Annotated in this window: 101 protein-coding genes (2 of these 101 cut by a window edge); 54 read left to right on the top strand and 47 right to left on the bottom strand. The window is 61.1% G+C overall.

The genetic code is table 11. The features are described from left to right. The 8 genes from IT763_RS21735 to pilM all read right to left on the bottom strand — a co-directional run. Positions 1-381 carry the start of an SPOR domain-containing protein gene (locus tag IT763_RS21735; protein ID WP_016930365.1) on the bottom strand. Its footprint begins 633 nt before the window's first position, so 381 of the gene's 1,014 nt are visible here — the first part of the coding sequence; the start codon lies at positions 379-381; its stop codon lies beyond the left edge, outside the window. Positions 382-537: 156 nt separating this feature from the next. Continuing rightward, positions 538-1,638, bottom strand: coding sequence for a 3-dehydroquinate synthase (aroB, locus tag IT763_RS21740; protein ID WP_016930366.1), 1,101 nt, complete (start codon positions 1,636-1,638; stop codon positions 538-540). A gap of 106 nt (positions 1,639-1,744) precedes the next feature. Next, positions 1,745-2,266 (bottom strand): shikimate kinase AroK, encoded by a 522-nt coding sequence (aroK, locus tag IT763_RS21745; protein ID WP_004391482.1) that lies wholly within the window; start codon positions 2,264-2,266, stop codon positions 1,745-1,747. Between the two features lie 349 nt (positions 2,267-2,615). Continuing rightward, the gene (gene hofQ / locus IT763_RS21750) at positions 2,616-3,860 is read right to left on the bottom strand and encodes a DNA uptake porin HofQ (RefSeq protein ID WP_049300722.1); all 1,245 of its coding nucleotides are present in this window, start codon (positions 3,858-3,860) and stop codon (positions 2,616-2,618) included. Continuing rightward, positions 3,857-4,216: a HofP DNA utilization family protein gene (locus tag IT763_RS21755; protein WP_097101269.1), complete on the bottom strand. Its 360-nt coding sequence runs from the start codon at positions 4,214-4,216 to the stop codon at positions 3,857-3,859. Before IT763_RS21755 ends, hofQ begins: the two co-directional genes overlap by 4 nt. Beyond that, entirely contained in the window at positions 4,209-4,703 is a 495-nt protein-coding gene (locus IT763_RS21760; protein ID WP_049300723.1) for a hypothetical protein, read from the bottom strand. The genes IT763_RS21755 and IT763_RS21760 overlap by 8 nt, the downstream gene beginning before the upstream one ends. After that, positions 4,696-5,235 (bottom strand): PilN domain-containing protein, encoded by a 540-nt coding sequence (locus IT763_RS21765; RefSeq protein ID WP_143778633.1) that lies wholly within the window; start codon positions 5,233-5,235, stop codon positions 4,696-4,698. The genes IT763_RS21760 and IT763_RS21765 overlap by 8 nt, the downstream gene beginning before the upstream one ends. Then, positions 5,235-6,068: a pilus assembly protein PilM gene (gene pilM / locus IT763_RS21770; protein WP_016930373.1), complete on the bottom strand. Its 834-nt coding sequence runs from the start codon at positions 6,066-6,068 to the stop codon at positions 5,235-5,237. The genes IT763_RS21765 and pilM overlap by 1 nt, the downstream gene beginning before the upstream one ends. Before the next feature lie 121 nt (positions 6,069-6,189). Here pilM and mrcA point away from each other — a divergent pair, with 121 nt between their 5' ends. Further along, positions 6,190-8,748 carry a peptidoglycan glycosyltransferase/peptidoglycan DD-transpeptidase MrcA gene (gene mrcA, locus IT763_RS21775; protein ID WP_049300725.1) on the top strand — a complete coding sequence of 853 codons (2,559 nt, stop codon included), beginning with the start codon at positions 6,190-6,192 and terminating at the stop codon, positions 8,746-8,748. Between the two features lie 51 nt (positions 8,749-8,799). Here mrcA and nudE read toward each other — a convergent pair whose 3' ends face one another. Next, the gene (nudE, locus tag IT763_RS21780; RefSeq protein ID WP_015379304.1) at positions 8,800-9,354 is read right to left on the bottom strand and encodes an ADP compounds hydrolase NudE; all 555 of its coding nucleotides are present in this window, start codon (positions 9,352-9,354) and stop codon (positions 8,800-8,802) included. A gap of 444 nt (positions 9,355-9,798) precedes the next feature. On the opposite strand from nudE, the gene IT763_RS21785 reads away from it, so the two are divergent. From IT763_RS21785 to IT763_RS21815, 7 genes are all read left to right on the top strand, one after another. Continuing rightward, positions 9,799-11,934 carry an intracellular growth attenuator family protein gene (locus IT763_RS21785; RefSeq protein ID WP_206194999.1) on the top strand — a complete coding sequence of 712 codons (2,136 nt, stop codon included), beginning with the start codon at positions 9,799-9,801 and terminating at the stop codon, positions 11,932-11,934. A 97-nt stretch (positions 11,935-12,031) separates the two neighbouring features. After that, positions 12,032-12,712: a GMP/IMP nucleotidase gene (yrfG, locus tag IT763_RS21790; protein ID WP_025304546.1), complete on the top strand. Its 681-nt coding sequence runs from the start codon at positions 12,032-12,034 to the stop codon at positions 12,710-12,712. Continuing rightward, positions 12,709-13,116, top strand: a complete 408-nt coding sequence (hslR, locus tag IT763_RS21795; RefSeq protein ID WP_016930377.1) for a ribosome-associated heat shock protein Hsp15 — start codon at positions 12,709-12,711, stop codon at positions 13,114-13,116. Before yrfG ends, hslR begins: the two co-directional genes overlap by 4 nt. A 25-nt stretch (positions 13,117-13,141) precedes the next feature. Continuing rightward, complete coding sequence (gene hslO, locus IT763_RS21800) at positions 13,142-14,020, top strand: Hsp33 family molecular chaperone HslO (protein ID WP_206195000.1); 879 nt, start codon at positions 13,142-13,144, stop codon at positions 14,018-14,020. Positions 14,021-14,214: 194 nt separating this feature from the next. Next, on the top strand, positions 14,215-15,834 hold the full coding sequence (pckA, locus tag IT763_RS21805; RefSeq protein WP_015379308.1) for a phosphoenolpyruvate carboxykinase (ATP): 1,620 nt from the start codon (positions 14,215-14,217) through the stop codon (positions 15,832-15,834). 126 nt (positions 15,835-15,960) lie between these two features. Beyond that, positions 15,961-16,224, top strand: coding sequence for a plasmid stability protein (locus IT763_RS21810; protein WP_004930730.1), 264 nt, complete (start codon positions 15,961-15,963; stop codon positions 16,222-16,224). Beyond that, complete coding sequence (locus IT763_RS21815; RefSeq protein WP_016930378.1) at positions 16,221-16,700, top strand: type II toxin-antitoxin system VapC family toxin; 480 nt, start codon at positions 16,221-16,223, stop codon at positions 16,698-16,700. Before IT763_RS21810 ends, IT763_RS21815 begins: the two co-directional genes overlap by 4 nt. Before the next feature lie 33 nt (positions 16,701-16,733). Here the strand turns inward: IT763_RS21815 and envZ are convergent, their stop codons facing one another. The 4 genes from envZ to cbpA all read right to left on the bottom strand — a co-directional run bounded on the left by envZ (position 16,734) and on the right by cbpA (position 20,345). Continuing rightward, positions 16,734-18,104, bottom strand: a complete 1,371-nt coding sequence (gene envZ, locus IT763_RS21820; RefSeq protein WP_206195001.1) for a two-component system sensor histidine kinase EnvZ — start codon at positions 18,102-18,104, stop codon at positions 16,734-16,736. Then, positions 18,101-18,820: a two-component system response regulator OmpR gene (gene ompR / locus IT763_RS21825; RefSeq protein ID WP_004709363.1), complete on the bottom strand. Its 720-nt coding sequence runs from the start codon at positions 18,818-18,820 to the stop codon at positions 18,101-18,103. The genes envZ and ompR overlap by 4 nt, the downstream gene beginning before the upstream one ends. 257 nt (positions 18,821-19,077) lie before the next feature. Next, complete coding sequence (locus IT763_RS21830) at positions 19,078-19,383, bottom strand: chaperone modulator CbpM (protein WP_004930739.1); 306 nt, start codon at positions 19,381-19,383, stop codon at positions 19,078-19,080. Between the two features lie 5 nt (positions 19,384-19,388). Continuing rightward, complete coding sequence (cbpA, locus tag IT763_RS21835; protein ID WP_089185100.1) at positions 19,389-20,345, bottom strand: curved DNA-binding protein; 957 nt, start codon at positions 20,343-20,345, stop codon at positions 19,389-19,391. 230 nt (positions 20,346-20,575) lie between these two features. Here cbpA and greB point away from each other — a divergent pair, with 230 nt between their 5' ends. From greB to IT763_RS21860, 5 genes are all read left to right on the top strand, one after another. After that, on the top strand, positions 20,576-21,049 hold the full coding sequence (greB, locus tag IT763_RS21840; protein WP_016930381.1) for a transcription elongation factor GreB: 474 nt from the start codon (positions 20,576-20,578) through the stop codon (positions 21,047-21,049). Between the two features lie 157 nt (positions 21,050-21,206). Continuing rightward, positions 21,207-23,540, top strand: a complete 2,334-nt coding sequence (locus IT763_RS21845; protein WP_033639208.1) for a Tex family protein — start codon at positions 21,207-21,209, stop codon at positions 23,538-23,540. A gap of 606 nt (positions 23,541-24,146) precedes the next feature. After that, positions 24,147-24,371, top strand: coding sequence for a ferrous iron transporter A (feoA, locus tag IT763_RS21850; protein ID WP_028127609.1), 225 nt, complete (start codon positions 24,147-24,149; stop codon positions 24,369-24,371). A gap of 71 nt (positions 24,372-24,442) precedes the next feature. Further along, a complete protein-coding gene (feoB, locus tag IT763_RS21855) occupies positions 24,443-26,758 on the top strand; it encodes a Fe(2+) transporter permease subunit FeoB (RefSeq protein ID WP_206195002.1) in 2,316 nt (771 codons plus the stop codon). Continuing rightward, positions 26,758-26,997 carry a FeoC-like transcriptional regulator gene (locus tag IT763_RS21860; RefSeq protein WP_016930385.1) on the top strand — a complete coding sequence of 80 codons (240 nt, stop codon included), beginning with the start codon at positions 26,758-26,760 and terminating at the stop codon, positions 26,995-26,997. The genes feoB and IT763_RS21860 overlap by 1 nt, the downstream gene beginning before the upstream one ends. Positions 26,998-27,038: 41 nt before the next feature. Here IT763_RS21860 and IT763_RS21865 read toward each other — a convergent pair whose 3' ends face one another. Both IT763_RS21865 and bioH read right to left on the bottom strand, forming a co-directional pair. Then, positions 27,039-27,323 (bottom strand): YdgH/BhsA/McbA-like domain containing protein, encoded by a 285-nt coding sequence (locus IT763_RS21865; protein ID WP_004930765.1) that lies wholly within the window; start codon positions 27,321-27,323, stop codon positions 27,039-27,041. A 270-nt stretch (positions 27,324-27,593) separates the two neighbouring features. Further along, positions 27,594-28,364, bottom strand: a complete 771-nt coding sequence (gene bioH, locus IT763_RS21870; protein WP_206195003.1) for a pimeloyl-ACP methyl ester esterase BioH — start codon at positions 28,362-28,364, stop codon at positions 27,594-27,596. A gap of 40 nt (positions 28,365-28,404) precedes the next feature. On the opposite strand from bioH, the gene gntX reads away from it, so the two are divergent. Together gntX and nfuA are read left to right on the top strand one after the other, a co-directional pair. Further along, positions 28,405-29,088, top strand: a complete 684-nt coding sequence (gene gntX / locus IT763_RS21875; protein WP_028128296.1) for a DNA utilization protein GntX — start codon at positions 28,405-28,407, stop codon at positions 29,086-29,088. A 58-nt stretch (positions 29,089-29,146) separates the two neighbouring features. After that, a complete protein-coding gene (gene nfuA, locus IT763_RS21880; protein WP_004930777.1) occupies positions 29,147-29,722 on the top strand; it encodes a Fe-S biogenesis protein NfuA in 576 nt (191 codons plus the stop codon). A gap of 184 nt (positions 29,723-29,906) precedes the next feature. On the opposite strand, the gene malQ is transcribed toward nfuA, so the two are convergent. After that, the gene (malQ, locus tag IT763_RS21885) at positions 29,907-31,997 is read right to left on the bottom strand and encodes a 4-alpha-glucanotransferase (protein ID WP_206195004.1); all 2,091 of its coding nucleotides are present in this window, start codon (positions 31,995-31,997) and stop codon (positions 29,907-29,909) included. A gap of 9 nt (positions 31,998-32,006) precedes the next feature. Next, positions 32,007-34,412 (bottom strand): maltodextrin phosphorylase, encoded by a 2,406-nt coding sequence (gene malP, locus IT763_RS21890; protein WP_206195005.1) that lies wholly within the window; start codon positions 34,410-34,412, stop codon positions 32,007-32,009. Between the two features lie 460 nt (positions 34,413-34,872). Between malP and malT the strand changes: the two genes are divergently transcribed. The 5 genes from malT to glpD all read left to right on the top strand — a co-directional run bounded on the left by malT (position 34,873) and on the right by glpD (position 41,569). Then, positions 34,873-37,587, top strand: coding sequence for an HTH-type transcriptional regulator MalT (gene malT / locus IT763_RS21895; protein ID WP_164053190.1), 2,715 nt, complete (start codon positions 34,873-34,875; stop codon positions 37,585-37,587). A gap of 82 nt (positions 37,588-37,669) precedes the next feature. Next, entirely contained in the window at positions 37,670-37,996 is a 327-nt protein-coding gene (gene glpE / locus IT763_RS21900) for a thiosulfate sulfurtransferase GlpE (RefSeq protein ID WP_004930790.1), read from the top strand. Between the two features lie 171 nt (positions 37,997-38,167). After that, positions 38,168-39,004, top strand: a complete 837-nt coding sequence (gene glpG, locus IT763_RS21905) for a rhomboid family intramembrane serine protease GlpG (RefSeq protein ID WP_016930391.1) — start codon at positions 38,168-38,170, stop codon at positions 39,002-39,004. 50 nt (positions 39,005-39,054) lie between these two features. Next, on the top strand, positions 39,055-39,813 hold the full coding sequence (locus tag IT763_RS21910) for a DeoR/GlpR family transcriptional regulator (RefSeq protein WP_004930797.1): 759 nt from the start codon (positions 39,055-39,057) through the stop codon (positions 39,811-39,813). Between the two features lie 247 nt (positions 39,814-40,060). Continuing rightward, the gene (gene glpD / locus IT763_RS21915; protein ID WP_206195006.1) at positions 40,061-41,569 is read left to right on the top strand and encodes a glycerol-3-phosphate dehydrogenase; all 1,509 of its coding nucleotides are present in this window, start codon (positions 40,061-40,063) and stop codon (positions 41,567-41,569) included. A gap of 59 nt (positions 41,570-41,628) precedes the next feature. Here the strand turns inward: glpD and glgP are convergent, their stop codons facing one another. The 8 genes from glgP to asd all read right to left on the bottom strand — a co-directional run bounded on the left by glgP (position 41,629) and on the right by asd (position 54,107). Further along, the gene (gene glgP, locus IT763_RS21920) at positions 41,629-44,076 is read right to left on the bottom strand and encodes a glycogen phosphorylase (protein WP_004930804.1); all 2,448 of its coding nucleotides are present in this window, start codon (positions 44,074-44,076) and stop codon (positions 41,629-41,631) included. 141 nt (positions 44,077-44,217) lie between these two features. Continuing rightward, positions 44,218-45,648: a glycogen synthase GlgA gene (gene glgA / locus IT763_RS21925; protein ID WP_004930807.1), complete on the bottom strand. Its 1,431-nt coding sequence runs from the start codon at positions 45,646-45,648 to the stop codon at positions 44,218-44,220. Positions 45,649-45,782: 134 nt separating this feature from the next. Then, the gene (gene glgC / locus IT763_RS21930) at positions 45,783-47,060 is read right to left on the bottom strand and encodes a glucose-1-phosphate adenylyltransferase (protein WP_016930394.1); all 1,278 of its coding nucleotides are present in this window, start codon (positions 47,058-47,060) and stop codon (positions 45,783-45,785) included. A gap of 15 nt (positions 47,061-47,075) precedes the next feature. Then, complete coding sequence (gene glgX, locus IT763_RS21935) at positions 47,076-49,058, bottom strand: glycogen debranching protein GlgX (RefSeq protein ID WP_164053191.1); 1,983 nt, start codon at positions 49,056-49,058, stop codon at positions 47,076-47,078. Continuing rightward, on the bottom strand, positions 49,055-51,241 hold the full coding sequence (gene glgB / locus IT763_RS21940) for a 1,4-alpha-glucan branching enzyme (protein WP_206195007.1): 2,187 nt from the start codon (positions 51,239-51,241) through the stop codon (positions 49,055-49,057). Before glgB ends, glgX begins: the two co-directional genes overlap by 4 nt. A gap of 475 nt (positions 51,242-51,716) precedes the next feature. Then, on the bottom strand, positions 51,717-52,007 hold the full coding sequence (locus IT763_RS21945; protein ID WP_033645311.1) for a contact-dependent growth inhibition system immunity protein: 291 nt from the start codon (positions 52,005-52,007) through the stop codon (positions 51,717-51,719). Between the two features lie 8 nt (positions 52,008-52,015). Beyond that, entirely contained in the window at positions 52,016-52,846 is an 831-nt protein-coding gene (locus IT763_RS21950; RefSeq protein ID WP_049300446.1) for an RNase A-like domain-containing protein, read from the bottom strand. 157 nt (positions 52,847-53,003) lie between these two features. Continuing rightward, positions 53,004-54,107, bottom strand: coding sequence for an aspartate-semialdehyde dehydrogenase (gene asd, locus IT763_RS21955; RefSeq protein ID WP_004930820.1), 1,104 nt, complete (start codon positions 54,105-54,107; stop codon positions 53,004-53,006). 192 nt (positions 54,108-54,299) lie between these two features. Between asd and IT763_RS21960 the strand changes: the two genes are divergently transcribed. Further along, entirely contained in the window at positions 54,300-54,893 is a 594-nt protein-coding gene (locus tag IT763_RS21960) for a YhgN family NAAT transporter (RefSeq protein ID WP_025159894.1), read from the top strand. Positions 54,894-54,923: 30 nt separating this feature from the next. Here IT763_RS21960 and gntK read toward each other — a convergent pair whose 3' ends face one another. From gntK to IT763_RS21980, 4 genes are all read right to left on the bottom strand, one after another. Then, complete coding sequence (gntK, locus tag IT763_RS21965) at positions 54,924-55,451, bottom strand: gluconokinase (RefSeq protein WP_143778625.1); 528 nt, start codon at positions 55,449-55,451, stop codon at positions 54,924-54,926. A 101-nt stretch (positions 55,452-55,552) separates the two neighbouring features. Beyond that, positions 55,553-56,869: a gluconate transporter gene (gene gntT / locus IT763_RS21970; protein ID WP_004930830.1), complete on the bottom strand. Its 1,317-nt coding sequence runs from the start codon at positions 56,867-56,869 to the stop codon at positions 55,553-55,555. A gap of 340 nt (positions 56,870-57,209) precedes the next feature. Beyond that, entirely contained in the window at positions 57,210-58,205 is a 996-nt protein-coding gene (gntR, locus tag IT763_RS21975) for a gluconate operon transcriptional repressor GntR (protein ID WP_206195008.1), read from the bottom strand. Positions 58,206-58,335: 130 nt separating this feature from the next. Further along, on the bottom strand, positions 58,336-59,031 hold the full coding sequence (locus IT763_RS21980) for a pirin family protein (protein ID WP_004930835.1): 696 nt from the start codon (positions 59,029-59,031) through the stop codon (positions 58,336-58,338). 389 nt (positions 59,032-59,420) lie between these two features. On the opposite strand from IT763_RS21980, the gene IT763_RS21985 reads away from it, so the two are divergent. Continuing rightward, positions 59,421-59,936: a GNAT family N-acetyltransferase gene (locus tag IT763_RS21985; RefSeq protein ID WP_206195009.1), complete on the top strand. Its 516-nt coding sequence runs from the start codon at positions 59,421-59,423 to the stop codon at positions 59,934-59,936. Next, positions 59,929-61,107, top strand: a complete 1,179-nt coding sequence (locus tag IT763_RS21990; protein WP_049300444.1) for a P1 family peptidase — start codon at positions 59,929-59,931, stop codon at positions 61,105-61,107. Before IT763_RS21985 ends, IT763_RS21990 begins: the two co-directional genes overlap by 8 nt. A gap of 61 nt (positions 61,108-61,168) precedes the next feature. Here IT763_RS21990 and iolE read toward each other — a convergent pair whose 3' ends face one another. The 4 genes from iolE to iolD are packed head-to-tail and all read right to left on the bottom strand — an operon-like array spanning position 61,169 to position 66,044. Then, a complete protein-coding gene (gene iolE, locus IT763_RS21995; protein WP_016930404.1) occupies positions 61,169-62,065 on the bottom strand; it encodes a myo-inosose-2 dehydratase in 897 nt (298 codons plus the stop codon). Positions 62,066-62,124: 59 nt separating this feature from the next. Continuing rightward, on the bottom strand, positions 62,125-63,009 hold the full coding sequence (locus IT763_RS22000) for a sugar phosphate isomerase/epimerase family protein (RefSeq protein ID WP_004930845.1): 885 nt from the start codon (positions 63,007-63,009) through the stop codon (positions 62,125-62,127). Positions 63,010-63,048: 39 nt separating this feature from the next. Beyond that, positions 63,049-64,062, bottom strand: a complete 1,014-nt coding sequence (locus IT763_RS22005; RefSeq protein ID WP_016930405.1) for a Gfo/Idh/MocA family protein — start codon at positions 64,060-64,062, stop codon at positions 63,049-63,051. A gap of 41 nt (positions 64,063-64,103) precedes the next feature. Continuing rightward, positions 64,104-66,044, bottom strand: coding sequence for a 3D-(3,5/4)-trihydroxycyclohexane-1,2-dione acylhydrolase (decyclizing) (gene iolD / locus IT763_RS22010; protein ID WP_048796030.1), 1,941 nt, complete (start codon positions 66,042-66,044; stop codon positions 64,104-64,106). A gap of 548 nt (positions 66,045-66,592) precedes the next feature. On the opposite strand from iolD, the gene iolC reads away from it, so the two are divergent. Both iolC and IT763_RS22020 read left to right on the top strand, forming a co-directional pair. Continuing rightward, entirely contained in the window at positions 66,593-68,524 is a 1,932-nt protein-coding gene (gene iolC / locus IT763_RS22015) for a 5-dehydro-2-deoxygluconokinase (RefSeq protein WP_206195010.1), read from the top strand. Between the two features lie 203 nt (positions 68,525-68,727). Next, complete coding sequence (locus IT763_RS22020; protein ID WP_004930856.1) at positions 68,728-69,564, top strand: MurR/RpiR family transcriptional regulator; 837 nt, start codon at positions 68,728-68,730, stop codon at positions 69,562-69,564. Positions 69,565-69,605: 41 nt separating this feature from the next. Here IT763_RS22020 and IT763_RS22025 read toward each other — a convergent pair whose 3' ends face one another. From IT763_RS22025 to IT763_RS22040, 4 genes are all read right to left on the bottom strand, one after another. Next, a complete protein-coding gene (locus IT763_RS22025; RefSeq protein ID WP_004930859.1) occupies positions 69,606-69,944 on the bottom strand; it encodes a type II toxin-antitoxin system RelE/ParE family toxin in 339 nt (112 codons plus the stop codon). A 14-nt stretch (positions 69,945-69,958) separates the two neighbouring features. Then, positions 69,959-70,228, bottom strand: a complete 270-nt coding sequence (locus tag IT763_RS22030) for a hypothetical protein (protein ID WP_004930864.1) — start codon at positions 70,226-70,228, stop codon at positions 69,959-69,961. A 175-nt stretch (positions 70,229-70,403) separates the two neighbouring features. Beyond that, the gene (gene iolB, locus IT763_RS22035; protein ID WP_206195011.1) at positions 70,404-71,225 is read right to left on the bottom strand and encodes a 5-deoxy-glucuronate isomerase; all 822 of its coding nucleotides are present in this window, start codon (positions 71,223-71,225) and stop codon (positions 70,404-70,406) included. 77 nt (positions 71,226-71,302) lie between these two features. Continuing rightward, positions 71,303-72,808 carry a CoA-acylating methylmalonate-semialdehyde dehydrogenase gene (locus IT763_RS22040; protein ID WP_015379335.1) on the bottom strand — a complete coding sequence of 502 codons (1,506 nt, stop codon included), beginning with the start codon at positions 72,806-72,808 and terminating at the stop codon, positions 71,303-71,305. A 556-nt stretch (positions 72,809-73,364) separates the two neighbouring features. Here IT763_RS22040 and IT763_RS22045 point away from each other — a divergent pair. Further along, positions 73,365-74,807, top strand: coding sequence for a sugar porter family MFS transporter (locus IT763_RS22045; RefSeq protein WP_016930409.1), 1,443 nt, complete (start codon positions 73,365-73,367; stop codon positions 74,805-74,807). Positions 74,808-74,839: 32 nt separating this feature from the next. After that, positions 74,840-75,676 carry a TIM barrel protein gene (locus IT763_RS22050; protein ID WP_206195012.1) on the top strand — a complete coding sequence of 279 codons (837 nt, stop codon included), beginning with the start codon at positions 74,840-74,842 and terminating at the stop codon, positions 75,674-75,676. A 37-nt stretch (positions 75,677-75,713) separates the two neighbouring features. On the opposite strand, the gene fetB is transcribed toward IT763_RS22050, so the two are convergent. From fetB to IT763_RS22075, 5 genes are all read right to left on the bottom strand, one after another. Continuing rightward, positions 75,714-76,487 carry an iron export ABC transporter permease subunit FetB gene (gene fetB / locus IT763_RS22055; protein WP_033631883.1) on the bottom strand — a complete coding sequence of 258 codons (774 nt, stop codon included), beginning with the start codon at positions 76,485-76,487 and terminating at the stop codon, positions 75,714-75,716. Continuing rightward, the gene (gene fetA, locus IT763_RS22060) at positions 76,474-77,151 is read right to left on the bottom strand and encodes an iron ABC transporter ATP-binding protein FetA (protein WP_016930411.1); all 678 of its coding nucleotides are present in this window, start codon (positions 77,149-77,151) and stop codon (positions 76,474-76,476) included. The genes fetB and fetA overlap by 14 nt, the downstream gene beginning before the upstream one ends. Positions 77,152-77,342: 191 nt before the next feature. After that, the gene (locus IT763_RS22065; RefSeq protein ID WP_004930885.1) at positions 77,343-77,630 is read right to left on the bottom strand and encodes a FaeA/PapI family transcriptional regulator; all 288 of its coding nucleotides are present in this window, start codon (positions 77,628-77,630) and stop codon (positions 77,343-77,345) included. Between the two features lie 37 nt (positions 77,631-77,667). Next, positions 77,668-78,777, bottom strand: coding sequence for an FKBP-type peptidyl-prolyl cis-trans isomerase N-terminal domain-containing protein (locus tag IT763_RS22070; RefSeq protein ID WP_079450493.1), 1,110 nt, complete (start codon positions 78,775-78,777; stop codon positions 77,668-77,670). Positions 78,778-78,806: 29 nt separating this feature from the next. Next, complete coding sequence (locus tag IT763_RS22075; protein ID WP_370446676.1) at positions 78,807-79,151, bottom strand: hypothetical protein; 345 nt, start codon at positions 79,149-79,151, stop codon at positions 78,807-78,809. 826 nt (positions 79,152-79,977) lie between these two features. Here IT763_RS22075 and IT763_RS22080 point away from each other — a divergent pair. From IT763_RS22080 to IT763_RS22120, 9 genes are all read left to right on the top strand, one after another. Next, the gene (locus tag IT763_RS22080) at positions 79,978-80,508 is read left to right on the top strand and encodes a fimbrial protein (protein WP_015379342.1); all 531 of its coding nucleotides are present in this window, start codon (positions 79,978-79,980) and stop codon (positions 80,506-80,508) included. Between the two features lie 91 nt (positions 80,509-80,599). After that, positions 80,600-81,151, top strand: coding sequence for a fimbrial protein (locus IT763_RS22085; RefSeq protein WP_016930414.1), 552 nt, complete (start codon positions 80,600-80,602; stop codon positions 81,149-81,151). Positions 81,152-81,222: 71 nt separating this feature from the next. Next, positions 81,223-83,724 (top strand): fimbria/pilus outer membrane usher protein, encoded by a 2,502-nt coding sequence (locus tag IT763_RS22090; protein ID WP_028127387.1) that lies wholly within the window; start codon positions 81,223-81,225, stop codon positions 83,722-83,724. 24 nt (positions 83,725-83,748) lie between these two features. Beyond that, entirely contained in the window at positions 83,749-84,495 is a 747-nt protein-coding gene (locus tag IT763_RS22095) for a molecular chaperone (RefSeq protein WP_016930416.1), read from the top strand. An 11-nt stretch (positions 84,496-84,506) separates the two neighbouring features. Then, entirely contained in the window at positions 84,507-85,118 is a 612-nt protein-coding gene (locus IT763_RS22100; RefSeq protein WP_206195013.1) for a fimbrial protein, read from the top strand. Between the two features lie 14 nt (positions 85,119-85,132). Continuing rightward, a complete protein-coding gene (locus IT763_RS22105; protein ID WP_206195014.1) occupies positions 85,133-86,137 on the top strand; it encodes a fimbrial protein in 1,005 nt (334 codons plus the stop codon). Between the two features lie 18 nt (positions 86,138-86,155). Beyond that, positions 86,156-86,695: a fimbrial protein gene (locus IT763_RS22110; protein ID WP_016930418.1), complete on the top strand. Its 540-nt coding sequence runs from the start codon at positions 86,156-86,158 to the stop codon at positions 86,693-86,695. Positions 86,696-86,803: 108 nt separating this feature from the next. Beyond that, positions 86,804-87,427 (top strand): LuxR C-terminal-related transcriptional regulator, encoded by a 624-nt coding sequence (locus IT763_RS22115; protein ID WP_016930419.1) that lies wholly within the window; start codon positions 86,804-86,806, stop codon positions 87,425-87,427. Between the two features lie 79 nt (positions 87,428-87,506). Continuing rightward, the gene (locus IT763_RS22120) at positions 87,507-89,000 is read left to right on the top strand and encodes a PLP-dependent aminotransferase family protein (protein ID WP_206195015.1); all 1,494 of its coding nucleotides are present in this window, start codon (positions 87,507-87,509) and stop codon (positions 88,998-89,000) included. On the opposite strand, the gene IT763_RS22125 is transcribed toward IT763_RS22120, so the two are convergent. Next, entirely contained in the window at positions 88,997-89,914 is a 918-nt protein-coding gene (locus IT763_RS22125; protein WP_371811598.1) for a DMT family transporter, read from the bottom strand. The genes IT763_RS22120 and IT763_RS22125 overlap by 4 nt on opposite strands. Before the next feature lie 294 nt (positions 89,915-90,208). Between IT763_RS22125 and IT763_RS22130 the strand changes: the two genes are divergently transcribed. Genes IT763_RS22130 through IT763_RS22140 form a run of 3 tightly spaced genes read left to right on the top strand, consistent with a single transcriptional unit; the run spans position 90,209 to position 96,578 of the window. Beyond that, positions 90,209-91,447, top strand: a complete 1,239-nt coding sequence (locus IT763_RS22130) for an SrfA family protein (RefSeq protein ID WP_193843138.1) — start codon at positions 90,209-90,211, stop codon at positions 91,445-91,447. Then, complete coding sequence (locus IT763_RS22135; RefSeq protein ID WP_206195470.1) at positions 91,447-94,392, top strand: virulence factor SrfB; 2,946 nt, start codon at positions 91,447-91,449, stop codon at positions 94,390-94,392. The genes IT763_RS22130 and IT763_RS22135 overlap by 1 nt, the downstream gene beginning before the upstream one ends. Next, complete coding sequence (locus IT763_RS22140) at positions 94,389-96,578, top strand: virulence factor SrfC family protein (protein WP_206195016.1); 2,190 nt, start codon at positions 94,389-94,391, stop codon at positions 96,576-96,578. Before IT763_RS22135 ends, IT763_RS22140 begins: the two co-directional genes overlap by 4 nt. Positions 96,579-96,611: 33 nt before the next feature. Here IT763_RS22140 and IT763_RS22145 read toward each other — a convergent pair whose 3' ends face one another. Continuing rightward, positions 96,612-97,511, bottom strand: coding sequence for a LysR substrate-binding domain-containing protein (locus IT763_RS22145; RefSeq protein ID WP_206195017.1), 900 nt, complete (start codon positions 97,509-97,511; stop codon positions 96,612-96,614). Between the two features lie 142 nt (positions 97,512-97,653). Here IT763_RS22145 and IT763_RS22150 point away from each other — a divergent pair, with 142 nt between their 5' ends. From IT763_RS22150 to IT763_RS22165, 4 genes are all read left to right on the top strand, one after another. Further along, complete coding sequence (locus IT763_RS22150; protein WP_176062568.1) at positions 97,654-98,664, top strand: aldo/keto reductase; 1,011 nt, start codon at positions 97,654-97,656, stop codon at positions 98,662-98,664. 55 nt (positions 98,665-98,719) lie between these two features. Beyond that, on the top strand, positions 98,720-99,517 hold the full coding sequence (locus IT763_RS22155) for an SDR family NAD(P)-dependent oxidoreductase (RefSeq protein ID WP_206195471.1): 798 nt from the start codon (positions 98,720-98,722) through the stop codon (positions 99,515-99,517). Positions 99,518-99,553: 36 nt separating this feature from the next. Then, the gene (locus tag IT763_RS22160; protein ID WP_028127813.1) at positions 99,554-99,970 is read left to right on the top strand and encodes an SRPBCC family protein; all 417 of its coding nucleotides are present in this window, start codon (positions 99,554-99,556) and stop codon (positions 99,968-99,970) included. A 127-nt stretch (positions 99,971-100,097) separates the two neighbouring features. Then, complete coding sequence (locus IT763_RS22165) at positions 100,098-100,517, top strand: VOC family protein (protein ID WP_206195018.1); 420 nt, start codon at positions 100,098-100,100, stop codon at positions 100,515-100,517. Here IT763_RS22165 and IT763_RS22170 read toward each other — a convergent pair. After that, positions 100,514-101,197 carry a Crp/Fnr family transcriptional regulator gene (locus IT763_RS22170; RefSeq protein ID WP_206195019.1) on the bottom strand — a complete coding sequence of 228 codons (684 nt, stop codon included), beginning with the start codon at positions 101,195-101,197 and terminating at the stop codon, positions 100,514-100,516. The genes IT763_RS22165 and IT763_RS22170 overlap by 4 nt on opposite strands. A gap of 160 nt (positions 101,198-101,357) precedes the next feature. Between IT763_RS22170 and IT763_RS22175 the strand changes: the two genes are divergently transcribed. Both IT763_RS22175 and add read left to right on the top strand, forming a co-directional pair. Further along, positions 101,358-102,299, top strand: a complete 942-nt coding sequence (locus IT763_RS22175; protein WP_016930431.1) for a nucleoside hydrolase — start codon at positions 101,358-101,360, stop codon at positions 102,297-102,299. 9 nt (positions 102,300-102,308) lie between these two features. Continuing rightward, entirely contained in the window at positions 102,309-103,301 is a 993-nt protein-coding gene (gene add, locus IT763_RS22180; RefSeq protein ID WP_049300432.1) for an adenosine deaminase, read from the top strand. Between the two features lie 28 nt (positions 103,302-103,329). Here the strand turns inward: add and IT763_RS22185 are convergent, their stop codons facing one another. After that, positions 103,330-104,529, bottom strand: coding sequence for an NAD(P)/FAD-dependent oxidoreductase (locus IT763_RS22185; protein WP_197788042.1), 1,200 nt, complete (start codon positions 104,527-104,529; stop codon positions 103,330-103,332). 300 nt (positions 104,530-104,829) lie between these two features. Between IT763_RS22185 and pitA the strand changes: the two genes are divergently transcribed. Beyond that, positions 104,830-106,332 carry an inorganic phosphate transporter PitA gene (gene pitA, locus IT763_RS22190; protein ID WP_151254288.1) on the top strand — a complete coding sequence of 501 codons (1,503 nt, stop codon included), beginning with the start codon at positions 104,830-104,832 and terminating at the stop codon, positions 106,330-106,332. A 73-nt stretch (positions 106,333-106,405) separates the two neighbouring features. Here pitA and uspB read toward each other — a convergent pair whose 3' ends face one another. After that, the gene (gene uspB / locus IT763_RS22195; RefSeq protein WP_004930978.1) at positions 106,406-106,741 is read right to left on the bottom strand and encodes a universal stress protein UspB; all 336 of its coding nucleotides are present in this window, start codon (positions 106,739-106,741) and stop codon (positions 106,406-106,408) included. Between the two features lie 433 nt (positions 106,742-107,174). Here uspB and IT763_RS22200 point away from each other — a divergent pair, with 433 nt between their 5' ends. The 8 genes from IT763_RS22200 to IT763_RS22235 all read left to right on the top strand — a co-directional run. Beyond that, positions 107,175-107,948 carry an SDR family oxidoreductase gene (locus IT763_RS22200; RefSeq protein WP_016930436.1) on the top strand — a complete coding sequence of 258 codons (774 nt, stop codon included), beginning with the start codon at positions 107,175-107,177 and terminating at the stop codon, positions 107,946-107,948. Between the two features lie 104 nt (positions 107,949-108,052). Further along, on the top strand, positions 108,053-108,961 hold the full coding sequence (locus tag IT763_RS22205; RefSeq protein ID WP_206195020.1) for a LysR family transcriptional regulator: 909 nt from the start codon (positions 108,053-108,055) through the stop codon (positions 108,959-108,961). A gap of 266 nt (positions 108,962-109,227) precedes the next feature. After that, a complete protein-coding gene (gene uspA / locus IT763_RS22210) occupies positions 109,228-109,665 on the top strand; it encodes a universal stress protein UspA (protein WP_004930988.1) in 438 nt (145 codons plus the stop codon). A 199-nt stretch (positions 109,666-109,864) separates the two neighbouring features. Next, positions 109,865-111,208, top strand: coding sequence for an NADP-specific glutamate dehydrogenase (gene gdhA / locus IT763_RS22215; protein WP_016930438.1), 1,344 nt, complete (start codon positions 109,865-109,867; stop codon positions 111,206-111,208). A gap of 328 nt (positions 111,209-111,536) precedes the next feature. Beyond that, positions 111,537-112,523: an autoinducer 2 ABC transporter substrate-binding protein gene (locus IT763_RS22220; protein ID WP_028128102.1), complete on the top strand. Its 987-nt coding sequence runs from the start codon at positions 111,537-111,539 to the stop codon at positions 112,521-112,523. 105 nt (positions 112,524-112,628) lie between these two features. Then, positions 112,629-114,128, top strand: coding sequence for a sugar ABC transporter ATP-binding protein (locus IT763_RS22225; protein ID WP_206195021.1), 1,500 nt, complete (start codon positions 112,629-112,631; stop codon positions 114,126-114,128). Further along, positions 114,121-115,110 (top strand): ABC transporter permease, encoded by a 990-nt coding sequence (locus IT763_RS22230; protein WP_004930997.1) that lies wholly within the window; start codon positions 114,121-114,123, stop codon positions 115,108-115,110. Before IT763_RS22225 ends, IT763_RS22230 begins: the two co-directional genes overlap by 8 nt. Before the next feature lies 1 nt (position 115,111). Next, positions 115,112-115,343 carry the 5' portion of an ABC transporter permease gene (locus IT763_RS22235; protein WP_206195022.1) on the top strand. It continues 722 nt past the right edge of the window, so the window shows 232 of its 954 coding nt (coding positions 1-232); its start codon is at positions 115,112-115,114; the stop codon falls past the right edge of the window.

Consider the following 115,343-nt stretch of genomic DNA (forward strand, 5'->3'; position numbering starts at 1 on the left):
CGTGCCGGAGATCGGCGGAACGCTGACGTTCTGAGGTTGCTGCGGCTGAGTCGCGCTCACGCCGTTGTTATCGTGGGTATCCGTCGTGCCGCCCGGCACGCCGTTGTTGGCGGTGGTCAGCGACGAAGAACCGGACAGGTTGATATCGCGGGCTCCGCCGTTTTGCGCGCCGTTCTCCTGAGCCGCTTCATGTTTGGTCGGCGCCTTCAGGGCTGAACCGATGCCGATAATCAGCAGCAGCAGCACCAAAATGCCGATGCCAATCATCAAATGTTGGCGCGAAACGGCGAAGCGCGGCGCGGCGGCCGGCTTGCGCGAGCGCGTAGGGCGACGATCGCTGCTATCAGGTCTGAGATCGTCTTCCGGTTTAAACTCGTCCATCTGAAACCCTCCAACTAGAGGCAAAAGCCCGCCACCGTAGATCTACCGTGGCACGGGCAGATTAACCCGATGATGGCAAAGCGACACCCGTCGTGCTCTGCTCACTGTATTAATATAGATGCAAATGGCGGCTAAGCCACTGTTACTTAGTCCGATTTAATTACTCGCCCGCTCAGGCAGGCAGGCGGCGATCGACGCCAACACCAGCTCATGCCCTACGCCGCCGCGCACTTCCGCCGCACCGATCGCGGTCGGCAGCACCAGACGCAGTTCACCCGCCAGCACTTTCTTGTCACGCAGCATGTGCGGCAGATAGGATTCCGGCGTCATTTCCTGCGGCCCGCAGACCGGCAAGCCGGCGCGCAGCAGCAGCGTTTTGATGCGCTCAATGTCTTCAACGGAGAACTGGCCGAGACGGTGCGCGGTTTCCGCCGCCATCACCATGCCCGCAGCCACCGCTTCGCCGTGCAGCCATACGCCGTAGCCCATTTCGGCTTCGATGGCGTGGCCGTAAGTATGGCCAAGATTCAGCAAGGCTCGCAGGCCGCTTTCGCGTTCGTCGGCGGCCACAACCTCGGCCTTGAGCTCGCAGCAGCGGCGGATACAGTAGGCCAACGCCTGCATATCCAGCGCCATCAGCGCATCGATGTTGTTTTCCAACCAGACGAAGAACTCGCGATCGAGAATGATCCCGTATTTGATGACTTCTGCCAGGCCGGAAGAGAGTTCACGCGTCGGCAACGTTTTCAGGCAATCCAGATCAACCACCACCGAAGCGGGTTGATAGAAAGCGCCGATCATGTTTTTGCCGAGCGGGTGGTTGACGGCGGTCTTGCCGCCCACGGAAGAGTCCACCTGCGACAACAGCGTGGTGGGAACCTGAATGAAGCGCACGCCGCGTTGGTAGCACGCGGCGGCAAAGCCGGTCAGATCGCCGACAACGCCGCCGCCGAGGGCGATCAGCGTAGTATCGCGCCCGTGCGGTTTTTCCAGCAGCGCCGAAAACACCTGCTCCAACACCGCCAGAGATTTGTACTGCTCACCATCAGGAAGGATCACCTGATCCACCACGACGCCGCCCTGCTCCAGCACCTGCCGGACACGCTCCAGATAAAGCGGCGCCAGGGTCTGGTTGGTGACCAACATCGCTTGCTCACCCGCCTTCAACGGCATAAAAGAAGCCGGATCGTTGAACAATCCGGCGGCGATGGTAATCGGGTAGCTGCGCTCCCCAAGCGTTACAGTAATTCTCTCCATGTCGCGCTCAGTTCTCTGTATGGTGCGGCGGTGGTTGATCCCCGCAACTGCGGGGAACACAAATCAGTTCTCCGCATTGGCCGACGGCGAACGCGGAAAGCGGCAATCAGTTGCTTTCCAGCATGTTGATGATCTGGTTGGCAACCACTTTAGCGCTCTGATCGTCGGTGCGGATGGTGACATCGGCAATCTCTTCATACAACGGATTGCGTTCTTTCGCCAAGGCTTCCAGCACTTCACGCGGCGGAGAATCGACCTGCAGCAGCGGGCGTTTTTTATCACGCTGGGTACGAGCAAGCTGCTTCTCGATCGTGGTTTCCAGATAGACCACCACGCCGCGCGCGGACAGACGGTTGCGCGTTTCGCGCGACTTCACCGAACCGCCGCCGGTCGCCAACACAATCCCTTGTTTTTCCGTCAGTTCATTAATGACTTTTTCTTCACGATCGCGGAAACCTTCTTCCCCTTCCACGTCGAATACCCAGCCCACGTCAGCTCCGGTACGTCGCTCAATTTCTTGATCGGAGTCGAAGAACTCCATATTGAGTTGCTGAGCTAACTGACGGCCAATAGTGCTTTTGCCGGCACCCATAGGCCCAACCAGAAAGATATTGCGTTTCTCTGCCATGTTTTTCGGTATTACTAAGACAATTCGTTAATGTTAACCCGCCCCGCCAATCAAATCAGCGGCGGGACCTAAACTGAAACCTCATGAGCGATAGTGCGAGATCAGACGAAAAATTATCTCAACACTCTTGGTAGTTTGGCAACCGAATAAATCGCAATCCACGCCGCGGGAGGGAAACCATATGTTTTTAACGGCGTCTTGACGCTAACAAAAAACCTCGGTGCTCAATTCGGTAACCCTTGTAAGCTAAATCGGCCGCAGCGTCAAACGCAGATCCCCCCAAGGGGATAAAAAAGTGTATCTGCTCATCAACTTTAGGAGATTTGCCGCCCAGCCGACAGGCAGCCGCTTATCCCTTAATCAGAGTCGGCGTAATGAAGATCACCAGTTCGCGTTTTTTCTGTTGTGCGCCGCTTTGCCGGAACAAGCCCCCCAGCAGTGGCGCATCCCCCAATCCCGGCACCTTGTCCGCCGTCTTGCCGCTATGCCGTTGAAAAATACCGCCGAGCACCAGGGTTTCGCCGCTTTTCACCGTGATCTGCGTCTTAATCTCTTGTTTATCGATGGTCAATGCCTCACCCGCCCCGCGGCTGATGGCGCGCCCCGGCATATTTTGGCTGATGTGCAGCGTCAGCGTGATGCGCCCGTCCGGCAACACTTTCGGCGTCACCTCCATGCCCAGCACCGCCTCTTTGAACTCGATGGCGGTCGCACCGCTGGCGCCGCTCGACACTTCATAAGGGATCTCCGTCCCCTGTTTGATGCTGGCGGTTTGCAGGTGCGCCGTCAGCAGGCGCGGACTGGCGATGATCTCCACCTGATTCTCCTGCTCCAGCGCCGTCAGCTCGAGGCTCAACAAACGCCCGCTGATGCGCGCCAGATGAAAACCGGCGTTCACGGCGCCGCGTTCCAGCGGCAGATTGACACCGACATTGCCCGGCCGCAACGGCCGCGCCGGCCTGTCGTCGGCCGCCAACCCCCAACGCACGCCAAGCTCACGCAGGCTTTCGCGGTTGATGGTCACGATATGCGCCGCCAGTTGCACCTGCGCCAGCGGCGCGTCCATTTCCGTTATCCGCTTTTTCAACTGCGTCAGGATTGGCGCGGTGTCGCGCAGCAGCAACGTATTGGTGCGTTTATCCGCCAACACGCTGCCACGCTCGCTCAGCAACGCGCCGCGTTGGGCGTTGAGGCTTTCGGCAATTTCCGCCGCATCGCCGTTCTGTAACGTCAGGGTCAGGCTGTGCAGCGGTTGCCGCTGCGCCAACGCCTCTCGCTGCTGCCTTTTTTCCTGCGCGTCCGGCTCCGGCGAGATCAGTATCACGTTGCCTTCCCGCGTCATCGCCAGTTTGCCCATGCGCAGGGTCAACGCCAGCGCCTGAGGCCAGGGCACATTCTCTAGCCGCAGCGTCAGGTTGCCGCTCACGCCGGGCGCGGCGATCAGGTTCATCTGCCGATAATCCGCCAACGCCTGCAGGATGACCGTGACCGGTGCATCCTGAAATTCCAGGGAAACCCGCTGCTTATCCTGCGCCTGCGCGGTGCCGAGCGTCAGGCACCACAGCGCCACGCCCAATCCAGCACATCCTTTCATGGTTTGCCATCCTTGTTGTCCATCATGAGCGAGACGTCGCCCTGGCTCGCCGGGCAATCCGGTTCGGCCGTCAGCGCCGTTAACGTCAAGCTACGCGCCTGCACCTGCGTCACCTGCCAGCGCTCGGCCAGCACCCGTTGCTGCGGCCGCAGGCGCAACCATTGCCCCGCCGGCGTCACCACCCAGCCATAGCGCAGCGTCGGTTGCCCGATGACGCCTTTCAGTCGCCAGCTCGCCGGCGACGCCTCCGTTTGGGCACAAGCAGACATCGGAAGCGGCGCAAACGGGTCGCGCGGCTCAGCGCATAATGCCCATGGCCACAGCAGCCACCACCAACGGCCGGGTCTTTTACTCATTGGGCTGATCCTCGGCGGCATCCTGCAAAACCAACCTCGCCGTCATGCCAAGGGACGGCGTCTCCACGCTCAGTTGCTCGAGGCGTAAATCGGCGGGCAGCGCCTCCAGCAGCGCCAGCAAACCGGCGTAGTCAATGCGCAAGCTCAGCGTTTGCCGCGGCGGTTTTTCCTGCCGCTGCCAGCGCAACAAGGCGCCTCCCGCCCGTTGCAGCACGCTCGCCAGATCGCCGTTGGTGGACGGAGGAAGCGGCGCCGCCGGGATAGCGGTTTCCGGCACCTCGTCCAGTTGGCGTTGCACCATGGCGATCTGTTGCAACAGGCGCTGTTGCCGCTCCCCCGCGCTTTCCCGCTGACGCCATTCGTCTTGCAGCATCCAGCCACCGCCCAACAGCGCCAACGTGCCGATACCCAACCCTTGCGACAGCAGCAATAGCCAGCCCGGCAAGCTCAGCCAGAGGCGCAGCCCGGATGACAAACGGTTATCCATCACGCCCCCACTGCGCCGCCAGATGAAAGGTGTACAGGCCGTCGTCGCGTTGCGCCACCTCAGCCAAACGCAACCGCGGCAACGCAGGCATCCCCGCCAGCCGCCGTTCGAACTGCGTGATGGCCGCAGGAGAACGGCTCAATCCACGCAGCCGCAGGCCGTTCACCGCATCGCTCTCCAGCGCCGTGAGCCACAGCGGTGGAGGAATGCTGGAGGACAATTGCTGCAGCAGCTGAAAATAACGCCGGTTATGCTGGGCGTTGCTCGCCTGCCGTTCGGCGCGGGCGCGGTGCAGCGCCCGCTGCGCCCGCTCTTGCTGTTGCTGACGGGCGAGCAACGTCAGTGCCGCCAGCTCTTCACCCAGCATCGCCAGCCGCGCCTGCCGCTGCGCCTGTTGGTGACGCAATTGGCCGGCGACCAGGAACAGCGCCAGCAGCAGTGCCATTACCTGCAACATCAGCACGCCCAACCAGAAATAGCCGCGTCGCCGATCGCGGCGTTGTCGCCAGGGCAGAAAGTTGACCTGATACATCAGCGATCCTCCTCGCGCAGCGCCAGGCCACCGGCCAACGCGAACGCCGAAGGATGCGCAGGCAACGGCGGACGCAGCTGCGTGAAGGCGCTGAGCGGCGACCAGGCAAGGCAACCGGCGGGCAAGGCTCCCGCCAGCACGCTGCCGGCATAGACCGGCCGATCGTCGCCCACCGGCATCTGAGCTTGCAGCGCCCGCAGCGCCTGCGCGTCATCGTCGCCCGGCGCCAGACCAAAAGCGAACGCGCCGTCGGCCGGCGCCACCCACAGCCATTCTCGTTCGAGACGGTGCATCAGCCCCGCAGCGGGCGGCACGCCTGCCGCCGTCGCCATCATCCGCAGCGCGCAGGGGGTGATATCGACCGCTTGCGGATGCAGGCCAGCCTGACGCAGACAATGCAGCCACTGCTGCAGCTCCTGCCGCCGCGCGGCGGTCAGCAACAGCGCCGCCTCATCCGCCGGCGCGGTGCGATAGTCGAGCGCCAGCGTCTGGCCATCGAGCGGAAACTGCTTCACACCGTGGCCGCCGATATAGTCGCTGCGTTCCGGCTCGCGCAGCCGCACGTCCGGCTGCGCCATGCGTTGCTGCAACACGCGCTGCGCCGGCAGGGCAATGCGTAAGGAAATATGTCGCGGCAGTTGGACGCGCCATTGCCGCAGCGCCCGGATCAGGAATTCGGAAGGTTCCAGACAGCCATCGCGTAAAACCGCCTGCGGCAGCGCCTGCTGCCACCAGTGGCGCAACTGCCAGCCGTTGCGGCGGCGTTGGGCCGCCACCGCCCGCACGCAGTCGATTTGTATATCCAGCCCCACCTGCCATGCTTGAGGGAACATGTTTCGCAAGCCTCCATAACATCAGATGATAAAAGAACATATCCATGTCGCAGGCTTGCCTTTATACTACCGCGCGGTTGTTTATAAACTGCCCAAATGACTTAGAAATGGGAAATCTCAGGTGAAGTTCGTAAAGTATTTACTAATCCTTGCAGTATGTTGCATCGTGCTGGGAGCAGCCTCGATTTTCGGCTTGTACAAATATGTCGAGCCGCAGCTGCCCGACGTCGCAACGCTGAAAGATGTGCGGCTGCAGATACCGATGCAGGTCTACAGCGCCGATGGCGAACTGATCGCCCAATACGGCGAGAAGCGCCGCATTCCGCTGAAACTGGATCAAATTCCACCGGTGATGGTGCATGCATTCATCGCCACCGAAGACAGCCGCTTCTATGATCACCATGGCGTCGATCCGGTCGGCATCTTCCGCGCCGCCTCCATCGCGTTGGTCTCCGGCCACGCTTCGCAGGGGGCCAGTACCATCACCCAACAGCTGGCGCGTAACTTCTTCTTAAGCCCGGAACGCACCCTGATGCGTAAAATCAAGGAAGCCTTCCTGGCGGTGCGCATCGAGCAGATGCTCACCAAGGATGAAATCCTTGAGCTGTATCTGAACAAGATCTATCTGGGTTACCGCGCCTACGGCGTAGGCGCCGCCGCGCAGGTCTATTTCGGCAAAGACGTCAGCCAGCTGACCCTGAGCGAAATGGCGACCATCGCCGGCCTGCCGAAAGCGCCGTCCACCTTCAACCCGCTCTATTCGCACGATCGCGCCGTTGCCCGCCGCAACGTGGTGCTGTCGCGCATGCTGGACGAACACTACATCACGCAGGCGCAGTACGATCAGGCGCGCTCCGAAGATCTGGTCGCCAATTACCATGCGCCGGAAATCAGCTTCTCCGCGCCGTATCTCTCCGAGATGGTGCGTCAGGAGATGATCAAGCGTTACGGTGAAAACGCCTATACCGACGGTTACAAGGTTTACACCACCGTCACCAAACGGCTGCAGTTGGCGGCGCAGGAGTCGGTACGCAACAACGTGCTGGCCTATGACATGCGCCACGGTTACCGCGGCCCATCCAACGTGTTGTGGAAAGTCGGCGAAGCGGCCTGGGATCGCAAACAGATTGTCGATTCGCTGAAAAACCTGCCGAACTACGGCCCGCTGGCGCCGGCGGTGATCACCGCCGCCAACCCGCAGGAAGCGACGGCGATGCTGGCCGACGGCAGCAGTATTGCCCTGCCGATGGCGACCATGCGCTGGGCACGCCCATACCGTTCGGACACTCAGCAAGGCCCAACGCCGAAACGCGTCACCGACGTAGTGCAGACCGGCCAGCAAGTGTGGGTGCGTAAAGTGAACGAAGCCTGGTGGCTGTCGCAGGTGCCGGACGTCAACTCGGCGCTGGTCTCTATCAACCCGAACGACGGCGCGGTGAAAGCGCTGGTTGGCGGCTTCGACTTCAATCAGAGCAAGTTCAACCGCGTCACGCAGGCTCTGCGTCAGGTGGGCTCGAACATCAAACCGTTCCTGTACACCGCCGCGATGGATAAAGGCCTGACGCTGGCCACCATTCTGAATGACTTGCCGATTACCCGTTGGGATGCCGGCGCCGGCACCGACTGGCGGCCGAAGAACTCGCCGCCGACCTACGACGGCCCGATTCGCCTGCGACAGGGGCTGGGGCAGTCGAAGAACGTGGTGATGGTGCGTGCGATGCGCGCGATGGGCGTCGACTACGCGGCGGAATATCTGCAGCGCTTCGGCTTCCCGGCGCAGAATATCGTGCATACCGAATCGCTGGCGCTGGGGTCCGCCTCCTTCACCCCGATGCAGCTGGTGCGCGGCTACGCGGTGCTGGCGAACGGCGGTTATCTGGTCGACCCGTACTTCATCACCAAAATTGAAGACGATAACGGCAATACGGTGTTCGAAGCCAAACCGAAAGTGGTGTGCGGCAGCTGTAACCTGCCGGTGATCTACGGCGACACCCACCGTTCGGCGGTGCTGTCCGACGACAACATCGAAAACGTCGCCACCTCGCAGGAAGGCAACAACAGCACGGTGCCGATGCCTCAGCTGGAGCAAGTCACCCCGGCTCAGGTACAGCAGGACGGCGATCAACAGTATGCGCCGCACGTCATCAGCACACAGCTGGCCTTCCTGATCCACGACGCGCTGAACAGCAACATCTTCGGCGAACCGGGTTGGATGGGTACCGCCTGGCGCGCCGGCCGCGATCTGAAACGTCATGATATCGGCGGCAAAACCGGTACCACCAACAGTTCCAAGGACGCCTGGTTCTCAGGCTATGGCCCGGATACCGTGACCTCGGTGTGGATCGGTTTCGACGATCACCGCCGCGACCTGGGCCGTTCGACGGTATCCGGCGCCATCCCGGATCAGATTTCCGGCGGTGAAGGCGGTGCCAAGAGCGCCCAGCCGGCGTGGGACGACTTTATGAAAACCGCGCTGGAAGGCATCCCAGAGCAGAAAGTCACGCCGCCGCCGGGCATCATCAGCGTCACCATCGACAAGAGCAGCGGCAAGCTCTCTGGCGGTGGCGGCGGCAGCCGTTCCGAGTACTTCATCGAAGGAACGCAGCCGACGGACTACCCATCGCGCGATACCGGCACCACGTTGACCGATCCGGGCGGTGAAAGCCACGAGCTGTTCTGATCGAAAAGGGCCAGAGAAATCTGGCCCTTTTTTTATTCGGCGTGAAGCGTATCAGCGCGACGCGCGCAAAAATGCCTCGGAAAGGAACAGCGCGCTGACGTTGCGCGCCTCACGGAAATCCGGTTCCGCCAGCAGCGCCATCATGTTGGCGATCGGCCAGCGCACCTGCGGCAAGGGCTCCGGCTCATCCCCCTCCAGGCTCTGCGGATAGAGATCGTGCGCCAGCACGATATTCATTTTGCTGGAAAAGTAGGACGGCGCCATCGTCAGCTTACTGAGAAAATCAAAGCGTTTCGCGCCGTACCCCACCTCTTCCATCAGCTCGCGGTTGGCCGCCTCCAGCACCCCTTCGCCGGGATCGATCAGCCCTTTCGGGAACCCCAACTCATAGGATTCGGTGCCGACCGCATATTCGCGGATCAGCAGCAGGTCATCGCCAATCACCGGCACGATCATCACCGCTTCGCGATCCGAAGGCCGCATGCGTTCATACACCCGCCGAACACCGTTGCTGAATTCCAAATCGACCGACTCGACGTTAAACAAACGCGAACGCGCGACCGTTTCCACTTTCAGAATTTTAGGTTTTTGCAGGTGTTTATCCATGATTGCCTCAAAGAGGTTACCCAGGCGCGGACGGGCAACCGAAAAAATGATTGGCGTAACGCACGGCTCGTTGGCGCTCAAACGCTGACCAAATTCGATCCTGATCACATTGTGCGTTAAGGGCAAGCTCCGCCGCAACGCGCATGAACAGTAATTTACTTTCTTTTAACAAGCGTAGCCAGCGGCCGGCGATTTTCCGTACTGATTCAGCAAACAGCGCGCAAGAAAATAGGATAATACCGATATCGACGGCAGAGACCGGTTGCTAGTATCACGCAGGCAAGAATCAGTGATAAAATGGCCTTGCGTCATGAAGGAATGAGATCCAGAGCGAGAATCTGTTTGTTCCCTCATTAGTTCTGGGTGCCTCCTGGCGGTTTACTCCGTATAATATTCAGCTTTTCATCAGGTTGGCGAAATTCACGGGTGTGAGATGGGGATTGCATGAGCACAATAGTGTTGATATTGGCCTTAGTGCTTGTCTGCCTGATTGCCGCCGGCCTGTACCTGTGGTTCAAGGCCCGCAACCCGTCGGCGCTGGCGCACGCATTGCCGTTTATCAAGCCTGCCCACCGCAAGCTGACCGACGAAGAGCGCGCCGCGGTCGAGTTCTATCTCAATCAGCAAAACAAGCTGAGCAACAAACTGTTGCCCGGCGGCGGCGCTACGCTGCCCGCGGCCAAGCTGGCGCTCACACCGCAAAGCGATAACGTATATCCGGTCACGCACGCCATTACCCGCTACGGGCTGGCCAGCGACGATCCCAATAAATGGCGCTATTACCTCGACGCGGAAGAGGTGCATCTGCCGCCGTTTTGGGAACCCTATATCACCGCCGACAACCATGTGGAAGTGATCAGAACCCAGACGCTGCCGCTGGTGATTTCGCTCAACGGGCACTCGCTGAAAGATCATATTCACGATCGGCCGCAGCCGCCGGTGGTGGCCGCCACGCCGACCAAAAACGCGTCCATCCGCAAGGAAGAGAGCGAGCATGTCGAGCTGGTCAATATTCGCAAGGAAACGCCGGAAGAGCATGCGCTGAACCGGCCGAACGGCATCCGTGAAGCCGTCATCATCTCCGCCGCGCTGCTGCTGCTGTTCTTCAGCCTGATAAGCCCGGTGCTGGTTATCCCCTGGATGATTTTTGTGGCGGTGCTGATGATCGCCTGGGGATGCTGGAACCTGTTCCGCCGTCCGGCGTCGCGTGAGCTGAAAGAGATCCACTGCCTGCGCGGCACGCCGAAGCGCTGGGGCCTGTTCGGCGAGTCCGATCAGGGGCAGATCAGCAACATTTCGCTCGGCATCATCGATCTTATCTACCCGCCGCATTGGCAGCCGTACCTGACGCAGGATCTGGGCAAGACCACCGATGTGGACGTCTACCTCAATCGGCAGGTAGTGCGCCAGGGGCGCTTCCTCTCGCTGCATGACGAAGTGAAGAATTTCCCGCTGCAGCAGTGGGGCCGCAACGCGGTGCTGGTCGCCAGCTCGGCGCTGGTACTGCTGTTGCTGCTGATCTATATTCCGCTCAACCTGCCGCTGACCCTCAGCATGGCCTGGCTGCAGGGTGCGCAAAAAGTGGAAGTGACCAGCGTGCAAGCCCTGGAAGCCACGCCGCTGCGCATCGGCGACACGCTGAAAGTGCGCGGCAGCGGCATGTGCTATGTGCCGCCGCCGGCCAACGGCGGCGGCACCGTCAATTTTGCGCCGTTCGACTGCTCCGGCATCTATTGGAACAACGCCGCCCCGTTGCCGCAGCCGGAATCGGAAGTCATAGACAAAGCGACGGCCCTGCTGGCCACGGTCAACAGCCAGCTGCATCCGAGCGGCGCCGATCAGAAGGTCAACCCGCAGCTGGCCAGCGCCATCGAGAAATCCGGCATGATCCTGTTGGATGACTTCTCTGATATCGTTCTGAAAACACCGGATTTGTGCCAGGCAGAAAACGACTGCGTGCGGTTAAAAAACGCCTTGGTCAACCTGGGCAACGCCAAAAACTGGAGCGGCCTGGTGAAACGCGCCAGATCCGGCGCGCTGCAAGGCGTCAACGTCCTGCTGCGCCCGGTAAGCGCAGAGTCGCTGGAAAGCCTGACCAAAGTGGCCACGTCGTCGTTCATCTTCAATGAAACGCGCCTGGCCGCCGCGGCGCTCAACAGCCCGCCGCCGGGCGGTTTCCTGATCCGCAGCGATGAAGGCCGCCAGCTGGTCAGCCATCCGCAGTCTTCAGCGCCGCAGAGCGAATACAACGCCCTCGACCAGTGGAATGAGCTGCAGCGCCTTTCCACTCTGCTGCTGCATACCCCGTTCCAGGCGCAAGGGGTAATCACCAGCCTCAGCGTCGATGCCAACGGCACCCGCCACGTGGCGCTGCACAGCGAACCGGACATGATCACCCTGGGGCGCTACCTCGGCACCAGCCTGCTGTTGCTGGCGGTGGTCGTCAGCCTGGGCTATAACGCCTGGCGGCTGGTGCAGCGTCGGCGCATCAATCAGCACCGCGTCGCCGATATCCAGCGTTACTACGACAGCTGCTTCAATCCGCAGATCAATCCGATGTCGATGCGGCCGATGGCCTGAACCTGACGCCGGGCCTCCGCCCTGTCATCTGCTTATGCTACGCTAACGCTATTATTCTCATCTGCGGACCGCCCGTCGGTCCGCCCGTGGAGTTTTTATGGTTCCCGAATTTGATTGGCCGCAGATCGATACCGTGCTGCTGGATATGGACGGCACCTTGCTGGACCTGGAATTCGACAGTCACTTCTGGCTCAGCCTGGTGCCGCAAGCGCTGAGCGAAAGGCGCGCCATTCCGTTTGACGAAGCCCGTCATATCATTGAGCGGGAATATCAGGCGGTGCAGCACACCATGAATTGGTATTGCTTCGATTACTGGAGCGAGCGGTTGGATCTGGATATCTACCGCATGACCAGCGAAGTGGGCAGCCGCGCCCGGCTGCGCGAGGATACCGAGCCGTTTTTACGGGCGCTGCGCGACGCCGGCCTGCAAACCATTTTGCTGACCAACGCCCATCCGCACAGCCTGGCGGTGAAAATCGAGCATACCGGTCTGGATCGGCACCTTGATTTATTGTTTTCCACCCACACATTTGGTTATCCGAAAGAAGATCAGCGTCTGTGGCAGGCGGTGCAACAGCACACCGGGTTCAACCCGCAGCGCACGCTGTTTGTCGACGACGGCGAGCCGATCCTCGACGCGGCGCGCACTTTCGGCATTCGTTACTGCCTGGGCGTGCAAAACCCGGACTCCAGCACGGCGGAGAAAAGCTTCCAGCGCCATCCGTCGATGCGCGACTATCGCCTGTTGATACCGGCGCTGGCCAAGGGGGAAGCATGAAGGACAAAGCGACGCGCGACGACGCGGTCCGGCTGGATAAATGGCTGTGGGCCGCACGCTTCTACAAGACCCGCGCGCTGGCGCGCGAAATGATCGACGGCGGCAAGGTGCATTACAACGGCCAGCGTGGCAAGCCGAGCAAGATTGTCGAACTTAACGCCGAGCTCAAGCTGCGGCAGGGCAACGAAGAACGTACGGTGATCGTGCTGGCGCTGACCAGCCAACGCCGCGGCGCCGGCGAGGCGCAGCAAATGTATCAGGAAACCGAAGCCAGCATCGCCAACCGCGAAAAAATGGCGCTGGCGCGCAAGATGAACGCGTTGACCATGCCGCATCCGGACCGTCGTCCGGACAAAAAGGAGCGGCGCGACCTGATGAAATTTAAATTTGGTGAGCCGGAATAAGCCCTCACCGCAATGAGAGAAGATTATGTCCAACCATGACCAATTGCACCGTTACCTGTTTGAAAACTACGCGGTGCGCGGCGAGCTGGTTACCGTCAGCGAAACCTATCAGCAGATCCTGAATAACCACGACTACCCGGCGCCGGTGCAAAAGCTGCTGGGTGAACTGCTGGTCGCCACCAGTCTGCTGACCGCGACCCTGAAGTTCGACGGCGACATCACCGTTCAGCTGCAAGGCGACGGCCCGCTGAAGCTGGCGGTGATCAACGGCAACAACCGCCAGGAGATGCGCGGCGTTGCGCGCACCCAGGCGCCTATCGCCGACGACAGCACCTTGCATCAGATGATCGGCAACGGCGTCATGGTCATCACCATTTCCCCGACGGAAGGCGAGCGCTATCAGGGCGTCGTCGGCCTGGAAGGTGAAACCCTGGCCGAATGCCTGGAAGCCTACTTCCGCCAGTCCGAGCAGCTGCCAACCCGCCTGTTCATTCGCACCGGCGAAGCGGAAGGCAACGCCGCGGCGGCCGGTATGCTGCTGCAGGTGCTGCCGGCGCAGGACGGCAACCTCGATGATTTCGATCATCTGGTGCAACTGACCAACACGGTCAAAAGCGAAGAGCTGTTCGGCCTGCCGGCCAACGAAGTGTTGTACCGCCTGTACCATCAGGAAGAGGTCACCTTGTACGAACCGCAGGACGTGCAGTTCCGCTGCACCTGTTCTCGCCAGCGTTGCGCCGACGCGCTGCTGACCCTGCCGACCGACGAAGTGGCGGACATGCTGGAGCAGGACGGCAACATCGACATGCACTGCGACTACTGGGGCAGCCACTATGTCTTTGACCCGGTTGATGTTGCCGCGTTGTATGCGGGTAACACCGGCGAAAGCGACCAGTTGCACTAAGTGACACCCTTTCGGCGGGCGCGCCCGGCGCCCGCCAACGCCCGCCGTTTGCACGTTTGCTTTTTTCCGTGTGCTATCTCTCAGATCGTAACGAAATACCGCCTAAAACGTTAAATATTTGATACCCATCGCGGTTACGCACCGTTAGATCCCTACAATTGCCGCCAGAAATTCTGTGACCAAGGAGTAGTAACATGCGCGTTAAAGGTATAACCCCTCAGGATCTGGCCGCTTACGGCATTCACGACGTTAGCGAAATCGTTCACAACCCGAGCTATGAACTGCTGTTTAAGGAAGAAACAGACCCATCTCTGGAAGGTTTTGAGCGTGGGGTAGTCACCAAGCTGGGTGCCGTCTCCGTCGATACCGGCATCTTCACCGGCCGCTCGCCGAAAGACAAATACATCGTCCGCGACGACATCACCCGCGATACCGTGTGGTGGGCCGATCAGGGCAAAGGCAAAAACGACAACAAACCCCTCAGCCCGGAAGTGTGGGCCGATCTGAAACACCTGGTCACCGAACAACTGTCCGGCAAACGCCTGTTCGTGGTGGATACCTTCTGCGGCGCCAACGCCGACTCGCGCCTGAAAGTGCGCTTCATCACCGAGGTGGCCTGGCAGGCGCACTTCGTGAAAAACATGTTTATCCGCCCGAGCGACGAAGAGCTGGCTGACTTCGAGCCGGACTTCGTGGTGATGAACGGCGCCAAGTGCACCAACCCGAACTGGCAGCAGCAAGGCCTGAACTCGGAGAACTTCGTCGCCTTCAACCTGACCGAGCGCATGCAGCTGATCGGCGGCACCTGGTACGGCGGCGAAATGAAGAAAGGCATGTTCTCGATGATGAACTACCTGCTGCCGCTGAAAGGCATCGCCTCGATGCACTGCTCGGCCAACGTGGGCGAGAAAGGCGACGTGGCGGTGTTCTTCGGCCTGTCCGGCACCGGCAAGACCACCCTCTCCACCGATCCTAAGCGTCAGCTGATCGGCGATGACGAGCACGGCTGGGACGACGACGGCGTGTTCAACTTCGAAGGCGGCTGCTACGCCAAGACCATCAAGCTGTCTGAAGAAGCCGAACCGGACATCTACCACGCCATCAAACGCGATGCGCTGCTGGAAAACGTCACCGTGCTGGCCGACGGCAGCATCGACTTCAACGACGGTTCGAAAACCGAGAATACCCGCGTTTCTTACCCGATCTATCATATCCAGAACATCGTCAAACCGGTGTCCAAGGCGGGTCACGCCACCAAGGTGATCTTCCTGACCGCCGACGCTTTCGGCGTGCTGCCGCCGGTATCGCGCCTGACCGCCAACCAGACTCAGTACCACTTCCTGTCCGGCTTCACCGCCAAACTGGCCGGCACCGAGCGCGGCGTAACCGAACCGACGCCAACCTTCTCCGCCTGCTTCGGCGCCGCGTTCCTGTCGCTGCACCCGACGCAGTACGCCGAAGTGCTGGTGAAACGCATGCAGGCCGCCGGCGCCCAGGCTTACCTGGTCAACACCGGCTGGAACGGCACCGGCAAACGCATCTCGATCAAAGATACGCGCGGCATCATCGACGCCATCCTGAGCGGTGAAATCGACAAGGCGGAAACCGTCACTCTGCCTATCTTCGATCTGGCGATGCCGACCGCGCTGCCGGGCGTGAACCCGGAAATCCTCGATCCGCGCAACACCTACGCCAGCCTCGAGCAGTGGCAGGAAAAAGCGCAGGATCTGGCCGAGCGCTTCATCACCAACTTCGACAAATACACCGACACGCCTGCGGGCGCCGCGCTGGTTAGCGCCGGCCCGAAGCTGTAATTCGGTAACGTTACCTCTTCAGCTAAGGCGCGGATCCCGCGCCTTTTTTTATTTCAATTGATTGCTTTTTAACCGGCAAGACGAGAAAATAAGTCAATGCAATCATTGATAGCAAAGGAGGTTTCAATGGCTACTATCACCGTCAGAAATCTGGACGACGAAATCAAAGAGCTGCTGCGTATCTCAGCGGCGAAAAACGGCCATTCCATGGAAGAGGAAGCGCGCATGATCCTGAAACAGGCGCTGGTGAAAAAGCCGCCGCGCTATGGATTGGGTACCTGGATGCATCAGCACTTCGCCGAATTCGGCGGCGTTGAGCTGGAGATCCCACCGCGTGACGCCGTGCCGCCACGCATCGTCACCTTTGATGATGAAGATGACAACGCATGATCATTATCGACACCAACGTCATTTCAGAAACGCTGCGTCCCAGCCCGTACTACAACGTCATTAACTGGTTAAATGAAAAGGACAATGACGAGCTCTATCTCAGCGCCATTGTCCTCGCCGAACTGTTTAGCGGCGTCGCCTGCATGCCTGACGGCAAGCGCCAGCGGGATCTCAAGCTGAAATTGGCGGACGCCATTGAATTGAAGTTCGAGGGGCAGATATTGCCGTTTGATGGGCTGTGCGCGATGCAATACGCGGAATTGACGGCAAGGAATCGGCTGCTGGGTAAAGCGATGAGCGTGCCGGATACCCAAATCGCCGCCACCTGCCTGCATTACGGCGCCGCCCTGGCCACCCGCAATACCAAAGACTTCCTCCACTGCGGCATCGAGTTAATCGATCCGTGGCAGGCGCCGACCGGCCGTCGGTTGCATGAAGATGCGGCGGAATACTACGTGATGAGCAGAAAGTCCTGACGGGGCCGCAGCGGCGCGGCCCACACCAGAGTGTCAGGCGTTTTCCCTGGCCGTTTGATGGCCGTTGGTCGACTCTTTTTTCTCCATCGGCAACGGAATATACGCGCGGATCAACAGCCCACCGCGCTCGCTGGTGCCGATATCCAGTTCGCCGTCATGCGCGTCGATAATACGCTGCACGATCGCCAGCCCCAGACCGGTGCCGCTGGTGCTGCGCGCGCTGTCACCGCGTACGAACGGCTGCAGCAGGTGCTTCAATTCTTCCGGCTTGATGCCCGGGCCGTCATCTTCCACCTGGAACCAGCCGCGCTGCAGCTCGCGACCGCTGCTGACCTTGATCCAACCGTTGCCGTAACGCGCCGCGTTCACCACCATGTTCACCGCCGCCCGCTTAATCGACAGCGGATGCACATTCATCATCAGCTCGCCCGGCGACAGCGCGGTTTCAATTACCCGCTCATAGCCGCTTTCCGCCGCGACCACTTCGCCTAAAATGGCGTTCAGATCGCTGCTTTCGGTCGGCATCTCCTGCCCGGTGCGCAGATAATCGATGAACTGCTCGATGATGGCATTGCACTCTTCGATGTCTTTATTGATCGACTCGGCCAGATAACCGTCTTCGGCGCTCATCATCTCCGTCGCCAGCCGAATGCGCGTCAACGGCGTGCGCAGGTCATGGCTGACCCCGGCCATCAGCAAGGTGCGATCGTCCGCCAGCTGCTTGACGCCCGACGCCATCTGATTGAATGCGCGAGTCACTGACCGCACTTCGGAAGCGCCATACTCGCGCAGCGGCGGCGGAATGATGCCCTTGCCCACCTGCAGCGCCGCATGTTCCAGCTCCACCAACGGGCGGTTTTGAATGCGGATAAACAGCCAGGCGCCGCCGATCTCGAGCAGCATGATCGCCAGCGTATAGCGGAACAGCGGCGAGAAGTCGCCCTGGTGGATTTCCGTCAGCGGCACGCGCACCCAGATATCGGGCTGCAGCCAGGTTTTCAGCCACACCACCGGGGAGTTCTTGTTCACCTCCACCCGAACATCGGTCGGCCCGCCGAGCTGCTGCGCCATCTGCTGGCTGAGGAACTGGTAGTGCTGCGCCCAGCGCAGGCCGCTCTCCTCCGCCGCCGAATTCGTGTAGAGAGAGATGCCCAGTTCGCGGTAGATCTCACGGCGGAATGCCGGCGGCACTTCCAGCAGCGTGCCGTCTTCCAGCTGCAGCCGATCGGTCATCAGCATACGCACTTCGTAGGCCAACACCTTGTTGAACTGCTGCAGGCTGGGCAGGATGGCGAAGTTCAGCACCACCAGATAGGTCGTCACCAGGCTGACGAACAGCAAGGTGACGATCAACAACAGGGTTCGGGCAAACGAGCTACGCGGTGAAAAGCGCAATCGCCTCATGCCTTGCTGCCGTCCGGTACGAAGACGTAGCCGAGACCCCACACGGTCTGGATATAACGCGGATGCGCCGGATCTTCTTCAACCATGCGGCGCAGGCGAGAGATCTGCACGTCAATGGAACGCTCCATGGCGCTGTATTCGCGGCCACGCGCCAGGTTCATCAGCTTATCGCGCGACAGCGGTTCACGCGGGTGGCTGACCAGCGCCTTCAGTACCGCGAACTCGCCGCTGGTCAACGGCATCGGTTCGTCTTCGCGGAACATTTCGCGGGTGCCGAGGTTCAGTTTGAATTTGCCGAACGCGATCACCGCCTCTTCCTGCGAAGGCGCGCCCGGCAGTTCGTTCGCCTGGCGGCGCAACACCGCGCGGATACGAGCCAACAGCTCACGCGGGTTGAACGGTTTAGGAATGTAGTCGTCGGCGCCGATTTCCAGCCCCACGATGCGATCGACCTCTTCGCCTTTGGCGGTGACCATAATGATCGGCATCGGGTTGCTCTGGCTGCGCAGGCGGCGGCAGATGGACAGGCCGTCTTCGCCCGGCAACATCAGATCGAGCACCATCAAATGGAAGGATTCACGAGTCAGCAAGCGATCCATTTGCTCAGCGTTGGCAACGCTGCGAACCTGGAAGCCCTGCTCGGTTAAATAACGTTCTAAAAGCGCGCGCAGGCGCATGTCATCATCGACAACCAGGATCTTATGATTCTCTTGCATGGTATTACTCCCAAAGGCTTTATTGCCTGACTCGAATATTGTTAGAAAACCTTGCCATTTGAGACAGCGTTTAATGGTATGTATTCTAGACGAAATTGTTACAAAGCTTATTCTTTTCCCCATTTATCAACAATTTTCAGTGAATGTCGACGGGGGTTCGTTAAAATTTCGCCCTTTATCGGCGCAATGTGGGGCGACGGCCCAATTTTGCACAATTTCGCCACCGGCGAACCGACCGGTGGCGTTTAGCCGTCGGGTCAGGAAGTCTGCAGGAAACGCGCCAGCTGCCGGCGCAACTGCCGGTTCTCTTGCTGCAGCGCATCAACCCGATCGAGCAGCGTCAACGCCATAGCGATCCCCGGCCAATCCAGATCCAGCTCGGCACGCAGCCTGCGCGCGCGCTGCAGATGGCTCAGCGCCGGGTAATCGAACTCCCAGCGCGGCTGCGCCGGCTCCAGCGGCACGATCACGCCCAGGCCGACGATCTCGACCAATTCGTCCTCTGAAATCTCCACTCGCTGACACAGTTCCACCACGGTGAATGTGATCTCTTTCTTCATCATGTGCTTTACTCCCATTCCGCACGCGGATTGAACGCCGCCTGCTCAGCCAGCTCTCGCCACAGGGCGCTGGCCTTCTCGTTCGGCTTCGGCGGCATCACCACCTTGAGAATGACATACAGATCGCCGGGCTCTTTCTTGCCCGCCAGCCCTTTGCCCTTGACCCGCAGCCGTTTGCCGCTCTGGCTGCCGGCCGGCACGGTCAACGCGATTTTGCCGGTCAGCGTCGGCACCTCGATGCTGGCGCCGAGCGCCGCTTCCCACGGGGCGAGCGGCGCCACGATGCTCAGATTGTGGCCATCAATTTCGAACAGCGGATGCGGCGCGAGGCGGATGACCAGATACAGGTCGCCGTTCTGGCCGCCGCCCACGCCGGCAACGCCCTGCCCCTTGAGGCGAATGCGCTCGCCGTCGCCCACGCCGGCCGGGATTTTCACGTTCAGCGTTTTGCTGGCTTCGCTCACCTGCCGCCCCAGCTCGTCGTACACCGGCAGCGTGTAGGAGATCTCGCGGCTTTGGCCATGCAGCGTTTCCTCGAGGAACAGCGGCACCTCCATTTCGAGATCCTGGCCGCGGAAGCCATGCCCGCCGTGCGAGTGCGAAGCGGAGCGATGCCCGCCCGCCGCCCGCCCGCCGAACATGCTTTCGAAGAAATCGGAGAAGTCTTGCGCGTCGGCGCCGTGCCATGAAGCGCTCTGCTGATAGCCGCCGTGATCGCCGCGCGCCTGGCGGCCAAAGTTCGGATCGTTGCGATGCAGCCGGATCTGATCGTACTCGGCGCGGCGCTCCTCGTCCTTCAGTACCTCATAGGCTTCGGCCACTTCTTTGAACTTGCTTTCGGCGTCGTCTTCAGTGCTCACGTCAGGGTGATATTTACGCGCCAGCCGACGGTAGGCCGTTTTGATGGTTTTCAGATCGGCGTTGGGCTCAACGCCCATCGTGGCGTAGTAATCTTTAAATTCCATGCGGTAATACCTTCAATGTGTTGGGTTGTGCGCCAAAATTCCTTGTCTCTCTCGCCAGATATCCTCCTTTCGTCACATTCCTTTTCCGCTATCGCTAAGCATACTCCCGATTGTTAAAAGCTGCGCAAACTGAATAAAAACCGTGCGACAACGCGCAGGCCCGCGCGCCATTTCTAAAGCCCCCCGCATTCACGTACACTGTGGCGGTGACCCCATAAAGATAAATCACGATGAGAACTCAACTGATAACCCGTGAAGGGTATGACAAGCTCAAACAAGAGCTGGATTACCTCTGGCGCGAAGAACGCCCCGAGGTGACCAAGAAAGTGACCTGGGCCGCCAGCCTGGGCGACAGAAGCGAAAACGCCGATTACCAGTACAACAAGAAGCGGCTGCGCGAGATCGATCGCCGCGTCCGCTATCTGACCAAATGCCTGGAGCAGTTGAAGATCGTCGATTACTCCCCGCAGCAGGAAGGCAAAGTGTTCTTCGGCGCCTGGGTAGAGGTGGAGAACGAAGACGGCGAAATCAAACGCTTTCGCATCGTCGGTTACGACGAGATCTTCGGCCGCAAGGATTACATCTCCATCGACGCGCCTATGGCGCGCGCCCTGCTGAAAAAAGAGGTCGGGGACGTCGCCACCGTCAATACGCCGCTGGGCGAGGCGCAGTGGTACGTGAACGAGATAGACTACCCGAAGTAAGCTTTCAGCTTTTTCCGAACCGCCGCCAACGCCGCCGCCTGAGCTGTTCTCCACGCCGCGGCCGCGCGGCGGCGGCCCGCTCCACTGGCATTTTCCCCGATCAATCCGTATAACTGTCCCCTGTTTATTCACCGTTCTCAATACAGATACCAGACCTATGAATGACCCACTGAGCCGCATTATTGCAACAGAACTGCAGGCCCGGCCGGAGCAAGTCGACTCCGCCATCCGTCTGCTGGATGAAGGTAATACCGTGCCCTTTATTGCACGCTATCGTAAGGAAGTCACCGGGGGCCTGGACGACACCCAACTGCGCCAGCTGGAAACCCGCCTGGGTTATCTGCGTGAACTGGAAGATCGTCGCCAGACCATCCTGAAGTCGATCGATGAACAGGGCAAACTGACTGAACAACTGGCGGGGGCGATCAACGCCACGCTGAGCAAGACCGAACTCGAAGACCTCTACCTGCCGTACAAACCGAAGCGCCGCACCCGCGGCCAGATCGCCATCGAAGCCGGCCTGGAACCGCTGGCGGACACGCTGTGGCAGGATCCGCAACAGCAGCCGGAACAACTGGCCGAACGCTACGTCGACGCCGACAAGGGCGTGGCGGATGTGAAAGCCGCCCTCGACGGCGCGCGCTATATCCTGATGGAGCGCTTCGCCGAAGACGCCGCGCTGCTGGCCAAGGTGCGCGACTACCTGTGGAAAAACGCCCATCTGGTGTCCAAAGTGGTCGAGGGCAAGGAAGACGAAGGCGCCAAGTTCCGCGACTATTTCGATCACCACGAACCGATTTCCCAGGTGCCTTCGCACCGCGCGCTGGCGATGTTCCGCGGCCGCAACGAAGGCGTGCTGCAGCTGGCGCTGAACGCCGATCCGCAGTTTGAAGAAGCGCCGCGCGAAAGCCAGGCGGAGCTGATCATCATCAATCACCTCAATCTGCGCCTGAACAACGCCCCGGCCGACGCCTGGCGCAAGGCGGTGGTCAACTGGACCTGGCGCATCAAGGTGTTGCTGCACCTGGAAACCGAGCTGATGGGCACGGTGCGCGAGCGCGCGGAAGATGAAGCGATCAACGTGTTCGCCCGCAACATGCATGATCTGCTGATGGCTGCGCCGGCCGGCATGCGCGCCACCATGGGCCTCGATCCGGGCCTGCGCACCGGAGTGAAAGTCGCCGTGGTCGACGCAACCGGCAAGCTGGTCGCCACCGACACCGTCTACCCGCACACCGGGCAAGCGGCCAAAGCCGCCGCCATCGTCGCGGCGCTGTGCATCAAACACAATGTAGAGCTGGTGGCCATCGGCAACGGCACCGCGTCGCGTGAAACCGAGCGTTTCTATCTCGACCTGCAAAAGCAGTTCAGCGACGTCCGGGCGCAGAAAGTGATCGTCAGCGAAGCGGGCGCATCGGTGTACTCCGCGTCCGAACTGGCGGCGCAGGAGTTCCCGGATCTCGACGTATCGCTGCGCGGCGCGGTGTCCATCGCTCGCCGCCTGCAGGATCCGCTGGCGGAGCTGGTGAAGATCGACCCGAAATCCATCGGCGTCGGCCAGTATCAGCACGACGTCAGTCAGAGCCAGCTGGCGAAGAAGTTGGATTCGGTGGTGGAAGACTGCGTGAACGCCGTCGGCGTCGATCTGAACACCGCGTCGGTGCCGTTGCTGACCCGCGTGGCCGGCCTGACGCGCATGATGGCGCAGAACATCGTCAACTGGCGCGACGAGAACGGCCGCTTCAGCAACCGTGAACAGCTGCTGAAGGTCAGCCGCCTGGGGCCGAAAGCGTTCGAACAGTGCGCCGGCTTCCTGCGCATCAACCACGGCGACAACCCGCTGGATGCCTCCACCGTTCACCCGGAAGCCTATCCGGTGGTGCAACGCATCCTGGCCGCCACCGAGCAGGCGCTGCAGGATCTGATGGGCAACGCCTCCGCGGTGCGCAGCCTGAAAGCAGTTGATTTCACCGACGACAAGTTCGGCGTGCCGACGGTCACCGACATTCTGAAAGAGCTGGAGAAGCCGGGCCGCGATCCGCGTCCGGAGTTCAAAACCGCCACCTTCGCCGAAGGTGTGGAAACCCTCAACGATCTGCAGCCGGGCATGATCCTGGAAGGCTCGGTGACCAACGTCACCAACTTCGGCGCCTTCGTGGATATCGGCGTGCATCAGGACGGCCTGGTGCACATCTCCTCGCTGGCGGACAAATTCGTCGAAGATCCGCACACCGTGGTGAAGGCCGGCGACATCGTCAAAGTGAAGGTGATGGAAGTCGATCTGCAGCGTAAACGCATCGCGCTGAGCATGCGCCTGGATGAGCAACCGGGTGAAGGCTCGCCGCGCCGCGGCGGCAACGCGCCGGCACAGTCGCGCGACACCGCCAACCGTTCGGCGGGCGGCAACAAGGCCAAACCGCGCAACGCGGCGCCGGCCGGCAACAGCGCCATGGGCGACGCGCTGGCGGCGGCATTCGGCAAGAAACGCTAAGTCAGAGCCAACAGGGCGGAGCCTGCTCCGCCCTTTCTGATGAATAAAACTTGCGGCATTTCTTGACCCGTCTCAATAAACCGTCATCTTTTTATTTCCTGTTCCTGCGTGATCACCCTCTCATTATTCAGCCAGCAAAAATGCCTTCTGCAGCCATTTATTAACAACTTTGTTAACACGCATTTTTCATCTCGCCAATTGTGAGAGAAACACAAATGGTTACCGCTCGCATTACGGCGGAATAATGTTATCGAATTGCTTTTCAGCGGAAATAAATAAAGGGAAAAAACCCTCGATATTTGCAAACGAGAAAACTTGGCTACAAATACGCAACTGATTTAACTCGCCATTCTCATTTGTTCCCCATCGCAAGCGGTGGTAAAACGTCGTTAATCAAGACAACGCCATCAAAAACTGTCGACGCCATAATAATTGGTTACAATACCCCTACTTTTTGTATTGAACGCGATAATGATAATTACTATTATTTGCGCTCACTTTATTGCATGACCTTATGGATGAATACCGCCGACGGCGTGGCATTTTCGCCGGCAACGTCCAATTATCATCAGCCCGATGTTCATCGGCACCCGGAAGGTTAATCACATGCAGCTTCAACCTAAACACACATATAAGATTATCGGCTTTTCCGGTGAAATTGCGCCGGCCTACCGCCAGAAACTGTTATCGCTCGGCATGCTGCCCGGCTCTTCGTTCGACGTGGTGCGCGTCGCGCCGCTGGGCGATCCGATAGAAATTAAAACCCGCCGCGTCAGCCTGGTGCTGCGCAGGAAAGATCTGGCGCTGCTGCAGCTCGACGGCCAGCCCTGAACCGGCACGCCTCCATTTGCCGACGCGCCCTTGCGCCGGCGCTGTTCTCCTTGAAGACGACACGCTGAACTATGAAAAAACTCACCATCGGCTTAATCGGTAACCCGAACTCCGGCAAAACCACGCTGTTCAACCAGCTGACCGGCGCACGCCAACGGGTCGGCAACTGGGCGGGCGTGACGGTCGAACGCAAAGAAGGCCATTTCACCACCCCGCAGTCCGACGTGCGGCTGGTCGATTTGCCCGGCACCTACTCCCTCACCACCATCTCGGAGCAAACCTCGCTCGATGAGCAGATCGCCTGCCACTACATTTTGAGCGGCGACGCCGATCTGCTGATCAACGTGGTCGACGCCTCCAACCTGGAGCGCAACCTCTACCTGACGCTGCAATTGCTGGAGCTGGGCATCCCCTGCATCGTGGCGCTGAACATGCTCGACATCGCCAAAAGCCAGCATATCAATATCGACGTCGCCGCGCTGTCGGCGCGCCTCGGCTGCCCGGTAGTACCGATGATCTCCACCCGCGCCGACGGCATCGGCGTGCTGAAACAGATGATCGACAATCATCGCATCAACGAACAGCAGGCGCTGGTGAACTACCCGCCGTTACTGCTGAAAGCGGTCGCCACGCTGAGCGACGCCATGCCGCAAACGCTGCCGGCGGTGCAACGCCGCTGGCTGGCATTGCAGATGCTGGAGGGCGACATCTACAGCCACCGGCTGGCCGGCCCCGCCGTCGCGCTGCTGCCTGCGGCCATTCAGGCGTTGCAACAGCAGCAGCAAGAAGACCCGGCGCTGGTGATCGCCGACGCGCGCTACCAGTCCATCGCCACCCTGTGCGACGCGGTCAGCAACTCGCAGCAGGCGATGCCCAACCGCCTGACCGATATGCTGGATAAAGTGATCCTCAACCGCTGGCTGGGCGTGCCGATCTTCCTGTTGGTGATGTACCTGATGTTCCTGCTGGCGATCAATATCGGCGGCGCGCTGCAGCCGATCTTCGATATCGGCTCGGCGGCGATCTTCATTCAGGGCATTCAGTGGCTCGGCTACACCCTGCACTTCCCCGACTGGCTGACCGTATTCCTGGCGCAGGGCGTCGGCGGCGGCATCAACACCGTGCTGCCGCTGGTGCCGCAGATCGGCATGATGTACCTGTTCCTATCGTTCCTGGAAGACTCCGGCTACATGGCGCGCGCGGCGTTCGTGATGGATCGCCTGATGCAGGCGCTCGGGCTGCCGGGCAAATCCTTCGTGCCGCTGATCGTCGGCTTCGGTTGCAACGTGCCGTCCATCATGGGCGCCCGTACGCTGGACGCCCAGCGCGAGCGCCTGATCACCATCATGATGGCGCCGTTCATGTCCTGCGGCGCCCGTCTGGCGATCTTCGCGGTGTTCGCCGCCGCCTTCTTCGGCCAGGACGGCGCTGGGGTGGTGTTCTCGCTGTACATGCTCGGCATCGCGGTGGCGATCCTGACCGGCCTGGTACTCAAATATACCCTCATGCGCGGCGAAGCCTCGCCGTTCGTCATGGAGCTGCCGGTTTACCACGTGCCGCACCTGAAAAGCCTGCTGCTGCAAACCTGGCAGCGGTTGAAAGGCTTCGTGTTGCGCGCCGGTAAGGTGATCGTGGTGGCCAGCATATTCATCGGCGGCCTGAACAGCTTCTCGTTCAGCGGCAAAACGGTCGACAACATCAACGACTCCGCGCTGGCCTCCGTCTCCAAGGTACTGACGCCGCTGCTGCAGCCGATGGGCGTCCACAGCGATAACTGGCAGGCCACCGTTGGGCTGGTGACCGGCGCGATGGCGAAAGAAGTGGTGGTCGGCACGCTGAATACGCTGTATACCGCCGAGCACATCAACAAAGAGGCGTTCGACGCCGCCAACTTCAACTTGCTCGATGAACTGGGCGGCGCGCTGCAGGAAACCTGGGACGGCCTGAAAAACACCTTCAGCCTGAGCGTGCTGTCCAACCCGATCGAAGCCAGCAAGGGCGACGGTGAGATGGGCGTCGGTTCGATGGGCGTGATGAGCAGCAAATTCGGCTCCGGCATCTCCGCCTACAGCTACCTGATCTTCGTGCTGCTGTATGTGCCTTGCGTTTCGGTGATGGGCGCCATCGCCCGCGAATCGAGCCGCGGCTGGATGACCTTCTCTATCCTGTGGGGGCTGAACGTGGCCTACTCGCTGGCGACGCTGTTCTATCAGGCGGCGACCTTCAACCAACACCCGCAGTACAGCCTGACGGCGATCCTGGCAGTGGTGCTGGTGAATCTGCTGGTGCTGTTCGGCCTGCGCCGGGCGCGCAGCCGCGTCACGGTGCGCCTGGGCAACGCCACGCCGGCGGCCTGTTGCCAGAGCGCCAAAGGGAGCTGTCACTGATGGCCGGGCTGCTGCAGGTGCGCGATGCGCTGGCGCTGCGCGGCAGCGCCCAGGCGCAGCAGCTCAGCCAATCGCTAGCGACGCCGTTGCCGCTGGTGCAGGCGATGCTGGATCGTTTGACAGCAATGGGGAAAGTGGAACGTATCGAACAGGATGGCGGCGCCTGTCTGAGCGGCGGCTGCAAAAGCTGCCCGCAGGGCCAGGGATGCAGCACGGTGTTCTACCGGCTGAAGGCCTAACGATCAGGGGCGCCGCAGCGGCGCCCCTTGCCGTTCAAGGCTTATTGCTTGTCTTTGTAAACTTCGGCGATGGCGCTGAATTTACCGTGTTCGCGGCCCGCCAGGATCACGTAGTATTGACCGCCCTTTTCGTCCGCCAGTTTGGACAGCTCTTCCTTGGCGTCCATCGGTGACGTGGTTTCCGCCGTCGTGGTGACGGTGCCGATCTTCTCGTATTTACCCGGATTCTTATCCAGATCTTCCTTGGTCAGCAGGGTTGCCGCCATGGAGCCGAAAGACACCGAACCCAGCACTGCCGCTGCAATAATCATCTTCAATGATTTCATGACACTAACCTCTCAATGGATAATTTATCTGTTATGAAAGCCGTCCAGGATCCATGCGTAGTACCGCAGGCTGCCGCGACATCCACAGGCCTCGTTGCTTTCCCTGACGGGGCCTGTTTCCCAGAGACGAAACGCCAAAATGAAAATCGCCGCACGCGGTCTTTTCATTTTGCAGCCAACGCATTGACTCACTAAGTATTGAACAGCTTTGTCTTTTATCCACCCGGCGGCGTTTTTTTTCGCGCTCTATCGTGCGTTTTCCCGCTGCATTCAATGTGCTGCAATAAACGCTTCGATCATCGTCACAAATTCATCGGGATGAGAGATAAACGGCGCATGGGCGGCTTTGGCCACGATCTGCGACGTGGAGTTCGGCCAGGCGGCGTTGAGCAGCTCGGCGACCTTGCGCGGCACCAGCCCGTCCAGATAGCCGTAGATCCGCAGCAGCGGCAGATTCAACTCCGCCAGCGGCGCGCGCAGATCGGCGGTGCGCAGGATCTCCAGCCCGCCGTTCAGTACCTCGACGCTCGGCGTCGGTTGGTTGAGCACTACCGCTTTCAGCTGGCGCGCATCCTGACGCGCGCTCTCGGTGCCCAGCGTCTGCAGCGCCAGAAAACGCTCGACGGTGCGCTGGAAATCCAGGCTTAGCTGGTGCTGGAAACCGCTCAGCACATCCGGACGGATCCCCGGCCACGCATCGCGGGCGGCAAAGCACGGCGAAGAGGCCACGGTGATGAGCCCGCTGACCCGCTGCGGCTGCATCAGCGCCGCCTGGCTGGCCACCAGTCCGCCGAGCGACCAGCCGAGCCACCAGGCCTGCGGCGGGGCAGCCGCCAGCACGATTTCCGTCATCTGCTCCAGCGACAGGGCGCCGAACCCCTGGCTGCGGCCGTACCCCGGCAGATCGACCAGGTGCAGGCGAAAATGCGGCGTCAGCCGCGCCTGAATGCAACGCCACACTTCGGCGTTCAATCCCCAGCCGTGCAGCAGCACAAGATCGCGTTCGCCTTCGCCTATTGTTTGCCAGTACAGCGCTGTCATTGGTTATTGTCCTTTCATGCTTACCCGTCTCGGAGACGCTATGCTATCAATCCGCAGCCGCTGTTGGCTATGCCGACAACCGTTGAGCCTGATGCGTCATGGCATCTGCAGTTGCTGCCTGCGCCATCTGCCGGCCCACCCGCCGTGTTGCCCGCGCTGCGGATTGCCCGCCGGGAAGGCGCGAACGCCCTGCGGCCGCTGCCTGCAACGGCCGCCGCCCTGGCAACGGCTGGTGTTCGTCGGCGACTACGCTGCGCCCCTCAGCCAACTGGTAAAAAGGTTCAAGTTCCACCGCGCGCCCGAGCTCGCGCCGACGCTGGCGCGCCTGATGCTGTTGCGGTGGCAGCAGGCGCGCAGAGAGCAGTATCTGAACAGACCCGACCTGATTTTAGCGGTACCCTTGCATGCATCACGCTGCTGGCGCCGTGGCTATAACCAGAGCGATCTGCTGGCGCGGCCGCTGGCGCGCTGGCTGGGCTGCGCCTATCAGCCCGCCGCCTTGCGCCGGGTGCGCAAAACCGCCCTGCAACAGCGGCTGAGCGCCTCTGCCCGCAGACGCAATCTGCAGCGCGCGTTCGCCTGTACCGTGCCGGTCGCCGGCCGGCATATCGCCTTGGTGGATGACGTGGTGACCACCGGCAGCACCGTCGCGGCGATCGCGGCGCTGCTGCGGCGGCAAGGCGCCGCCTCGGTGCAGATATGGTGCGTTTGCCGCACGTTGTAGTGCCACGGCAATGGGCGTATTATAACCGACTATAGAAGTCAACTATTGAGCTAATGCTATGATCCGTATAACAGATGCTGCACAGGAACACTTTGCCAAACTGCTGGCAAATCAAGAAGAAGGCACCCAAATCCGCGTATTCGTGATCAACCCGGGCACGCCGACGGCCGAATGCGGTGTCTCTTATTGCCCGCCGGACGCGGTAGAAGCGACGGATACCGAACTGAAGTTCGACAAACTGTCCGCCTATGTCGATGAGCTGAGCGCGCCGTATCTGGAAGACGCCGAAATCGACTTCGTGACCGACCAGCTGGGTTCTCAGCTGACGCTGAAGGCGCCGAACGCCAAGATGCGCAAGGTCGATGACGACGCGCCGCTGATGGAGCGCGTGGAGTACGTGCTGCAGTCGCAGATCAACCCACAGCTGGCGGGCCACGGCGGCCGCGTAACGCTGATGGAGATCACCGACGACAACATGGCTATTCTGCAGTTCGGCGGCGGTTGCAACGGCTGTTCGATGGTCGACGTCACGCTGAAAGAAGGCATCGAGAAAGAGCTGCTGCAGAAATTCCCGGAGCTGAAGGGCGTGCGTGACCTGACCGAGCACCAGCGCGGCGAGCACTCCTACTACTGATACCCTTCTTACTTGAAGTTGCAGCGTTGTTGGCCGCATGCGCACACCCCAGTCACTTACTTAAGTAAGCTCCTGGGGATTTACGCACTTGCCGCCTAGCTGCAACTCCAATTAATTCGGGTATCCGTCATTTGGATGGGACTAAAGTTCTCGTCCTTTGACCTAATACAACGACACCTCATCGTCACCCCACCGACACCTTGCGTCGGCGCTTGTCCAAATCCTTCAGCAGCCGGTTTATCCGCGGGTCGGCGAACATCTCCTCCAGCGTCCGGGTCAGCTTGCGCCGCCAGTTAGGGTACTGATCGCTGGTGCCGGGAATGTTGACCGGATCCGCCATATCCAGCCAGTCTTCCGGCTGCAGGCCGAGCAAGGCGCTGGCGCTGTCGGCGACATAACGCTGCAGGCCGCGGTTGAGCAGCGGGCTCATGCCGAGCAGCGCCGCCTTCTTGCCCACCTTCTGCGGCACGCAGCCATAGCGATGCAATCCGTCCAGCAATCCCTGCTTGGCGCGTTCCCGATCGGCGAACAGCGCCCGCAGGATTTCCGCGTCCGGGTAAAGACCCAGCCGGTTGCCGAGCGTCAGGTCGTCGCTTTGCCAGTAGCCGCGCAGCGTCGGCAGATCGTGGGTGGTGATGGTCGCCATCGCCTGCACCGGATAGGCCTGCGGCGCGCGGAAATGGTGTTCGCCGTCGCTTTCGAAATAGAGCACTTTGTAGGAATAGACGCCGCTGTCGCGCAGCTTGCCGACGATTTCCACCGGCACCGTGCCGAGATCCTCACCGATCACCATGCAGCGGTGGCGCTGGCTTTCCAGCGCCAGCACCGCCAGCAGATCGTCCACCGGGTATTTGACGTAGGCGCCGCGATCGGCGGTTTCGCCATACGGGATCCACCACAGCCGCAACAGCGCCATGACGTGATCGATGCGCAGCGCGCCGCAGCTGGTCATGTTGGCGCGCAAAAGATCGATGAACGGCTGATACCCGCGCGCCGCCATCACGTGCGGATCCATCGGCGGCAGGCCCCAGTTTTGCCCCAGCGGCCCCAGAATATCCGGCGGCGCCCCGACCGACGCTTTTAGGCAGTACAGCTCACGGTCACACCAGGTTTCCGCCCCGCCTTCCGCCACCCCGACCGCCAGATCGCGATACAGGCCAATCGGCATCTGCTGCTGTTGACTCTGGTCAAAACACTGCGCGAACTGCGTGCCCGCCAGCCATTGCAGCCACAGATAAAAGCGAACCGCGTCCTGATGTTCAGCGCAGAACTGCCGCACCGCTTCGCTCTGCCCCTGCCGATAACGTTCGGGCCAGGCCGGCCAGCCCCACTGGCTGGCGTCTTTGGCCGCCAGATGGGCGTGCAGCGCATCAAACGCCGCCTGCTGATACAGGCTGTCGCCGCCCTCAGCCACAAACAGCTCGAACGCCTGACGCTGCACGTCGTTCGGCTGGCGCGCCTGAAACAGCGGGAACGCCAGCTTCAGCGCCGCCAGCTTCAGCTGCATCACGGCGGTGTAATCCACCCACTCCGCGGCGCGCGCCCTGGCCAGCTGCTTCTGCGTCGCCGGCTTCTGCCACCAGCGCTGCGCCGCGTCGCTGCGCTGGAAATCCTCCACCGCGTTGACGTCGATATACGCCAGATTCAGCCAGCGGCGCGACGAGGGGCTGTAGGGGCTGGCGCTCTCCGGGTTGGCCGGATACAGCGCATGGATCGGATTGAGGCCGACGAAGGCACCGCCGCGTTCCCCCACCTGCTCCACCATCAGGCGCAGATCGCCGAAATCGCCGATGCCCCAGTTGCGATCGGAACGCAGCGTATACAGCTGAACGCAGGCGCCCCACAGTTTCTTGCCGGTCAGCAAGGCGTCCGGCTCGAAGCAGCGCCTCGGCGCGACGATCACGCGGCATGACCACTGCCGCACGCCCTGGCTCAGCGTCAATTGATGGTAGCCCGCCGGCAAATCGCCGGGCAACGTCAGGGTCTTGCGCGCGCCGACGCGCCCCTGCAGGCATTCGCCGTCTTCACGCTGCAGCGCCCACAGGTACTCGCCTTCACCCGCCGGGGTCAACGCCAGCGGCGCGCCCTGATAGAACACCTTGACCGCCGGTAACGGCGACGCCGCGTCTTCCTGCGCGGCATCGGCCCGATTCATGGCCGCCAACAGCTTGCGCTTGGTCTCCGGTTCAATCGCCTGCCGCTTGCCGTGGGCATTGATGAAATCGGCAGCGATCCCCGCCTGCGCTGCCGCCTGATCGATACGCTTGCGATCCATTCGCTCTCCTTAACGTTTGGCTTGCCAGATGCGCTGCTGATAATCGCGGATCGAGCGATCCGAGCTGAACATGCCGACGCGCGCGGTGTTAAGGATAGACCGCCGCGTCCACTCGTCCCGATCGCGATACAGTTCATCGACCCGGCGCTGCGCCTGGCAGTACGAGGCAAAGTCCGCCAGCACCAGGTAGGGATCGCCGCCTTCCAGCAGGCTGTGCAGCATCATGTCGAACGCGTGCTTATCGCCGTGGCTGAAGGCGCCGCTCGCCAGCTCGTCCAGAATCGCCTTCAGGTGCTTGTCTTTCTTGCGGTAGCTGAGCGGATCGTAACCCTTCGCCACTATCGCCTTCACCTGCTCCACGGTATTGCCGAAGATAAAGATATTGTCTTCGCCCACCTGCTCGGCAATTTCGACGTTGGCGCCGTCCAGCGTGCCGACCGTCAGCGCGCCGTTCAACGCCAGCTTCATGTTGCCGGTGCCGGAGGCCTCTTTGCCGGCGGTGGAGATCTGTTCGGAGATATCCGCCGCCGGGATCATCAGTTCGGCCACCGAGACGCGGTAGTCAGGGATGAACGCCACTTTCAGGCGATCTTTCACCAACGGATCGTTGTTGATCTTCTCGGCCGCCTGATTGATGGCGTAGATGATGTTCTTCGCCAGGTAGTAGCCCGGCGCCGCCTTGGCGCCGAACAGGAAGACGCGCGGCACGATGTCCAGGTTGGGGTTGTCGCGCAGCTGGCGATACAGCGACAGGATGTGCAGCAGGTTCAGGTGCTGACGTTTGTATTCATGCAGGCGTTTGATCTGCACGTCGAAGATCGCGTCCGGGTCGAGCGTCAACCCCATCACGCCGTGCACGTAATGGGCCAGCGCCACCTTGTTGTCGCGTTTGATCTGCTGATAACGCTGGCGGAACGCCGCGTCGTCGGCGAATTTTTCCAGCCCGCGCAGCGCGTCGAGATCGCTCGCCCACTCCACCTTCAGCGTCTCGTCGATCAGGCCCGACAGCGCCGGGTTGCACTGTTTCAGCCAGCGGCGCGGCGTGATGCCGTTAGTGACGTTATGGAATTTGTTCGGCCACAGCTGGTGATATTCCGGGAACAGATCTTTCACCACCAGATCCGAGTGCAGCTGCGCTACGCCGTTGACCGCAAAGCCGCTGACCACGCACAGGTTGGCCATGCGCACCTGCTTGTTGTGGTGCACCGCCAGTTTGGCCCACACCGCCTCGTCGCCCGGCCAATGCTTATCCACCAATTTTTTAAACCTGGCGTTGATTTGTTTGATGATGGAGAAATGGCGCGGCAGCAGGCTGCGCACCAATTTTTCATCCCAGCATTCCAGCGCTTCCGGCATCAGGGTGTGGTTGGTATAGGCGAAGGTGTTGCTGGTGATCGCCCAGGCCGCCTCCCACTCCAGCTGGTGTTCGTCCAGCAGAATGCGCAGCATTTCCGGAATGGCGATGGTCGGGTGGGTGTCGTTCAGTTGGATCACTTCGTACTTCGGCAGCTCTTCAATCTTGCGGCCGGCCTGATGGTGCTTGCGCAAAATGTCCGCCACCGAGCAGGCGCACTGGAAATACTGCTGCATCAGGCGCAGGCGCTTGCCGGCCTGATGGTTGTCGTTCGGGTAGAGCACCTTGGTCAGCTTGTCGGCTTCTACGCCCTGCTTCTCCGCCTGCAGGAATTTGCCGTCGTTGAAATCGCTCAGGTTGAACGGATGCTGATGGGTCGCCTGCCACAGGCGCAGCGGCGGCGCCACGCCGTTGCGATACCCCAGCACCGGCAGATCCCAGGCTTCGCCGCGCAGGGTGAAGGCGGGGCGCCACAGTTCGCGGCCGTCGGCCTGCTTTTCCAGCTTGCCGCCGATGCCCACGTCCACCGCCAGCGCGGCGTTGTGGCGGAACCACGGGTAGCTCTCGCGCTGCCAGTTATCCGGCGCCTCTTGCTGTTGCCCTTCGCGGAACGACTGGCGGAACAGCCCGTACTGGTAATTCAGCCCATAGCCGGTGGCCGGTTGTTCCACCGTCGCCATCGAGTCGAGGAAACAGGCCGCCAGCCGCCCCAACCCGCCGTTGCCCAGCGCCGGATCGGTTTCCTGCTCCAGCAGATCCGCCAACTTGACGTTCTGCTCGGCCAGCGCCTGCTCGACGGTGTCGTACCAGCCCAGGTTGATCAGGTTGTTCGCCGTCAGCCGGCCGATCAGAAACTCCATCGAGATGTAGTTTACGTGGCGCAGCGGTTTGGCGCTTTTGCGCGGCGCCGGCTGTGCGGCCAGTTGCTCGGCCAGCGCCGCACTGACGGCCTCCCACCATTGATGTTGCGTCATTTGCTGCGCGGAACTGAGGCCGAACCGTTGCCACTGACGGGCGAGCGCCGCCAGAAAAGCATCCTTCTTGAGCGTAGGCTGTGACATAAGGAAAACTCTCTATCCAGTAAGTGGGTCAAATTGCCGCTATCGTGCCGGTGAGAAAGCCTGACGGCATCATCCCGCCTGGGGATTAGCTGGGGAGGAGGATTGGGGCGTAGCTGGAATTGTGATCTCAGGCACTGTTTGACTCCCTTGCAACGATGCAAAAAAGCCCGCCAACGCGTGCGGCGAGCACTGAGAACGTTAACCCTGACGTTAGCACAAGTATTCGCGCTGCTGAAGTTTTGTCCATGGCCGGAAATGCGATCCGCCACCGTATCGCCGTACTCCGACGCCAAACGTAAAAAAGTGTGATCGATAGCAACTTAACTCCAAGCCGATGCGGAAGCTTGTTGCAATACGTTTAGGGTTGGCAGAAGTTAGGGGGAGCTATTAATTACGAACCATAAAATAATTAGCGCCACACCAATCCCGGCGGGAACCGCGATTTATACCCTGGAATACTATGCTGATCCCATCAAAACTGAGCCGCCCGGTACGGCTGCAAAATACCGTGATCCGCGATCGCCTGCTGGCCAAACTGGCCAGCGCGGGCAACTATCGTCTGACACTGGTCAATTGCCCGGCGGGATACGGGAAAACCACGCTGATCGCCCAATGGGCGGCCGGCAAGGCCGATCTGGGCTGGTATTCCCTGGATGAGAGCGACAACCAGCCGGAGCGCTTCGCCAGCTACCTGATCGCCGCGCTGCAGCAGGCCAGCGGCGGCCGCTGCGTCAAGAGCGAGGCGCTGAGCCAGAAACACCAGTACGCCAGCCTGTCGGCGCTGTTCGCCCAACTGTTTATCGAGCTGGCCGACTGGCATCAACCGCTGTACCTGGTGATCGACGACTATCACCTGATCACCAACGACGCCATTCACGAAGCCATGCGCTTTTTCCTGCGCCATCAGCCGGAAAACCTGACGCTGATCCTGCTCTCGCGCACCTTGCCGCCGCTCGGCATCGCCAACCTGCGGGTGCGCGATCAGCTGTTGGAAATGGGCACGCAGCAGCTGGCGTTCACCCACCAGGAGGCCAAACAGTTCTTCGATTGCCGTCTGGCGGCGCCAATGGAACAGCAGGACAGCAGCCGCCTGTGCGACGAAGTCGAAGGCTGGGCCACCGCGCTGCAGCTGATCGCGCTGTCGGCCCGCCAATCCGCCTCCTCGGCTCAGCTGTCGGCCAAACGGCTGGCGGGGCTGAACGCCAGTCACCTGTCCGACTATCTGGTGGACGAAGTGCTGGACCACGTCGATGCCGATGCGCGCGCCTTCCTGCTGCGCTGTTCGGTGCTGCGCTCAATGAACGACGCGCTGATCGTGCGGCTGACCGGCGAAGACAACGGCCAGCAACGGCTGGAGGAACTGGAACGCCAGGGGCTGTTTATCCACCGCATGGACGACACCGGCGAATGGTTCAACTTCCATCCGCTGTTCGCCTCTTTCCTGCGCCAGCGTTGCCAGTGGGAACTGGCGCTGGAGCTGCCGGGGCTGCATCGCGCCGCCGCCGAGGGCTGGCTGGCGCTGGGGTATCCGGCGGAGGCCATTCACCACGCGTTGGCGGCCAGCGACGTCAGCATGCTGCGCGATATCCTGCTGCAACACGCCTGGTCGCTGTTCCACCACAGCGAACTGGCCTTGCTGGAGGAGTGCCTCAACGCGCTGCCCTATGAGCGCCTGATCCAAAACCCCAAACTGGCGCTGCTGCAGGCCTGGCTGGCGCAGAGCCAGCACCGCTACGGCGAGGTCAACACCCTGCTGGAGCGCGCCGAGCGCACCATGCGCGAGCAGAAAATCGAGATAGACCAAACGCTGCACGCCGAGTTCGACGCCTTGCGCGCCCAGGTGGCGATCAACGCCGGCAAACCGGAAGAAGCCGAGCGGCTGGCGACCGAAGCGTTGAAATTCCTGCCGCTGTCCAGCTACTACAGCCGCATCGTCGCCACCTCGGTAACCGGCGAAGTGCACCACTGCAAGGGCGAACTGGCGCGCGCGCTGCCGATGATGCAGCAGACCGAGCAGATGGCGCGTCGTCATCAGGCCAACCATTACGCGCTCTGGGCGCTGCTGCAGCAGAGTGAAATCCTTATCGCCCAAGGCTTCCTGCAGGCCGCTTACGAAACCCAGGATAAGGCGTTCGAACTGATCCGCGAGCAGCACCTGGAACAGCTGCCGATGCACGAATTTCTGCTGCGCATCCGCGCCCAGATCCTGTGGTCATGGTCACGGTTGGACGAAGCGGAAGACGCGGCGCGCGCCGGGCTGAAAATTCTGGCCAACTACCAACCGCAGCAGCAGCTGCAGTGCATCGCCATGTTGGCCAAATGCTCGCTGGCGCGCGGCGATCTGGACAACGCCAATACCCATCTGCAGCGCTGCGAAACCCTGCTGCACGGCGCCCACTATCATCGCGACTGGCTGACCAACACCGACAAGTCGCGGGTGATCCACTGGCAGATGACCGGCGACACCGCCGCCGCCGCCCAGTGGCTGCGCCACACCGAAAAACCCGGCATGGCGGACAACCACTTCACGCAGGGCCAATGGCGCAACATCGCGCGGGTGCAAATCCTGCTCGGCCAGTATGAAGAGGCCGGCGTGGTGCTGGATGAACTGAACGAAAACGCTCGTCGCCTGCGGCTGGTGAGCGATCTCAACCGCAACCTGCTGCTCAGCAACCAGCTCTACTGGCTGCTGGAGCGCAAGGGCGAAGCGCAGCAGGCGCTGATCGAAGCGCTGTCGCTGGCTAACCGCACCGGCTTTATCAGCCACTTCGTCATCGAAGGCGAAGCGATGGCGCAACAGCTGCGTCAGCTGCTCCAGCTCAACACGCTGCCGGAGCTGGAGCAGCATCGCGCCCAGCGTATCCTGCGCGACATCAACCAGCATCATCGGCACAAGTTCGCGCATTTCGACGAGAACTTCGTCGATAAGCTGCTGACCCACCCGCAGGTGCCGGAACTGATCCGCACCAGCCCGCTCACCCAACGCGAATGGCAGGTGCTGGGGCTGATCTATTCCGGTTACAGCAACGACCAGATCGCCGGCGAGCTGGACGTGGCGGCCACCACCATCAAGACGCACATCCGCAACCTGTATCAGAAACTGGGCGTGGCCCATCGCCAGGAGGCGGTGCAGCAGGCGCAGCAACTGCTGAAGATGATGGGCTACGGCGCGTAAAAACCCTGATGTCCCTCTGGTCTTAAACGCCGCAGAGTTGGTTACAATAGCGGCGTCCCCCTATTACGAGGCAGTCAGCAGTATGGAACAGTTCGAAGCGATCAACGTTGAGCAGGCGTACACCCGCTGGAAAGAGGGCAGCGCCGCCCTGGTCGACATCCGCGATCCGCAAAGTTTTGAAGCCGGGCATACGCCGGGCGCCTTTCACCTCACCAACGCCACCCTGTCGGCCTTTATGCAGCAAAACGACTTCGAGCGGCCGGTGATGGTGATGTGCTACCACGGCAACAGCAGCCGCAGCGCGGCGCAGTACCTGCTGCACCAGGGGTTCGACGCGGTCTACAGCATCGACGGCGGTTTCGAGGCCTGGGCCCGCCAGTATCCGCAAGACGTGGAAACCTCTGCCTGATCCCCGCCGCCCGCCGCGCGTCGGCGGGCTTCCCCTTCATTTTTATGCGCGTTTTCGCGGGTTTTTCGCAGATCCGTTTGCCAGCGCTCAGGATTTCGACGTTATAATCGGCCGTCAGGGTCGCCGGCGAGCAAGCCGCGGCCAAAATCATTCACTTACGACGGAAGAGCAATGGTTAGAGTAATCGCCATATCCAACCCGCGCCTGGCGCTGGCCTTTGTCGACTATATGGCGACCCAGGGCATCCGGCTTGAGCTGCGCAACAGCGGCGAGGCGGCGGAAATCTGGCTGGCCGACGACGGTCACCTCGAGCAGGTGCAACACGAGCTGCAGCAGTTTCTGGCCGATCCGCTCAACCGCCGTTATCAGGCCGCCAGCTGGCAGACCGGCCATACCGACGCCGGCCTGCATTATCAGAGCGAATCCTACCTGCACACCCTGCGCAGCAAGGCCGGTCCGCTGACGCTCGGCGTGATGGTGCTGTGCATCGCGGTCTATATTCTGATGCAGGCGCTCGGCGACGATACCGTGATGTATTGGCTCTCCTGGCCGCAGGACAGCAGCCAATACACCCAGCTGTGGCGCTGGATCAGCCATGCGTTCCTGCATTTCTCCCTGCTGCATATCCTGTTTAACCTGATGTGGTGGTGGTATCTCGGCGGCCAGATGGAAAAACGCCTCGGCGCCGGCAAGCTGTTCGTGCTGGCGGTGGTGTCGGCCTTCTTCAGCGGCTGGGCGCAATCGCTGTTCAGCGGCGCGCTGTTTGGCGGGCTGTCGGGCGTGGTCTATGCGCTGATGGGCTATGTGTGGCTGTCGGGCGAACGGGCGCCGGAGCGCGGCCTGATGCTGCCGCGCGGCCTGATGGTGTTCTCGGTGTTGTGGCTGGTGGCCGGATATTTCGATATTTTAGGAATGTCGATCGCCAACGCGGCACACGTAGCCGGTTTAGTGTTAGGGTTATTGATGGCATTTTGGGATACGCGTCATCGCGCACACAACGAACAATAACAGCCGAGAGCTATGTCCAGCGGGCATAGCGGGCGTTTTAGGGGATTATCGTGAAGCAAACACAGCGTCATGACGCAATTATCGAGCTGGTGCGCCTGCAGGGTTACGTCAGCACGGAAGAGCTGGTCGAACATTTTGACGTCAGCCCGCAAACGATTCGCCGCGATTTGAATGACCTGGCCGACCAGAACAAGATCCAGCGTCACCACGGCGGCGCGGCGCTGCCTTCCAGCTCGGTCAACGCTGCCTATAACGATCGCAAGGTGATGTGGTCGGAAGAGAAGGCCCGCATCGCGCAGCGCGTCGCCAGCCAGATCCCGGACGGCGCCACGCTGTTCATCGATATCGGCACCACGCCGGAAGCGGTGGCCCATGCGCTGATGAACCACAAGAACCTGCGCGTGGTCACCAACAACCTTAACGTCGCCACCCTGTTGACCGCCAAGGAAGACTTCCGCCTGATCCTGGCCGGCGGCGAAGTGCGCACACGCGACGGCGGCATCATGGGCGAAGCCACCCTGGACTTCATCTCCCAATTCCGTCTCGATTACGGCATTCTCGGCATCAGCGGCATCGATATGGACGGCTCGCTGCTCGAATTCGACTATCACGAAGTGCGCACCAAACGCGCGATTATCGAAAATTCCCGCTGCGTGATGCTGGTCACCGACCATTCCAAATTCGGCCGCAACGCCATGGTCAACCTGGGCAACATGAACCTGATCGACTACCTGTTTACCGACCAACTGCCGCCGCCGAGCGTGATGAAAATCATCGAACAGTACGACGTGCAGCTGGAGTTGTGCTGATTCGGCCTTAACCTGCGGGGCGCGCCGCCGTCCCGTTTCATACCTTCAGGCTCCCCTCATCGACAGCCGTTTGCGCGCCCGCGCCATATCCATACTGCTTGTGTGACTATCATCACCAAACTGTTACCTCTATCACGCCTAAATGTTTTTGTTTGGTTAACTCTTGGCTTGCCTGTTGGTTTTTGATTACAATCATGAGCGAAAACGAACATGAAAGAGCTATTTCGAACATCTGGAGGAAGATGACGTGGAAACCAAAGACTTGATCGTTATCGGTGGCGGCATCAACGGTGCCGGCATCGCGGCGGATGCTGCCGGGCGCGGGCTGTCGGTACTGCTACTGGAAGCGCAAGACTTGGCCGGTGCTACGTCTTCCGCCAGTTCCAAACTGATCCACGGTGGCCTGCGCTACCTGGAACACTACGAATTCCGTCTGGTAAGCGAAGCGCTGGCCGAACGTGAAGTGCTGCTGAAGCTGGCGCCGCACATCGCGTTCCCGATGCGTTTCCGCCTGCCGCACCAGCCGCACCTGCGTCCGGCCTGGATGATCCGTATCGGCCTGTTCCTGTACGATCACCTGGGCAAACGCACCAGCCTGCCGGGCAGCAAGGGTTTGCGCTTTGGACCAGAGTCGGTGCTAAAGCCCGAATTGAAGCGCGGTTTCGAATATTCCGACTGCTGGGTCGACGATGCTCGCCTGGTGGTGCTGAACGCGCAGGAAGTGGAAAAACGCGGCGGCGAAGTGCGCACCCGCACCAAAGTGACCCGCGCATGGCGTGAAAACGGCCTGTGGATGGTGGAAGCGGTCGATATCGACAGCGGCAAAACCTTCACCTGGCGCGCCAAAGGCCTGGTGAACGCCACCGGCCCGTGGGTGAAAAACTTCTTCGACGACGGCCTGAAGCTCAAATCGCCTTACGGCATCCGCCTGATCAAAGGCAGCCACATCGTGGTGCCGCGCGTGCACGATCAGCCGCAGTCTTACATTCTGCAGAACGAAGACCACCGCATCGTGTTCGTGATCCCGTGGAATGACGAGTTCTCCATCATCGGCACCACCGACGTGGAGTACAAAGGCGATCCGAAAGACGTGAAGATCGACGAGAACGAAATCGCTTATCTGCTGAAAGTGTACAACGATCACTTCAAGAAGCAGCTGGGCCGCGACGACATCGTCTGGACTTACTCCGGCGTGCGTCCGCTGTGCGACGACGAATCCGATTCACCGCAGGCGATCACCCGCGATTACACGCTGGACGTGCACGATGAGCAGGGCAAAGCGCCGCTGCTGTCGGTCTTCGGCGGCAAGCTGACCACCTACCGCAAGCTGGCCGAACATGCGATGGAAAAACTGGCCCACTACTACCCAGGCTGCGGCCCGGCGTGGACCAAAAACGCCACGCTGCCGGGCGGTGACATCGACGGCGATCGCGATGGCTACGCGGCCAAACTGCGCCGTGCGCACGGCTGGCTGCCGGAAGCCCTGGCGCGCCGCTATGCCCGCACCTACGGCAGCCAGAGCGAGCTGATCCTGGCCGGCGCCAACGGCCTCGCCGATCTGGGCGAAGATTTCGGCCACGGTCTGTATGAAGCCGAGCTGCGTTACCTGACCGAGAAAGAGTGGGTCGTAGAGCTGGACGACGCCATCTGGCGCCGCACCAAGCTGGGCATGTGGCTGGACGAGGCGCAGCAGGCGCGAGTGAAAGCCTGGCTGGCGGAACACGCGAAAACGAAAGCGCTGTCTCTGGCTTCCTGAGCTGCAGCGTAACGACAAAGGGCCGGTTATCCGGCCCTTTGCTTTTTTCCTCTCCCGCTTTACAGCTTCACCGGCTTAATGTGCCAAATTTCATCCGCGTATTCCTGAATGGTGCGATCGGATGAGAAGTAGCCCATATTGGCGATATTCAGCACCGCGCGCCGCGTCCACTCGTCCTGATTGAGATACACCTCGTCCACCTTGTCCTGCGTGTCCACATAGCTGCGGTAATCCGCCAACAGCTGATAGTGATCGCCGAGGTTGACCAGCGAGTCGAACAAATTGCCATAGCGTTTCGGCTCTTCCGGGCTGAACACCCCGGTGGCGATCTGCGTCAGCGCCTGATGCAGCTCCGGGTCTTGCTCATAGTACTGGCGCGGGTTGTAACCGTTGCGGCGCAGTTCCTCAACCTGCTCGGCGGTATTGCCGAAAATAAAGATATTCTCCTCCCCCACGTGCTCGCGCATCTCGACGTTGGCGCCGTCCAGCGTGCCGATGGTCAGCGCGCCGTTCAGCGCGAACTTCATGTTGCTGGTGCCCGAGGCCTCGGTGCCCGCCAGCGAGATCTGTTCCGACAGATCCGCCGCCGGGATAATGATCTGCGCCAGGCTGACGCCGTAGTTCGGAATGAACACCACCTTCAGTTGGGTATGCACGCGCGGATCGTTGTTGATCACTTTGGCCACGTCGTTGATCAGACGGATGATCTGCTTGGCTGCATAGTAGGCAGAGGCCGCCTTGCCGGCGAAGATCACCACCCTCGGCACGCGCTCGATGTCAGGGTCAGCCAGCAAACGGTTATACAGCGTGATGACGTGCAGCACGTTGAGCAGTTGCCGTTTGTACTCGTGGATACGCTTGATTTGCACATCGAACAACGCATCCGGGTTGACTACCACGTTGAGCGTTTTGGCGATATACAGCGCCAGCCGCTCCTTGTTCTGCCGTTTGGCGCGCTGCACCGCCTGCAGGAAGCTCGGGTAATCGACGTTGGCTTTGATCTCGCTCAGTTGGCTGAGATCGGTGCGCCAGGTTTGGCCGATGCAGTCGTCCAGCACCGCCGCCAGCGGCGGGTTGGCCAGCGCCAGCCAACGGCGCGGCGTCACCCCGTTGGTTTTGTTGCAGAAACGAGTCGGGAACAGCCGGGCGAAGTCGGCGAACAGCGACTGCACCATCAGTTCGGAATGCAGGGCGGAAACGCCGTTGACCTTGTGGCTGGCCACCACCGCCAGCCACGCCATGCGCACCCGGCGGCCGTTGGTTTCGTCGATGATCGAGACCCGCGCCAGCAGGTCGTTGTCGTCCGGCGCCACTTCCTGCACCATCTTGAGGAAGTGATCGTTGATTTCGAAAATCAGCTGCAGATGGCGCGGCAAGATGCGGCCTATCATGTCCAGCGGCCAGGTCTCCAGCGCCTCGCTCATCAGCGTGTGGTTGGTGTAAGAGAACACCTGCTCCACCACTTCCCAGGCGTCGAGCCACTTGAATTTGTGCTCGTCGATCAGCCGGTGCATCAGCTCGGGGATCGACAATACCGGGTGGGTGTCGTTGAGGTGAATGGCGATCTTGTCCGCCAGGTTGTCGAAGGTTTTGTGCATCAACCAATGGCGGTTGAGAATATCCTGCACCGTGGCCGACACCAGGAAATACTCCTGCCGCAGCCGCAGCTCGCGCCCGGAGGAGGTCGAATCGTCCGGATAGAGCACGCGCGACACGTTCTCCGAGTGGTTTTTGTCTTCCACCGCCGCGAAGTAATCGCCCTGGTTGAACTTGCCGAGGTTGATCTCATTACTGGCCTGCGCGCCCCACAACCGCAGCGTATTGGTGGCGTCGGTGTCAAAACCGGGGATCACCTGATCGTAGGCGATGGCCACGACCTCTTCGGTCTCCAGCCAGCGCGCCTTGGCCCCCTCCTGCTGCACGCGGCCGCCGAAGCGCACCTTGTAGCGGGTGTTATGGCGCGGAAACTCCCACGGATTGCCGTACTCCAGCCAGTAGTCCGGCGACTCCATCTGTTGGCCGTTGACGATGTTCTGCTTGAACATGCCGTATTCATAGCGAATGCCGTAGCCGCGCCCCGGCAGCGCCAGCGTCGCCAGCGAGTCGAGGAAACAGGCCGCCAGCCGGCCCAGGCCGCCGTTACCAAGCCCGGGGTCGTTTTCTTCCTCCAGCAGCTCCGCCAGGTTCAGCCCCATCTCGTTCAGCGCGTTGTCGATGTCCTGATAGATGCCCATCGACAGCAGCGCGTTTGACAGGGTGCGGCCGATCAGGAACTCCATCGACAGGTAATACACCTGCCGCACGTCTTGAGACAGCTGGGCGCGGTTGGAACGCAGCCAGCGCTCCACCATGCGATCGCGCACCGCGAACAGCACGGCGTTCAGCCAATCGTGCCGGTTGGCGATGGCCGGATCCTTGCCGACGATAAACATCAGCTTATAGGCGATGGAGTGTTTCAGCGCTTCCACACTGACCGTAGGTGAGGTGTAACTAAACGGTGAAGTCATGGCTTTTTAATCCCTTGTGGGGAGCCCCGCCATTCGCCGCGGAATAGCGGGCTCCGCTGAACATGGACGCGGCACGCCGCGCCCCGACAATCTACCCTTACGGCTGCCCGCCGCGCGTCAACCCGAGACGCGAAACGCGGGCTACAAGCGTTGATAAAGCGATAAATACTCTTTCGCCGCCACCGGCCAGCCGAAGTCCACGCTCATCGCGTGGCGCTGAACGTGGCGCCAGTGTTTCGGCCGGCTCCACAGCACCATGGCGCGGCGGATGGCGTTGCCCAGCGCGACGGCGTCGCAATCGTCGAACACGAATCCGCTGGCGGTGCCGTCGGCCAGGTTCTCCAGCGCGCAGTCCACCACCGTGTCCGCCAGCCCGCCGGTGCGGCGCACCAGCGGCAGCGTGCCGTACTTCAGACCGTAGAGCTGCGTCAGACCGCAGGGCTCGAAGCGGCTCGGCACCAGAATAACGTCGGCGCCGCCGATGATGCGGTGGGAGAAGGATTCGTGATAACCGATCTGCACGCCGACCTGTTCAGGGTAGTCGGCGGCGGCGGCCAGAAACGCCTGTTGCAGCACCGCATCGCCGGCGCCCAGCAGCGCCAGCTGCCCGCCCTGCGCCAGCAGTTCAGGCAACGCCTGCAGCACCAGATCCAGGCCTTTTTGGCTGGTCAATCGGCTCACCACCGCGAACACCGGCAGCGATTCGTCCACCTTCAGCCCCATGGCCTTTTGCAGATGCAGCTTGTTTTTGACCTTGCTTTTCAGATCGTCGGCGTCATAGCGGGCGCTCAGCCGCGGGTCGTGGGCCGGATCCCAAATCTTGTCGTCCACCCCGTTGAGGATGCCGCTCAGCCTGCCCTGCCGCTGCCGCTCCTGTAGCAGCCCCTCCATGCCGTAGCCGAACTCCGGCCGGGTGATCTCGCGCGCATAGGTCGGGCTGACGGCGGTCACGTGGTCGGCATAAAACAGCCCGGCCTTGAGGAACGACATCTGGCCGTAGAACTCCAGGCCATAGACGTTGTAAAACGACGCCGGCAGCCACAGTTCGGTCACGTGATGGGCGGAAAACAGCCCTTGATAGGCCAGGTTATGCACCGTGAACACCGAACGCGCCGGGTGGCCGTTGGCGGCCAGATAGGCACAGCTAAGACCGGCGTGCCAGTCGTGGGCATGCACCAATTGCGGCCGCCAGTAGCGATCCAGCCCCTTGGCCAGCTCGCAGGCCATCCAGCCCAGCAGCGCAAAGCGGCGGTGGTTGTCGGGGTAGGCGTACATAGACTGATCGTGGTACGGGCTGCCCGGCCGGTCATACAGCCAGGGCGCATCGATGAGATAGATGCCCACGCCATGGTAGGTGCCGTAACGCAGGCCAACCCGCCCGGCGAACGAGTCGATTTCCGCCACCAGCACGGTGTCGGGTATGCCGTTGCGTACGTCAGGGAAAGCGGGCAATAGCACCCGAACATCGGCGCCTTCGGCGATTTGCGCCGCCGGCAGCGCGCCAACCACGTCTGCGAGTCCGCCCGTTTTCAGCAGGGGGAACATTTCAGAACATACGTGTAAGACCTGCATTATCACTCCTGAAAGTCGGCCGAAGGCCTCTGGATAAGAAATAAAGCAGGCTTGCCGCTGTTATGTGTGCCGCGTTGCGCAAGCCATCGAACCGTTCATCGGGCGGCAGGCTATCGTTCTGCCCCCACGTTAACTCACAATTTTGACAACATTTCGCGCGTCACCAGCACGATGCCGCCTTCCGAGCGATAGAAACGCTTGCTGTCCTCATCGGCGTTTTCCCCGATCACCATGCCCTCCGGAATATGACAGGCGCGGTCGATGATGCAGCGCCGCAGGCGGCAGGAACGGCCGACGTTCACGTCCGGCAACAATACGGTAGAGTCGATGGTGCAGAACGAGTTCACTCGCACGCGCGGGAACAGCACCGAATGCACCACCACCGACCCGGACACGATGCAACCGCCGGACACCAGCGAGTTCATGGTCATGCCATGGCTGCCGGAGCGATCCTGCACAAACTTGGCCGGCGGCAGCGGTTCCATGTGGGTGCGGATCGGCCAGGCGCGGTCGTACATGTCCAGCTCCGGCGTCACCGACGCCAGATCGAGATTGGCGCGCCAATAGGCGTCCAACGTGCCCACATCGCGCCAGTACGGCGGCAGATCGGGATTGGACGTCACGCAGGACAAGGTAAACGGATGCGCCCACGCCGCCTGCTGCGCGGTGATTTTCGGGATCAGATCCTTGCCGAAATCGTGGCTGGAGCCGGGGGTCGACATATCCTCTTGCAGCAGCTGGAACAGGTAGGCGGCATTAAAAATATAGATGCCCATGCTGGCCAGCGACATATCCGGGTTGCCCGGCATCGCCGGCGGATCGGCGGGCTTTTCCAGAAACTCGATGATACGGTCGCTTTCATCCACCTTCATCACGCCGAATTCGCCGGCTTCGCTGCGCGGCACCGGCAGGCAGGCCACGGTGCACTGAGCGCCCTTCTCGACGTGATCGATCAGCATGCGTGAATAATCCATCTTGTAGATGTGATCGCCCGCCAGGATCACCACGTATTCGGCCTCGTAGCGGCGGATGATATCCAGGTTCTGGTACACCGCGTCGGCGGTGCCCTTGTACCAATGCTCGGTGCTGAGGCGCTGCTGGGCCGGCAGCAGATCGACGAACTCGTTCATTTCCTCGTTGAGGAACGACCAGCCGCGTTGAATGTGCTGCACCAGCGTGTGCGACTGGTATTGGGTGATCACGCCGATGCGGCGGATGCCGGAGTTCAGGCAGTTCGACAAGGCGAAATCGATGATGCGGAATTTGCCGCCAAAGTGGACGGCGGGCTTGGCGCGGGTGGAGGTCAAATCTTTCAAACGTGAGCCGCGGCCGCCGGCCAGGATCAGCGCTACGGATTTAATCGGCAACTGGCGCGCCAACATCAGGGGGTCTTTATTTTCAAACCTAACCATAGCGGACTCCTTTTATTATTTCCGTACCAGTACGCAAAGCGAGCGCGCGGCCTGGTGCCAGGCGGGCAATACCGCCCGTGAGTCTTCCTGAGTGAAGGGAGCGACAACCTGCCAATCGCCTTCCGGCAATCTCATCTCCGTCGTTTGCGGCGTGGCGTTGACCAGCAGCAGCCAGCGCTGCGACAGCAGGATCTGCATGAGCGGCTCGCCCCGCTCCCACTGCTGCGCGTCGAGCGGCTGGCCTTGCGCGTTCAGCCACTGCACGCTGCCGTCGTCCTGCTGCCACCAGCGGTCCTGCTGCAGCGCGGGGATCTGGCGGCGCAGCGCGATCAGCGCCGCGACGTAATCGGTCAGCGCATCGTCCGCCGTGGCCCAATCGAGCCAGGTGGTGGCGTTGTCCTGACAATAGGCATTGTTGTTCCCCTGCTGGCTGTGTCCCTGTTCATCGCCGGCCAGCAGCATCGGCGTGCCCTGGGACAGCAACAGCGTGGCGAGCATCGCCCGCTGGCTGGCCCTGCGGCGTTGCACAATGGCGTCGTCGGCGACCAGGCCTTCGACGCCGTGGTTGTTGCTGAAATTGCGATCGCTGCCGTCGCGGTTGCCCTCGCCGTTCGGCTGATTGTGTTTCTCGTTGAAGCTGACCACGTCCTGCAGGGTAAACCCGTCATGGGCGGTCAGCATGTTGACGGTGGCGTAAGGCGCCCGCCCGCGCTGGTTGTACAGATCGCTGGAGGCGGCAAAACGCCGGGCGAACTGGCCGAGCGACACGCCGCTCTGCAGCCAGAAACGGCGCATGTCGTCGCGGTAATGGTCGTTCCATTCGGCGAAGCGGCCGGGAAATGCCCCCACCTGATAGCCGCCGGGGCCAATGTCCCAGGGTTCGGCGATCAGCTTGCAGCGCGACAGCAGATCGTCCGCCAGCATCGCCTGGAACAGCGGCGCATCGCGATCGAACCCCGGCGTGCGGCCGAGCACGCTGCCCAGATCGAAGCGGAAGCCGTCGACGTGGCACTCCCGCACCCAAAAATGCAGGCAATCCATCACCCAGGCCACGCCCTGCGGCTGATCCAACCGCAGCGTGTTGCCGCAGCCGGTATCGTTGACATAGTCCCCTTCGGGCGTCAGCCAGTAGTAGCTCAGGTTATCGATGCCGCTCAGCGACAGCATCGGCCCGTCCATATCCAGCTCGGCGCTGTGGTTAAACACCACGTCGAGGATCACCTCGATGCCAGCTTGGTGCAGCGCCTTGACCGCATCGCGGAATTCGTTCAGCGGCGTGGCATCGATGCTCAGGCTGGCGTAGCGGTTGTCCGGCGCATAGGGCGCCAGCACGTTATAGCCCCAATAGTTGATCAGCCCCAACCGCTGCAGGCGCGGTTCGGAGGTATGTTGCTGCACCGGCAACAGTTCCAGCGCGGTGATACCGAGGCGTTTGAAGTGGGCGATCATCGCCGGGTGCCCCAATGCGGCGAAGCTGCCGCGCAGCGCCGGCGGGATCTGCGGGTGCAGCAGCGTCAGACCGCGCACGTGCGCTTCGTAAATCACCGTCTGCCCCCAGGGCGTGGCGGGCGGGCGATCGTCCTGCCAGTCGTACCGTTCGTCCACCACCACGCACTTCGGCATCAGCTCCGCGCTGTCGTGCGGGTCCGGCTGCTCGTAACCGCCGTGGAGGTGCGGGTGATCCGCCACCGGCCCTTCCACCGCGCGCGCGGCCGGATCGAGCGCCAGTTTGTTGGGGTTGAAGCGCTGCCCATTCGCCGGATCAAACGGGCCGTAGACCCGGTAACCGTAACGTTGTCCCGGCTTGCCGCCCGGCAAATAGCCATGCCAGATATCGCCGCTGCGCGCCGGCAGCGGCAGGCGCACTTCGCGCTGCTGGCCGTCGAACAGGCACAGCTCCACCCGTTCGGCGTGCGCCGAGTACAGGGTAAAGTTGATGCCTTCGCCGTCATACTGCGCGCCCAGCGGCGCGGCGAGGCCAGCCGTCAGCTCGGTCATGGCGCCTCCCGCAGCAGGTAAATGGTCGACAATGGCGGCAACGTCACGCTGATAGAGAAATCGCGGCCATGGCTGCCGACCGCTTCGGAAGAGACCCGCCCCTGATTGCCGGCGTTGCTGCCGTGATAGTGGTGCGAATCGGTATTGAGGATCTCGCGATAGTCACCGGCGCGGGAAATGCCGATGCGGTAGCGATAGCGCGGCACCGGGGTAAAGTTGCTGATGGCGATCAGCTCATTGCCCTGCGAATCGTAGCGTGCGAAGGCAAACACCGAGTTGTCGTGATCGTCGACCACCAGCCACTCGAAGCCATCCGGGAAGTAGTCGCGCTCATACAGCGGCGCCTGCTGCCGGTAGCAGTGGTTCAGATCGCGCACCAGCCGCTGCACGCCGTTATGCCAGTTATCCAACCCTTCCAATAAATGCCAGTCGAGGCTGGTATCGAAATTCCACTCGCGCCCCTGCGCGAACTCGCAGCCCATAAACAGCAGCTTTTTGCCCGGATGCGCCCACATAAAACCGTAATAGGCGCGCAGGTTGGCGAACTTCTGCCAGGCGTCGCCCGGCATGCGGTCGAGGATCGATTTTTTACCGTGCACCACTTCATCGTGCGAGATAGGCAACACGAAGTTCTCGGTATAGGCGTACAGCATGCCGAAGGTCATCTGGTTGTGGTGATACTTGCGGTGCACCGGATCGCACTTCATATAATTGAGCGTGTCGTGCATCCAGCCGAGGTTCCATTTGTAATGGAACCCCAGGCCGTTGGCGTCCGGCGGCAGGGTGACGCCGGGATAGTCGGTGGACTCCTCCGCCAACGTCACCGCGCCCGGCTGCGCCTGGCCGATAGTCTGGTTGGTATAACGCAGGAAGGCGATGGCCTCCAGATTCTCGTTGCCGCCGTAGTAATTCGGCACCCACTCGCCGTCGGCGCGGCTGTAATCGCGATAGATCATCGACGCCACCGCATCGACCCGCAGCGCGTCGATGCCGAAGCGCTCCAGCCAATACAGCGCGTTGCCCGCCAGGTAGTTGTGCACCTCGTGGCGACCGTAGTTGTAAATCAGCGTATTCCAGTCCTGATGGTAGCCCTCGCGCGGATCGGCGTATTCGTACAGCGCAGTGCCATCGAAATTCGCCAGGCCGTAGGCGTCGCTCGGGAAGTGCCCCGGCACCCAGTCGAGGATCACGTTGATGCCCGCCTCATGCGCCGCCGCCACAAACGCCCTGAAGTCGGCCGGCGTGCCGAAGCGCCGGGTCGGCGCATACAGCCCCAGCGGCTGATAGCCCCAGCTGCCGTCGAACGGGTGCTCGTTGATCGGCAGCAGCTCGATATGGGTGAATCCCATGCCCTTCACATAATCGATCAGCTGCACTGCCAGCTCGCCGTAGCTGAGCCAGAAGTGGTTGTCAGTGTGGCGGCGCCATGAGCCGATATGCACCTCGTAGATGGCGATCGGCTGGTCAAAATCGTTGGCGCGGCGGCGCGCCGGCGTCGACGGCACCACCTCCGGCAGCGGCGCCACCAGCGAGGCGGTATCCGGGCGCATCTGCGCCTCGAAGGCGTAAGGATCGGCTTTCAACTGAGTATTGCCGTAGCAATCGACGATTTCATATTTGTACAGCTGGCCGGCCTGCACGCCGGGCAAGAACAGCTCCCAGATGCCGTTTTCACGCCGCAGACGCATCGGGTGGCGGCGGCCGTCCCAGAAGTTGAATTCCCCCACCACCGAAACACGCTGGGCGTTGGGCGCCCAGACCGCAAAGCTGACGCCGTCGATGCCATCCAGTGTGACGAGGTGGGCGCCCAGCCGTTCATAGGGGCGCAAATGCGTACCCTCAGCCAATAGCCAACTGTCGATATCCTGCAGCAGCGGGCCGAACCGATAAGGATCGTCGACGATCTGTTGATGATCGCGCCAGCTGACCTGCAGCTGATAGCGGAAAGGATTTTTGCGCCGCGGCACCACCGCGCTGAAGAAACCGCGCGGATCGTCGCAGTTCAGCTGCACCAGCCGCCGGCCGGTTTGCTGTTCCACCAACCAGACTGCGCCGGCGTCCGGCAGCAGCGCGCGCACCTGCAGACCGTTATCGGTCGCATGCATGCCAAGCAGAGCGAAGGGATCGGCGTAATGGCCGGAGATGATCTGATCAATCACGTCACGATCGGGAAGTACAGGCATAGTCTTCTTCCTTAGATTAACAGCATGATCTAAGCACGGCTTGTTGATTATTCCTTGGCCGTTTTGGTCATCATGCAATGCATTCGGACTCTAAAGCGTGATTGCGGTCGGTTATTGACCAATCTTTACTCTGCCGACCTGAATTTCGCTCTTTATGCTTATTTTTTGAAATATTTCAGTCATGGTGAAAAAGTGTTCACCCCTGCGTTAAGCATAGCCAATGTCTGTTAAAAACTGCTCGGCATTGGTGAGGAAAATTCTTCATTAAGAAAACTGCCAGCCTGACGGCATCTGCATGCGGCGGCCGACGAGAAGAGATGCGGGGTACAGCCCAATGAAACGAGGCTTGCGATAACGCTGCCCGACGCGGCGCGCAGCGAACAAAAAGGCGGAAAATAAGGCGTTAGGGGGCTGAAAGCGCTCAGCCCCCAGGAAGTGCGGGTTTACAACAAAGTACAGAAGCAGCAGGTATCGCCTATTCCAAAGCAGAGATCACCTTCTCAAGAAACGATCGCGCTGTGTATCCCCATGGCGCTGGCGCAAACTCCCCATCAGCAAGTTCAGCAACAGCAAGTTCAAGCTGTTGTTCCTCAGGATATTGCGCCAGCAACGCTCGTGCTTCATCGACGGTTTTTCTCACTGTCGCGGTATTTTCCGTCTCCCGATAAGAGGCCAGGATCTCTTCTACAGACTCTCCAAATAAATCATAATCTTGCCCAAAAAAAACACGCACAAGTGTACCGAGATTAGCGACTGAAAAGCCCATAGGGTCCCTTATCTGATAATGGGGTAAGCGGTTAAAATGTAATACGGCTTACCGTTGTAAATTTTCTTTAGCAAGACAACCCGCACGCTGTTGGACGTTAATTGAATTGTGCTTCCTTGCCTGTAGCCAAAACCAACCGCTTTACCCACCTTATGCGTGAGTTCAAGCACGTTGGCCGAAGTAGGCTGTTGCGCCCAGCGCTTAATAAGCGCGTTATTCACTTTCAACGCCCGACTAATCGCGTCTTCAGCAGTACGTAAATCTGTAAATGTCGAGGCTGACTGTAAACCAGGACTCTTTGCCAAGCGCTCCAGCAGCGCTTCTGAACTTTTAGCAACATGCTTAGCAATGGTGTGCCCACCTCCTTTTGCACCGGCTATAGACTCGTGTTCAAGCAATTTTAATTGCCCCACCCGAACGGAAGCCACGCGTACAGCGCCTAAAGCGGTTGCAAACACCAAAGGAACGGCAATATCTACCGTTAAACCGACGTTGTAAGCCATATCTTCGTCGGCCCCCAGACTCTGAGCCAGCAAAACCGCCGACTTGTAAGTGTCTGTAGTCAATGATCGGCCGGTAATAATCTGATTTGATGCGGTTTTTATGCTATCCATGCTATGAGTGCCAACGACCACGCATCCCACTTTGGTTAACAATGTTGGGTCAGGCGCATAGCACATCACCCCAGCCCCAAGAAGTTCGACGACTCCCCCCGCTAAACCCAGTCCACCCATGAGCCGATTACCCCAGGTTTCCCCTTCTGTGACCGTGCTATCCGACATCACGGCCGCTAGCTGCACGGGTGAAAGCGCGACCTGCAATCCTTCGTTGGAAATCATATCCCTATACCTGCGCTATGTTGCCAATGCGCTTATAAATATCACAGGGAAGATTAACTTGTAACCACATTCAGACCATACCGACATGACTCCGCTCATATGAAAAAGCCCGCAATAAGCGGGCTTTGAAATACAACAGATGAACTGGCGAGCGGGTTTACAGCAGGATGCGCAACATGCGTCGCAGCGGCTCGGCCGCGCCCCACAGCAGCTGGTCGCCCACGGTGAACGCCGATAGATACTCCGGCCCCATATTCAGCTTGCGCAGACGGCCGACCGGCGTATTCAGCGTGCCGGTCACCGCCGCCGGCGTCAGTTCGCGCATGGTCAGTTCGCGGTCGTTCGGGATCACGCGCACCCAGTCGTTGTGCGTCGCCAGCATCTGCTCGATTTCCGGCAGCGACACGTCTTTTTTCAGCTTCAGCGTGAACGCCTGGCTGTGGCAGCGCAGCGCGCCGACGCGCACGCACAGACCGTCGACCGGGATCACGCTGGCGGTGTTCAGGATCTTGTTGGTTTCCGCCTGGCCTTTCCACTCTTCGCGGCTCTGGCCGTTGTCGAGCTGCTTGTCGATCCACGGGATCAGGCTGCCGGCCAGCGGCACGCCGAAGTTATCGGTCGGCAGTTTGCCGCTGCGGGTGGCCTCGGTCACCTTGCGTTCGATATCCAGAATCGCGGAGGCCGGGTTCTGCAGCTCTTTCGCCACGTCGGCATGCAGCATGCCCATTTGGGTCAGCAGTTCGCGCATGTGGCGCGCGCCGCCGCCGGAGGCCGCCTGGTAGGTGGCGACCGACGCCCACTCCACCAGATCGTTGGCGAACAGGCCGCCGAGCGACATCAGCATCAGGCTGACGGTGCAGTTGCCGCCGACGAAGGTTTTGATGCCTTTGTCCAGGCCCTGCTGGATCACCGCGTGGTTGACCGGATCCAGGATGATGATGGCGTCGTCCTGCATGCGCAGCGACGAGGCCGCGTCGATCCAGTAACCCTGCCAACCGCTGGCGCGCAGCTTAGGATAAACTTCGTTGGTATAATCGCCGCCCTGACAGGTAATAATGATATCGAGCGCGCTCAGCGCGTCGATGTCATACGCATCCTGCAGCGTGCCTTGCTGGCCGCCAAAGGCCGGCGCGGCGGAACCGTGCTGCGAGGTGGAGAAAAAGACCGGGCGAATGGCGTCGAAATCGCGCTCTTCCGTCATGCGTTGCATGAGAACCGAGCCGACCATTCCGCGCCAACCGATGAAACCAACGTTTTTCATAATATCTGTGTCCCGCCCGGATAAGGGCTTATTAGGTGATAACGAGTTGTGTGCAATATCTCCTCACCTTACAAAATGTCGGCGCGGGCGCAAAGTGAATTTATTCGATGGCTGGGGATTTCTCAGCAATCCTTCTTATAGGCAAGGACGCGGCCGGAAAGGCCGAGGCGTTTTCACGATCACGAGGTCACCATGACAGAGATGATTTCCGCTACGGTATTGCTGTTTTTAATTATGGATCCGCTGGGCAACCTGCCGATTTTCATGTCGGTGCTCAAGCACCTGGAACCGCGCCGCCGCCGCGTGGTGTTGATCCGCGAGCTGCTGATCGCCCTGCTGCTGATGCTGATCTTTCTGTTCGCCGGCGAGAAAATTCTGGCGTTCCTCAACCTGCGTACCGAAACCGTCTCCATTTCCGGCGGCATCATCCTGTTTCTGATCGCCATCAAGATGATCTTTCCCTCGCAGGAGGGAAATAGCTCCGGGCTGTCCGCCGGCGAGGAGCCGTTCCTGGTGCCGCTGGCGATCCCGCTGGTGGCCGGGCCGTCGATTCTGGCTGCATTGATGCTGCTATCGCACCAATACCCGCATCAGTTGCCCCATCTGGTGGCGGCGCTGCTGATCGCCTGGGGTCTCTCTGCGGCCATTTTGCTGATGTCGAACCTGTTCCTGCGCCTGCTGGGCAGCAAAGGCGTCAGCGCGCTGGAGCGGTTGATGGGGCTGATTCTGGTGATGCTGTCGACCCAGATGTTCTTGGATGGCGTGCGGGCTTACATGAAGCTGTAGGCGCCTGGCGGCGCCGACAACGGTCCGCGCTTAGCGGGCGGTAACGCGGCGAATATGGGCGAGCGTATCGGCGACCACGCCGTCCAACGGCTGGTTGATGTCGATCGCTTGCACATCCGGTTCCTGCTCGCCCGGCTCTTCCAGCGTGGCGAACTGGGAAATCAACATCTGCGGCTTGAAGAAGTGGCCCTTGCGTTGCTTCAGACGCTCCTCGATCACCGACTGGTCGCCTTTCAGATACAGGAAATGCAGGTTGAGATTGCCGTCGCGCAGGCGATCGCGATAGCTTTTCTTCAGCGCCGAGCACACCAGCAGCGACACGTCGTTGGTGCGCTGCATGGCGAAGATGGCGTCGTTCAGAGCCGCCAGCCACGGCGCGCGATCGTTGTCGTCCAACGCATGCCCGGAGGACATTTTGATGATGTTGGCGCGCGGGTGCAGGTAGTCACCATCCAGCATGGCGGCGTTGGCCTGGTGAGCGACAGCGCTGGCCACGGCGGATTTGCCGCTGCCGGAAACGCCCATCAAAACAAATACGTGATTCTGCGGATTACTCATTGTGTCATGCCCTTATGGGAACTGGCGCGAGCGCGCCAAATGCGTCCCAACTGATAAAGATACTCTGGAACGCCGACGCCCCGCAGGGCGCCGGATAAAGATTATACGACCGTCGCCAGCAGCAGACAGCCCACCAGGCCGCACACCGAGATAATGGTTTCCAACACCGACCAGGATTTGATGGTTTCCATGATGCTCAGGTTGAAGTACTCCTTGAACAGCCAGAAGCCCGGATCGTTGACGTGCGAGAAGATGACGCTGCCGGAACCGACCGCAATCACCATCAGCTCAGGGCTGACGCCGGTGGTGGCGATCAGCGGCGCCACGATGCCGCCGGCGGTGATCGCCGCCACGGTGGCGGAACCCAGCGCCAGACGCAGCGCAGCAGCGATCGACCAGGCCATCAGGATCGGCGAAACGTTGCTGCCTTCCATCAGGCCGGCGATGTACTTCTCAACGCCGCTGTCCACCAGCACCTGCTTGAAGGCGCCGCCGCCGCCAATGATCAACAGCATCATGGCGATGATTTTAATCGAGTCGGTGATGGTGCCCATCACTTCATCCATGGTACGGCCACGGTTCAGGCCGAAGGTGAAGATGGCGATCAGCACGGCGATCAGGGTGGCCATCACCGGGTCGCCGAAGAACTCGGCGAAGCGCAGCAGGCTGTGGCCCTTCGGCAGCACCATTTCAGCGACCGCGCGCAGCGCCATCAGGATCACCGGCACCAGCGACGTGGCGACGCTGACGCCAAAGCTTGGCATCTCCGCGTCGGTAAAGGTTTTCGGGTTGTACAGGCCTTCCGGCACCGGCTTGTCAATGCCTTTCAGGAAGCGGGCGTAGACCGGGCCAGCCAGGATCACCGTCGGGATCGCCAGCAGCGTGCCGTACAGCAGGGTTTTACCCATGTCAGCATGGAAGATGGTAGCGATGGCGGTCGGGCCTGGGTGCGGCGGCAGGAAGCCGTGAGTCACCGACAGCGCGGCGGCCATCGGCACGCCGACGTAAAGCAGCGGAATGCGCGCGGAGGCGGCGATGGTGAACACCAGCGGCAGCAGCAGCACGAAGCCCACTTCGTAGAACAGCGCGAAGCCGACGGTGAAACCGGTCAGCACCACCGCCCATTGAATGTGTTTTCTACCGAACTTGTCGATCAGCGTGGTGGCGATGCGCTGTGCGCCGCCGCAGTCCGCCAGCAGCTTGCCGAGCATGGCGCCGAAGCCCATGATCAGCGCCAGGCTGCCCAGCGTGCCGCCCACGCCGGCCTTGATGGAGCCGATGACCTTATCGACCGGCATACCCTGTGCAATCCCGACCGCCAGGGCAACCAGAACCAGAGAGATAAAGCCGTTCAGCTTGAAGCGGATCATCAGCAGCAGCAGCAGCGCTACGCCGCCTGCAACAATCACTAATGGCATAGTTTTTCTCCAACCTTTTATCGCGACTCTCTTTACGATAGGCGTAAAGCGTGCGGTTGTTTTATTTTTAGGCTCTTTCCCGGTGTTTAAGAAGAGCTGTAGGTGTTGTTGAGTCAGAGGTTCAGTCTTGCAGCAAGATGACCGCGCACTCGTTGTTACCGGTATCATGATACCGGTAACAACGAGTGCGCCGGAACCGGGTAACCGGCTAAAATTCGCGTTCTGGGACAGAGATCAAACTTATGTCGGCAACGAGCTGCGGGCTTACAGGCGGGATAACCAGCGCGCCTCAGGGCGCGCTGCAAAAAGAAAGGGTGTTAAAACAGAACGTTAAAATGGCTCAGATACTGCCGCCGGGGATCACGGTGAAACCGACGTCCACCATGCGCGGGCACACCGTTTCGCCGCGCAGCCGGGCCAGCAAGCGCTCGGCGCCGATCTGCCCCATGCGTTCACGCGGCGTCAGCACGCTGGCCAGCTTCGGCACCATCACCTGGCCGATGTCATGGCCGTGGAAGCCAGCGATCGCCATCTCCTGCGGGATCGACAGCCCCTGCCGCTGGCATTCGAAGGCCGCGCCGATCGCCAGGTCATCGTTGGTGCAGAAGATACTGTCGATCTGCGGATAGTCACGCTGCGCCTGGCGCAACAGCTCCCCGCCGGCGGAATAAGAGGAAGAACGCACGGTCATGATGCTGTACGGCTCCAGGCCGGATTCACGCATCGCCTGCTCATACCCCTGCTGCTTGATAATAGTACGCTCATCCTGGCGAGCGCCGAAATAGACTACGTGACGGTGGCCGTGCGCGATGATCTGCTGGGTCATCTGGCGCGCCGCCTCGAAGTTGTTGAAGCCCACCGCCAGATCGATGCACGGCGAGACGCAGTCCATCAGTTCCACCACCGGAATGCCCGCCACCTCGATCATCTTCAGGGTGCGCGGCGTATGGTGGCGCTCAGACAGGATCAGGCCGTCGATATTGTAAGAAAGCAGCGAAGTCAGACGCTCTTCTTCACGCTCCGGCAGGTAACCATAGTGCGCCAGCATGGTCTGGTAGTTGTGCGCGTCGGTGACGCTTTCGATGCCGCGCAGCACTTCGGCGAACACCTGGTTGGTCAGCGACGGCAACAGCACGCCAATCGCCCGGCTGGTGGCGTTGGAGAGGATGTCCGGCGCGCGGTTGGGGATGTAGCCCAGCTCATCCAGCGCGACGGCGATTTTTTGCTGCAGGGCGGCAGAAACCTGGTCGGGATTGCGCAGATAACGGCTCACCGTCATCTTGGTCACGCCCACCTTGTCCGCCACATCCTGGAGTACCGGCCGTTTTTTCTTCATTATCAATGAACTGACTAACCGTGAATGGGCAGCCATTTTAGCAAAAAAAACGGCGGGCCGATATTGTCGGTTATGCGACGGCCAACGCAAAAAGGGCTCACGCCGTGAGCCCTTGAAATTTACCGCTTAATCACACCGGCGGCAGATCGAATAGCAGGATTTCGCTCTCTTCGTCGGCTTGAATGGTCAGCGCCGATTCATCCCACACCGCGAACGCGTCACTGATGCCGGCGGTCTGGCCGTTGACCGAGACCTTGCCGCGCACCACCTGGATCCAAACGCGGCGGCCGGCGGCGATCGGGCATTCCCCCTGCTCGCCTTTATTCAGCGCCCAACGCGACAGCGTCATATCCTGGAACACCTTCAGCGAACCGTCGCGCGCATCCGGCGACAGCACCAGCTGACGGCCCTGCGGCGCATCAAACATGCGCTGCTCGTAGCGCGGCTCCAGCCCGACCTGATCCGGAATGATCCAAATCTGGTACAGGTGCAACGGGCGATCCTGATTGGCATTGTACTCGGAGTGACGCACCCCGGTGCCCGCGCTCATGATCTGGAATTCGCCGGCCTGGATCTGCTCCTTGTTGCCCATGCTGTCCTGGTGTTCCACCGTGCCGCTCAGCACGTAGGTCAGGATTTCCATGTCTTTATGCGGGTGAGTACCGAAACCCTGCCCTGCGTCGATCACATCTTCGTTGATCACTCGCAGCGCCGAGAACCCCATAAAGTTCGGATCGTAATAATCGGCAAATGAGAAGGTGTGCCAGCTATCCAGCCAGCCATGATTGGCGTGGCCGCGGTCTTCCGCTTTACGTACATAAATCATTTTCAACTCTCCTCAATGTTTTTTTACAGTCTAGTCCTGCCAGCAGAATAAGAAAGCGTAAAAAACTCATGCCTCTGTTCAAAAATTTCGATGGAATGAAACAGCGAATGGGCAGCGGATTTGTTGAAAGCGGAACCGGCTGAAAAAGGGCAAAAAAAAAGCCAGCACCCGAGCTGGCTAAGTAAACACTGGAAGCAATGTGAGCAATGTCGTGCCTTCGCAGCGAGAGTATCAAGGGTTGATGCCCTCCCCGGAACGCATCGCAATAATAATCATTATCATTCGCACCTGTAAAGCGTTTTTTTTGACCCGTTGAAATAATATTGACTCAAGGCAGTAAACGGATAAATTCAGAGGTTATTCAACCGGTAAGCAAAAGGAGCAGCGAGATGAGCGAGATCGCGATACGCCACGTGGAAACATCGGATGCGCAGGCCCTGCATCATCTTTATTCTCAGATGCCCGTCTACCGCGATACGCTGCACCTACCGCTACCGACCGTCGACCTGTGGCATAAACGCCTCGCCAATCCCGAACCGGGCACGCATAACCTGGCGGCCTTCGTTGACAGACAGCTTGTCGGTCAGTTAGCCGTGATGCTGAATCAGCGCGTGCGCCGCCGCCACGTGGCCACCTTCGGCATCGGCGTCGATCCGCGCTACCACGGTAAAGGCGTCGGCAGCCGCCTGATGCAGGCGATGATCGACCTGTGCGACAACTGGGCGGCCATCGAGCGCATCGAACTGACGGTGTTTACCGACAACCCGGCGGCCATCGCGCTGTATCGCAAGTTCGGTTTTGAGATTGAAGGCACCAGCCGCGCTTTCGCCATGCGCGACGGCGTGCTGGTCGATGCCTACCATATGGCGCGTTTTCGCTCCGGGCAGCCGCGCGCCGATGCGTGATATCATCCCCCCGCAGGGGCCGCTGCGCCGGCCCCTGAATATCAACCGCCGAACCTTTTTACACGCGCTGGCCGGCCTGACCGCCGCCGGCATGTTCCCCCCCTTCACCCCATTAGGTGCCGCTATGCCAACTTCCGCCGCCGGGCGCCCTGGCGCCCGCAACCTGATTACCGATGTACCCGGCCTGAAGGTCGGCGTGGCGCAGGACAGCCGGGTGCGCACCGGCGCGACGGTGATCCTGCCGGACGGCCCGGCGATTGCCGCCGTGGACGTGCGCGGCGGCGGCCCCGCCACCCGTGAAACCGACGCGCTGGGTGAGGACAATTTGGTACAGACCATCGATGCGCTGACGTTCAGCGGCGGTTCGGTATACGGCCTGGCGGCGGCGGACGGCGTCGCGGCCTGGCTCGGGCTACAAGGCAGAGGCTATGCGCTGCGGCCGGCTCCCGGCGTGCCGGTCTCACCTATCGTGCCCACCGCCTGCCTGTACGACCTGGCCAACGGCGGCGATAAAAACTGGCAGCTCACGCCGCCGTATCGCCAACTGGGCATCGACGCGGTCGGCAAGGCCGGCCTGGACTTTCCACTGGGCACCGTCGGCGCCGGCTACGGCGCCATGACCGGCATGGGCAAGCTGAAAGGCGGGCTCGGTTCGGCATCGATCGTTGCCGCCAATGGCGCTACCGTCGGCGCACTGGTGGCGGTCAACAGCCTGGGTGCGGTGGTAGCGCCCGGCACCCGCGCCTTCTGGGCGACGCCCTATGAAATCGATGGTGAATTCGGCAACGGCGGCGCGGCGGCTCTGGCGCAGCTGCGCGCGCAGGGCGAAGACGGGATGGTGCCAGAGCCGCAGGGCGGCAGAAAGAACACCACCCTGGCCTGCATCGCCACCGACCTGGCGCTGACGCGGGTGGAGTTGAAACGGGTGGCCATCATGGCGCAAGACGGCATGGCGCGCGCCATCCGCCCGCTGCACAGCCCGTTTGACGGCGACGTGGTGTTCGCCCTGTCCACCGGGCAGCGCGAGGTGCAGGGCAGCCGTGAACTGGCGGTGCTGCAGATCGGCGCGCTGGCGGCGGACACCCTCGCTCGGGCGATCGCCCGTGGCGTATACGCCGCCACCCCGTGGCCGGGCAGCCAGGTCACAACCTGGCAAACGCTCGGCGGCTAACGCACCGCCATCAAAAAAGGGGCGCCGGCGGCGCCCCTCGATCTCTATTGCCCCTCGCCGCCTAAATGCCGGCGGTTTCCCGAATATAACGGCGCGCCTTCACCGCATACTCGAACGGGTTGGCCAGCGCCGGATCCTGCTCGGCCTCCACCACCATCCACCCTTTGTAACCGCGCTCGTCCAGCAGCTTGAACACCGGTCTGAAATCGATCACGCCATCACCCGGCACGGTGAAGGTGCCCTTCTTCACGCCATCGAGGAAACTCAGCTTGTTGGCCTTCACTTCCGCCACCACCTCATCGCGCACGTCCTTCAGGTGGACATGGTTGATGCGCGGCAGATACTTCTCCAGGATCGCCATCATCGCCTGTTGACTGCCTTCCGAATAGTAGGCGTGGCCGGTATCGAACAGCAGATAAACGTCGTCGTTGACCATGCTCATGTAGCGATCGATTTCGGCCGTGGTCTGAATGCCGGTGCCCATGTGGTGGTGCAGGCACACCTGCATGCCTTTATCGGCGGCGATCTTCGCCAACTCGTTGTAACCGTCAGCCACCCGCCGCCACTCTTCATCGCTGAAATACGGCTTCTCTTCGAACACGCCTTTGGTGGTGCCCTGAATGCTCTTGCTCTGCTCGGAACAGCCGATCACCCTGGCGCCCATGGCATGCAGGAAATTCATGTGGTTGATAAATTCATCAATGGTTTTGTCTTTCTGGCCGTCGGCGAAAAAGGTGCTGAACCAGGCGTTGCAGATCTGGATGCCGCGAATATCCAGCATCGGTTTCAGCACCGCCGGATCGCGCGGGTATTTGCTGCCCACTTCGCTGCCGGTGAAACCGGCCAGCGCCATTTCACTGACGCACTGCTGGAAGGTGTTTTCCTTGCCCAAATCGGGCATGTCATCGTTGGTCCAGCCGATCGGCGCAATGGCCAATTTCACGTTGTCTTTATTCATGGTTTGCCTCGGTCCTTACAGGGCCGCCGGTACAAACGCCGCCGGCGAGCCGAATCAGATTATTTGCCCAACAGCTCTCTTTCGATGCGTTCTCTGGTCGCCACCGCCTGGCTCGGCATCTTTTCCGGGTAGCCGAACAGCGAGGTGCAGATGATCGATTCGCCGCCGACCTTGAAGCTGCGGTTGGCGAATTCCATGTCGCGCAGCGTCTGGAACAGAGCGTCGAAATTCACTTCGCCTTCGCCGATGCCGACGTGCTGGTGCACCGCGGCGTCAACGCCTGGCGGGTTGACGATATAACGGCAATGCTTGGTGTGATTCATGGTGTCGGCGATCAGCACGTGGGAAAGATCGTCCCCGGCGTACTGCAGCATGCCGGCTACGTCACCCTGTCCCTTGTCGTAGTAGAAGGTGTGCGGCACGCTGTAGAGGTATTTGACGTGGTCGCTGCGCAGCGACTTCACCAGATCGGCGGTTTCGTTGCTCAGCTCGCAGAAGTCCCACGGGTGCGACTGGATCTCCATACGAATACCCTCGCGCTCAACGATCGGCAGCAGCTCCTCCATCGAGCGATACCACAGCTCCTCGCAGATCTCCGGTTCGTTGGGGTTGCCGGCCAGTTCGGTGTTGATCACCTGCACGCCCATTTCCACCGCGATTTCGATCATCCGCCGCCAGTTTTTGACCGCCGCCTGGCGGCGATCTTCCCCCGGCCCGGACCAGCGATACACCACGATAAATGAGGAGATCTCCACGCCGGTCGCTTTCAGGGCGTTTTTATACTCCGCCATGATTTCGCGGCTGGCCTTCGGATGTTTGTAAAACGGGTTGATCTGCGGGTGCGGCGACTGCTCGATGTATTTGTAGCCCCAGTCCGCCACCTGCTGAACCATTTTGGTGACGCCCAAATCCCGGATAACGTCGACATCAAAAGCGATCTTCATGGTCACTCCTCTACAATCATGGGTACGCGCTGCGAGCGGTTATTTGCCGTAAAACGCCGGGCGCGCCGGCAGGGTCACCGGCACGATCTCGCCGCTGAGCTGGGCGGCCACGCAGGCGTCGGCGGTCACGGCGGCGGCGTAGCCGTCCCAGGCGGAAGGGCCGGTCAATTTGCCCGCGGCCACGTCGTTGATGAACCCCTGCAGCTCGACGTCATAGGCGTCGATAAAGCGATCCTTCCAGTCGGTCAGGATTTCGGTCGACAGGCGGGCGCCGCTGCGCATCTGCACCGAGGACGGCTCCGGCAGTTTGGCGATGCCGGTTTCCCCTACCACTTCACACTGAATGTCATAGCCGTACTGGCAGTTGACGAAGATTTCGACGTCGATGCGCGTCCCTTTGGCGGTTTCAAACAGCACAATTTGCGGATCTTTCAGGTGCGGGAACGCCTTCGGGCTCTTGCGCGGGAACACCACCTGCACCGACACATAGTCGTCGTCGAGCAGCCAGCGCAGCACGTCGATTTCGTGGATCAGGGTGTCGGTGATCGCCATATCGGTGGTGTAGGCCTCGCCGACCGTCGGATTGCGGTGCGCGCAGTGCAGCATCAGCGGCTCGCCGATCTGGCCGCTGGTCAGCACCTGTTTCAACGCGCGATAGCCCTGGTCATAGGGGCGCATAAAGCCGACCTGCACCAGCCGCTTGCCGTGCTTCGCTTCGGCGTCGACGATGTTTCTGCAGCCCTGCGCGGTCACCGCCAGCGGCTTCTCGCAGAATACCGGTTTGCCGGCGGCGATGGCCGCCAGCACGAACTCTTCATGACTCGGCCCCCAGGAGGTGACCAGCACCGCCTGCACGTCGGCGGCCTTGATCAGATCGTGGCCGTTGTCATACACCCGCGCATCCAGCTGCAGATCGCTCACCACCTTGGCGGCGTTGTCGCGATTGATGTCGTTCACCGCCACGACGCGGGCGCCCTGCAAAACTTTGCTGCAGCGACGGATATGATCGCGGCCGATGGCGCCGGTGCCGATAACCCCAATGTTCAATGTCATTTTCGCTACCCTCTGGAAAGTGTGTTGTGTTCGAAAACGAATCAGTAATCGCGCGCCTTATCGATGTTTTCCTGCAGCTTGCGCGCCACTTCGACGATTTTCTCGCTGTCGGCCACCTGAGCGCCGCCCACGCGCCACCAGCTGAGATATTTGTGCACCATGGTCTTCGGCAGCACCTTGATGTCGAGCAGCGTGGACACGGTCTGCCTGCGGGCGTCGGCCAGCGCATCGAGCAGCTGCTGCTCGGTGGTGACGCGATAGGTTTTGCAGCCGTAAGCCGCCGCCAGCATGGCGAAATCGACCGGCACCAGTTTGCCGTCGAGCTTGCCGCCCTCTGGATTGCGGAAGCGGAATTCGGTGGTGTAACTGTCCATGCCATGTTCCATCTGCAGGTTGTTGATGCAGCCGTTGGTCATGTTGTCGAACAGCACCACGTTGATCTTGCAGCCTTCCTGAATCGAGGTGACCAGCTCGGAATGCAGCATCATGAACGCGCCGTCACCCACCATCGCGTACACCTCACGCTGCGGCTCGGCCAGCTTGACCCCCAATGCGGCGTTCACCTCGTACCCCATGCAGGAGTAGCCGTATTCCACGTGGTAACCGTGCTCGCCGCGGTTGTGCCACACCCGCTGCAGGTCGCCCGGCAGGCTGCCGGCGGCGGCGACGATCACGCTGTCCGGGGGCAGTTCGCGGTTCAGCACCCCCAGCACCCGGCTTTGCGTCATCGCCGAGTCGGTCTGAGCGATAAATTCGGCAAACACCCGCTCGCGATCGAGGTGATCGTCGATCTCCGGCACAAAGCCTGCGCCGCTGTATTCCACCGCGTAAACCCGCTCGGTCTCTTCATGCTGCGCGCTGCGCGCCGCGGCGATGGCGTCGCCCCAGCCGGCGCGATAATCGGCCTGCGCCAGCCGTGCGCCCAGTTCGCTCAGCGCCTCGCGGGCGTCCGCCAGCACCTGCACGCCGTCAAGCTTGCCGGCGTCGAAGGCGCTGACGTTGACGTTGAGGAAGCTGACGCTCGGATGTTGGAACAGCCATTTGGACGAGGTGGTGAAATCGGTGTAGCGGGTGCCGACGCCGATCACCAAATCGGCCTGTCGGGCCAGCGTGTTGGCCGCCAGGCAGCCGGTTTCGCCGATGCCGCCGAGGTTGAATTCATGGTCGCTCGGCACCGCGCCTTTGCCGGCCTGGGTCTCGGCGAACGGAATGCCGAAGCGCTCGGCGAATTCGCGCAGCGCCCGCCCGGCCTGCGAGTATTTCACGCCGCCGCCGCACACCAGCAGCGGTTTGCGTTTGGCCGTCAGCAGCGCCAAGGCGTCCGCCAACATGCCCTCGGTCGCCGGGCGGCGATCGAGCCGATGCACGCGTTTTTGGAAGAAATAGTCGGGATAGTCGTAGGCTTCACCCTGCACGTCCTGCGGCAGACACAGCGTCACCGCGCCGGTTTCCGCCGGATCGGTCAACACGCGCATCGCATTGATGCAGGCGCTCATCAGCTGTTCCGGGCGCACGATGCGATCCCAGTATTTGCTCACCGCACGGAACGCGTCGTTGGTGCTGATGCTGAGATCGTAAGACTGTTCGATTTGCTGCAACACCGGATCCGGCTGGCGAGAAGCGTAAACGTCGCCCGGCAGCAGCAATAAAGGGATGCGGTTAGCGGTGGCGGTGGCGGCGGCGGTGATCATATTGGCGGCGCCGGGGCCGACCGATGAGGTGCAGGCGTAAATTTGCCGACGCAGCTTCTGTTTGGCGAAGCCGATCGCCGCATGGGCCATCCCCTGCTCGTTGCGGCCCTGGTGCACCCGCAGATCGCCGCTATCCTGTTCCAGCGCCTGCCCCAGCCCCAGCACGTTGCCGTGGCCGAAAATCGCGAAAATGCCCGCGACGAATTTGGTTTCCACGCCGTCGGCCAGCAGATACTGGTTATCGAGAAATCTGACGAGCGCCTGCGCCATGGTTAACCTGATCTTGCCCATTTACTCACCCTTTAGATTGAGGGCCGCCCCGGAAAGCGCTCATGCCGAGCCGACAATCCCGTGTTTGTGTTACGCGGCGGCAGCTATTATCTTGAGCAGACGATGCCCGCGCTGCTCACGAAGTCGACAACCTGAAACGTGAAGCGATTATAAACAAATATATTTTTCATAAAATCACATTACAGAAGAAACATTTCATTTTGCGATAAAGATCGCATATTACATGAAAAGCGCGTTTCATCTCGTGGTTCAGCCTTCATGGGCTTCGTGCCGCGCACCGGCCGATAAAAGTCGTTGGCACATAGGCTGACAGCCTTTTACCCTGCCCTCACCCCCCTTTTATGTACGGCTCCGGCGGCCCTTATCCAGCCGGTTCACCGCCTTTTCCCACGCCTCTGTCGATGTTTTAAACGCATCACATTTTTGGGGTGTAAATTTCATTTCATATTGAAATTGAAATTTTCATTCCCCATACTGTCCCCATGCTTCCTGCAGGGCGCCACGCTCGGGCCGCCGCCGGAGTTTTGCTTAAACAGAAGGAAACGGGTATGGCTACACAACAAAAACAGCTTGATGTCATTTGTCTCGGGCGCATCGCCGTCGATTTCTATGCTCAGCAGATCGGCGCGCGTCTGGAAGACGCCGGCACATTCGCCAAATACCTCGGCGGCTCTTCCGGCAACGTGGCCTACGGCACCGCCATTCAGGGGTTGAAATCCGGCATGCTGGCCCGCGTCGGCGATGAACACATGGGCCGCTTTCTGCGTGAAGAGCTGCAGCGCGTCGGGGCCGATACCCGCTGTCTGATCACCGACAAGCAACGATTAACCGGCCTGGTGATCCTCGGCATCAAGGATCAGGAAACCTTCCCGCTGATCTTCTACCGCGAAAACTGCGCGGACATGGCGCTGACGCCGGACGACATCGACGAGGCCTACATCGCCTCCGCGCGCGCGCTGGCCATCACCGGCACGCACCTGTCGCACCCGAACACCCGCGCCGCGGTGCTGAAGGCGCTGGAGTATGCGCGCCGCCACGGCCTGCGCACCGCGCTCGACATCGATTACCGCCCGGTACTGTGGGGGCTGACGTCGCTGGGCGACGGCGAAACCCGCTTTGTGGAATCAGACCAGGTGACCCGCGAACTGCAGGAGGTGCTGCACCATTTCGATCTGATCGTCGGCACTGAAGAGGAATTTCATATCGCCGGCGGCAGCACCGACACGCTGACGGCGCTGAAAAACGTGCGCCGGGCCACGGCGGCCACGCTGGTGTGCAAGCGCGGCGCGCAGGGCTGCTCGGTGTTCGAAGATGACATCGCCGACGACTGGGAACAGGTGAAGCTGCACGCCGGCGTGCGGGTGGAGGTGCTGAACGTGCTGGGGGCCGGCGACGCCTTTATGTCCGGGTTGCTGCGCGGCTACCTGAACGATGAAGGCTGGGAGCAGGCCTGCCGCTACGCCAACGCCTGCGGCGCATTGGTGGTTTCGCGCCACGGCTGCGCGCCGGCGATGCCGACCAAACGGGAGCTGGACGACTACCTGCAGCGTGAACAACAGGTCACGCGCCCGGACCGCGACGCACGCCTGAACCACCTGCACCGGGTCACCACCCGCAAGCAACAGTGGCCGGACCTGTGCGTGTTCGCCTTCGATCACCGCAAGCAGCTGGCGGACATGGCGCGCGAAGCCGGCGTCGGCGAGGAACGCATTCCGCGCCTGAAGACCCTGCTGCTCACCGCGGCGCAACAGGCTGCCGCGCAGGCCGGCCTCGACGGCAACAGCGGCATTCTGGCCGACACCACCTACGGGCAGGCGGCGCTGAACGAAATCACTGGCCAGGGATGGTGGATCGGCCGGCCGGTGGAGCTGCCCAGCTCGCGCCCACTGCGCCTGGAGCACGGCAATATTGGCTCGCAATTGATCGACTGGCCGCAGGAGCACGTGGTGAAGTGCCTGGTGTTCTATCACCCGCACGACGCGGCGGAACTGCGCCGCGAACAGGATGCGCTGATCGCCGACGTCTACCGCGGCTGCTGCAAATCCGGCCACGAACTGCTGCTGGAGGTGATCCTGCCGGACAGCAACGCCGACAAGGACGAACGCTATTACCTGGAGATGATTGAACACTTCTACCACATGGGCATTCAGCCGGACTGGTGGAAGCTGCCGCCGCTGAGCGCGGAAAACTGGCAGCGGGTCGGCGCGCTGATCGACGCCTGCGATCCCGACTGCCGCGGCGTGCTGATCCTGGGGCTCGACTCCCCGGAGGCGGTGCTGAAGGCGGGCTTTGCCGCCGCCGCGGATGCGCGCTGGGTCAAAGGTTTCGCCGTCGGCCGCACCATTTTCGGCCAACCTTCGCGCCGCTGGCTGCAGGGGGAAATCGACGACGCGGCCCTGATCGAGCAGGTGAAACAAAAATACCTGACGCTGATCGGTTTCTGGCGCCAGTACCGTCCGCAGGTGGGCGGCGCGCACTGACAGCCACAGCAGGTTCACGTCCCCTTAAGGCCATTTCGCCGCTTTAAGGGGATTTTTTTGCCCATTTTCTGTGAAGTCGCGCAATGTGCGATCGAATAAATCGCTTTTTGAGGAAATGAAATTTCCGCTCCGTCTGTTAAAATACCCTGTCAATATTTCAGGCGTCAGGCCAATGCGCCTTCACCCCACTGCGAGCCGAATGGATGAACAACCCAACTCAACTTTCGCTGTTACAGGACGAGATCCGCCACCGTTATGAAACGCTGAGCAAGCGTTTGAAGCAGGTGGCGCGCTATATTTTGGATAACAGTAACAGCATCGCTTTCGATACCGTTGCCTCCATAGCCGCACAGGCCAGCGTGCCGCCTTCCACCCTAATCCGTTTCGCCAACGCCTTCGGCTTCAGCGGCTTCAACGAAATGAAGCAGGTGTTCCGTCAGCATCTGATGGAAGAAACGGTGAACTATACCGAGCGCGCACGCCTGTTCCGCCAAACCTCCACCGATGACAACGTCGCGCCGGAGAAGCCGGCGGAGATTCTCAACGTATTCACCATGGTCAACGCGCAGGCGCTGCAGCAGCTGGCGATGCAGATCGCTCCCGAGCAGTTGGATCGCGCCGTCGAGCTGCTCAACAACGCTGAAAACATCTACGTGATCGGCCTGCGCCGCTCGTTCAGCGTCGCTTCCTACCTCACCTATGCGCTGCGCCATCTGGAGCGCCGTGCGTTTCTGATTGACGGGCTGGGCGGGATGTTTACCGAACAGCTGAGCATGGTGAAACCGAAGGACGTGGTGATCGCCATCAGCTATTCGCCGTACGCCCGCGAGGCGGTGGAACTGGTGGAATTGGGCGCCAAGCGCGGCGCGCAACAGATCGCCATCACCGACAGCCAGGTCAGCCCGCTGGCCGCCTTCAGCGACGTCTGTTTCGTGGTGCGCGAAGCGCAGGTGGACGGGTTCCGTTCGCAGGTGGCCTCGATGTGTCTGGCGCAGACGCTGGCGGTCTCGCTGGCGCTGAATAACGCCCGGGACGAGTAAGGCGGATGTAAACGCGCCCGACAGGCTCGGGCGCGGCGGGATTATTGCAGCAACAAATAGCGGTAGAGCGCGCTTTCCAGATCCTGCTTCATGCTGATGAAAAGCAGAATCTCCACCGTTTGGCCGTCGTAGTCATAGATGACGCGGTATTCGCTGTCGGGATCCAATCGTTCGTGCAACCGCACTCCCATGCCCGCCAGCACGGCGTTGAAGCGGTAGCGGGCGGGATCGTCGGCAATTGCCGCGAGGGACGATAACAACAGATTGTCCACGAACATCCCGGCTGCGACGGCCCCTATCGTTCCGCTCTTATAAGACTCGATGTCTTTCAGGCTCCATTCCGCCGCCGGCGCGACGGTAAAACGTATTTCCTGGGGCATCCTGCACCTCGGGTCTATTTCCGCGCGTCACGCAGCCGCTGCAAGGTTTCTTCGGGCGACAGACCGCGCTGATTTTTAATCTCTTGCTTCGCCATCATAGTCAGTTTCAACAACGCGTTGGACTGGCGCTCGAGATTGCGTTCCCGTATTTCGGCCTCTCTCTCAGCCGCCGTTTGTACAAACAGCTCGGCAACACCATTTTTTGTGACGTAAACCCCGCCTTCAAACAGATCGGGCGAACCTAATCCTTCGCGCGCCGCTTTTTGAGACATGGTGGTTGTCATAATTTTTCCTCATGTGTACCGGCATTCTCACTGCATAACAGCGGTTCGTTAGATTCACTCAGCCAGGGAGCAATCGCGTGCGGACAGGTTATCATTTGAGCAAGATAGAGGGCAAATTTAGGTCAAATTTATACCCTGATTAAAGAGAAAGCCCGGCAAGCCGGGCCTCAAGCGCTTATTGCGCGGCGGGATAGCCGTCGCCGTTAATCCAGGCGTGGTCTTTTTCCCAGGTGAATTTCCACTGCCGCACCGGCCCGGCCATCACGTTAAGGTAATAGTTGTCGTAACCCGCCAGGGTCGCCACCGGGTGATAACCGCGCGGCACTTTCACCACGTCGCGATTGTAGACCGGCATGCATTCGTCGAGCGTGCGATCGTCGGTATAGACGCGCTGCATGCAGAACCCTTGCTCCGGCTGAATGCGGTGATAGTACGTCTCTTCGAGATAGGTTTCGTCCGGCGAGTCTTCTTGATCGTGCTTGTGGCTCGGGTAGGAGCTGGTGTTGCCCTCGTCGGTGTAAACCTCCACCACCAGCAGACTGTCTGCCGGCTCGCTGTCCGGCAGAATGTTGTGCACCAACCGCTGGTTGCGCCCCTTGCCGCGCCGCTCCACGCCGATTTCCGCCGGCGTGATCAGCCGTGAAGGCAGGTGGCCGCTGCCGGGCGCGCTGCACACCGCCAACTCCAGATCGGTTTCTGCCCGCACGTCGATGCGATCGTGGTGCGGCACGTACACCGCGTAAGGCGGCGTGCGCTCGAACGGGCTCATGCGTTTGCCGATATGCGGGTATTCGGCGCGCAGCGTGGCGACGGAGGCGATACCGGCCACCAGCACCAGACACAGGTCCCTGCCACCGCATTCCAACTGCAGCGACTGCCCGGCGGCCAGGCGGTAAACGTCAAAGCCGACATAGCCCCAACCGGCATTTTCCGGCGTCACGTGCTGGATACGCCCCTCGGCGTTCGGCGCCTGACATTTGGCAAGCAGTGAAGACATTTCGATTCTCCTGTTAACTCCCCGTGCAAAGGCCGCTGCCCCAAAGGAGCAACGGCCCGCTCATACTCTGCGATCGCTTAGCCCAGCGTCGGCATGCTGAATTCGGACACCGTCTGCTGCCCGGCCGGCCAGCGCGCGGTGGCGGTCTTCATGCGCGTGTAGAAGCGCACGCCGTCGGTGCCGTGCACGTTCAACGCGCCGAACACCGAGCGCTTCCAGCCGCCGAAGCTGTGGAACGCCATCGGCACCGGCACCGGCACGTTGACGCCGACCATCCCGGCCTGCACTTCCTGCACGAACTGACGCGCGTAGTGGCCGCTGCCGGTAAAGATGGCGCTGCCGTTGCCAAACTCGTGGCCGTTGACCGTGTCGATGGCGGTGCGATAGTCCGGCACCCGCACGATGCCCAGCACCGGCCCGAAGATCTCTTCGCGGTAGATGCGCATGTTCGGCTTCACATGGTCGAACAGCGTGCCGCCGACGTAGTAGCCTTCAGGGTAGCCCGGCACCTGATAATTGCGGCCGTCGGCCACCAGGGTGGCGCCTTCTTCCACGCCCAGATCGATGTAGCCCAGCACCTTTTTCTGATGGGCGGACGACACCAGCGGCCCCATTTCATTCTCTTCGCCACCCTGCTGCAAGCCCGGCCCGACGCGGAGCTGCGCGATCAGCGGCTTCAGTTTGGCGATCAGTTTGTCTGCGGTATCGTCACCGACCACCACGGCGATCGGCAGCGCCATGCAGCGCTCGCCGGCAGAGCCGAACGCGCCGCCCATCAACGCGTTGACCGTGGCGTCCAGATCGGCGTCCGGCATGACGATCGCCTGGTTTTTCGCCGCGCCGAAGGCCTGTACCCGCTTGCCGTGCGCGCTGGCGGTGGTATAGATATGTTCCGCCACGGTGGAGGAACCGACGAAGCTCACCGCCTGAATGCGCGGATCGGTGCACAGCTGCGCCGCATCTTCATTGGCGCAGTGCACCACGTTGAACACGCCGTCCGGCAGGCCGGCTTCTTTCAGCAACTCCGCCAGGCGCACCGAGGCCGAAGGCACCAGCGCCGGCGGCTTGAGGATAAAGGTGTTGCCGCAGGCCAGCGCGATGGGGAACATCCACATCGGCACCATCGCCGGGAAGTTAAACGGGGTAATGCCCGCCACCACGCCCAGCGGCTGCATCAGCGAGAAGCTGTCGACGCCGCTGCCGACGTCCGGCGAATACTCGCCCTTGATCAGATGCGGGATACCGCAGGCGAATTCGACCACTTCCATGCCGCGCGTCAGTTCGCCCAGCGCATCCGAATACACTTTGCCGTGCTCGCTGACGATAAGCTCGGCCAGCTCGTCGCGGTGCTGTTCCAGCAGCGCCTTGAAATTGAACATGATGCGCGCGCGGCGCAGCGGCGTGGTGCGCGACCAGTCGGCGAACGCCCGGTGGGCCACGTCGATGGCCTGTTTGACTTCGGCGGCGGTGCTCTGCGTAACGCGCCGCTCAACCTGCCCGCTGGCCGGGTTGTGCACGTCGACGGTTTGATTGCTGCTGCTCAGGCACACCTGCCCGTCAATAAAGTTACCCACGGTTTTCATGTCACGCCCTCTTTTCAAGTCCGCTGTCGCCTGGCCACACCCAGGCGGCGCGGCGTTAATCGTCCCGCTCGCCAAACTCCGTCGGCAAGCCGGCTAAATCCTGACCGGATGCAGCAAACTCTATTTCATTGAAAAAAAAGTTTCAAATAAATTGTTTTGAAAAATTTGTTTTTAGTGCGTGAGGTCGCAATTTTGCGGTGTCGATCGGGCGGGCGCTTGCATTGCCGTGCCAGGGAAAGCGCAACGGCGGCGGCGAAAGTTGGGGGAATACACACTGACTTTGCTACAGAAAACCCGCACTGCGCCTGCCCTGTCGCCGTTACCGCACGCCCTCGTTCGCCCAAGAGACCCGGCACAGAGGTGACGGTTTTTTTTGAACTGGATCTAAAAATCAATATTCCATTATTCACTAATTATGAAATAAATGTTCTTGTTTGTTCCAGCATTTATCGACGACATCGCCTTGATGACAGGCACGGTTCACACCCTTCCGCTCGCCCCCTTCCCGACACCCCAACCGTGCGGACGGAAGCCAGGATAAAAATCGGAGCAACACATGTCATATCAGCGTAAGCACAATACCGGCTACATATTGCGAATTTGCGGCATCGCCGCCCTGGGCGGCATTCTGTTCGGCTACGATACCGCCGTGATCTCCGGCGCGATCGAAGCGTTGAAAGCCTATTTCGATCTCAGCCCGGCCGAAACCGGCTGGGCAGTCTCCAACGTGGTGATTGGCTGCGTGGTCGGCGCCTTCGCCGCCGGGCCGCTGGCGGCGCGCTGGGGCCGTAAAAAGGCGCTGATGCTGGCGGCGCTGCTGTTCACCGTGTCCGCCGTCGGCGCAGCCTTGGCCCCGACCTTCACCTGGTTCGTCATCTACCGCATCATCGGCGGGCTGGCGGTCGGCATTGCCGCCACCGTGTCGCCGATGTACATGTCGGAGGTGTCGCCGAAAGACATGCGCGGGCGGGCGCTCAGCATGCAGCAATTCGCCATCGTCTTCGGCCAGATCGTGATTTTCTACGTCAACTTCAAAATCGCCAGCATCGCCAGCGAAGCCTGGCTGGTGGAAATGGGCTGGCGCTGGATGTTCGCCTCGGGCGTGATCCCCTGCATTCTGTTCTGCATCCTGGTATTCGTCATTCCTGAATCGCCGCGCTGGAACGTGATGATGGGCCGCGACGATCAGGCGCTGGCGATGTTGACCAAGGTATCCAACGCCGCCCACGCGCAGAATCTGCTGAAAGAAATCAAAGACTCGCTGCAGCAGGATCAACAGCAGCAGCACCGGAAGCTGAACTACGGCGATGTGCGGGTGCGGTTCATTCTGTTCGTCGGCTGCATGATCGCCATGTTGCAGCAGGTCACCGGCGTCAACGTGATGATGTATTACGCGCCGGTAGTGCTGAAAACCGTCACTGAAAACGCGCAGGAAGCGCTGTTCCAGACCATCTGGATCGGCGTGCTGCAGCTGGTCGGTTCGGTCATCGGCGCCATGCTGATGGATCGCATGGGCCGCATTCCGCTGATGCGTTACGGCACGCTGGGCGCCATCGCCGGCCTGCTGCTCACCTCGTACGCGCTCTACACGCAGGCCACCGGCTATTTCGCGCTGTTCGGCATGCTGTTCTTCATGGTGTTTTATGCGCTGTCCTGGGGCGTCGGCGCCTGGGTGCTGGTATCGGAAATCTTCCCGAACCGCATGCGCGCGCAGGGGATGAGCATCGCCGTCGGCTGCATGTGGGTCGCCAACTTCGCGGTGTCGCAGTCGTTCCCGATGATCAACGACCACCCTTACCTGTTCTCGCATTTCCACGGCGCCTTCCCGATGTGGATCTTCGCCGCCTGCTGCCTGTTCAGCTACTGGTTTATCGGCCGCTATATTCCGGAAACCAAAGGCGTCTCGCTGGAAAAAATGGAACAGGTGGTGCTGGCCAAACGCCACCGCCAACCCCTGCCCGACGGTAAGCCGCTGCCGCTGGAAAACGGCAAATCCTGATCTCTCACCCCTGACCGCTGGAGTAATGCCTCATGACCATTGCGCTGAACCGCTTCTGCATTAACCGCAAGATCGCACCGAATCTCGATCTGGACAATTTTTTCCGCCTGGTGAAACGCTGCGGGCTCAGCAAAGTTGAGCTGCGCAACGACATGCCCAGCTGCAAGGTGACCGACGATCTGAGTAACGCGCAGCTCAACGCGCTCGCCGCGCAATACGGCATTGAAATCGTCACGATCAACGCCCTCGGCATGTTCAATCGGGTGGATGACCCGGCGGCGCTGCAGCAGCGCGCCGAAGCGTTGCTGGCGCAGGCGCAGGCTATCCACAGCCGGGCGCTGGTGCTGTGCCCGCACTGCAGCGCCGACGACACGCGCAGCGAGCAGCAAAAACGGGACGACACCCTCGCCGCGTTGCGTCTGCTGGCGCCGCTGTTTGCCCGCTATGGCGTGCAGGGATACGTCGAACCGCTGGGCTTCGGCATCAGCTCGTTGCGATCGTCGCTGCTGACCCAAGCGATCATCCGCGATTCGGGCGCGCCGTACCGCATCGTGCTCGATACGTTCCACCACTACCTGAGCGATGTGACGCAGGCCGACTTCGACGCGCAGATCCAGGTGGCGCAGATCGGCCTGGTGCATCTGTCCGGCGTGGAGGATGGGCGGGATAAAGGCGCGCTGAGCGATGAAGAGCGCATCATGCTGAGCGCGGGCGATCGGCTGGAAAGCCGCCGCCAGGTACAGAACCTGGAACGCCTGGGCTACACCGGCGTCTATGCCTTCGAGCCCTTCTCTTCAAAGCTGGATGGCTGGAGCGAGGCGGATATCGAACGGGAAATCCGCCAGAGCATCGCCCTGCTGCAAGGGTAAAAAAAAACGGCCTCCGCGGAGGCCGTTTTTCATGGCGTTACTTCAGGTTGCCGACCACCAGCTGGTGGCGCGCATTGTAAAACTTACGGTAAGCCAGATAGCAGGCGATGATGGTCGACAGGCTGGCGGTGGAAAGCAGCATAAAGGTCACCATAATCTGGTATTTGATCGCTTTCACCGGGTCGATGCCGGCAAAGATCAGCCCGGACATCATGCCCGGCAGGCTGACCAGCCCAACGGTTTTCGCCGAGTCCACGGTCGGGATCAGCGAAGCGCGGATGCTGTCGCGGATCAGCGCCGCCGAGGCGAACTTGGGCGTCGCCCCCAGGCTGAGCATCTCCTGAATCTTCTGCTGCTCGCCTTTGAAACGCTGGCCGAGGTTGGTGTAGCACAGCCCCACCGCCACCATGGCGTTGCCGGCGATCATCCCGGAGATGGGGATCACCTGCATCGGCGTAAATTCGATGGAGCCGGTCAATACCAGCACCGCCAACGTCAGCACCGCACCGGTGGTGATGGCGATAAACGACGTCACGAACGCGTGTTCGACGTACTTGCTGCGTTTCTTGGCGTTGTAGGCCGCGTTAAAGCAGATGAAGAGCACCATCAACACGGTGAGAACGGCGTTATCCAGGTCGAAAATATACTTCAGCACGTAGCCGACGATGATCAGCTGCACCACCGCGCGGCAGATGCTCCAGATAATGTCCTTTTCCAGCGCCAGCTTTTCCCGGTGGCTGATCAGGATGGCGACCACCACCAGCACCATCGACAAGCCCAAGGATTCGTTGGTGATGTTATGCTGATTCATGTTGTTGCTCCTGTTGCTCGGCGCCGTGCGCGCGCAGGGTGATCACTTCGTCCGCATGCGCTATCTCTTCGGTATCGTGCGTCACCCACAGCACCGCCAGCCGGTGTTCCGCCGCCAGCTGATGCACGATCTCATTGACGTTGCGTTTGTTTTCCTCGTCCAGCGCGCTGGTGATCTCGTCGAGCAACAGCACCCGGGGCATAAACTGCAGGTTGCGGATCAGGGACACCCGCTGCTTCTCCCCGCCGGACAGTTCATTGATGCTTTTGGTCAGCATCGCCTCCGGCAGCCCGAAACGCGCCAGATCGGCCTTCATTTTTCGCTCGGCTGGCGGTTCCTGGCGGATCTGGTAGGGCAGCGCCAGATTGTCGTAAACCGTATTGCCGAACAGTGACGGCGTCTGGAAGCAGTAAGAGACCTGCTTGCGATACGCTTCCGGCGACATCTCGTCGATCGCCTGACCGTCGAAATAGAGCTTTCCGCTGGTCGGATCCATTAAGGAAGAGATGATTTTCAGCAGGGTGCTTTTCCCGCAACCGGAAGGCCCGGTGATCAGTTTGAACTCGCCTTCACCCAGCGTGAAAGAGACGGAATCCAGGATCACCTGGCTGTCTATTTGATAATGAATATCATCCAATCTCAGTATGTCTTTCTTTTCCTTCATTACGATGCCGGCTCCCTACACCTGTTCCCGTCTGAGCGATAAGTATATGGCCGCCAAAAACATCTTAGCAATGGCTGTGCGGATGGCAGCGAACGAAGGGGGAGGATTGACGGAGCGAAACGCCCCGTCAAATGATAAATTTAATTAATGATTAGCTGTAGGAATAGTCAAAAGCGACCGCCAGGGTCGAATCACTCTTTTTTTATCGCTGCCTGTTCGTCGCAGCTGTACCAGCGGAGGGAATTGTTGATACTGCGGTGGGTGCAGTGAACCTTACCCTCCTTTTCCAGCGCCAGCAGCAGGGTGCGGGTGGTATAAATATTTTCGCCGCATTTATCCGCCAGCTCGCGCGTCTTCGGCCACTGCTCCGGCGGGGGATGATGGCCCCCAGATCCTTCCACACGCTCCCTGCACAATCCTTGCAACACATTCAGCATCAGCGATTTTCTGCTTTCAAACGTTTTCGGCGCCTTGGCCATAGCATTCCTCCTGAGTGGTTACTGCTGAGCACCCCGCTCACGGCTGCACGTCAGCGATGCGCAGGGTGTAAATCATGGTGGCATTCGGGGGGATCGCCGGCGGGTTGCCCTGTTTGCCGTACGCCAGCGCCGGCGGCACCACCAGCGTGATCGCGCCGTGGCGCTGCAGCTTCTCGATAGCCGCGCGAAACAGCGGCGGGTAGCGCGTCAACGGCTGCGAGATCACCGTCCCCGCCAGCTCCATGTCTTTGACCACCCGGCCGTCGGTCAGGCTTTCGCGCACCACGATATCCACCCGATCGTCGGCGCCGATCGCCCCGCTGCCGGCATAGTCCACCCGGTAATAGAAACCGAGCGCATCCTGCTTAACCCCCTCCTGACGGACGAAATTGGCCAGGTAGGCGTTGTCATCCCGAGGTGGCGCCTGCGTCTGTTGCGCCTGCTGCAACCGCTGCTGCGCCGTGTGCAGCGCGCCGTCGATGGCGGTTTCATCGAGCCGCAACCGCCCGGCCAGGGTATCGGCGATGCCCGCCAGCAACAGCTGGGTATCCGCTTCCAACCCCGCGCGCCGGTTCTCCTGCTGCAGATGCAGAATGTCGCGTCCGAGCGACACGCCGGCGGCATACGCCTGCTTGTCCGCCTCGCTGGCCAGCGCGGGCGGCTCGGCCGCCTGCTGCCGTTCGGCCAGCAAGGTCTCTACCCGCCGGCGCTGCTGCGCCAGCTGCGCCGCCAAACTTGCGCTGCGCTGTTCGGCCCGCGTTAACGAAGCGGCCAGCACGCCCACTTCTGGCACCGGCGCAACGGCGTGCCGCAATCCCTTCAGGGCATCGGCCAGCGGCCGAATATCGACGACGGCCGGTTCCCGTTTCGGCGCCACCGCGGCCTGAGCCGCCGCCAACTGCCGCTCCAACTGACGGATTTTCTCCGTCTGCTGTTGCAAAGACTGCTTCAACGACGTTAAACGAGCGCTGTCTGCCCCGACGATAGCGGCCGGTTTGGCGGCCGGTGCTGACGCCGATTGACGCACGGTGTCTTCCCTGGGCGCGGCCGGTGGCGCCTGCCGCTGTTCGGCAAACTTCAACAACGCGGGAATGCCGTCATCGGCGGCGCAAGCGGCCCCGCTCGCCGCCAACAGCAAAAGAGCCATCGCCCATCCTTGCGCGCATCGCTTCATGGCTACAGATTCTCAACCCGGCTGGACAGATCGGACATCAGCTCATGCTCGACGTCGGCGCAGAATTTCTCGGTTTTATATTGATAAAGAGCATCAATCGCTTTACGGGTACTCTCATCCACGTTGCCGCGCACCCCGGCATATCCCGAAGCGTTGGAAAGCAGGCCATTAAAATAGGCGATGCGTTTTTGGTAACTTTGCGGATTAATATTCTTTAATGAATTAACCCGCTGCTGACAAAGCGCGATGCGTTGCTCATCGGATTTATCATTAGGATTGTTCTGTGAGATTTTTTTCACGGAATTCAGTTTTGTCTTGCTCCCGCCCGCACAGCCAGAAAGCGCCATAAAAGACAGCAGAAATAGGGTCAAACCCGCCCAACGGCGCCCGCCGCAAGCATTAATCATCGTTATCATTCCGTTTATAATCCTTTAATTGTCACTTAGGTCATCATTATGTGGCGAACGGCAGCAGCACATGCCTTAATTTGATTAATCAAAATGGGTTAGGCAGCGAAAAATCCCTATTCCGCAAGGTGATAGGATAATTCACTACCGGTGAAATTGTTATTTAATTGTTAATCAATTAGGCTTAAACGCGAACTAAACGCGAATAAGAAACCCAATCACTCGTGAACAGAAAATCACTAAACAACAATAAAAACAATGAATTATGTTTTATATTTTGTTTCTAAAGGGAAATGCATCATCTGCTGCCTCAGAGCGATATTAGCAAAACAATATTGTGAATTGTAGGTGCCACCCTATTTCCCCCGATCTAATATCTCGCATATCGTTATTTATATAGTGATTTATACTGGATAATATTTGTATACGATCTATTGATTTTAAAGCAAATATATTTCTTTTTCCTTTTGGTTTTATATTCTGAATTTGACTTAATTTAATAAAATCTATTTCCAAGCAATACTATTATTTGCAAGAATATTCCCAGCAACACGCCACACGTAAAAATCGCATTTTATTTACCAGAAAATCCATTATCGATTTTCCAAATCTCGTTATTTCTCATAAATAACGGATGTCGGCGTATTGCCCAGAGCAAAAGGATCTGGCTCCAACCGCACGGACGGCGACATGGCGTTGCCGCCGCCGCGGGGGATTTAGATGTGCTGTTCTTTTTATTTAAAAACTCTCTACAGGAACCTGAGAAATGAAACTGAATAAATTAATGCTGGCAACCGTGATTGCTTTCGCTTCCGCATCTGTTGCTCATGCCGCATCTAATCAGGGCAGCGGTAAAGTCACCTTTACCGGCGAAATTATCGATGCGCCATGCAGCGTCGCGCCGGAATCCGTTGACCAAACCGTGCCGATGGGCCAGATCAGCAGCCGCATCCTGGCCAACCAGGGTAAATCCAGCATGCAGCCTTTCAACATCGAACTGAAAGATTGCTCCATCTCCACCATGAAAAACGTCAAAGTGACCTTTACCGGCACGCCTGATCCGGTCAACAACAAACTGCTGGCCCTGAGCGGCACGGCAACCGGCGCCGGCATCGTGATCTACGACAACCTGCACTCCAAAGAGGTGGAACTGGGCACCGCGACCGACGGTCAAGGCCTGAACGATGGCGACAACTCGCTGAAATTCGCCGCTTATCTGCAGGGCAGCAGCGCCTCAAGCGCCGTGGTGCCGGGCGACTTCACCAGCGTGGCGAACTTCACCCTGGCTTACCTGTAATACCCCACAGGGGATGTCTCAGGGCATCCCCCGCTTTATTGCATGCCGAGGATACCGGCAAGGGAACAGGGAAAGACAGGGAGACGCCAGCATGACTATCCGCCTTTGCGGCCTGTTGCTCATCGCGCTCAGCGTCGGCAGCGCGGCGGCGGCAGCGAAAAATCAGGGCCACGGCAAAGTCAGCCTGGGCGGCACCATCGTTGAAACGCCGTGCGGCATCGCCAGCGACAGCCTGGATCAAACCGTCGATTTTGGTCTGATTTCCATGACCGACGCCTCGCAGGACGGGCAGTCGGTGCTGATCGGCAGCCGCCGCCATTTCACGATCAAACTGGTGAACTGCGAGCTGGCCAGCCAGGTGAAGCCTGACTTCATCTATCGCGCGGCCAACGTCACGTTCGACGGCACCGCCGACAGCGGGGATCCGTCCCTGCTCGGCGTTTACGGCGAGGCGAAGGGCGTGGCTATCGAGCTGTTGAACGATGCCGGCGCGCCGATCCCGCTCGGCAGCACGACGGCGGATTACCAGATCGTCGCCGGCGACAACACGCTGCGCTTTGGCGCGCAGTTGCGCCTGCATCCCGACAAGGCGCGGGCGGGCGGCTTCAGCTCTCTGGCCAAATTCACCCTGTCTTATCTCTAGCGCCGGCGGGCGCTGCACAGCATTACGTATTCAGGTCGTACGGATGACCTGCTATTGGGCGCGGACTTGCCATGAGTGATTATGCTATGACGTCATTACTGACACGGAAACACCTACCTCTCCTCGTCATTCTATCTTTCCTCTGGGTGCGTCCGGCATTTTCCGCCACGGAATTCAATACCGACGTCCTGGATATCGGCGAGCGCAGCAAAGTGGATCTTTCGCGCTTCTCCGACGCCGACTACGTCATGCCCGGCGCTTATTTGCTGGACATCAAGATCAACCAGAAAACGCTGCCCCAGCGCAGCATTCAGTATTTCCCGTCACCGGATAACAAGAGCGGCAGCCAGGTGTGCCTGCCGCCTGACCTGGTGGAAAAAATGGCGTTGAAAGAAGAAGCGGCCAAAAAAATCACCCTGTGGCACGACAACCAGTGCGCCGACATTCGCGGCATCAAAGGCGCGACCATCTCCGATCGCATCGGCGGCGGCGTGCTGGCGATCACCATCCCGCAGGCGTGGATGAAATACTCCGATCCCGACTGGACGCCGCCCGAGCAGTGGGACGACGGCATTCCCGGCCTGCTGCTGGACTACAACCTGAGCGGCCAGTTAGGCAAGCAGAGCCACAACAACAACACCGCCCAGAACCTGAGCAGCTACGGCACGCTGGGCGCCAACCTGGGCCCCTGGCGCCTGCGCGCGGACTACCAGGCCAATTATAATCAGCAGGCTGGCGATCGCAGCACCGGTTTCGACTGGAACCAGATCTACGCCTATCGCGCGCTGCCGATGCAGGCCGCCAAGCTGACGCTGGGTGAGATTTATCTCGACTCCGGGGTGTTCGACGCCTATCGCTTCACCGGCCTCAACCTGGCCAGCGACGAGCGCATGCTGCCGCCCAACCTGCAGGGTTATGCGCCGGAAGTGCGCGGCATCGCCAAGAGCAACGCCAAGATCACCGTTTCGCAGGAAGGCCGCACGCTGTACGAAACCACCGTGCCCGCCGGGCCGTTCGCCATTCAGGATCTCAACAGCTCGGTGCGCGGCAAGCTGGACGTCAAGGTGGAAGAACAGGACGGCACCGTCTCGACCTTCCAGGTGGATACCGCCACCATTCCTTACCTGACCCGCCCGGGCTACGTGCGCTACAACGTGGCGCTCGGCAAAACCTCGGCCTACGACCACCGCACCCAGGGCCCGCTGTTTTCCGCCAGCGACTTCTCCTGGGGGCTGAGCAACGCCTGGTCGCTGTATGGCGGCGCGCTGCTCGGCGGCGACTATAACGCCTGGGCGCTCGGCCTCGGCCGCGATCTGAACGTGTTTGGCGCCATGTCGCTGGACGTCACCCAGTCGATCGCTCGCCTGCCCGGCGAGCCGACCGCCAGCGGCATGTCGTTCAAGCTCAACTACGCCAAACGCTTCGACGAGCTGAACAGCCAGATCACCTTCGCCGGCTACCGCTTCTCGCAACGTAAATTCATGAACATGTCGCAGTATCTGCAGGAGCGCTACGGCGATTACGACAAGAATTACAACGGCCGTCAGAAAGAGCTGTATACCATCACCGCCAGCAAAACCTTTATGGCGGAAGACAGCGCCAGGGCGATCACCACTTATCTGACCTACTCGCACCAGACCTATTGGGACGCGCGAACCCAGGATCGTTACGGGCTGTCGACCAGCAAGTTGTTCAGCATCGGCGATATCAGCAACATCACCGCCTCGCTGTCGGCTTACCGCACCTATTACCAGGGCCGCACCGACGACAGCGTGATGATCAACTTCACCGTACCGATCGGCGATCGTCGGCGCGTCGGCTATGCGCTGCAAACCAACAACGGCGACGTCACGCAGACCGCGTCGTACAACGACTACAGCGATCCGGACAATACCTGGCAGGTCAGCGGCGGCTTTAACCAGTCCGGCAAATCGCTGGCGCGCGGGTACTACACCCACAACGCCTCGTTCGGCTCGCTGAACGCCAGCGCCTCTTACCAACAGGACAGCTACTCGTCGATCGGCGGCTCGTTCCGCGGCGGTCTCACCGCGACCCGGCACGGTATCGCGGCGCATCAGAACTCGAGCAACGGCGGCAGCCGCATGATGCTCGACACCGACGGCATCGCCGGCGTGCCGATCAATAACGGCCGCGCCTACAGCAACCGTTTCGGGCTGGCGGTGATTTCCGACATCACCAGCTACTACAACACCGACACCCGCATCGACGTCAACAAGCTGGCGGACGACGTCGAAGCCACTCGCGCCGTGGTGCAAGGCACGCTGACCGAAGGCGCCATCGGCTACCGCCACTTCGAGGTGGTGAAAGGCAGCAAGCTACTGGCCACCATTCGCCTCGCGGACGGCAGCGAACCGCCGTTCGGCGCCGCGGTGCTGAGCGAGAAAGGCCGCGAGGTCGCGGTGGTCAACGACGGCGGCTCGGTCTACCTGACCGGCGTGCAGCCGGAGGAAAAACTGGACGTCGCCTGGGAAGGCCAACGCCGCTGCCGCATCGTGATCCCGGGCGCCGCCAAGCCGCTGGACCAGCTGCTGCTGCCGTGCGCCACCCTGTAATCCGTAACGCTGAGAAATAATGACATGAACAAACACCCGATAACGCTACTGACCGCCGCCGGCCTGGCCCTGAGCGCCGTACTGCCCACCGCCGACGCGGCGATATCGCTGGATCGCACGCGCGCCGTCTATGTGAGCGACGCCAAATCGATCAGCCTGAATATCGTCAACGAAAACAAAGAACTGCCTTTCCTGGCGCAGTCCTGGCTGGAGAACGAGCAGCATCAGAAAATCACCTCGCCGCTGGTGGTGCTGCCGCCGTTGCAGCGCGTGGAACCGAGCGAGCGCAGCGTGGTGCGCATCACCAAGACGCCGGAGGCGGATCGCCTGCCGCAGGATCGCGAGTCGGTGTTCTACTTCAACCTGCGCGAAATTCCGCCGAAAAGCACCAAAACCAACGTGATGCAGCTGGCGCTGCAAACGCAGATCAAGCTGTTCTACCGGCCGAAGGCGATTGTCGCGCCCAAGGGTGAAGTGTGGCAGGAAAAGCTGGTGTTCCGTAAAAGCGGCGGTGCCATCACCGTCGACAACCCGACGCCGTTTTACATCACCCTGACCGGCATGACGCGGCAGACGCAAAAACAGGGCGGCGGCGCGATCGGCGGTTTTCAACCGCTGATGCTGAAGCCGAAATCCAGCGAAAGCCTCAAGCTGCACGACACCGGCATGAACAGCTTCGTCATCACCTACATCAACGACTACGGCGGCCACCCCGAGCTGCGCTTCGCCTGCAACGGCAGCGTTTGCACCGCCGTGCCCGAGAAAAAATAAGGAGATCCAGCATGGCTGAATTCACCGATCGACTGCGCCCGCTGCTGCTCGGCGCGCTGTTGTGCGGCGGCGGCGCGCTGGCGGCAACGCCGCTGGGCGTGATCGAAGGCACCACCGGCACCGTCAGCTTTCACGGCGGCCTGCTCAGCTCTCCCTGCAGCCTGACGCCGGACAGCCGGGATCAGTCCGTCGATCTGGGCGACGTCAGCGCACGCGACTTCCGTAACGCCGGCGATCGCAGCGCGCCGGTGCGTTTTCGCCTCTCGTTCCGCAACTGCCTGCTGGGCGCGCGCGCACTGGCGGATAATCCGGCCGGCCCGCGCAACGGCGACGCCGGCCGCCTCTACCTTCAGGGTGAACAGGCCGCCACGCTGGTGTTTCTCGGCGAAAGCGACGTCGACAACCCGTCGCTGCTGAAGCTGAACGGTGGCGTACAGGGCATCGGCCTGCGGCTGCAAGACCAGCAGGGCCAGGCGTTGGAGCTGAATCAGCGCAGCCGCCCCTACATTCTGCAACCCGGCAGCAACACCCTGTGGTTCAGCGCCAGCGTGGAATCCACCCAGCGGGCGGTGATGGCCGCCGGTTTCGCCGCCGTGGCGCACATTCAGGTGAGTTACCTGTGAGGCTCGAGAACGCGATGAAAACACAACTGACCAAACTCTGCCTGCCGCTGGCGATCGCGCTGGCGGCCCCCGCCGCCTGGGCCAACGGCTACGTCACGCCGGACGGCGGCCCCAAACAGTTCTATATCGATCTGAATGAAAGCAACATCACCAACCAGGTGGGGTTCACCAAACTGTTTCCCTATGATCTGGGCGGCACCTATACCGGCAAGGTGTATTGCGATACCCCTATCCCCACCAGCCCGCACTTTTACAAGTCGGATTCGTCGTTGCCCCCCTCCGACTACGGCAACGGCTATTTAAAGCTGAATGACTTTTTGGATTTAAAAGCCGAGGTGTGGATTGCCGGCAACAAGAACGCCTACGTCACCGTGCCTTTTTACAACGAATCGAATTTGCTGAGCCAACACCGCTGCCAGCCGCCGTACTTACAGGTCAACAACTACGGCAGCGGCTCCAAAGGCAAGATCACCTTCCGGGTGCGCAAAAAAATCATTAACGGCGTTGAGATTAACGATCGGCAGATCATCGAGATGTACGGCCGCCTCGGCTCGACCGACGGCGGTTTCGGCCCCAATCCGATGGCGCAGGTGTTTATCCAGTCCGCGATCCTCTACGTGCCCGATAAATGCGTGGTGAACGAAGGCCAGTTGATCAACGTGGAGTTCGGCGAGATCGGCGGCAGCGATCTCAACGGCTCCAACCACCCGCAAAGCATTCCGGTGCGCTTCCAGTGCGAGGGCGGCAGCTTCGAGGACGGCACGCTGAATATCAAGCTGGCGGTGTCGGGTACGGCGGCCTCCTTCAGCAACGAGGTGTTCAAAACCGACAAGAACGATCTCGGCATCCGGCTGACGCACAACGGCCAGTTGGTTATCCCGAATGAGTTTTACCCGGTGCCGAACATCGGCAACGGCGGCTCCTGGAACCTGGTGGCGGCGCCGTTCGCCAACGGCGGCGCAGAGATCGGCGAAGGGGAATTCAACGCATCGGCCACCATCGTGGCGGCATTCCAGTAACCGAGGGAGGAACGGAAAATGCGTCTACGCGCTTTAGCGCTGCTGAGCTGCGCGCCCTGGTGGTTTGCCGCCATGCCGGCGGCGGCGAACACCGAACTTATCGGTGCGCCGGTGCAGTTCCACGGCACCGTGGTGAGCCGCCCGTGCAATATCGAACCGCAGTCCGCCGATCAGCTGGTGGAAATGGGCACAGTGATCGTCAAAACCCTGTACCGCTATGGCCACACCACGCCGGTGCCATTCAGCATCAAGCTGACCGACTGCAAGACCACGGTATTCAAATCCGTCAGCGTGACCTTCAGCGGCGCCGAAGACGGTGAGCTGCCGGGCAAGCTGGCGATCAACAACGGCGCGAACGGCGCCGCCATCGCGCTGTTCGATCATCAAGGGGCGGACATCGACCTGAATAAGGCCACCAGCGCCGTCGCGCTGCAAAACGGCCCCAACAGCCTGAACTTTACCGCCTATGTGCAGGGGCGGCCGAGCGCGATCCAGAACCAAAGCATTACCGAAGGCGAATTCACCTCCGTCGCCAATTTTGTGCTGGCGTACCAATAAGCCCCGCACCGCCCAGGGAAATCAGGAAAACGACCGGCGCGCGAACGCCGGCAATGGGCCGTCACCGTTCGCTCCGGCGCGGCGCCACGGCCTTTTAAGGAGCCACCCATGCCAGATATTCGCTTCACGCTGTTCGACAGCGATAACTTCTACCAGCAGGGGCTGCGTCTGCTGCTGCAGGATTATCTGCACTCCCTGAACGAATGCCAGCGCCTGTACCCCCAGTTCTCGCCGCTGGCGCTGCAGGCGTTGGATAACATCGAAATCGTGTTCCGCACGCCGGAAGAGCGCTGGGGCTGCGCCTGCTGTTACCAGAGCCCCTACGGCATCCCGCGCCAGCGGCAGCTGACTTTGCTGATCCTCGACGACGCGACCCAGCAACAGGTGAAAAACCTGCCGCCGCTGTTCAGCATCCACCGGCGCGATTCGGCCTACGCCATCCGCCTCAAGCTGCAGATGGCGCTGGAAAAATTTATCCAGCATCCGTGGATGGCGCTGCACGCCGCCGGCATGTGGAAATGCCAGGCCTGCCGCATCGCCGCACTCAGCCACTGCGAAAAAAAAGTGCTGGGGTTGATGAGCAGCGGCATGTCCGCCTGCAGCATCGCCGGCCTGCTGCAGCGCAGCCAGAAAACCATCAGCGCCCATAAGCGCTCGGCGATGCGCAAGCTTAACGTGCGTAAAAACAGCGAGTTGAATAAAGTGCTGCTGAATCAGCGTGGGCTAAGCTGACTGACAACGGACTCGCGAGTACCGACAGAGTGGTTTACTCTGAATACTCATTTTCGCACTGCAAAGCGAGCCGGAATCCATGCCCAGAACAGCCAAAGTCGTTGACGTCCCCGCCCTCGGCGAGCTCGATCGCCAGGCAGGCCAGCTAAGCCACCAGCTGGCGCAGGCCCTGCGTCAGGCCATCCACCGGGGCGATCTGAAAGCGGGCGATCTGCTGCCCTCGACGCGCCGGCTGTCGGCGGCGCTGACTCTGGCGCGCGGCACGGTATTGGAGGCCTTTGCTCAACTGACGGCGGAAGGCTTTCTCGAACCGCAGCCCGGTTCCGGCACCCGAGTTGCCCACTATCAGACGCCACGCCGCGCGCCGCATGCCACGGTGCAGGCGAGTTCAGCGGTAGCGGCTCCGCTTTCTTCACCGGCGCAGCATCTGGCGCGCTTTGCCACTCAGGCGCGAGCGCTGCCGCCGGTGCCGTTCACTGTGTCAGTGCCAATCGGCGATACCGCGCCCGACGATATCTGGCGGCGGCTCGGCAACCGCATGCGCGCCCGCGGCCCCGGCGCGCCGTCGGGCTACGGCGATCCGCTGGGCGCGCTGCCGCTGCGCGAAGCCATCTGCGACTATGTGCGCCGTTCCCGCTCGGTAAACTGCACGCCGCAGCAAATCCTCATCACCTCCGGCACCCAACAGGGACTGTATCTGGCCACGCAGATCCTGTTGGACGCCGGCGACAGCGCCTGGGTCGAAGATCCTGCCTACGCCGGCATTACCGCCATTTTCGATAGCCTGTTTCGCGATCGGCGCATGATTAGGGTGCCCGTCGCCGACGACGGCATCGACGTCGCCGCCGGCGTGCGCCTGGCCGCCAATGCCCGCGCCGCCTTTGTCACGCCGTCGCATCAGTATCCGCTGGGCATGCCGATGAGCATGGCGAAAAGAAGCGCCCTGCTGGCCTGGGCCAGAGAGCGGCAGGCCTGGATCGTGGAAGACGATTACGACAGCGAGATGCGCTACGCCGGCCACCCGTTCCCGTCGCTGCAGGGGCTGGCGCCCGAGCGGACGCTTTATCTCGGCACCTTCAGCAAGGTGTTGTTCCCTTCGCTGCGGTTGGGTTACGCCATCGTGCCGCCGCCTCTGGTCGACGCCTTTTGCGGCGCCAGGATCCTGATGGATCGTCACCCGCCCAGCGCGGATCAATACGTGCTGGCCGCCTTTATTGCCGAAGGGTATCTCGACCGGCATATCCGAAAAATGCGCGGCGTCTACGCCGAAAAACGTCGGGTGCTGATCGAGGCGATCAACGCGTACATCCCGGCTGAACTGGCGGTGGTGCAGCCCTGCGATCAGGGCATGCACATGGTGCTGTGGTTGAGGAAAGATCTCGACGACGTGCGTGTCGCTCGGCAGGCCAACGAAGCCGGGTTGGCGCTGCGGGCGGTGTCGCCGATGTATGCGCCCGGCCAGGGTGAGCCGGGCCTGGTGCTGGGGTTGGGCGGTTACGCCGACCGCCAGGTGCAACAGGCGGTGGAACGGCTCGGACAGGTGATCCTGGCCTGCGCCGGCAGCGGCGCCTAGCGGGAAAAACGTTTGGCGCCGAACACGCAAACCACCACGCCGGCCATCACGGCGATCATCATCGGCTGGACGGCTTCATGCAGCAGCCAGCCCGCCAGCGCCAGGCCGAAGAACGGCTGCAGCAGCTGCAACTGCCCGACGGCGGCGATGCCGCCCTGCGCCAGGCCGCGATACCAGAAAATAAACCCAATCCACATGCTGAACACCGAGACGTAAACCAGCGACAGCCAAGCGGCGCCGCTGACCACGGGCCAGGCGGCCGGTGCCGCCAGCCAGGTGGCCGCCAGCGTCAACGGCAACGCCACCACCAGCGCCCAGGAGATCACCTGCCAGCCGCCGATCCGACGCGACAGCACCGCCCCTTCGGCATAACCCAGACCGCACAGCAGCACCGCGCCGACCATCAGCGCATCCCCCTGCCAGGCGCCGCCGCTCCCCTGGCTCAGCGCGAAAGCGCCCACCAGCGCGGCGCCGACGCCCGAAAAAACCCAAAAAACGGGCTTGGGCCGCTCTCCGCCGCGCAAGACGCCAAAACCGGCGGTCGCCAGCGGCAGCAGGCCGATATACACCAGCGAATGCGCCGACGTGGTGTGCTGCAGCGCCAGCGCCGTCAGCAGCGGAAAACCGATGACTACGCCGAGCGCCACAAACAGCAGCGGCGGCAAATCGGCCCGCGTCGGCCGCGCCTGGCGGGTGATCAGCAGCGCGCACAAGGCCAGCAAGGCGGCGATCGCCGCCCTGACCGCCGTCAGAAACAGCGGATCGAGCTCCAGCACCGCCACTCGCGTGGCGGGCAGAGAACCGCTGAAGATAATCATGCCAAGAAAACCGTTCATCCAGCCCTGGGCCGAATGCCCGGCGGCGGGATGTGCAGGGGTAACAACGAGAGTTTTTTCAGACTGGCTGTCCGTCATGTGAACGCTCCGCACGCCTGAGGCATACCGAAATCGGCAACCCGCGAGGCGATGTCATAGTGAAAGAGAACATCGTTCCCCGGCGTCGCCTGCCGGGGCTGCGTTCTATTTTTCAGATAAAGCGGTTCACAGACAGGTCCAGATAGCGAGATTTTCACTGTGCCGGTTGCCAAAGTGCGCCGCTAACGCCAAAGAAGGGCGTTTTTCGGGCTGTCCTTGGCCGTTTGGCGGCTCTGCCTGCGGGGTATCATGGACTTTTATGCGTTTTTGCAGAACAGGACAAGGTGCGGCGCCGTGGTGAAACCCTTCTTACGCAGTGGCAGTTTGGATGATGTGCTGGCTTTAGGCGAAAACGGGCAATCGATCTACGCCTGCGCGCAGCAGCTGCGGGAAACCCTGCGTCTTCGCCGGCAGCAGCAGGCCGCCGACTGTCTGGCGATCCCCCAGCCGAACGAAAGCGGCACCCGCATCGACTGGTATGCGCCCTTTCCGGGCAAGGTGACCTCCTGGCTGGCGGCGAGCGACGCCCAGCGCGCGCAGGCGGTTCGCCATCTGGAACACTGCCTGACGACCTTCCGCAGCCTGACCGAACAGGCCCGGGCAACCGATCACCCCAGCCATCGCCTGTTCGGCGCGCTGCTGACCAAAGCGATGCATATTCCCGATCCCAACCACGTCTACCTGGTGGACGATCGGCCGGTGCTGACCTTTTGGGGCTTTATCAAACCGCAGGCGCAGAGCCCGGACGATCCTTTAGCCTGCCTGCGCCCTGCCGAAACGGAGGTAGAAAAACCGGCGCCGATCGCCGCCGCTCCGCGCAAACCGGCCGTTGTCGAGCCGGCCAAATCGGCTCCGGCGGCAGAGCCTGAACCGGTGCCCGCCCCGGCGACGCCCGTCGAATCCCCTGCCGCTGTTCGCCCGCGCCGACGTCACGCCTTCTGGCTGTTACCGGTACTGCTGCTAGGCAGCGCGGCGCTGGCCGCCTGGCTGCACCGCTCGCCGCCCCCGCAACCGGCGATGCCGGCGGAGGTGCGCCATCCGGCGCCGCCGGAAAAAACCGCCGCGCCATTGCCCAAGCTGCGCTTGCCGCTGGCGCACGCCACGCTGATGCCGCCGCCCCCGGCGCCGGCCATCCCGCAACCGCTGGACAAAAATGCGCTGGTGCTGCCGCCCGAGGCGGTGAAGGCCGGCTCCACCCGTTTCCTTAACGGCAAATGGCGCGCCACGGTGGCGCTGAAAGATCCGATCACCGGCAAGCGCCCCAGCCTGCAATACCGCCTGAACGCGGGCAAAGGCAGCGCCGTCATCGCCTACGGCGACGGCGTCACCTGCCGGGCGGCGGTCGAGGCCGGGCTGATGCAGTCCGGCAATCTGGTGATCAACAGCCGCACCAAGGCGCGCTGCAGCGACGGCAGCCGCTATCAGATCCCGGAAATCGTTTGCCGCCAGGGCGAAACCGGCGCGGCGGAGTGCACCGGCCGCTACGATGCGGACACCACCTATCCCATGACGTTCAAGCGCGAGAGTAAATGATGCTGGCCCCCCTAACTGACTACAAACACGGCATTACGCTGATTCAGGACAGCGGCATTCAGTTTCTGGACTTTGCCCTGACGCCGCGACTGGACGCCGAGTTTCCCGGCAAATTCGTGCGCAAGACCGCCAGCGGCCCGCTGCTGCGCCTGCAATGGGAGGCCGAGAGCGGCAAATACCAGTTGCCGGCCGTGGGCGACCAGGCCGCCGAAGTGGTGCGGCCGGAGTTCAGTTATCCGCTGCAGCAGTCGCTGCACCTGCTGGATAAGCTCTGGCTGCCGCTGCCCTTCTTGCGCCACACCCCGGCGGGCCTGTTTTTGTCGGGCCCGGACAACTGGGCGCGCCTGCAGGTGGTGCAGCTGGATGAACCGGATCAGGACGGCAACCTGCTGCGGGTGGTGCTGGCCTTCGACACCCGCGCCGCCGCGCCCGGCCAGGAAGCATTGGCGCCAAGCGAGAGCGATCTCGGCGCCGGCCTCAGCTTCGCGCTGGCGCACCGCAACCACGAGCTGGGCGAGTTCCTCGATCTGACCTGGGTGGACGGCTGGCTGCGCGAGGCGTTCAGCCAGCGCGCCGCCGAGCGGGAACAGCGCACCGAGGCGGAGATCAACGCCGGGCTGAAAACCTTCGAGTATCAGGCGCACTACCTCAACCTGTTGCACATGCTCGGCCATCAGTTGACGGTACCGCAGATAAAAATGGCGGCGGCGACGCTGCAACAGCCGGCGATCGACGTCGATCTGGTGCTGGACGTCGGCAATTCTCACACCTGCGGCGTGCTGGTCGAGGACCATCCGGAGGAGAGCAACGGCCTGAAGCAAACCTATGAGCTGCAGCTGCGCTCGCTGTCCGAACCGCACTGCGTCTACAACGAACTGTTCGAGAGCCGGGTGGAGTTTTCTCGGGCCTCGTTCGGCAAGCCGCATCTGTCCTTCCAGAGTGGACGCGACGACGCCTTCCAATGGCCGTCCATCACCCGCGTCGGCCGTGAAGCCGCGCAATTGGCGCAGCGACGCGAAGGGCATGAAGGCACCACCGGCATCTCCAGCCCACGGCGCTATCTGTGGGACGAGGAGCGCTATGCGCCCGGCTGGCGCTTCAACGAACGGCACGAGCCGATGGCCGCCGCCGCGCCGTTGACCACCTTGATCAACGACGAGGGCGTGCCGCTGTCCGCCCTGCCGACGTCCCAACGGCTGCCGGTATTCGCCGCCCATTACAGCCGCAGCGCGGTGATGAGCCTGATGCTGAGCGAGCTGCTGGCGCAGGCGCTGATGCAGATCAACAGCATCGCACAGCGCAGCCGCATGCCGAACGCCGCCGCGCCGCGCCGTTTGCGCGCCATCATTCTGACGCTGCCTTCGGCGATGCCGAAGCCGGAGCGCGAGATTTTCCGCCGCCGCATGCAGGAGGCGATCGGGCTGGTGTGGAAGGCCCTCGGCTGGCACCCGCAGGATGCGCCGTTCGACGGCGCGCGCACCCGCTTCCCGGCGCCGCAGGTGCAGATGGAGTGGGACGAGGCCACCTGCGGCCAGATGGTCTATCTGTACAACGAAACCCAAGTGAACTTCGCCGGCCGCACCGACGCCTTTTTCGCCGCCATGGCCCGGCCCGACCGGCCGCTGGCGCTAAGCGAACAAGCGGGCAAAACGCTGCGCATCGCCTCCATCGACATCGGCGGCGGCACCACCGATCTGGCGATCACGCACTACTCGCTCGACGACGGCGTGGGCAACAACATCAAAATCAACCCGCGCCTGCTGTTCCGCGAGGGCTTTAAGGTCGCCGGCGACGACATCCTGCTGGACATCATCCAGCAATTTGTTCTGCCCGCCGTGCAACAGGCGTTCGAAGCCGCCGGCGTGAGCGCCGCCGCGGCGCTGATGGACAAACTGTTCGGCAACGAAGGACGCATGGACGGGCTTTCCACCCTGCGTCAGCAGGCCGCGCTGCAGATCTTCATGCCCGCCGGACGCGCGCTGCTCAGCGCCTATGAAGAATACGATCCGCTGGACAGCCGGGCGGAAATCGCCGCCAGCCTGGGCGATCTGCTGCCGCAGCCGCCGACGCCGCAGGTGCTGGCGTTTATCAACGGCGAAGTGCAGCGCGAAGCTGACAGCAACGCCTTCGATATCCTGCACACCCCGCTGGTGATCCGCCTGGCCGATCTGCACGCCGCCTTCTTGTCCGATCGCATCGGCATCGGCCGCTGCCTGCGCCTACTGGCTGAGGTGGTGGCGCTGTACACCTGCGACGTGCTGCTGCTGACCGGCCGCCCGGCGCGCTTCCCCGGCGTGCAGGCGCTGCTGCGCCACCTGCAGCCGCTGCCCGCCAGCCGCATTCTGCCGCTGGAGGGGTATCACACCCGCAGCTGGTACCCGTTCAACAAACGCGGCCGTATCGACAACCCAAAATCCACCGCCGCCGTGGGCGCCATGCTGTGCCTGCTGGCAATCGACCTGCGGCTGGAGAGCTTTTACTTCAACGTCGGGGATTTCCAGCCCTACTCCACCATTCGCTATCTGGGCATGCTGGACGGCAACAACATGCTGGCGGACGATAACGTCTATTACCGCGACATCGATCTGGATCGCGCCGATTTCGCGCTCGATCCCGCCGGCAGCTTCCAGCTGCGCGGCCCGCTGCGCCTGGGCTTCCGCCAGTTGGACAACGAACGTTGGCCGGCCTCGCCGCTCTATACGCTGACCATCAATGACGCCCAGTTGGCGCGTAAGCTGGCCGGTGACGCGGTGATCGGCCTGCGGCTGGCCATCACCGCCAGCGCCGAACAGGGCGCCGAAAGCGTCAAGATCGCGCAGGCGGTGCTGGCCGACGGCAGTGCCGTCCCGGCGCACCATCTGCAACTGAAACTCAATACCCTGGCTGCCAGCGCCTCCGGCGCGACCCACTACTGGATAGACAGCGGGAGCATTTACCCACGATGAAAGCGACTACCACCGTCCAATCAGCCCCAAATAACGCGCTCAGCGCCGGCATTCTGCAGGCGATCGACTGGGTGGACGCCGCGCGCCGGCAGTCCGCCCGTTTGGAACAGGAGGCGGATCGCCTGACGCTGCGCCTGCGCCGTTGCCATAATCGCGCCGTCCAGTTGGAAAACACCCAGCCTGCGCAGGTCGCCATCGGTTTGTATGGCCACAACGCCGCCGCCAAGGCCCACCTGCTGGCGGCGCTGGCCCCTGGCGCAAAGCGCTTCAGCGCGGACCTTTCGCTCGCGGTGCGCTACTGCACGGCGGCCGAGGCGGGGCCCGCCGAGTATCCGATCGCCCTCGCCCTGCTCAATGAAGCGCAGTGGCTGGCCATCACGCTCGATGCCGCCGCGATGGGCGGCTTCCGGCTGGACTGGGACGCCCGCGCGATCGCCGGCCATCTGCAAACGTTGGCACGCCACCGCCAAGCCGTCGCCCCCGACGGCCTCAGCGACAGCGATGTGCTGGCGCTGTGGGATAGCCAATGCCGCCACGGCGACAAGGGGCAACAGACGCTGGACAGGCATTTCTGGCCGCAGGCCGTGGCGCTGGCGCCGCAGCTGAGCATCGACGATCGCGCGCGCCTGTTTGCGCCGCTGTGGGGAGAGGAAACGACGCTGACGACGCATTATCGCCAGCTGGCACATACGCTGCATGCCCTCGGTGACAGCCGACAGGTTCATGCCCCGCGCCGCGCCTTGACGCTGCTGACCGCGAGCGCCGCACCGGAAAACACGGCAATCGTCGTGATGGCCGAACACGGCGGTGAACGGGAGATCGCGCTGAGCGATCTGGCCTGGCTGACCGCCGAAGTGACCACCGGTCTGCCGCAGACGGCGCAGGCGGGCCTGCCCGCCGACGTGGCGCTGATCGACCTGCCCGGCAGCCGCGCCCGCCCGCAGGCGGAGCCGGCGCAGCGGCTGCAACAGGCGAAACGCGCCCATTTGCTGACCCGCTGCGCGGACAGCCTGCACGCCAACCTGCTGCTGGTGACCGATGCCGCCGCCGCGCCGCAGGACGCCGCGCGCATCGGCCAGGCGCTCGCCGGTTGGGTCGACCACACCCAGGGGGAAACCCCGGCGCTGCGCCAACGCCGCAAACCCGGTTTAATTTGGGCAATCACGCCGTTCGACTCACGCCAGGAAGGCAAACCGCGCCCTGACGACGCCGTTCAGCGTCAGGTCGGCGAACCCGGTGACAGCTGGGCCACGCTGCTGGCGCTGGATGAGCAGGATTGCCGCCGCATGGTGAACTACCTGGCCGCACAGGCGCGCCCGGCCCACAAGCAAGCGCGCCTGCTCGAGCTGCGCGAAGAGTTGCAGCGCGAGCTGACGGACAGCCTGCTCGGCAACTGGCTCACCGCCGCCGATCCGTACGCGACCCAGCAACGCGCCCAACAGCTGCTGCGCGCGCTGCAGGCGCAGGCCGGCCGCCACGGCGAACTGCTGGAACGACTGTTGCCCCAGCGCGATACGCTGCGCCAGCTTTACCAGCAACAGCAGCACGCCGCGCCGACCCCGGCGACGCCTGCGCCGTTCGGGCTCGACATCGATCTGTTCGGCGCACCGGAAACGCCGGCCTCCGGCGAGCCCCCCGCGTCACCCTTTGCCGCGCGGGTATTCGCGGATTGGATCAACCATCTGCGCAGCCTGCCGGACAACCGCCGGTTGCTGGATCTGCTCGGTGTCGACAAACCGCATCTCGAACTGCTGGTCGATGCGTTGATCGGCGCCGCCTGCCGCCAGCGGCTCGACGACGAACTGGAGCGCGCGCTGTGCGCCGGCGGCCTGCCGGAACAGGGAGAAGATCGGCAGATCAGCCAGGCGCTGGCGCTACTGGGCGACTTCGTCGCCTGGCTCGGCTTCCAGCGGCGCGATGTGGCAACGCGCCCCGAGAGCCGCGTCAATCCCGGCCAGCCGATCTTTACCCCGCCGCCGCAGCCGGCGGTGGACTGGAGCGGCCAGCAGCGGCTCACCCGGCTGGCGCCGACGCCAACCAAAAATACCGCGTTTTATATCTATGACTGGCTGATCGGCCTGCAGACTCTGCTGGCGGAAAATGCCGCGCAGGCGCAGCCCGCGCTGGCAGACGAGCAGCGCGGCGCACTGACGGCGATCGTCGCCGCCCTACGCGCTGTGCCGTAGCGGGCGCAAGCCGGGCCGGACACCGCCGCGCAGTCAGTGGCAGGCCGGACCGGCCGACATCACTTCGCGGAAATGGGTGACCAGCGGGCGCAGGTTGGCCTTGTGCCACACGGCCCACAGCTGCGTGGTGTATTGCATCCAGGGCAGTTCGCGCAGCACTACGCCTTGCGGCGCGTTATGCCGCAGGCTGTGCTGGATCAACGTCATCCCCAATCCGGCGGCGACCAGCCCCAGCGCGGTCAGCGGCTCGCCCGCCTCCAGCCGAATATCCGGATCGAACCCGGCCTTCACGCAGGCCGCCACGAAGTCGTCGCGCGAATGGGCATCCTCTTTGTGGATCACCGAGATCCAAGCCTGATCGGTGAGATCCGCCGGCTGCAGCGTTTCCCTGTCCGCCAGCGGATGCGTCTGCGGCAAGGCCAGCAGCATGCGATCGTCCAGCACCTGCGTATATTCAAAATCCGGATCCGCGCGATCCGGCGCCGTATTGACCAGCGCCACGTCCAGGCTGCGCTGCCGCAGCCCTTCCATCTGCATGGAAGAAGGCTGGCTGTAAAGCACGATGTGCACATCCGGCCGGGAAACCCGCAGCGACCGCAATGCGTTCGACAAGACGCCGGAGTGCATCGCATTTTCGATATAGCCGATGCACAGCCCGCCGTCTTCCCCCCGCCCCAGGCGGCGCCCGAGCGATTCGAGCCGGGTGGCGTGCGTCAACAGCGCGCGGGTTTCGGCCAGAAACGTCTGGCCATCGGCGGTCAGGCGGATGCGCTGCTGATTGCGCTCGAACAGCATCAAACCCAGACGTTCCTCAAGCTGGGAAATCTGCCGGCTCAGCGGTGACTGGGAAATGTGCAGCCGTTCGGCGGCGCGGCCGACGTGCTCCTCTTCCGCCACCGCCACAAAGTATTTCAACTGACGTAAATCGATCATCTCAGACCTCAAAGGACTTAACTTAGACAAATTATGTCCTATCAAGTCACAACTTGCCAAGTTATCTTTAGCCTCGTGACGGGGCAGACGCTGTATGAGCCCCACAAGTTTCCCTGAAAAGATAACGTATTGAGGATTCACCATGAGCATCAAAAATATTTTACCCGGCAAGATCGGTTTGGGCGGCGCGCCGCTCGGCAATATGTACCGCGCCATTCCAGAAGAAGAAGCGCGGGCTACCGTAACCAGCGCCTGGGACTTGGGCATCCGCTACTTCGACACCGCGCCGCTTTACGGTTCCGGCCTGTCGGAAATTCGCATGGGCGAAGCGCTTTCTCAGTACCCACGCGATGAGTTCGTACTGAGCACTAAAGTGGGCCGCATCATGCTGGACGAAATGGAAGATCCCGCCGCCCGCGATCTGGGTGAGAAAGGCGGCCTGTTCGAACACGGTTTGAAAAACAAGATCCTGAACGACTACTCGGAAGACGGCACGCTTCGCTCCATTGAAAACAGCCTGAAGCGCCTGAAAACCGACCGTCTGGATATCGTCTGGATCCACGACGTCGCTCAGGATTTCTACGGCGACAGCTGGCTGGAACAGTTCAATATCGCCCGTACCGGCGCCTTCCGCGCGCTGTCCCGCCTGCGTGACGAAGGCGTGATCAAAGCCTGGGGACTCGGGGTTAACCGCGTCGAGCCTTGCGAGCTGACGCTGGCGCTCGATGAACCTAAACCGGATGCCTTCTTGCTGGCCGGTCGCTACAGCCTGCTGGATCACGAACGCGCCCTGCAACGCCTGATGCCGGAAGCGCTGGAACAGAATGTCGATATCGTCGGCGGCGGCCCATACAGCTCCGGCGTGCTGGCCGGCGGTGAACATTTCGAATATCAGAAAGCGTCCCCGGCTATTCGCCAGCAAGTCGCGAAAATCAAAGAGATCGCCGCTCGCTTCCAGGTAGACGTCAAAGCCGCTGCGCTGCAGTTTGCGCTGGCTAACCCGGCCGTCGCCGCCGTGATCCCCGGTTCGAGCCGTCCTGGCCGCATGGCCGAAGATCTGGCTGCGCTGGATGCAGTGATCCCGGCTGAGTTCTGGGCGGAGATGCGCCGTCAGAAACTGGTGGCCGACAACGCGCCGCTGCCGATTCGTTAAGTTTTATGGGGCCGCCCCCCGGCCCCATTACCCACATTACAGAGTGATATACATGATGAAACTGGATCTTTCAGGCAAAGTCGCCGTCGTCAGCGGCTCCACCTCCGGCATCGGCTTGGGCATCGCGCGCGGACTCGCCAAAACGGGCGCCACCGTGGTGATCGTCGGCCGTCAAAAAACCGGGGTCGATAACGCTATCGCCGACATCAGCGCCAACGTGCCCGGCGCGCAAGTGCGCGGCGTGGTCGCCGATCTCGGCACGGAACAAGGGGCAGAAACCCTGTTCGCCGCGGAGCCTAAAGCTGACGTGCTGATCAACAACCTGGGCATTTTCAACGATAAAGACTTCTTTACCGTGCCCGACAGCGAGTGGATGCACTTCTATAACGTCAACGTCCTCTCGGGCGTGCGTCTGGCGCGCCACTACGCGCAGAACATGACCGAACAGGGCTGGGGACGCATTATTTTCGTATCGTCCGAATCCGGCGTCGCCATCCCGGCGGACATGATCAACTACGGCGTGACCAAAAGCGCCAACCTGGCGGTGTCTCACGGCCTGGCGAAACGCCTCGCCGGCACCGGCGTGACGGTCAACACTATCCTGCCAGGGCCAACCTTTACCGAAGGCCTGCAGGAGATGCTGGCGGAAGCGGCGGCCAAATCCGGGCGCAGCGCGCGCGATCAGGCCGACGAGTTCGTTAAAACCGAACGCCCAAGCTCCATCATTCAGCGCGCGGCGGACGTCGATGAAGTGGCCAACCTGGCCGTTTACCTTGCGTCCCCGCTGTCTTCGGCCACTACCGGCGCGGCGCTGCGCGTCGACGGCGGCGTCGTCGACACCCTGGCAATGTAATTCCGTACCCTAAACCGATATCAAGAGAGAAAGAAAATGGCTAATACATCCGTATCTATGAACATCCCGGCATCCGCCGACACCGTATGGCAACTGATCGGCGGCTTCGACGCCCTGCCTGACTGGCTGCCATTCATCCCGAAAAGCGTCATTTCGGAAGGCGGCCGCGTGCGTACCTTAACCACCGCCGACGGCGGCACCGTCATCGAGCGGCTGGAAGCGTTCGACAACCGTCAACGCAGCTACAGCTACTCCATCATGCAGGCGCCGTTCCCGGTGGTGAATTACCTGTCCACCCTGTCAGTACACGCCACCGACGACGCCAACGTGGCGCGCGTGGAATGGTCGGGCAGCTTCACGCCGGTCAACATCAGCGACGACGAGGCCGTCGCCCTGTTCAGCGGCATCTACCAGGGCGGCCTGGATGCGCTGAGCGGCAACTTCCCGCGCTAACGCCGGTATGCTCAAGCGCTCGCGGCCGATGGTGAAAGCCATTGGCCGTTTTTTTTGGCTTTAGCTCTGGAGCAGGATAAATCCGCCAGCGCCGTTTATGCTGTAAAGGAGACTTCCGTTTGAGGAGATGGCCGTGCGCCCTTTCAGCCTGAAGACTATCGACCATGTGGTGCTGCGCGTGCGCGATATGCAGAAAAGCCTGCATTTTTATACCCAGATCGTCGGCTGTGATATCGCCAAACAGCGGCCGGATTTGGGGCTGATGCACCTGCGCGCCGGAGCGGCCATGATCGATCTGGTGGATATTAACGGCGTGTTGGGGAAAAAAGGCGGCGCGGCGCCCGATCCTCACCGGCAAAATGTCGATCACGTCTGCCTGCGCATCGATCCTTTCAACGAGGACGAGCTGCTGGCCTATCTGCGAGCGCAGGGGATCGGCATGGATCCCGCCGAATCGCGCTATGGCGCTGAAGGCGATGGCCCGTCCATTTATTTCAGCGATCCGGACGGCAATCGCGTGGAATTGAAGGGGCCGGCGATCGGCTAGATCCTGGCGCTCCCGTTGATGTCGGACAGCCGTTGGCTATCCGTCACCCACAGTGACTTGTTTTTAAATTGAATGATGCCGTCCGCCGCGAGCTGCGCCAGCGCGCGGCTCAGCTGTCTGACGGAGATGCCCAATCTCGCCGCCAGCGCCTCCCGGTTTTCCAGCTCAATCAATTCCCCTTCGTTCTTTATCTTGAATAATAAAAATTTTCGCAGTTTATACTCCGCCGTAAAAACGCCGTTCGCATGCAGCAAAGAGGCATTCAGCAGCTTAGTGCTCAATTGCCGGCAGATAAAGGTGAGGAACGCCGGGTCGCTCAGGGCGTGATTGTTGATGGCCTCTATCGGTGCCGCGAGGAGCAGCGCGTCGGTCACCGCCTGCACGGTGCTGAACAGCGTGCGCTGCGCCTGGGAGAACAGCTCCAGATCGCCAATCACCGAGAAATCCGTTTCGAAGGAAAAGACAATGTGCGCGCCATTCACATCAAAATTCTCAACCTGCAATTTTCCCTGCACGAGAAAAAACAGGTGGGTCAAACGATCGCTTTGCGTCACCAGGTATTCGCCGGCTTCGACGCTGACCAGGCGCAGTGCGGCGAGCAGCGTGGGCGAAAGCGCCGTTCGCAGATCGTGAGCGTCGATAAAAGCTTCTTTTAGCTTGCTGTCACCGACCGTTTTCAAGGCGATTCACTCCCAGGGCTCATCCTTAAACGTCTTACATCCTCGCTTTCGACTGCGTTCAGCATAGCCGACGCGCTTCAGAACGAAAAAGGACATCTGACCTTTTTTGCCTTAGGTCGTCTGGGTACTTTCTCCGCATAGCCCACCCGAGGAGATGGCCATGCGACATATTTTGATAGATACCGATACTGCTTCCGACGATGCCGTCGCGCTGCTGATGGCGTTGCGCGCACCCGACGTGAAGGTGGAAGCGATCACCACCGTCGCGGGAAACTGCCCGCTTGAACAGTGCGTCAAAAATGCACTTATCTGCGTGGAAAAAGCGGGAACCTATGCGCCCCCGGTTTATGCCGGCATGGCGAAACCGCTTTTCCGAACGCGTTATCATTCGCACCATATTCACGGCGAAGACGGCATGGGCGACATGGCCTTGCCCGATCCGCGCCAGAGCGCCGAACCCGTTCATGCCGTGGACGCCATCATCGACTGCGCCGCACGGCTCAATGGCGAGCTGGAAATCGTCACCCTCGGGCCGTTGACCAATCTCGCGATGGCGGTGCTGAAAGCGCCCACGCTGGCCGAAAAAGTGAAGAGGGTTTATGTGATGGGCGGTTCCGGGCTGATGCCCGGCAATATCACCCCGCTGGCCGAATTTAATTTTTACGCCGATGCCGAGGCCGCGCACCTGGTGCTCACTGCCGGGCTGCCGCTCACTCTCGTCGGCTGGGAGATCGGCATGGGGGAAGCGTTTATCGACGAACGCGATATAGAACGATTGAATAACCTCGGCGAACTGGGACGCTTTGCCGTGCGCTGCAATCGCGCGCTGATGGCGTTCAACGCACGGCGTACCGAACGCAAAGGGTTTGATTTGCCCGATCCGACCACCATGGCGGTGGCGCTCTATCCAGATATCGTCGAGACCAGTCTGGAGGCGTATTCATGGGTAGAATATAAAAGTGAGAGGTCTTACGGCCATTACGTCATTGATTCCACTCAGCTTACCGGCGAACCGGCCAATGCGCGCGTGATTACCCGCATTAAGCCCGGCCTGTTTAAAGAAAAACTGTTCTCGTTGTTATCTCAGCCGTTAATGAAATAAGTGACTCGCATGAAATTCGATCCAAGAAAATTGAAGAAAGTGGAATTACACGTTCATTTGGATACCTGTTTAAGCTACCACTATTTAAAAAAGGTCGACCCGCAAATAACCAGAACGGCATTTAATCGGCAATTTGTCGCGCCGAAACGATGCGCCGATCTGGGGGACTTTCTAAGCAAGATAGCGCCGCAAATAGATCTATTGCAGACACGCCAGGCGATAACGCTGGCCGTCGAGGACTTATTCGCGCAGTTGGCGGCGGATAATGTCATCTATGCCGAGCTGCGCTTCGCGCCGCTGCTGCATACCCGGCTGGGGTTAAGCGGTGAAGCGGTGGTCGAGACGGTGCTGGCGGCCATGCATCACGCCTCGCGGGCTTACGGCATCGCCGCCGGGCTGATCCTGTGCACGCTGCGGCATTTCGACGCGGCCGCCAGCCTGCAAACGGCGAAACTGGTTATCGATTATCAGGGAAGCGGCGTGGTGGCGCTGGATTTGGCCGCCGATGAAGCGCGTTACCCGCTGACCCACCATGTGGCGGCCTTTCGCGCCGTGCGTGCCGCCGGCGGCAACGTCATCGCCCACGCCGGCGAGGCGAAGGGCGCCGACAGCGTACGGGAAACGCTGGAGCAGCTACAGGTGTCGCGCATCGGCCACGGCGTCAGAAGCATCGAGGACCCTGCGCTCGTCGAGCGTCTGATAGCCACCGGCGTCCTGCTCGAGATCTGCCCCAGCTGCAATCTCGTCTGCAATCTGTTCGACAGCATCGACGATCATCCGATAGATCGGCTGAAAAGGATGGGAGTGCGGCTGAACGTGAATACCGATGCGCGCACCGTCGCCGACACCACGCTGAACAAGGAGTATCAGCTGTTGCATGACGCCTTCGGCTGGCAGGATGACGATTTTAACCGCAGCAACCGACAGGCGCTGGAGGCGAGCTTTCTCGACGGAAACACTAAAATGAAATTAATGAATCAGCTCAAGGCCGGGCCAATGTGACCCGGCACGTGTCAAGGCTGAGCGGGTTTTAACGCCCCTGCGCCGCCAGCGCCTGGGCGCAGGCCCAGGCCGAACTCCAGGCCCACTGGAAGTTGTAGCCGCCCAGCCACCCGGTCACGTCCACCACTTCGCCGATGAAATAGAGCCCTGGCGCCTTGTGGGCCTCCATCGTCTTGGAAGAAAGTTCGTTGGTGTCAACGCCGCCGAGCGTCACTTCCGCCGTGCGGTAGCCTTCGGTGCCGTTCGGCTGCACGCGCCAGTTCTGCAACAGATCCACCAACGCCGCCTGTTGCGGCGCATTCAGTTGCTTCAGCGTCGCCTCCGGCAATTGTCCCAGGGTCTGCAAACACTCCACCAACCGCTTCGGCAAATGCAGCGCCAGGGTGTTTTTCAGGCTTTGGTTCGGGTGCTCTTGGCGTTGGTTATCCAGGAAGCCCGCCAGATCCAGCTCCGGAAGTAAGTTAACGCTCACATACTCACCCGGTTGCCAGTAGCTGGACAGCTGCAATACCGCCGGGCCAGAGAGACCGCGATGGGTGAACAGAATGCTTTCACGGAAGCTGACGCCGTTCTCGGCGGTGATCACCGCCGGCACCGACACGCCGGACAGCGTCTGCACATGCTCCAGCAGCGGCTTATGCAGGGTAAAAGGCACCAGCCCGGCGCGCGTCGGCAACACTCTGAGGCCGAACTGCTCCGCCAGTTTGTAACCGAACGGCGACGCGCCCAACCCCGGCATGGATAATCCGCCGCTGGCCACCACAAGTGAGCAAGCACTTACTTTCTCGCCATTGAGCGCCAGCTGGTAGCCGCTCTCGGTTTTCTCCACGCCCAACACTTCGCTGCGCAGGCGCATCGTCACCTGGCCCAGCTCGCACTCTTTAACCAGCAGATCCACCACCTGCTGCGCCGAATCGTCGCAGAACAGCTGCCCCAGCGTTTTTTCATGGTAGGCGATGCCGTAGCGGTTGATCAGATCGATGAAGTCCCACTGGGTGTAGCGCGCCAGCGCCGACTTGCAGAAGTGCGGGTTGTTCGACAGATAGGCCGCCGGTTCGGCGTACATGTTGGTAAAGTTGCAGCGCCCGCCGCCGGACATCAGGATCTTGCGGCCCGGTTTTTTGCCGTTGTCGAGCAGCAACACGCGGCAACCGAGTTGCCCCGCCTGCGCGGCGCAAAACATGCCGGCGGCGCCCGCCCCAATCACTACGACATCAAACTGTTCCACCTGAGCCTCACTTATCAAAACCACAATCGCGACAAAAGAGCGCCATATTACGCCGTTTCGCCGCCGGTCACCGCCAAATTCACGGCGGAAGATTGTAAAGCCCCGGCGCCGCCAACGCCACAGTAAGAAAATATTACAGAGGTCAGAGGAGAATAACGCGTTGATATTCAATATTTTTGTTATAGGCGCGTCATCGTTTCGTCATGTCCAAATCAAAAAAACGTCATATTTTCCTTTTCCCCGGCCCCGGTTGTCACTGATAATGCGCGGCGTTCATGTCCACAAACTGGCGTAACGCTTATGCTGCATTTGTTCGCTGGCCTGGATTTCCATACCGGCCTGATGTTAATTCTCGCATTGTTGTTCGTGTTGTTTTATGAAGCCATCAACGGTTTTCATGATACGGCCAATGCGGTCGCTACAGTTATTTATACCCGCGCCATGCGCTCGCAACTTGCGGTCGTGATGGCAGGTTTGTTCAACTTTCTTGGCGTAATGCTCGGCGGTTTGAGTGTTGCTTACGCCATCGTCCACTTGCTGCCTACCGATCTGTTGTTGAACGTCAGTTCAGCACACGGATTAGCCATGGTCTTCTCCATGCTGTTGGCGGCAATCATCTGGAACCTCGGCACCTGGTATTTCGGTCTGCCGGCCTCCAGTTCCCATACGCTGATAGGCGCAATCATCGGTGTCGGTTTAACCAACGCCCTGATGACCCACACTTCGGTGGTGGATGCGCTTAACGTCCCGAAAATGATTGGCATTTTCCTTTCTCTGCTGTTCTCGCCGCTGGTCGGCATGATGGTGGCGGGAGTGATGGTGTTCGCCTTGCGCCGCTATTGGAGTGGCACCAAGAAACGCCAGCGTATCCACATGACCCCTGCGGAACGTGAAAAGGTCGACGGCAAACGCAAGCCGCCGTTCTGGACCCGTATCGCGCTGATCCTGTCGGCGATTGGCGTCAGCTTCTCGCACGGCGCCAACGACGGCCAGAAAGGCATCGGCCTTATCATGCTGGTGCTGATCGGCGTTGCACCGGCCGGCTTCGTGGTCAATATGAATGCAACCGGTTATGACATCACCCGTACGCGTGACGCCGTGACCCACCTGCAGCAATATTACCAGCAGCACGGCGACGCGCTGTCGCATGCGGTGTCGCTGACGCCGCTGGTGCCAAGCCCGGATGACGACGCTGCGTCTGGCAAGCCTGCCGAGTTCCACTGCGACAGTTCGCGCGCCATGCCGGCCATCGAACTGGCTCAGGGCATGCTGACCAACCTGCAAAGCTACGATCAGCTGACGGTTGACCAGCGCAGCCACCTGCGCCGCCTGCTGATGTGCGTGACCGACACGGCGGATAAAGTCGCCAAGCTGCCGGAAACCTCATCCGCCGACCAGCGCTTCCTGAAGAACCTGCGTCAGGATCTGCTGCAGACCGTCGAGTACGCGCCGATGTGGATCATCGTCGCCGTCGCGCTGGCGCTGTCGCTCGGTACCATGGTGGGCTGGAAACGCGTGGCCACCACCATCGGCGAGAAGATCGGCAAGAAAGGCATGACCTACGCCCAGGGCGTATCGGCCCAGATGACCGCGGCGCTGTCGATCGGCGTGGCGAGCTATACCGGCATGCCGGTCTCCACCACCCACGTCCTCTCTTCGGCGGTTGCCGGGACGATGATTGTGGACGGCGGCGGCGTGCAGAGCAAAACCGTGAAGAACATCCTGTTGGCCTGGGTACTGACCCTGCCAATCTCGATTCTGCTTTCCGGTGCGCTGTATTGGGTTGCGTTGAAGCTGATCTAAGCGATAAGCATCATGAGGAAGGCGGCCGCAGGGCCGCCTTTTTTTTGCCTGCATTAAGGGAAACAGAAAGGCATTAATACCAAATCATCATCGCTATCAGGCAGATGACCACCAGGCCGCACAGGGCCGAGGTCAGCATAAACTGCCCGCGCACCCGCTCACAGCGGCGAATAAACTCCGGATCGTGGTGTTCGACATAGCGCTGCGCGAAGATATAGCGCACCAGCCTCAGTTGCTTGCTGGGTTGGCCGTGGGCGGTGAAGAAGCCGCCGCCGTCGACGTATTGGTACAGCAACGGGTCACAGCCGCGCAATACCACCAGCAACGCGCGCAGAGAAGAGTAATACCGCACCATGTTTACCACACACACCACACATAAGGCCCAAAACAGCGCGACGGTACTGATCATGATTACCCCCTCAAGGCGTTGTTATCCGCGGCCATCCGCCGGGTCCAACCGCCCTACCTCATTACCCGATACTCTGCTGGAGCTTACCGCTCTCATCCCCTTTTTTTGCCTGCACGAGCCACGCCCATAACCCACCGCCTCCAAAGACGTTGCCGCGCCGCACAGAGAGATTTGCACGGCATGGTTCTACTCAGAGGAGAAATGGTGAAGCCCATATTCATCATTGTAGGTTAATGGAACGCAAACTGGCCTGAGCAGTGGATAAAATTTACCGCCCTGTACCGAAAAGTCACCTGCCGGGGCGTTATAAGCGATAACCATCCGTTTCGATTATGTCGCATTTCTGGATAGTCTATCCCGCGCTGCGCCGCTGATCTTTCCCCCCACGCTGGCTAGACTCAGGTTTCCGTTACGTTCATCCAAGGAAACTGTTATGGCAAACCATTCAATCAAGGGAAAAACCGTCCTCATCGCCGGCGGCGCCAAGAACCTCGGCGGGCTGATCGCGCGCGATTTGGCTGAACAAGGCGCCAAAGCGGTGGTGATCCACTACAACAGCGCCGCTTCCAAAGCCGAAGCGGAAAAAACCGTCGCCGCCATTCAGGCCGCCGGGGCGCAAGGTGTCGCGCTGCAGGCCGATCTCACCACCGCGGGCGCGGTCGAGAAGCTGTTCGCCGACGCGGTCGCCGCCGTCGGCAAGCCGGATATCGCCATCAATACCGTCGGCAAAGTGTTGAAAAAGCCGATGATCGACATCAGCGAAGCCGAGTACGACGAAATGACCGCGGTCAACGCCAAAACCGCGTTCTTCTTCCTGAAAGCGGCGGGCAAGCACCTTAACGACAACGGTAAAATCTGCACGCTGGTCACCTCGCTGCTCGGCGCCTTCACGCCGTTCTACGCCGCTTACGCCGGCACCAAAGCACCGGTGGAGCACTTCACCCGCGCCGCCGCCAAGGAGTTTGGCGAACGTGGCATCTCCGTGACGGCGGTCGGCCCCGGCCCGATGGATACCCCGTTCTTCTACCCGGCTGAAGGCGCGGACGCCGTGGCCTACCACAAGACGGCGGCAGCGCTGTCGCCGTTCAGTAAAACCGGCCTGACCGATATCGAAGACGTGGTGCCGTTCATCCGCCATCTGGTCAGCGACGGCTGGTGGATAACCGGCCAAACCATCCTGATCAACGGCGGCTACACCACCAAATAAGTTCGACGGGGGCGGAGAGGCCCCCGCACCTGCTCGCACGCAACCGCGCCATGCGGCTACACTCTACTGTCAGAAACGGCGCCAAGGAACAGCAGGTCAGTGAGATGGACAGATTCAATCAATACCGCGTATTCGTACAGGTGGCGGAAATGGGCAGCTTTATCCGGGCGGCCCATGCGCTGGAGGTGCCGCGCGCCTCGGTGTCCGCCGCCGTGCAGCAATTGGAAACGCAACTGGGCGTACGGCTGCTGCACCGCACCACGCGGCAAGTGCGGCTGACCGCCGACGGCGAACAGCTGCTCGAGCGGCTGCGTCCGCTGCTGGCCGAAGTGGAAGACATCGATCAGTCATTTCAGGCCAGCCAGCGGCAGGCCTCCGGGCGGCTCAGCGTCGACGTGCCGAGCCGCATCGCCCGCCGGCTGATCGCTCCGGCGCTGCCCGGCTTGCTGCGGCGCCATCCTCACCTGCAGTTGGCGCTCGGCTCCGCCGATCGCGCCATCGATCTGGTGCAGGAAGGGGTCGACTGCGCGGTGCGCGTCGGCGATCTGCACGACAGCAGCCTGGTGATGCGCCCGCTCGGCCATATCGCGCTGATCAACTGCGCCAGCCCCGCCTACCTGAGCGAATTCGGTCATCCGCTCCACCCCGGTGATCTCGCCGAGGGGCACTGGAGCATCGGCTACGCCTCGCCCAGAACCGGCCGCGAATCCCCCTGGGAATACCTGACCGGCGACGGCCATACGCAACGGCTCGAACTGCCCAGCCGGGTGGTGGTCAACAACGCCGAAAGCTATATCGCCTGCTGCCGCGCGGGGCTGGGGCTGATGCAAATCCCGCGCTACGACGTACAACACCTGCTCGACGCCGGTGAACTGATGGAAGTTCTGCCCGGCTACCGCGCCGCCTCCATGCCGATCACCCTGATCTACCCCCATCGCCGCCAGCGCTCAAGGCGCCTGGCGGTGTTTCATGAGTGGTTTGAAAGCCTGCTGCAGCCGCATCTGGAGCGCTGATTGCACATTTAGCGCTATACTTTGTTTAATAACGCTTTAATTCAAGCGGTCAGACCGTTAAAACCCGCATAACCCATGGGCTTTTACGCCGCGCGGGTGTACAACGAAAGGTATCGTGCGCAGAGATTTCCGATGCGGCGCAGTGTGATCGCCCCAACATATCATTGCGTTATCCAAATGATACTATGGAACCAACAGCGCCAGGCGGGTACACGGAACGCCTGCTAACCCTTTTTAATCGGCATGTTTATGGAAGGAGTATTCTTATGGCTTACAAACACATATTGATCGCGGTGGACCTATCCCCGGAAAGCAAGATCCTGGTAGAAAAAGCCGTCTCTATGGCGCGGCCGTATAACGCCAAAGTTTCTCTGATCCACGTCGATGTCAACTATTCCGACCTCTATACCGGCCTGATCGACGTCAATCTCGGCGACATGCAAAAACGCATCTCTGAAGAAACCCATCAGGCGCTGACCGAGCTGTCGCAAAACGCCGGCTACCCGATCACCGAGACCCTGAGCGGCAGCGGCGATCTGGCGCAGGTGCTGGTGGACGCCATCAAGAAATACGATATGGACCTGGTGCTGTGCGGCCACCATCAGGACTTCTGGAGCAAGCTGATGTCTTCCGCGCGCCAGCTGATCAATACCGTGCACATCGATATGCTGATCGTGCCGCTGCGCGATGAAGAAGACGAATAAAGTAAGCGCCTGCTAACTTAACTGACCAACGCCCGCGCCCTGCGGGCGTTTTTCATGCCGCCACGCCGATTAATCGCTTGATAATCAACCGCCCTCCGATGATATAGTCGCTAAAGACACAACATCCTCCCCCGGGCATCGCCTATACCCATATCTATAAGAAATAGCGGGGGAAATTTAATGCGAAAAGGAGTTATCCATGGAATATGCCGTATCGGTAGAGTCTTTCCTGTCCTCGTTACAACGCCATAACCCCCACCAGCCGGAATATCTGCAGGCGGTGCGCGAAGTGTTCACCTCGCTGTGGCCGTTTATCGAACGCAATCCGCGCTATCGCGAACAGGCGCTGCTGGAGCGCCTGGTGGAGCCCGAGCGCATCATTCAGTTCCGCGTCAGCTGGGTGGACGATCGCGGCCAGGTGCAGGTCAACCGCGCCTTCCGCGTGCAGTTCAACTCGGCCATCGGCCCCTACAAGGGCGGCATGCGCTTCCATCCGTCGGTGAACCTGTCGATCCTGAAGTTCCTCGGCTTTGAGCAGACCTTCAAGAATGCGCTGACCACCCTGCCGATGGGCGGCGGCAAAGGCGGCTCCGATTTCGATCCCAAGGGCAAAAGCCAGGGCGAGATCATGCGCTTCTGCCAGGCACTGATGACCGAGCTGTATCGCCATCTGGGCCCGGACACCGACGTGCCGGCCGGGGACATCGGCGTCGGCGGCCGCGAAGTCGGCTTTATGGCCGGCATGATGAAAAAACTGTCCAACAACACCGCCTGCGTGTTTACCGGCAAAGGCCTCTCCTTCGGCGGCAGCCTGATCCGCCCCGAGGCGACCGGCTACGGCCTGGTGTACTTCACCGACGCCATGCTGCAGCGCCACGGCCTGGGCTTTGAGGGCATGCGGGTGGCGGTATCCGGCTCCGGCAACGTGGCGCAGTACACCATCGAGAAAGCGCTGGAGCTGGACGCGCGCGTGATCACCGTGTCGGATTCCGGCGGCACCCTGGTGGACGAAGACGGTTTCACCACCGAGAAGCTGGCGCACCTGGCGGAGATCAAAAACCAGCGTTACGGCCGGGTGGCGGACTATGCACGTGAGCGCGGTCTGACCTATCTGGCGGGCCAGCAGCCGTGGAGCGTGCCGGTGGATATCGCCCTGCCGTGCGCCACCCAAAACGAGCTGGATCTCGAGGCGGCGCAGACGCTGATCCGCAACGGGGTGAAGGCGGTGGCGGAAGGCGCCAACATGCCGACCACCATCCAGGCCACCGACGCCTTCCTTGACGCCGGGGTGCTGTTCGCGCCCGGCAAGGCGGCCAACGCCGGCGGCGTGGCCACGTCGGGGCTGGAGATGGCGCAAAACGCCGCGCGCATCGGCTGGCGGGCGGAAAAAGTGGATGTACGTTTACAACATATCATGGCGGATATTCACCATGCCTGCGTGGAATACGGCGGCGAGGGCAAGCAAACCCACTATGTACACGGCGCGAATATCGCCGGTTTCGTTAAGGTTGCGGAGGCGATGCTGGCCCAGGGCGTGCTGTAATCGGGCGCAAAGGTGATCTTGTTCACACATCGATTAAATGCTTCAATGCCGGCTCCTTCGCCGGCATTTTTTTCCGCGTCCAAGCCATCAAAATGATGCGAATACGTTGATTAAAAGTTAATAAAAAGTTATTTACAGCCGTTTATTTGGTAGTAAATTTACCACTGCCAAATAATTAAACATTTATTTAACATTAAATTCGTCAATATTTTACTTAAATATGCGCAGATCACATTTTGTTAACTTCGGCTACGCCCCCTCTTCCATTCCTTTGTAATCTGCAGCGGTGGAAAAACCGCCACCCCTACAGATAAAAAAGGTACAGCTAATGAAATTTAACCTCGCATTATTAAATGCATGTGTGGTTTCTGCGTGCATGTTATCGACAACACCTGTGTTCGCCGCTGATAAATATGAGATTGCCGTGGTCGCCAAAGTGACCGGCATTCCGTGGTTCAACCGCATGGAAGTGGGCGTCAACGAAGCGGCCAAAAAACTCGACGTCAACGCTTACCAGACCGGCCCTTCTACGCCGGATCCGGCCGCGCAGGTCAAGGTGATTGAGGATCTGATCGCCAAGAACGTCAACGCCATCATCGTGGTGCCGAACGACGCCAAGGTGCTGGAACCGGTGCTGAAAAAAGCGCGTGACAAAGGCATCGTGGTGCTGACCCATGAATCCCCGGACCAGCAGATCGGCCAGTGGGACATCGAGACCATCGACAGCGAGAAATACGCGCAGGCCAACGTCGATGAACTGGCGAAAGACATGGGCGGCAAAGGCGGCTACGCCATCTACGTCGGCTCGCTGACCGTGCCGCTGCACAACGCCTGGGCCGATTCCGCCATCAAGTACCAGAAAGAAAAATACCCGGACATGTTTGAAGTCACCTCGCGCTTGCCGGTGGCGGAAAGCATCGACAAATCCTACGCCACCACGTTGGATCTGATGAAAACCTATCCGCAGATGAAGGGCATCATCGGCTTCGGCTCGCTCGGCCCGATCGGCGCCGGCCAGGCGGTGGCCAAGAAGCGCGCCAAGGACAAAATCGCGGTGGTGGGCATCGCCATGCCGGCGCAGGCCGCCCCTTACCTGATGCGCGGCGACATCAAGAAAGCGCTGCTGTGGGATCCGAAAGACGCCGGTTATGCGCTGGTGACGGTGGCCGATCAGCTGCTGCAGGGCAAGGACGTGAACAAAGACCTGTCGATCGAGGGCCTCGGCAAGGCCGACGTCGATATGGAACACAAAGTGATTCGGTTTAATAAGATTTTGGAAGTGACCAAAGACAACGCCAAATCGCTCGGATTCTGATTTTTCGCGTAATTTCGCTACACCGGGAAAGTAGTTAAACCCTCGTAGGGGCGCAGCGTTGCTGCGCCCAGGGCTTCGGCCGCTACGCAAGCACAGGTTAACGTTATGACAGCCTCCCCCGCATTTATCACCCTGGAGAATATCAGCAAGCGATTCCCAGGCGTGCTGGCATTAGACCAGATCAACCTGACGCTGAATAAAGGCGAAGTGCACTGTCTGGCCGGGCAAAACGGCTGCGGCAAAAGCACCATCATTAAAATCATCTCCGGCGTCTATCAGCCGGAAAAAGGCGCCAATATTTCGCTGGAAGGCAAACTCTTCCACGCCCTGACGCCACAGCTGTCCGGTTATTACGGCATACAGGTGATCTACCAGGACCTGTCGCTGTTCCCCAACCTGACGGTGGCGGAGAACATCGCCATCCACCGTTACCTGCCCGGTGGCCGCTTCTGGGTGCGCAAGCGATTGATGCGCCAGACGGCGCTGGACGCCATGGCGCGGGTCGGCGTACACATCGCTCCCGATAAAAAAGTGGAAAAACTGTCGATCGCCGATCGGCAGCTGGTGGCGATTTGCCGCGCCATCGCCGCCGAAGCGCGGTTGGTTATTATGGACGAACCGACCGCCTCGCTGACCCGCCAGGAGGTCGACGGCCTGCTGCGGGTGGTCAACGAGTTGAAGGCGGCCGGCATCTGCGTGGTGTTCGTCAGCCACAGATTGGATGAAGTGATGGAAGTCGCCGATCGCATCAGCGTGATGCGCGACGGCAAGCTGGTAGGCACCTGGCCGGCCAGCGAACTGGACAGCCATGAACTGGCGTTCCTGATGACCGGCCAACGCTTCCACTACAGCCCGCTGCCGCCGCTGCCGCCGGCCGAACAGGCGCCGCTGCTCGAGGTGCGCAACCTCAGCCGCGGCGAGAAATACCGCAACGTCAATCTAGCGCTGCGCGGCGGCGAGATCGTCTCGATCGTCGGCCTGCTCGGCGCCGGCCGCACCGAACTGTGCCTCAGCCTGTTCGGCATGACGCGGCCGGACAGCGGCGAGATCCGCATCGAGGGCCGGGCGGTGCAGCTGCACAACAACCGCGAAGCGGTGCGCCACGGCATCGGCTATGTGTCGGAGGATCGTCTGACGCAGGGATTGATCATGGAGCAATCGATCTACGACAACACCATCGTCACCGTCTTCGATCGGCTGCATACCTCGCTCGGGCTGCTGGATCACGCCAGGGCGACCGAGCTGGTCAACCGGCTGATCCGCGATTTGAACATCAAGGTGTCCGACAGCACATTGCCGGTGAAAACTCTCTCCGGCGGCAACGCCCAGCGCATCGCCATCGCCAAATGGGTAGCGACCCAGCCGAAGATCCTGATCCTCGACTCACCCACCGTCGGCGTGGACATCGCCAACAAAGAGGGGATCTACCAGATCGCCCGCGATCTGGCGCAGCTGGGCATGGCGGTGCTGATGATCTGCGACGAGATCCCGGAAGCCTATTACAACAGCCATCGGGTGATGGTGATGCGCAAAGGCGAGTTGATCGCCGAGTTCGCGCCGCACCAGAGTACCGAACAACAGATCGCCGAGGTGGTGAATGGATAAGTCATTATTGGCACGCCTGGCCGGGCGACACGAGTTTTATCTCGGCCTGTTGGTGTTGCTGCTGGCGATCGGCCTGAGCGCCGGCACCGATGAGTTTCTGACGCTCGGCAACCTGACCGACGTCGCCACCAGCTACGCCATTCTCGGCATTCTGGCCTGCGGGCTGTTCGTGGTGCTGATCGCCGGCGGCATCGACATTTCGTTCCCGGCGATCACCGCCATCGCCCAATACGTGATGGCCAGTTGGGTGATCCAGCACGGCGGCAGCTTCCCGCTGGCGTTCGCCCTGGCGATCGGCGTCGGCCTGCTGCTCGGGCTGGTGAACGGTTTCCTGGTGTATTGGCTCAAGGTGCCGGCGATCATCATCACCATCGCCACCCTTAACCTGTTCTACGGCCTGCTGGTATACGCCACCAACGGCACCTGGCTGTACGGCTTCCCTGACTGGTTCATGAACGGCATCAACTGGTTCTCGTTCCAGGGCGCCGACGGCTACGACTACGGCCTGACGCTGCCGCTGCTGTGCCTGCTGGCGACCATCGTCGTCACCGGCGTGCTGATGAACCGCACCCGGCTGGGGCGCCAGATCTACGCCATGGGCGGCAATCGCGACGCGGCGTCGCGCCTGGGGTTGAATCTGCTGCGGCTGCATTTTTGCGTCTACGGCTATATGGGCATTCTGGCCGGCGTCGCGGCGGTGGTGCAGGCGCAGATCACCCAGTCGGTGGCGCCCAACTCGCTGCTCGGCTTCGAGCTGACGGTATTGGCGGCGGTGGTGCTGGGCGGCACCAGCATGAGCGGCGGCCGCGGATCGTTGACCGGCACCCTGCTCGGCGTGGTGCTGCTGGCCTTCCTGCAAAACGGGCTGACGCTGCTCAGCGTCTCGGCCTATTGGCACCAGGTATTCAGCGGCGCGATCATTTTGATCAGCATCAGCACCACCGCCTGGAACGAAAAACGCAAGCTGCTCAAGGAGATCTGACATGACGCAGTTAACTCGGTTGATCCCAAACGACCGGATCATTCGCCTGCAGGGCGCGATCATCATCGCGGTGGCGCTGCTGTTCGCCGGGCTGCTCGGATCCCGCTTCTTCAGCCTCGGCAACTTCCAGTCGATCGCCTCGCAGCTGCCGATCCTCGGCCTGCTGGCGCTCGGCATGGGCATCACCATGCTGACCGGCGGCATCAACCTGTCGATCATCGCCGGCGCCAACG

Origin of the sequence: Serratia sp. CMO1 (assembly GCF_015689115.1) — a bacterium.
Lineage (GTDB): Bacteria > Pseudomonadota > Gammaproteobacteria > Enterobacterales > Enterobacteriaceae > Serratia > Serratia marcescens.

Coding starts and splice junctions, on each gene's coding strand:
- aroB (WP_016930366.1), bottom strand. CDS start 1,638: ATGGAGAGAATTACTGTAACGCTTGGGGAGCGCAGCTACCCGATTACC.
- aroK (WP_004391482.1), bottom strand. CDS start 2,266: ATGGCAGAGAAACGCAATATCTTTCTGGTTGGGCCTATGGGTGCCGGC.
- hofQ (WP_049300722.1), bottom strand. CDS start 3,860: ATGAAAGGATGTGCTGGATTGGGCGTGGCGCTGTGGTGCCTGACGCTC.
- IT763_RS21755 (WP_097101269.1), bottom strand. CDS start 4,216: ATGAGTAAAAGACCCGGCCGTTGGTGGTGGCTGCTGTGGCCATGGGCA.
- IT763_RS21760 (WP_049300723.1), bottom strand. CDS start 4,703: ATGGATAACCGTTTGTCATCCGGGCTGCGCCTCTGGCTGAGCTTGCCG.
- IT763_RS21765 (WP_143778633.1), bottom strand. CDS start 5,235: ATGTATCAGGTCAACTTTCTGCCCTGGCGACAACGCCGCGATCGGCGA.
- pilM (WP_016930373.1), bottom strand. CDS start 6,068: ATGTTCCCTCAAGCATGGCAGGTGGGGCTGGATATACAAATCGACTGC.
- nudE (WP_015379304.1), bottom strand. CDS start 9,354: ATGGATAAACACCTGCAAAAACCTAAAATTCTGAAAGTGGAAACGGTC.
- IT763_RS21785 (WP_206194999.1), top strand. CDS start 9,799: ATGAGCACAATAGTGTTGATATTGGCCTTAGTGCTTGTCTGCCTGATT.
- yrfG (WP_025304546.1), top strand. CDS start 12,032: ATGGTTCCCGAATTTGATTGGCCGCAGATCGATACCGTGCTGCTGGAT.
- hslR (WP_016930377.1), top strand. CDS start 12,709: ATGAAGGACAAAGCGACGCGCGACGACGCGGTCCGGCTGGATAAATGG.
- hslO (WP_206195000.1), top strand. CDS start 13,142: ATGTCCAACCATGACCAATTGCACCGTTACCTGTTTGAAAACTACGCG.
- pckA (WP_015379308.1), top strand. CDS start 14,215: ATGCGCGTTAAAGGTATAACCCCTCAGGATCTGGCCGCTTACGGCATT.
- IT763_RS21810 (WP_004930730.1), top strand. CDS start 15,961: ATGGCTACTATCACCGTCAGAAATCTGGACGACGAAATCAAAGAGCTG.
- IT763_RS21815 (WP_016930378.1), top strand. CDS start 16,221: ATGATCATTATCGACACCAACGTCATTTCAGAAACGCTGCGTCCCAGC.
- envZ (WP_206195001.1), bottom strand. CDS start 18,104: ATGAGGCGATTGCGCTTTTCACCGCGTAGCTCGTTTGCCCGAACCCTG.
- ompR (WP_004709363.1), bottom strand. CDS start 18,820: ATGCAAGAGAATCATAAGATCCTGGTTGTCGATGATGACATGCGCCTG.
- IT763_RS21830 (WP_004930739.1), bottom strand. CDS start 19,383: ATGATGAAGAAAGAGATCACATTCACCGTGGTGGAACTGTGTCAGCGA.
- cbpA (WP_089185100.1), bottom strand. CDS start 20,345: ATGGAATTTAAAGATTACTACGCCACGATGGGCGTTGAGCCCAACGCC.
- greB (WP_016930381.1), top strand. CDS start 20,576: ATGAGAACTCAACTGATAACCCGTGAAGGGTATGACAAGCTCAAACAA.
- IT763_RS21845 (WP_033639208.1), top strand. CDS start 21,207: ATGAATGACCCACTGAGCCGCATTATTGCAACAGAACTGCAGGCCCGG.
- feoA (WP_028127609.1), top strand. CDS start 24,147: ATGCAGCTTCAACCTAAACACACATATAAGATTATCGGCTTTTCCGGT.
- feoB (WP_206195002.1), top strand. CDS start 24,443: ATGAAAAAACTCACCATCGGCTTAATCGGTAACCCGAACTCCGGCAAA.
- IT763_RS21860 (WP_016930385.1), top strand. CDS start 26,758: ATGGCCGGGCTGCTGCAGGTGCGCGATGCGCTGGCGCTGCGCGGCAGC.
- IT763_RS21865 (WP_004930765.1), bottom strand. CDS start 27,323: ATGAAATCATTGAAGATGATTATTGCAGCGGCAGTGCTGGGTTCGGTG.
- bioH (WP_206195003.1), bottom strand. CDS start 28,364: ATGACAGCGCTGTACTGGCAAACAATAGGCGAAGGCGAACGCGATCTT.
- gntX (WP_028128296.1), top strand. CDS start 28,405: ATGCTATCAATCCGCAGCCGCTGTTGGCTATGCCGACAACCGTTGAGC.
- nfuA (WP_004930777.1), top strand. CDS start 29,147: ATGATCCGTATAACAGATGCTGCACAGGAACACTTTGCCAAACTGCTG.
- malQ (WP_206195004.1), bottom strand. CDS start 31,997: ATGGATCGCAAGCGTATCGATCAGGCGGCAGCGCAGGCGGGGATCGCT.
- malP (WP_206195005.1), bottom strand. CDS start 34,412: ATGTCACAGCCTACGCTCAAGAAGGATGCTTTTCTGGCGGCGCTCGCC.
- malT (WP_164053190.1), top strand. CDS start 34,873: ATGCTGATCCCATCAAAACTGAGCCGCCCGGTACGGCTGCAAAATACC.
- glpE (WP_004930790.1), top strand. CDS start 37,670: ATGGAACAGTTCGAAGCGATCAACGTTGAGCAGGCGTACACCCGCTGG.
- glpG (WP_016930391.1), top strand. CDS start 38,168: ATGGTTAGAGTAATCGCCATATCCAACCCGCGCCTGGCGCTGGCCTTT.
- glgP (WP_004930804.1), bottom strand. CDS start 44,076: ATGACTTCACCGTTTAGTTACACCTCACCTACGGTCAGTGTGGAAGCG.
- glgA (WP_004930807.1), bottom strand. CDS start 45,648: ATGCAGGTCTTACACGTATGTTCTGAAATGTTCCCCCTGCTGAAAACG.
- glgC (WP_016930394.1), bottom strand. CDS start 47,060: ATGGTTAGGTTTGAAAATAAAGACCCCCTGATGTTGGCGCGCCAGTTG.
- glgX (WP_164053191.1), bottom strand. CDS start 49,058: ATGACCGAGCTGACGGCTGGCCTCGCCGCGCCGCTGGGCGCGCAGTAT.
- glgB (WP_206195007.1), bottom strand. CDS start 51,241: ATGCCTGTACTTCCCGATCGTGACGTGATTGATCAGATCATCTCCGGC.
- IT763_RS21945 (WP_033645311.1), bottom strand. CDS start 52,007: ATGGGCTTTTCAGTCGCTAATCTCGGTACACTTGTGCGTGTTTTTTTT.
- IT763_RS21950 (WP_049300446.1), bottom strand. CDS start 52,846: ATGATTTCCAACGAAGGATTGCAGGTCGCGCTTTCACCCGTGCAGCTA.
- asd (WP_004930820.1), bottom strand. CDS start 54,107: ATGAAAAACGTTGGTTTCATCGGTTGGCGCGGAATGGTCGGCTCGGTT.
- IT763_RS21960 (WP_025159894.1), top strand. CDS start 54,300: ATGACAGAGATGATTTCCGCTACGGTATTGCTGTTTTTAATTATGGAT.
- gntK (WP_143778625.1), bottom strand. CDS start 55,451: ATGAGTAATCCGCAGAATCACGTATTTGTTTTGATGGGCGTTTCCGGC.
- gntT (WP_004930830.1), bottom strand. CDS start 56,869: ATGCCATTAGTGATTGTTGCAGGCGGCGTAGCGCTGCTGCTGCTGCTG.
- gntR (WP_206195008.1), bottom strand. CDS start 58,205: ATGAAGAAAAAACGGCCGGTACTCCAGGATGTGGCGGACAAGGTGGGC.
- IT763_RS21980 (WP_004930835.1), bottom strand. CDS start 59,031: ATGATTTATGTACGTAAAGCGGAAGACCGCGGCCACGCCAATCATGGC.
- IT763_RS21985 (WP_206195009.1), top strand. CDS start 59,421: ATGAGCGAGATCGCGATACGCCACGTGGAAACATCGGATGCGCAGGCC.
- IT763_RS21990 (WP_049300444.1), top strand. CDS start 59,929: ATGCGTGATATCATCCCCCCGCAGGGGCCGCTGCGCCGGCCCCTGAAT.
- iolE (WP_016930404.1), bottom strand. CDS start 62,065: ATGAATAAAGACAACGTGAAATTGGCCATTGCGCCGATCGGCTGGACC.
- IT763_RS22000 (WP_004930845.1), bottom strand. CDS start 63,009: ATGAAGATCGCTTTTGATGTCGACGTTATCCGGGATTTGGGCGTCACC.
- IT763_RS22005 (WP_016930405.1), bottom strand. CDS start 64,062: ATGACATTGAACATTGGGGTTATCGGCACCGGCGCCATCGGCCGCGAT.
- iolD (WP_048796030.1), bottom strand. CDS start 66,044: ATGGGCAAGATCAGGTTAACCATGGCGCAGGCGCTCGTCAGATTTCTC.
- iolC (WP_206195010.1), top strand. CDS start 66,593: ATGGCTACACAACAAAAACAGCTTGATGTCATTTGTCTCGGGCGCATC.
- IT763_RS22020 (WP_004930856.1), top strand. CDS start 68,728: ATGAACAACCCAACTCAACTTTCGCTGTTACAGGACGAGATCCGCCAC.
- IT763_RS22025 (WP_004930859.1), bottom strand. CDS start 69,944: ATGCCCCAGGAAATACGTTTTACCGTCGCGCCGGCGGCGGAATGGAGC.
- IT763_RS22030 (WP_004930864.1), bottom strand. CDS start 70,228: ATGACAACCACCATGTCTCAAAAAGCGGCGCGCGAAGGATTAGGTTCG.
- iolB (WP_206195011.1), bottom strand. CDS start 71,225: ATGTCTTCACTGCTTGCCAAATGTCAGGCGCCGAACGCCGAGGGGCGT.
- IT763_RS22040 (WP_015379335.1), bottom strand. CDS start 72,808: ATGAAAACCGTGGGTAACTTTATTGACGGGCAGGTGTGCCTGAGCAGC.
- IT763_RS22045 (WP_016930409.1), top strand. CDS start 73,365: ATGTCATATCAGCGTAAGCACAATACCGGCTACATATTGCGAATTTGC.
- IT763_RS22050 (WP_206195012.1), top strand. CDS start 74,840: ATGACCATTGCGCTGAACCGCTTCTGCATTAACCGCAAGATCGCACCG.
- fetB (WP_033631883.1), bottom strand. CDS start 76,487: ATGAATCAGCATAACATCACCAACGAATCCTTGGGCTTGTCGATGGTG.
- fetA (WP_016930411.1), bottom strand. CDS start 77,151: ATGAAGGAAAAGAAAGACATACTGAGATTGGATGATATTCATTATCAA.
- IT763_RS22065 (WP_004930885.1), bottom strand. CDS start 77,630: ATGGCCAAGGCGCCGAAAACGTTTGAAAGCAGAAAATCGCTGATGCTG.
- IT763_RS22070 (WP_079450493.1), bottom strand. CDS start 78,777: ATGGCTCTTTTGCTGTTGGCGGCGAGCGGGGCCGCTTGCGCCGCCGAT.
- IT763_RS22075 (WP_370446676.1), bottom strand. CDS start 79,151: ATGGCGCTTTCTGGCTGTGCGGGCGGGAGCAAGACAAAACTGAATTCC.
- IT763_RS22080 (WP_015379342.1), top strand. CDS start 79,978: ATGAAACTGAATAAATTAATGCTGGCAACCGTGATTGCTTTCGCTTCC.
- IT763_RS22085 (WP_016930414.1), top strand. CDS start 80,600: ATGACTATCCGCCTTTGCGGCCTGTTGCTCATCGCGCTCAGCGTCGGC.
- IT763_RS22090 (WP_028127387.1), top strand. CDS start 81,223: ATGAGTGATTATGCTATGACGTCATTACTGACACGGAAACACCTACCT.
- IT763_RS22095 (WP_016930416.1), top strand. CDS start 83,749: ATGAACAAACACCCGATAACGCTACTGACCGCCGCCGGCCTGGCCCTG.
- IT763_RS22100 (WP_206195013.1), top strand. CDS start 84,507: ATGGCTGAATTCACCGATCGACTGCGCCCGCTGCTGCTCGGCGCGCTG.
- IT763_RS22105 (WP_206195014.1), top strand. CDS start 85,133: ATGAAAACACAACTGACCAAACTCTGCCTGCCGCTGGCGATCGCGCTG.
- IT763_RS22110 (WP_016930418.1), top strand. CDS start 86,156: ATGCGTCTACGCGCTTTAGCGCTGCTGAGCTGCGCGCCCTGGTGGTTT.
- IT763_RS22115 (WP_016930419.1), top strand. CDS start 86,804: ATGCCAGATATTCGCTTCACGCTGTTCGACAGCGATAACTTCTACCAG.
- IT763_RS22120 (WP_206195015.1), top strand. CDS start 87,507: ATGCCCAGAACAGCCAAAGTCGTTGACGTCCCCGCCCTCGGCGAGCTC.
- IT763_RS22125 (WP_371811598.1), bottom strand. CDS start 89,914: ATGACGGACAGCCAGTCTGAAAAAACTCTCGTTGTTACCCCTGCACAT.
- IT763_RS22135 (WP_206195470.1), top strand. CDS start 91,447: ATGCTGGCCCCCCTAACTGACTACAAACACGGCATTACGCTGATTCAG.
- IT763_RS22140 (WP_206195016.1), top strand. CDS start 94,389: ATGAAAGCGACTACCACCGTCCAATCAGCCCCAAATAACGCGCTCAGC.
- IT763_RS22145 (WP_206195017.1), bottom strand. CDS start 97,511: ATGATCGATTTACGTCAGTTGAAATACTTTGTGGCGGTGGCGGAAGAG.
- IT763_RS22150 (WP_176062568.1), top strand. CDS start 97,654: ATGAGCATCAAAAATATTTTACCCGGCAAGATCGGTTTGGGCGGCGCG.
- IT763_RS22155 (WP_206195471.1), top strand. CDS start 98,720: ATGAAACTGGATCTTTCAGGCAAAGTCGCCGTCGTCAGCGGCTCCACC.
- IT763_RS22160 (WP_028127813.1), top strand. CDS start 99,554: ATGGCTAATACATCCGTATCTATGAACATCCCGGCATCCGCCGACACC.
- IT763_RS22165 (WP_206195018.1), top strand. CDS start 100,098: ATGGCCGTGCGCCCTTTCAGCCTGAAGACTATCGACCATGTGGTGCTG.
- IT763_RS22175 (WP_016930431.1), top strand. CDS start 101,358: ATGCGACATATTTTGATAGATACCGATACTGCTTCCGACGATGCCGTC.
- add (WP_049300432.1), top strand. CDS start 102,309: ATGAAATTCGATCCAAGAAAATTGAAGAAAGTGGAATTACACGTTCAT.
- pitA (WP_151254288.1), top strand. CDS start 104,830: ATGCTGCATTTGTTCGCTGGCCTGGATTTCCATACCGGCCTGATGTTA.
- uspB (WP_004930978.1), bottom strand. CDS start 106,741: ATGATCAGTACCGTCGCGCTGTTTTGGGCCTTATGTGTGGTGTGTGTG.
- IT763_RS22200 (WP_016930436.1), top strand. CDS start 107,175: ATGGCAAACCATTCAATCAAGGGAAAAACCGTCCTCATCGCCGGCGGC.
- IT763_RS22205 (WP_206195020.1), top strand. CDS start 108,053: ATGGACAGATTCAATCAATACCGCGTATTCGTACAGGTGGCGGAAATG.
- uspA (WP_004930988.1), top strand. CDS start 109,228: ATGGCTTACAAACACATATTGATCGCGGTGGACCTATCCCCGGAAAGC.
- gdhA (WP_016930438.1), top strand. CDS start 109,865: ATGGAATATGCCGTATCGGTAGAGTCTTTCCTGTCCTCGTTACAACGC.
- IT763_RS22220 (WP_028128102.1), top strand. CDS start 111,537: ATGAAATTTAACCTCGCATTATTAAATGCATGTGTGGTTTCTGCGTGC.
- IT763_RS22225 (WP_206195021.1), top strand. CDS start 112,629: ATGACAGCCTCCCCCGCATTTATCACCCTGGAGAATATCAGCAAGCGA.
- IT763_RS22230 (WP_004930997.1), top strand. CDS start 114,121: ATGGATAAGTCATTATTGGCACGCCTGGCCGGGCGACACGAGTTTTAT.